This window comes from Agathobaculum sp. Marseille-P7918, from assembly GCF_964248325.1.
GTDB lineage: Bacteria > Bacillota > Clostridia > Oscillospirales > Butyricicoccaceae > Agathobaculum.
Genome location: NZ_CAXTXI010000008.1, coordinates 1 through 115006 on the forward strand (window position 1 = coordinate 1; position 115006 = coordinate 115006).

Annotated in this window: 111 protein-coding genes, 2 tRNA genes, 1 pseudogene and 1 riboswitch; of the genes and pseudogenes, 63 read left to right on the forward strand and 51 right to left on the reverse strand. The window is 53.2% G+C overall.

Going from position 1 to position 115006, the window contains the following annotated elements:
• Window positions 1-177 precede the first annotated feature (177 nt).
• A complete protein-coding gene (locus ACESSO_RS11075; RefSeq protein ID WP_373165348.1) occupies window positions 178-918 on the forward strand; it encodes an EFR1 family ferrodoxin in 741 nt (246 codons plus the stop codon).
• 11 nt (window positions 919-929) lie between these two features.
• The gene (locus ACESSO_RS11080) at window positions 930-1652 is read left to right on the forward strand and encodes an alpha/beta fold hydrolase (RefSeq protein WP_373165351.1); all 723 of its coding nucleotides are present in this window, start codon (window positions 930-932) and stop codon (window positions 1650-1652) included.
• Window positions 1653-1687: 35 nt separating this feature from the next.
• On the opposite strand, the gene ACESSO_RS11085 is transcribed toward ACESSO_RS11080, so the two are convergent.
• The 5 genes from ACESSO_RS11085 to ACESSO_RS11105 all read right to left on the reverse strand — a co-directional run bounded on the left by ACESSO_RS11085 (window position 1688) and on the right by ACESSO_RS11105 (window position 6833).
• Window positions 1688-2131, reverse strand: coding sequence for a GNAT family N-acetyltransferase (locus ACESSO_RS11085; RefSeq protein ID WP_373165353.1), 444 nt, complete (start codon window positions 2129-2131; stop codon window positions 1688-1690).
• 176 nt (window positions 2132-2307) lie between these two features.
• A complete protein-coding gene (locus ACESSO_RS11090) occupies window positions 2308-2691 on the reverse strand; it encodes a rhodanese-like domain-containing protein (protein WP_373165355.1) in 384 nt (127 codons plus the stop codon).
• Entirely contained in the window at window positions 2688-3221 is a 534-nt protein-coding gene (locus tag ACESSO_RS11095; protein WP_373165357.1) for a GDSL-type esterase/lipase family protein, read from the reverse strand. The genes ACESSO_RS11090 and ACESSO_RS11095 overlap by 4 nt, the downstream gene beginning before the upstream one ends.
• Window positions 3222-3281: 60 nt before the next feature.
• Window positions 3282-3677 (reverse strand): (deoxy)nucleoside triphosphate pyrophosphohydrolase, encoded by a 396-nt coding sequence (locus tag ACESSO_RS11100; protein ID WP_373165359.1) that lies wholly within the window; start codon window positions 3675-3677, stop codon window positions 3282-3284.
• On the reverse strand, window positions 3678-6833 hold the full coding sequence (locus tag ACESSO_RS11105) for a DUF3427 domain-containing protein (protein ID WP_373165360.1): 3156 nt from the start codon (window positions 6831-6833) through the stop codon (window positions 3678-3680).
• A 215-nt stretch (window positions 6834-7048) separates the two neighbouring features.
• Between ACESSO_RS11105 and ACESSO_RS11110 the strand changes: the two genes are divergently transcribed.
• On the forward strand, window positions 7049-7735 hold the full coding sequence (locus ACESSO_RS11110) for an alpha/beta hydrolase (RefSeq protein ID WP_373165362.1): 687 nt from the start codon (window positions 7049-7051) through the stop codon (window positions 7733-7735).
• A 232-nt stretch (window positions 7736-7967) separates the two neighbouring features.
• Here ACESSO_RS11110 and ACESSO_RS11115 read toward each other — a convergent pair whose 3' ends face one another.
• From ACESSO_RS11115 to ACESSO_RS11125, 3 genes are all read right to left on the reverse strand, one after another.
• Complete coding sequence (locus ACESSO_RS11115; RefSeq protein WP_373165363.1) at window positions 7968-8441, reverse strand: type II toxin-antitoxin system RelE/ParE family toxin; 474 nt, start codon at window positions 8439-8441, stop codon at window positions 7968-7970.
• Window positions 8431-8697 (reverse strand): type II toxin-antitoxin system Phd/YefM family antitoxin, encoded by a 267-nt coding sequence (locus ACESSO_RS11120; protein ID WP_373165365.1) that lies wholly within the window; start codon window positions 8695-8697, stop codon window positions 8431-8433. Before ACESSO_RS11120 ends, ACESSO_RS11115 begins: the two co-directional genes overlap by 11 nt.
• A gap of 322 nt (window positions 8698-9019) precedes the next feature.
• On the reverse strand, window positions 9020-10039 hold the full coding sequence (locus ACESSO_RS11125) for a hypothetical protein (RefSeq protein ID WP_373165367.1): 1020 nt from the start codon (window positions 10037-10039) through the stop codon (window positions 9020-9022).
• Window positions 10040-10160: 121 nt separating this feature from the next.
• On the opposite strand from ACESSO_RS11125, the gene ACESSO_RS11130 reads away from it, so the two are divergent.
• The 3 genes from ACESSO_RS11130 to ACESSO_RS11140 all read left to right on the forward strand — a co-directional run bounded on the left by ACESSO_RS11130 (window position 10161) and on the right by ACESSO_RS11140 (window position 12869).
• Window positions 10161-10328: a hypothetical protein gene (locus ACESSO_RS11130; RefSeq protein ID WP_373165368.1), complete on the forward strand. Its 168-nt coding sequence runs from the start codon at window positions 10161-10163 to the stop codon at window positions 10326-10328.
• A gap of 821 nt (window positions 10329-11149) precedes the next feature.
• Entirely contained in the window at window positions 11150-11656 is a 507-nt protein-coding gene (locus ACESSO_RS11135) for a hypothetical protein (RefSeq protein ID WP_373165370.1), read from the forward strand.
• A 961-nt stretch (window positions 11657-12617) separates the two neighbouring features.
• Window positions 12618-12869: a type II toxin-antitoxin system RelB/DinJ family antitoxin gene (locus tag ACESSO_RS11140; RefSeq protein WP_373165371.1), complete on the forward strand. Its 252-nt coding sequence runs from the start codon at window positions 12618-12620 to the stop codon at window positions 12867-12869.
• Window positions 12870-12910: 41 nt separating this feature from the next.
• Here ACESSO_RS11140 and ACESSO_RS11145 read toward each other — a convergent pair whose 3' ends face one another.
• Window positions 12911-13873, reverse strand: a complete 963-nt coding sequence (locus ACESSO_RS11145; protein ID WP_373165373.1) for a DNA/RNA non-specific endonuclease — start codon at window positions 13871-13873, stop codon at window positions 12911-12913.
• 117 nt (window positions 13874-13990) lie between these two features.
• Between ACESSO_RS11145 and ACESSO_RS11150 the strand changes: the two genes are divergently transcribed.
• From ACESSO_RS11150 to ACESSO_RS11160, 3 genes are all read left to right on the forward strand, one after another.
• Window positions 13991-14206, forward strand: a complete 216-nt coding sequence (locus ACESSO_RS11150) for a helix-turn-helix domain-containing protein (protein ID WP_373165374.1) — start codon at window positions 13991-13993, stop codon at window positions 14204-14206.
• A 241-nt stretch (window positions 14207-14447) separates the two neighbouring features.
• The gene (locus ACESSO_RS11155) at window positions 14448-14651 is read left to right on the forward strand and encodes a helix-turn-helix domain-containing protein (protein WP_373165375.1); all 204 of its coding nucleotides are present in this window, start codon (window positions 14448-14450) and stop codon (window positions 14649-14651) included.
• Between the two features lie 223 nt (window positions 14652-14874).
• Window positions 14875-15054: a hypothetical protein gene (locus tag ACESSO_RS11160; RefSeq protein ID WP_373165377.1), complete on the forward strand. Its 180-nt coding sequence runs from the start codon at window positions 14875-14877 to the stop codon at window positions 15052-15054.
• A gap of 111 nt (window positions 15055-15165) precedes the next feature.
• Here the strand turns inward: ACESSO_RS11160 and ACESSO_RS11165 are convergent, their stop codons facing one another.
• The 4 genes from ACESSO_RS11165 to ACESSO_RS11180 all read right to left on the reverse strand — a co-directional run bounded on the left by ACESSO_RS11165 (window position 15166) and on the right by ACESSO_RS11180 (window position 17947).
• Window positions 15166-15435: a type II toxin-antitoxin system Phd/YefM family antitoxin gene (locus ACESSO_RS11165; RefSeq protein ID WP_373165378.1), complete on the reverse strand. Its 270-nt coding sequence runs from the start codon at window positions 15433-15435 to the stop codon at window positions 15166-15168.
• Window positions 15436-15663: 228 nt separating this feature from the next.
• Window positions 15664-16878 carry an ATP-binding protein gene (locus ACESSO_RS11170; RefSeq protein WP_373165381.1) on the reverse strand — a complete coding sequence of 405 codons (1215 nt, stop codon included), beginning with the start codon at window positions 16876-16878 and terminating at the stop codon, window positions 15664-15666.
• 258 nt (window positions 16879-17136) lie between these two features.
• Complete coding sequence (locus ACESSO_RS11175) at window positions 17137-17517, reverse strand: hypothetical protein (protein WP_373165383.1); 381 nt, start codon at window positions 17515-17517, stop codon at window positions 17137-17139.
• A gap of 106 nt (window positions 17518-17623) precedes the next feature.
• Window positions 17624-17947 (reverse strand): helix-turn-helix domain-containing protein, encoded by a 324-nt coding sequence (locus tag ACESSO_RS11180; RefSeq protein WP_302665136.1) that lies wholly within the window; start codon window positions 17945-17947, stop codon window positions 17624-17626.
• A 206-nt stretch (window positions 17948-18153) separates the two neighbouring features.
• Between ACESSO_RS11180 and ACESSO_RS11185 the strand changes: the two genes are divergently transcribed.
• Window positions 18154-19320 (forward strand): hypothetical protein, encoded by a 1167-nt coding sequence (locus ACESSO_RS11185; RefSeq protein WP_373165384.1) that lies wholly within the window; start codon window positions 18154-18156, stop codon window positions 19318-19320.
• A 573-nt stretch (window positions 19321-19893) separates the two neighbouring features.
• On the opposite strand, the gene ACESSO_RS11190 is transcribed toward ACESSO_RS11185, so the two are convergent.
• On the reverse strand, window positions 19894-20745 hold the full coding sequence (locus ACESSO_RS11190; RefSeq protein WP_373165385.1) for an aldo/keto reductase: 852 nt from the start codon (window positions 20743-20745) through the stop codon (window positions 19894-19896).
• Between the two features lie 172 nt (window positions 20746-20917).
• Between ACESSO_RS11190 and ACESSO_RS11195 the strand changes: the two genes are divergently transcribed.
• The 4 genes from ACESSO_RS11195 to ACESSO_RS11210 all read left to right on the forward strand — a co-directional run bounded on the left by ACESSO_RS11195 (window position 20918) and on the right by ACESSO_RS11210 (window position 24036).
• Window positions 20918-21790 (forward strand): LysR family transcriptional regulator, encoded by an 873-nt coding sequence (locus ACESSO_RS11195; protein ID WP_373165387.1) that lies wholly within the window; start codon window positions 20918-20920, stop codon window positions 21788-21790.
• Between the two features lie 197 nt (window positions 21791-21987).
• Window positions 21988-22224, forward strand: a complete 237-nt coding sequence (locus ACESSO_RS11200; protein ID WP_373165389.1) for a putative signal transducing protein — start codon at window positions 21988-21990, stop codon at window positions 22222-22224.
• Between the two features lie 40 nt (window positions 22225-22264).
• Window positions 22265-22492, forward strand: coding sequence for a hypothetical protein (locus ACESSO_RS11205; protein WP_373165391.1), 228 nt, complete (start codon window positions 22265-22267; stop codon window positions 22490-22492).
• Window positions 22493-22926: 434 nt separating this feature from the next.
• Window positions 22927-24036: an RNA-guided endonuclease InsQ/TnpB family protein gene (locus ACESSO_RS11210; protein WP_373165393.1), complete on the forward strand. Its 1110-nt coding sequence runs from the start codon at window positions 22927-22929 to the stop codon at window positions 24034-24036.
• 136 nt (window positions 24037-24172) lie between these two features.
• On the opposite strand, the gene ACESSO_RS11215 is transcribed toward ACESSO_RS11210, so the two are convergent.
• Together ACESSO_RS11215 and ACESSO_RS11220 are read right to left on the reverse strand one after the other, a co-directional pair.
• Entirely contained in the window at window positions 24173-24475 is a 303-nt protein-coding gene (locus ACESSO_RS11215; RefSeq protein ID WP_373165395.1) for a hypothetical protein, read from the reverse strand.
• 49 nt (window positions 24476-24524) lie between these two features.
• Complete coding sequence (locus ACESSO_RS11220) at window positions 24525-24746, reverse strand: hypothetical protein (protein ID WP_373165397.1); 222 nt, start codon at window positions 24744-24746, stop codon at window positions 24525-24527.
• Between the two features lie 198 nt (window positions 24747-24944).
• On the opposite strand from ACESSO_RS11220, the gene ACESSO_RS11225 reads away from it, so the two are divergent.
• Entirely contained in the window at window positions 24945-26216 is a 1272-nt protein-coding gene (locus ACESSO_RS11225; RefSeq protein ID WP_373165399.1) for a DUF6076 domain-containing protein, read from the forward strand.
• Between the two features lie 8 nt (window positions 26217-26224).
• On the forward strand, window positions 26225-27631 hold the full coding sequence (locus ACESSO_RS11230) for a tyrosine-type recombinase/integrase (protein WP_373165400.1): 1407 nt from the start codon (window positions 26225-26227) through the stop codon (window positions 27629-27631).
• A gap of 226 nt (window positions 27632-27857) precedes the next feature.
• Here the strand turns inward: ACESSO_RS11230 and ACESSO_RS11235 are convergent.
• A tRNA-Thr gene (locus ACESSO_RS11235) sits at window positions 27858-27933 on the reverse strand.
• A gap of 181 nt (window positions 27934-28114) precedes the next feature.
• On the opposite strand from ACESSO_RS11235, the gene rpsF reads away from it, so the two are divergent.
• The 3 genes from rpsF to rpsR are packed head-to-tail and all read left to right on the forward strand — an operon-like array spanning window position 28115 to window position 29212.
• Window positions 28115-28411, forward strand: coding sequence for a 30S ribosomal protein S6 (rpsF, locus tag ACESSO_RS11240; protein WP_373165402.1), 297 nt, complete (start codon window positions 28115-28117; stop codon window positions 28409-28411).
• Window positions 28412-28426: 15 nt separating this feature from the next.
• Complete coding sequence (locus ACESSO_RS11245; RefSeq protein WP_297283421.1) at window positions 28427-28918, forward strand: single-stranded DNA-binding protein; 492 nt, start codon at window positions 28427-28429, stop codon at window positions 28916-28918.
• 21 nt (window positions 28919-28939) lie between these two features.
• A complete protein-coding gene (rpsR, locus tag ACESSO_RS11250; protein WP_297283420.1) occupies window positions 28940-29212 on the forward strand; it encodes a 30S ribosomal protein S18 in 273 nt (90 codons plus the stop codon).
• Window positions 29213-29292: 80 nt separating this feature from the next.
• Here rpsR and ACESSO_RS11255 read toward each other — a convergent pair whose 3' ends face one another.
• The 9 genes from ACESSO_RS11255 to dnaA form a co-directional block, all read right to left on the reverse strand.
• Entirely contained in the window at window positions 29293-29493 is a 201-nt protein-coding gene (locus ACESSO_RS11255; RefSeq protein ID WP_373165405.1) for a helix-turn-helix transcriptional regulator, read from the reverse strand.
• A gap of 5 nt (window positions 29494-29498) precedes the next feature.
• Complete coding sequence (locus tag ACESSO_RS11260) at window positions 29499-29882, reverse strand: hypothetical protein (protein ID WP_373165406.1); 384 nt, start codon at window positions 29880-29882, stop codon at window positions 29499-29501.
• A 168-nt stretch (window positions 29883-30050) separates the two neighbouring features.
• Entirely contained in the window at window positions 30051-32618 is a 2568-nt protein-coding gene (gyrA, locus tag ACESSO_RS11265; protein WP_373165408.1) for a DNA gyrase subunit A, read from the reverse strand.
• Between the two features lie 47 nt (window positions 32619-32665).
• A complete protein-coding gene (gene gyrB, locus ACESSO_RS11270; RefSeq protein WP_373165410.1) occupies window positions 32666-34606 on the reverse strand; it encodes a DNA topoisomerase (ATP-hydrolyzing) subunit B in 1941 nt (646 codons plus the stop codon).
• Between the two features lie 65 nt (window positions 34607-34671).
• Window positions 34672-34932 (reverse strand): extracellular matrix regulator RemB, encoded by a 261-nt coding sequence (gene remB / locus ACESSO_RS11275; RefSeq protein WP_373165412.1) that lies wholly within the window; start codon window positions 34930-34932, stop codon window positions 34672-34674.
• A 175-nt stretch (window positions 34933-35107) separates the two neighbouring features.
• Window positions 35108-36208 (reverse strand): DNA replication/repair protein RecF, encoded by a 1101-nt coding sequence (gene recF / locus ACESSO_RS11280; protein WP_373165414.1) that lies wholly within the window; start codon window positions 36206-36208, stop codon window positions 35108-35110.
• The gene (locus ACESSO_RS11285) at window positions 36205-36411 is read right to left on the reverse strand and encodes an RNA-binding S4 domain-containing protein (RefSeq protein WP_373165415.1); all 207 of its coding nucleotides are present in this window, start codon (window positions 36409-36411) and stop codon (window positions 36205-36207) included. The genes recF and ACESSO_RS11285 overlap by 4 nt, the downstream gene beginning before the upstream one ends.
• On the reverse strand, window positions 36404-37513 hold the full coding sequence (gene dnaN, locus ACESSO_RS11290; RefSeq protein ID WP_373165417.1) for a DNA polymerase III subunit beta: 1110 nt from the start codon (window positions 37511-37513) through the stop codon (window positions 36404-36406). The genes ACESSO_RS11285 and dnaN overlap by 8 nt, the downstream gene beginning before the upstream one ends.
• A 229-nt stretch (window positions 37514-37742) precedes the next feature.
• Window positions 37743-39023 carry a chromosomal replication initiator protein DnaA gene (dnaA, locus tag ACESSO_RS11295; RefSeq protein WP_373165419.1) on the reverse strand — a complete coding sequence of 427 codons (1281 nt, stop codon included), beginning with the start codon at window positions 39021-39023 and terminating at the stop codon, window positions 37743-37745.
• 330 nt (window positions 39024-39353) lie between these two features.
• Between dnaA and rpmH the strand changes: the two genes are divergently transcribed.
• The 15 genes from rpmH to ACESSO_RS11370 all read left to right on the forward strand — a co-directional run bounded on the left by rpmH (window position 39354) and on the right by ACESSO_RS11370 (window position 52416).
• Window positions 39354-39488 carry a 50S ribosomal protein L34 gene (gene rpmH, locus ACESSO_RS11300; protein WP_125116087.1) on the forward strand — a complete coding sequence of 45 codons (135 nt, stop codon included), beginning with the start codon at window positions 39354-39356 and terminating at the stop codon, window positions 39486-39488.
• Window positions 39489-39774: 286 nt separating this feature from the next.
• Window positions 39775-40119 carry a ribonuclease P protein component gene (rnpA, locus tag ACESSO_RS11305; protein ID WP_297274686.1) on the forward strand — a complete coding sequence of 115 codons (345 nt, stop codon included), beginning with the start codon at window positions 39775-39777 and terminating at the stop codon, window positions 40117-40119.
• A complete protein-coding gene (gene yidD, locus ACESSO_RS11310) occupies window positions 40116-40328 on the forward strand; it encodes a membrane protein insertion efficiency factor YidD (protein WP_302665116.1) in 213 nt (70 codons plus the stop codon). Before rnpA ends, yidD begins: the two co-directional genes overlap by 4 nt.
• A gap of 75 nt (window positions 40329-40403) precedes the next feature.
• Complete coding sequence (locus ACESSO_RS11315) at window positions 40404-41378, forward strand: YidC/Oxa1 family membrane protein insertase (RefSeq protein ID WP_373165420.1); 975 nt, start codon at window positions 40404-40406, stop codon at window positions 41376-41378.
• 3 nt (window positions 41379-41381) lie between these two features.
• Window positions 41382-42362: an RNA-binding cell elongation regulator Jag/EloR gene (gene jag, locus ACESSO_RS11320; RefSeq protein WP_373165422.1), complete on the forward strand. Its 981-nt coding sequence runs from the start codon at window positions 41382-41384 to the stop codon at window positions 42360-42362.
• Window positions 42363-42377: 15 nt separating this feature from the next.
• On the forward strand, window positions 42378-43739 hold the full coding sequence (gene mnmE, locus ACESSO_RS11325; protein WP_373165423.1) for a tRNA uridine-5-carboxymethylaminomethyl(34) synthesis GTPase MnmE: 1362 nt from the start codon (window positions 42378-42380) through the stop codon (window positions 43737-43739).
• 237 nt (window positions 43740-43976) lie between these two features.
• Window positions 43977-45863, forward strand: a complete 1887-nt coding sequence (gene mnmG, locus ACESSO_RS11330; RefSeq protein ID WP_373165425.1) for a tRNA uridine-5-carboxymethylaminomethyl(34) synthesis enzyme MnmG — start codon at window positions 43977-43979, stop codon at window positions 45861-45863.
• Window positions 45860-46564: a 16S rRNA (guanine(527)-N(7))-methyltransferase RsmG gene (rsmG, locus tag ACESSO_RS11335; RefSeq protein WP_373165426.1), complete on the forward strand. Its 705-nt coding sequence runs from the start codon at window positions 45860-45862 to the stop codon at window positions 46562-46564. Before mnmG ends, rsmG begins: the two co-directional genes overlap by 4 nt.
• 232 nt (window positions 46565-46796) lie before the next feature.
• Window positions 46797-47624, forward strand: a complete 828-nt coding sequence (locus tag ACESSO_RS11340) for a ParB/RepB/Spo0J family partition protein (RefSeq protein ID WP_373165428.1) — start codon at window positions 46797-46799, stop codon at window positions 47622-47624.
• Window positions 47625-47819: 195 nt separating this feature from the next.
• The gene (locus ACESSO_RS11345; RefSeq protein WP_373165429.1) at window positions 47820-48596 is read left to right on the forward strand and encodes a ParA family protein; all 777 of its coding nucleotides are present in this window, start codon (window positions 47820-47822) and stop codon (window positions 48594-48596) included.
• A 2-nt stretch (window positions 48597-48598) separates the two neighbouring features.
• On the forward strand, window positions 48599-49471 hold the full coding sequence (locus ACESSO_RS11350) for a ParB/RepB/Spo0J family partition protein (protein WP_373165430.1): 873 nt from the start codon (window positions 48599-48601) through the stop codon (window positions 49469-49471).
• Window positions 49472-49486: 15 nt separating this feature from the next.
• The gene (locus tag ACESSO_RS11355) at window positions 49487-50026 is read left to right on the forward strand and encodes a hypothetical protein (protein ID WP_373165432.1); all 540 of its coding nucleotides are present in this window, start codon (window positions 49487-49489) and stop codon (window positions 50024-50026) included.
• 28 nt (window positions 50027-50054) lie between these two features.
• On the forward strand, window positions 50055-51350 hold the full coding sequence (gene serS / locus ACESSO_RS11360; protein ID WP_373165434.1) for a serine--tRNA ligase: 1296 nt from the start codon (window positions 50055-50057) through the stop codon (window positions 51348-51350).
• A 4-nt stretch (window positions 51351-51354) separates the two neighbouring features.
• Complete coding sequence (locus ACESSO_RS11365; protein WP_373165436.1) at window positions 51355-51747, forward strand: thioesterase family protein; 393 nt, start codon at window positions 51355-51357, stop codon at window positions 51745-51747.
• Between the two features lie 48 nt (window positions 51748-51795).
• Window positions 51796-52416, forward strand: a complete 621-nt coding sequence (locus ACESSO_RS11370; RefSeq protein ID WP_373165438.1) for a DNA-3-methyladenine glycosylase — start codon at window positions 51796-51798, stop codon at window positions 52414-52416.
• 92 nt (window positions 52417-52508) lie between these two features.
• Here the strand turns inward: ACESSO_RS11370 and ACESSO_RS11375 are convergent.
• Window positions 52509-52593, reverse strand: a tRNA-Leu gene (locus tag ACESSO_RS11375).
• Between the two features lie 214 nt (window positions 52594-52807).
• Here ACESSO_RS11375 and ACESSO_RS11380 point away from each other — a divergent pair.
• The 14 genes from ACESSO_RS11380 (at window position 52808) to ACESSO_RS11445 (ending at window position 68929) form a co-directional block, all read left to right on the forward strand.
• Complete coding sequence (locus ACESSO_RS11380) at window positions 52808-54142, forward strand: hypothetical protein (protein ID WP_373165440.1); 1335 nt, start codon at window positions 52808-52810, stop codon at window positions 54140-54142.
• 27 nt (window positions 54143-54169) lie between these two features.
• Window positions 54170-54859, forward strand: a complete 690-nt coding sequence (locus tag ACESSO_RS11385) for a response regulator transcription factor (protein ID WP_297274701.1) — start codon at window positions 54170-54172, stop codon at window positions 54857-54859.
• Between the two features lie 61 nt (window positions 54860-54920).
• Entirely contained in the window at window positions 54921-56474 is a 1554-nt protein-coding gene (locus ACESSO_RS11390) for a sensor histidine kinase (protein ID WP_373165443.1), read from the forward strand.
• Window positions 56471-57406: a DUF1385 domain-containing protein gene (locus ACESSO_RS11395; RefSeq protein WP_373165445.1), complete on the forward strand. Its 936-nt coding sequence runs from the start codon at window positions 56471-56473 to the stop codon at window positions 57404-57406. The genes ACESSO_RS11390 and ACESSO_RS11395 overlap by 4 nt, the downstream gene beginning before the upstream one ends.
• Window positions 57407-57661: 255 nt before the next feature.
• Complete coding sequence (gene prmC / locus ACESSO_RS11400) at window positions 57662-58540, forward strand: peptide chain release factor N(5)-glutamine methyltransferase (protein ID WP_373165448.1); 879 nt, start codon at window positions 57662-57664, stop codon at window positions 58538-58540.
• Between the two features lie 138 nt (window positions 58541-58678).
• Complete coding sequence (recA, locus tag ACESSO_RS11405; RefSeq protein ID WP_373165450.1) at window positions 58679-59842, forward strand: recombinase RecA; 1164 nt, start codon at window positions 58679-58681, stop codon at window positions 59840-59842.
• Window positions 59839-60309, forward strand: coding sequence for a regulatory protein RecX (locus tag ACESSO_RS11410; protein ID WP_373165451.1), 471 nt, complete (start codon window positions 59839-59841; stop codon window positions 60307-60309). The genes recA and ACESSO_RS11410 overlap by 4 nt, the downstream gene beginning before the upstream one ends.
• A 136-nt stretch (window positions 60310-60445) precedes the next feature.
• Entirely contained in the window at window positions 60446-62245 is a 1800-nt protein-coding gene (gene pepF / locus ACESSO_RS11415) for an oligoendopeptidase F (protein ID WP_373165452.1), read from the forward strand.
• Between the two features lie 214 nt (window positions 62246-62459).
• Complete coding sequence (gene rimO, locus ACESSO_RS11420) at window positions 62460-63797, forward strand: 30S ribosomal protein S12 methylthiotransferase RimO (protein ID WP_373165453.1); 1338 nt, start codon at window positions 62460-62462, stop codon at window positions 63795-63797.
• A complete protein-coding gene (gene pgsA, locus ACESSO_RS11425; RefSeq protein ID WP_297274709.1) occupies window positions 63794-64471 on the forward strand; it encodes a CDP-diacylglycerol--glycerol-3-phosphate 3-phosphatidyltransferase in 678 nt (225 codons plus the stop codon). The genes rimO and pgsA overlap by 4 nt, the downstream gene beginning before the upstream one ends.
• Window positions 64472-64690: 219 nt before the next feature.
• Entirely contained in the window at window positions 64691-65458 is a 768-nt protein-coding gene (locus ACESSO_RS11430) for a dihydroorotate dehydrogenase electron transfer subunit (RefSeq protein WP_373165454.1), read from the forward strand.
• On the forward strand, window positions 65458-66366 hold the full coding sequence (locus ACESSO_RS11435) for a dihydroorotate dehydrogenase (RefSeq protein ID WP_373165455.1): 909 nt from the start codon (window positions 65458-65460) through the stop codon (window positions 66364-66366). The genes ACESSO_RS11430 and ACESSO_RS11435 overlap by 1 nt, the downstream gene beginning before the upstream one ends.
• Window positions 66367-66369: 3 nt before the next feature.
• Window positions 66370-67530 carry a GNAT family N-acetyltransferase gene (locus ACESSO_RS11440; protein ID WP_373165456.1) on the forward strand — a complete coding sequence of 387 codons (1161 nt, stop codon included), beginning with the start codon at window positions 66370-66372 and terminating at the stop codon, window positions 67528-67530.
• Between the two features lie 112 nt (window positions 67531-67642).
• Window positions 67643-68929 (forward strand): helix-turn-helix domain-containing protein, encoded by a 1287-nt coding sequence (locus ACESSO_RS11445; protein WP_373165458.1) that lies wholly within the window; start codon window positions 67643-67645, stop codon window positions 68927-68929.
• A 53-nt stretch (window positions 68930-68982) separates the two neighbouring features.
• Here the strand turns inward: ACESSO_RS11445 and ACESSO_RS11450 are convergent, their stop codons facing one another.
• Entirely contained in the window at window positions 68983-71820 is a 2838-nt protein-coding gene (locus tag ACESSO_RS11450; protein WP_373165460.1) for an S-layer homology domain-containing protein, read from the reverse strand.
• A 238-nt stretch (window positions 71821-72058) separates the two neighbouring features.
• Between ACESSO_RS11450 and ACESSO_RS11455 the strand changes: the two genes are divergently transcribed.
• A complete protein-coding gene (locus ACESSO_RS11455; RefSeq protein WP_373165462.1) occupies window positions 72059-73393 on the forward strand; it encodes a tetratricopeptide repeat protein in 1335 nt (444 codons plus the stop codon).
• A gap of 271 nt (window positions 73394-73664) precedes the next feature.
• The gene (locus ACESSO_RS11460; RefSeq protein WP_373165463.1) at window positions 73665-75032 is read left to right on the forward strand and encodes a citrate/2-methylcitrate synthase; all 1368 of its coding nucleotides are present in this window, start codon (window positions 73665-73667) and stop codon (window positions 75030-75032) included.
• A gap of 51 nt (window positions 75033-75083) precedes the next feature.
• On the opposite strand, the gene ACESSO_RS11465 is transcribed toward ACESSO_RS11460, so the two are convergent.
• The 7 genes from ACESSO_RS11465 to ACESSO_RS11495 form a co-directional block, all read right to left on the reverse strand.
• Window positions 75084-75887 carry a TIGR02206 family membrane protein gene (locus tag ACESSO_RS11465; RefSeq protein ID WP_373165464.1) on the reverse strand — a complete coding sequence of 268 codons (804 nt, stop codon included), beginning with the start codon at window positions 75885-75887 and terminating at the stop codon, window positions 75084-75086.
• Window positions 75888-76055: 168 nt separating this feature from the next.
• Entirely contained in the window at window positions 76056-76436 is a 381-nt protein-coding gene (locus ACESSO_RS11470) for a desulfoferrodoxin family protein (protein WP_373165466.1), read from the reverse strand.
• A gap of 36 nt (window positions 76437-76472) precedes the next feature.
• Complete coding sequence (locus tag ACESSO_RS11475) at window positions 76473-76961, reverse strand: cytidine/deoxycytidylate deaminase family protein (RefSeq protein ID WP_373165467.1); 489 nt, start codon at window positions 76959-76961, stop codon at window positions 76473-76475.
• Window positions 76962-76982: 21 nt separating this feature from the next.
• On the reverse strand, window positions 76983-77642 hold the full coding sequence (locus ACESSO_RS11480) for an ABC transporter ATP-binding protein (protein WP_373165468.1): 660 nt from the start codon (window positions 77640-77642) through the stop codon (window positions 76983-76985).
• A gap of 93 nt (window positions 77643-77735) precedes the next feature.
• A complete protein-coding gene (locus ACESSO_RS11485) occupies window positions 77736-79091 on the reverse strand; it encodes an MATE family efflux transporter (RefSeq protein WP_373165470.1) in 1356 nt (451 codons plus the stop codon).
• 105 nt (window positions 79092-79196) lie between these two features.
• Window positions 79197-80690: a Na+/H+ antiporter NhaC family protein gene (locus ACESSO_RS11490; protein ID WP_373165471.1), complete on the reverse strand. Its 1494-nt coding sequence runs from the start codon at window positions 80688-80690 to the stop codon at window positions 79197-79199.
• Between the two features lie 166 nt (window positions 80691-80856).
• Window positions 80857-82254, reverse strand: a complete 1398-nt coding sequence (locus ACESSO_RS11495) for an alanine/glycine:cation symporter family protein (protein ID WP_373165472.1) — start codon at window positions 82252-82254, stop codon at window positions 80857-80859.
• A 56-nt stretch (window positions 82255-82310) separates the two neighbouring features.
• On the opposite strand from ACESSO_RS11495, the gene ACESSO_RS11500 reads away from it, so the two are divergent.
• From ACESSO_RS11500 to ACESSO_RS11510, 3 genes are all read left to right on the forward strand, one after another.
• Window positions 82311-82514: a hypothetical protein gene (locus tag ACESSO_RS11500; protein WP_373165474.1), complete on the forward strand. Its 204-nt coding sequence runs from the start codon at window positions 82311-82313 to the stop codon at window positions 82512-82514.
• A gap of 131 nt (window positions 82515-82645) precedes the next feature.
• Window positions 82646-83353: a radical SAM protein gene (locus ACESSO_RS11505; RefSeq protein WP_373165475.1), complete on the forward strand. Its 708-nt coding sequence runs from the start codon at window positions 82646-82648 to the stop codon at window positions 83351-83353.
• Complete coding sequence (locus ACESSO_RS11510) at window positions 83350-84072, forward strand: queuosine precursor transporter (protein ID WP_373165477.1); 723 nt, start codon at window positions 83350-83352, stop codon at window positions 84070-84072. Before ACESSO_RS11505 ends, ACESSO_RS11510 begins: the two co-directional genes overlap by 4 nt.
• 47 nt (window positions 84073-84119) lie before the next feature.
• Here ACESSO_RS11510 and ACESSO_RS11515 read toward each other — a convergent pair whose 3' ends face one another.
• Complete coding sequence (locus ACESSO_RS11515) at window positions 84120-84302, reverse strand: hypothetical protein (RefSeq protein WP_297284339.1); 183 nt, start codon at window positions 84300-84302, stop codon at window positions 84120-84122.
• Between the two features lie 332 nt (window positions 84303-84634).
• On the opposite strand from ACESSO_RS11515, the gene pyrR reads away from it, so the two are divergent.
• The 4 genes from pyrR to carB all read left to right on the forward strand — a co-directional run bounded on the left by pyrR (window position 84635) and on the right by carB (window position 90462).
• Complete coding sequence (pyrR, locus tag ACESSO_RS11520; RefSeq protein ID WP_373165480.1) at window positions 84635-85168, forward strand: bifunctional pyr operon transcriptional regulator/uracil phosphoribosyltransferase PyrR; 534 nt, start codon at window positions 84635-84637, stop codon at window positions 85166-85168.
• A gap of 35 nt (window positions 85169-85203) precedes the next feature.
• Entirely contained in the window at window positions 85204-86121 is a 918-nt protein-coding gene (gene pyrF, locus ACESSO_RS11525; protein ID WP_373165481.1) for an orotidine-5'-phosphate decarboxylase, read from the forward strand.
• 61 nt (window positions 86122-86182) lie between these two features.
• Window positions 86183-87277 (forward strand): carbamoyl phosphate synthase small subunit, encoded by a 1095-nt coding sequence (locus tag ACESSO_RS11530; RefSeq protein ID WP_373165483.1) that lies wholly within the window; start codon window positions 86183-86185, stop codon window positions 87275-87277.
• Entirely contained in the window at window positions 87277-90462 is a 3186-nt protein-coding gene (gene carB, locus ACESSO_RS11535) for a carbamoyl-phosphate synthase large subunit (RefSeq protein ID WP_373165485.1), read from the forward strand. Before ACESSO_RS11530 ends, carB begins: the two co-directional genes overlap by 1 nt.
• A gap of 236 nt (window positions 90463-90698) precedes the next feature.
• Here the strand turns inward: carB and brnQ are convergent, their stop codons facing one another.
• Together brnQ and ACESSO_RS11545 are read right to left on the reverse strand one after the other, a co-directional pair.
• A complete protein-coding gene (brnQ, locus tag ACESSO_RS11540; RefSeq protein ID WP_373165486.1) occupies window positions 90699-92000 on the reverse strand; it encodes a branched-chain amino acid transport system II carrier protein in 1302 nt (433 codons plus the stop codon).
• A 120-nt stretch (window positions 92001-92120) separates the two neighbouring features.
• Window positions 92121-93488, reverse strand: coding sequence for an alanine/glycine:cation symporter family protein (locus tag ACESSO_RS11545; protein ID WP_373165488.1), 1368 nt, complete (start codon window positions 93486-93488; stop codon window positions 92121-92123).
• Window positions 93489-93626: 138 nt separating this feature from the next.
• Window positions 93627-93732: riboswitch (glycine riboswitch) on the reverse strand.
• Window positions 93733-93976: 244 nt separating this feature from the next.
• On the opposite strand from ACESSO_RS11545, the gene ACESSO_RS11550 reads away from it, so the two are divergent.
• Both ACESSO_RS11550 and ACESSO_RS11555 read left to right on the forward strand, forming a co-directional pair.
• Window positions 93977-95728 carry an FtsW/RodA/SpoVE family cell cycle protein gene (locus ACESSO_RS11550; RefSeq protein WP_373165490.1) on the forward strand — a complete coding sequence of 584 codons (1752 nt, stop codon included), beginning with the start codon at window positions 93977-93979 and terminating at the stop codon, window positions 95726-95728.
• Window positions 95729-97102: a penicillin-binding transpeptidase domain-containing protein gene (locus ACESSO_RS11555; protein ID WP_373165492.1), complete on the forward strand. Its 1374-nt coding sequence runs from the start codon at window positions 95729-95731 to the stop codon at window positions 97100-97102.
• A 46-nt stretch (window positions 97103-97148) separates the two neighbouring features.
• Here ACESSO_RS11555 and ACESSO_RS11560 read toward each other — a convergent pair whose 3' ends face one another.
• The 5 genes from ACESSO_RS11560 to ACESSO_RS11580 form a co-directional block, all read right to left on the reverse strand.
• Complete coding sequence (locus ACESSO_RS11560; RefSeq protein ID WP_373165494.1) at window positions 97149-98117, reverse strand: tRNA dihydrouridine synthase; 969 nt, start codon at window positions 98115-98117, stop codon at window positions 97149-97151.
• A 65-nt stretch (window positions 98118-98182) separates the two neighbouring features.
• Complete coding sequence (gene spoVAE, locus ACESSO_RS11565) at window positions 98183-98539, reverse strand: stage V sporulation protein AE (RefSeq protein WP_373165584.1); 357 nt, start codon at window positions 98537-98539, stop codon at window positions 98183-98185.
• 5 nt (window positions 98540-98544) lie between these two features.
• Window positions 98545-99021 (reverse strand): hypothetical protein, encoded by a 477-nt coding sequence (locus tag ACESSO_RS11570; protein ID WP_373165496.1) that lies wholly within the window; start codon window positions 99019-99021, stop codon window positions 98545-98547.
• Window positions 98975-100639, reverse strand: a complete 1665-nt coding sequence (locus tag ACESSO_RS11575; RefSeq protein ID WP_373165498.1) for a recombinase family protein — start codon at window positions 100637-100639, stop codon at window positions 98975-98977. Before ACESSO_RS11575 ends, ACESSO_RS11570 begins: the two co-directional genes overlap by 47 nt.
• 118 nt (window positions 100640-100757) lie before the next feature.
• A complete protein-coding gene (locus ACESSO_RS11580; protein ID WP_373165500.1) occupies window positions 100758-100973 on the reverse strand; it encodes a DUF6870 family protein in 216 nt (71 codons plus the stop codon).
• A 162-nt stretch (window positions 100974-101135) separates the two neighbouring features.
• Between ACESSO_RS11580 and ACESSO_RS11585 the strand changes: the two genes are divergently transcribed.
• Entirely contained in the window at window positions 101136-102335 is a 1200-nt protein-coding gene (locus ACESSO_RS11585) for an S-layer homology domain-containing protein (protein WP_373165502.1), read from the forward strand.
• 53 nt (window positions 102336-102388) lie between these two features.
• Here ACESSO_RS11585 and ACESSO_RS11590 read toward each other — a convergent pair whose 3' ends face one another.
• The 5 genes from ACESSO_RS11590 to ACESSO_RS11610 all read right to left on the reverse strand — a co-directional run bounded on the left by ACESSO_RS11590 (window position 102389) and on the right by ACESSO_RS11610 (window position 109103).
• Window positions 102389-106786 carry an S-layer homology domain-containing protein gene (locus ACESSO_RS11590; protein WP_373165504.1) on the reverse strand — a complete coding sequence of 1466 codons (4398 nt, stop codon included), beginning with the start codon at window positions 106784-106786 and terminating at the stop codon, window positions 102389-102391.
• Between the two features lie 147 nt (window positions 106787-106933).
• A complete protein-coding gene (locus ACESSO_RS11595) occupies window positions 106934-107815 on the reverse strand; it encodes a phosphoadenosine phosphosulfate reductase family protein (RefSeq protein ID WP_373165507.1) in 882 nt (293 codons plus the stop codon).
• Window positions 107799-108152, reverse strand: coding sequence for a type II toxin-antitoxin system PemK/MazF family toxin (locus tag ACESSO_RS11600; RefSeq protein WP_373165508.1), 354 nt, complete (start codon window positions 108150-108152; stop codon window positions 107799-107801). The genes ACESSO_RS11595 and ACESSO_RS11600 overlap by 17 nt, the downstream gene beginning before the upstream one ends.
• 5 nt (window positions 108153-108157) lie before the next feature.
• Window positions 108158-108418, reverse strand: coding sequence for a hypothetical protein (locus ACESSO_RS11605; RefSeq protein WP_373165509.1), 261 nt, complete (start codon window positions 108416-108418; stop codon window positions 108158-108160).
• A 445-nt stretch (window positions 108419-108863) separates the two neighbouring features.
• Entirely contained in the window at window positions 108864-109103 is a 240-nt protein-coding gene (locus ACESSO_RS11610) for an XRE family transcriptional regulator (protein ID WP_373165511.1), read from the reverse strand.
• Window positions 109104-109283: 180 nt separating this feature from the next.
• Here ACESSO_RS11610 and ACESSO_RS11615 point away from each other — a divergent pair, with 180 nt between their 5' ends.
• Window positions 109284-109709 carry a helix-turn-helix domain-containing protein gene (locus ACESSO_RS11615; protein WP_373165513.1) on the forward strand — a complete coding sequence of 142 codons (426 nt, stop codon included), beginning with the start codon at window positions 109284-109286 and terminating at the stop codon, window positions 109707-109709.
• Window positions 109710-109750: 41 nt separating this feature from the next.
• Window positions 109751-110158 (forward strand): ImmA/IrrE family metallo-endopeptidase, encoded by a 408-nt coding sequence (locus ACESSO_RS11620; RefSeq protein ID WP_373165585.1) that lies wholly within the window; start codon window positions 109751-109753, stop codon window positions 110156-110158.
• A gap of 33 nt (window positions 110159-110191) precedes the next feature.
• Here ACESSO_RS11620 and ACESSO_RS11625 read toward each other — a convergent pair whose 3' ends face one another.
• Window positions 110192-111766, reverse strand: a complete 1575-nt coding sequence (locus tag ACESSO_RS11625; protein ID WP_373165514.1) for an FAD-dependent oxidoreductase — start codon at window positions 111764-111766, stop codon at window positions 110192-110194.
• A 285-nt stretch (window positions 111767-112051) separates the two neighbouring features.
• On the opposite strand from ACESSO_RS11625, the pseudogene ACESSO_RS11630 reads away from it, so the two are divergent.
• A pseudogene (locus ACESSO_RS11630) lies at window positions 112052-113253 on the forward strand (IS110 family transposase).
• Window positions 113254-113397: 144 nt separating this feature from the next.
• On the opposite strand, the gene ACESSO_RS11635 reads toward ACESSO_RS11630, so the two are convergent.
• Together ACESSO_RS11635 and ACESSO_RS11640 are read right to left on the reverse strand one after the other, a co-directional pair.
• Complete coding sequence (locus tag ACESSO_RS11635; protein ID WP_373165516.1) at window positions 113398-113946, reverse strand: hypothetical protein; 549 nt, start codon at window positions 113944-113946, stop codon at window positions 113398-113400.
• Window positions 113936-114991 carry an IS30 family transposase gene (locus ACESSO_RS11640; RefSeq protein WP_373165517.1) on the reverse strand — a complete coding sequence of 352 codons (1056 nt, stop codon included), beginning with the start codon at window positions 114989-114991 and terminating at the stop codon, window positions 113936-113938. Before ACESSO_RS11640 ends, ACESSO_RS11635 begins: the two co-directional genes overlap by 11 nt.
• Window positions 114992-115006 lie beyond the last annotated feature (15 nt).

Genomic DNA, 115006 nt, shown 5'->3' on the forward strand with positions numbered 1-115006 from the left:
AACTCAACTTTAACCGATGAGGCCCTATCCTTCATCCTTTTTTATTCATCTGTCCAAGATGTATTGTACTCCTACATGACACAACAGCACAATGCTTGTATGAGCGCTTGCAGATATGGAGATTCTTTGCTATGCTGATATTAATTGCAAAATAAACCAAGGAAGCGAGCATAAACGATGATTTTCTATTTTTCCGGAACAGGCAACTCGGCGTGGGCGGCCCGACAGCTGGCGCGACTCACCGGGGATAAGGCCTATGATATCACCAACCTGAATCAGCTGCCGGATCTGGACAGTGTCGGGCAGATTGGCTTTGTCTTTCCGGTCTACGCCTGGGGCGCACCGGAGATCATGGCGGAATTTGCGAAAAAGCTGCCCAGGACCCAGTCTTTCACCTTCGGCGTCTGCACCTGCGGTGGAGATGCCGGCCTTGCCATGAAGCAGTTTTCCAAGGTGTATCCCCTCAGCAGCAGTTACAGTCTGGTGATGCCCAACAACTACATCATTGGCTCCGATACCGACAACGAGGGTGAGATCCGCCAAAAGATCACCGCTGCCCGTGCGGAACTGGAACGGATGGCTCAGGAAATCCAGCAGCAGGAGCCGGTGTACCGTGTCCATGAGGGTGGGCTGGCCGGGGTGAAGTCCCATCTTGTGAGCTTCGGGTTCAATAAATTTGCCCGAAGCGCCAAGCCCTTCTTTGCCGAGGACCGCTGCAACGGATGCGGCCTGTGCATGAGAAACTGTCCAGCCCATGCCATTACCCTCCGGGACGGTAAACCCATCTGGGCGGCACAGTGTTTCCAGTGCCTGCGCTGCATCAATGAATGTCCCCAGCAGGCCATCCAATACGGAAAATCCACGGCCGGGCGGCGGCGCTACACCATCCGGAGGTATCTGCCTCAGGACGAGCAATGAGGTGCGACGCTATGAACAAAACTCCAATGTCCCGGCGCAAAAAATGGCTTGTCGCCAGCGGAATCCTTGTTCTGATCCTGGCTATTCTGATGGGTGCGTTTTTCTGGTATGTGTCCGATTACTACCGGGCGGAGGATGTGGCCTTGGAGGTACTGGCGCAGGACAGCACCATCGGAGTGCAGGACAATCTAACCATCCTGTCCCCAAGCTATCCCACTGACACTGCCATGATCTTCTATCCCGGCGCTAAGGTGGAGGCAGAAGCCTATCTGCCCCTGCTGGATCAGATCCGGCAGACGGGAGTGACCTGTTTTCTGGTGCATATGCCGTTCCACATGGCGATTTTTGATGCCAATGCGGCAGAAGAAGTCATTGCCCAGTTTCCGGAGTACCAGCATTGGTACATAGCTGGACACTCCATGGGTGGCGGCATGGCCTCCAAGTTTGCCTCGGAACATCCCGAACTGGTGGACGGCCTGATTTTAATGGGTGCTTACATCTACGGTGACTATCCGGACGAGGATACTCTGACCATCTACGGCTCCCTCAACCAAAGTGTGGAAGACAAAATCGACTATACGGAGAACATTGTGGAGATCGAGGGCGGCAACCACGCCCAGTTCGGCAACTACGGCCCCCAGAAGGGAGATCTCCCCGCCACCATCTCCGCCGAGGAACAGCAGGCTCAGACCGTAGAGGCCATCGAAGCTTTTCTGGCGCAAAGGGATAACTGACAGAAAGCGGAGCGCTCACATGGGCGCTCCGCTTTTCATAGCTCTCTTTGCAGGTACACCATATCCACCAGCTGCACCCCGCACTCGTAGATGGGGTGGTCGTAGTGGTCAGTAAAAAAGTTCTTGACCAGATGGTGCCTGCGAAAGCCGCAGGATTTATAAAACGAGATAGGGGACGGGCTGTCTCCGGTGCCAACCTGCAGCACCGTATACTGCTCCCTGTAAGTTTGGACAAGGAAGTTGACCAAAGCCTTTCCGTATCCCTTGCCCTGACAGTCCGGCGCTACGGCAATGTTTTTCAGTTCCAGAATGCCGCCGCCCTCGTCCGTTACCACACATTCAGCCTTGACCCCATCATCCTCCAGCACATACATGGTCCCACGCTCCAGATAACGGTCGATCATATCCTCCTGTTCATCCGCCAGCAGCAACAAATCGACATACGCCTTTTTGTGATCAATGACTTCCCGGATTTTCATATCTGCCGTCACCGCCTTTCGTACACCAAATCCACGACTCCGTTGTATGATTCCGTTCCAACCAGCTTGAGCGGAAGTTCCTGAGAAAGAAACATGACACACAGTTGTTGTATTATCTGGCCAACCGACCAGTCCCGTATCCTTTGATTAGGCGATATAAATTTGTACTGCTTGCCTTACGATTCCGTCTCATAGGGCCAGGTATTGATACCGCCGAATTCATAGATGTTGGTGTAGCCCAGTTCGGCCAGCGTGGAAGAAGCTGTCTTGCTTCGGTTTCCACTGCGGCAGTAGACCAGCACCGTGGAGTCCTTTTCCGGGATCACCTCAGCGGCAGTATCCTCATCGATGGTACCCACCGGCAGCAGAACAGCACCGGGGATGTGGCCGCTGTCGTATTCGTCCTGCTCCCGCACATCCAGGATGATGACTTCCTGGGTGTCCATCATTTCTTTGGCTGCTTCCTGGGTGATCTGCTCATAGGAGTCATCCGCGGCATTCCCACCGCATCCGGTCAACAGCAAAAGCAGAGAAGAGAGTAAAATTACAATTCGTTTCATTTGAGTTCCTCCAGAAGTCCGGCGGCAAAGGCTTTGTGACCCTGCTCGGTGAAGTGTACGCCGTCATAGGCCAAGGAGATGTCCCACTTTCCAGCATCGGCAAAGCAAATACCCAGTTGCTCCGCCAGAGCCTGACAGAACCGGGCAAAGGTATGGGAATCGTCAATGAGCTGCTGGCTGGGTACCCACTCGCCCAGAGTCATCGGTGGCGGGGCAATCAGCAGGATCTTACTTCGGTCCAGAGGAATGTCTAAGAGGAACCGCTCCAATCTTTTAGCGGCCTGCTCAGGACTACACCCCTGAAGCAGATCGTTGGTACCCAACATGACGATCTGCAGATCTGTGTCAGCAGAGAAGGCAGGAGCGACAGAAGGGATCTCCCGGCCGTTTTGCCCCATATTACAGACAGTCCATCCGGTCTCCGCAGCCAAGATGTCCACCCACCGGCTGTCCGCATCATAGCGTCCGCCGAAATAGCCCCGAGGGTCGTAGCCGTAGGTGTTGGAGTCGCCGAAACAAATGATCTTCATCCCGTGCTTTTCCTTTCGCTGTATTCTCGTGTTTCCCAGTGTAGTCAATGAATCTTCTATCTAATTTTTCTGCCCACTCAATCGTTTTAGTCTCGTCAGGATTTCCTCATCTGCCGGGCAGAACTCATACTGTTCAATCTCATTTACCGTGATCCAACGGATGTCATTATGCTCCATTTTCTGGGGAATACCCTCCCGAATAGTGGCATGAAACAGTGTCAGATGGACCGTCAGATCAGGGTATTCGTGAACCACATCCATGAACACCTCACCGACATCCAAAGTGATAGCCAGTTCTTCCTGACATTCGCGAATGAGTGCCTGCTCTTTGGTTTCGCCAGGTTCCACCTTTCCACCAACGAACTCCCATAATAGCCCTCTGGCCTTATGCGCCGGGCGTTGGCAAATCATAAACTTGTCCTGATCCCAGATCAGGGCCGCTACTACTTCAGTCATTTATCCCACCACCAATTTATTTGTCTTCTTCAAAAACTTCGCCGGAATCGGTCGATCCAGCCGCCAGGTGATATTCATGGGCCTACTTCCGTCATGCTTTACATAATTCGCCGTTCCTAAGAAAGTATAGGCTGCTGCACCACCTGTGATCCGGTCCGCCTTAAACTCCCGTACAAACAGCAGCACCTTACTCCCACGCTCCCGATGATGGATGTATCGCTGCCCAGTGGGAGAGGCAGCCGCTGTGGTGCTCTGGCTCTGCCAATGGAACAGGTTCTCGTTGATGGAGTAATCATGATACATGGTAGTGGGCGAGTAGTCCTTATCCGCCTTATTCAGCGTTACAAAGAACACATCTAGTTGCTTCTCTGGCAGCCACTTGACGCCCTCGCGCACCGTCGCCGGTTTCAAGAAATCCAACGCCACCAGCAGTTGGTCACGGGTATAGGTACAGTGGAGGTCCAGTGGGCAGTCAAAGCCCAGGTTCACCGGCTCGTCAATGAAATCGATCTGCTCATACCGATAGCGGAGCAGGTCCAAAAGCTCACCCAGCAACACGGGGCTGTCCGAGAGAGCATGCAGATTGTCCAGAACCTCACTAGATGCCCAACTCTCTGCCGCCTTGCCCCATACGGTCACATAGAACATCTGGAGCATCCGCTGCTCCATTTCGTTCAACGCCCCAAAGTCCACATCGTCCAGACGGGGCACCAGATCCAGCAGAAAGCATATCCAACGCCGGGAGTCCACAACGGTCAACCGACCAAAGGCTTTTGTCAGTACGTCCTCCAGCGATTCGCTGAAATCCGCAATCGCATCCGCCCGGGCACAAATGCGGGAGAAGGACGAAAACTTGTAAATCGCTCTAGGATCTAAATGGTAGTAGTTTAGGAAGTTTGCCAGAGTCAACTTCAAACCGCTGTCCTCTGCAAAGCTGGCCACGCGGGATACCAACCCAGCGGTATTGCCATAGGAGGCGCGAATGTTATCCAGAATGTACTTGGCGGCCTTCTTTTCCAACTGTATATAGCAACCTTTGGGCGCGAAGACAAATCCATCCTTGATCTCCCGGGTCACGCTGCGAGTGGTATTGGATAACAGGGCAGCGAACTTATCCTCAAAGTTATACCGCTTGTTGGCCTGGCCGATAAAATCCAGCACGGTCAAACATTCTTTATTCTCTGCAAGCCGCAGGCCACGACCCAACTGCTGAAGGAAAATCGTCAATGACTCCGTGGGCCGCAAGAATAGTACCGTATTGACCTCAGGAATATCCACGCCCTCATTGTAGATGTCCACCACGAAGATGAAGCGCACCTCGCCGCTGACCAGCCGTTCTTTGGCGGTTTTTCTCTCCTCATCGGTGGATTTTCCGGTCAGGAAGATGGACGGAATCCCGTGGTTGTTGAAATAATTACATATAAACTCTGCATGCTCGATGGACACGCAGAAACCAAGACCCTTTACCTCATCAATATCGGTCACATATTTGAGGACTGAGGATACCACCAGATCGGCGCGGCGGTTGGCCACGGCACCGCTGAAGGTATAGAGATTGGAAAGCTCATTTTTGTCATAGCCGCCGGCGCTCCATCTCAACGTGTTCAGATCCACCGTGTCGGTGACGCCAAAATACTGGAAGGGACATAGCAGCTTGCGGTCAATGGCCTCCGGCAAGCGGATTTCTGCGGCAATTCGGTTGCTAAAATAGGGCAGTACACTCTTGCCGTCCATACGCTCCGGGGTGGCAGTCAGACCCAACAGGATTTGGGGCTGATAGTAGGACAACAATTTCTGATAGGTGGGCGCTGCCGCATGGTGGAACTCGTCCACAACGATGTAGTCGTAAAAATCCGAAGCAGTCTTGGCGGCAAAATCCTGAGAGTTGAAGGTCTGAATGGACAAAAACAGATGGTCAATGCTTTCCGGTCGATAGCTGCCTACAAACAGTTCCCCGAAGTTAGCATCTTTCAAAACTGCCCGGAAGGTGTACAGACTCTGCCGCAAAATCTCCTCCCGGTGTGCCACAAAGAGCAGCCTGCAGGGCTCACCTGGGTGCTGCTTGCAAAAACGCTTATAGTCCAGAGCGGAGATCACCGTTTTGCCGGTGCCGGTGGCGGCCACCACCAAGTTGCGGGTATAGCCTCGGACGGTGCGTTCGGCCTCCAGCTTATCCAAGATTTCCTGCTGATATGAGTAGGGTGCAATGTCCATGGTATAGACTTCGGCGTTGTTGGCGTCGAAGTATTTTTCCGCCTTCAACGCGCGGGCTAGCCGTTCCTTCTGATCCTCGGAGTAGTACTCAAACTCGCTGGAGTTCCAGTAGCTCTCGAAGGTGGCTGCGATCTTGTCGATGGTCTCAGGCAAATCCCGACGAGTGACTTTCACATTCCATTCCAGACCGCTGGAGATGGCGGCGTTGGATAGGTTAGAAGAGCCCACATAGGCGGTAGTAAAGCCGGTGTTCCGGTAAAAAACGTAGGTCTTGGCATGGAGGCGGGTACGTTTGGTGTCGTAGCTGACCTTGATTTTGGTGTTAGGCAGCTTGCGCAGTTCCTCAATGGCCTTTACATCGGTGGCTCCCATATAGGAGGTGGTAATAATCCGCAGCTCGCCACCGTTCTGGGTAAACTCCCGCAGCTCATCTATTAGGAGCCGCAGGCCGCTCCACTTGATAAAGGACACCAACATATCGATGCGATCAGCAGAGACGATCTCCTTTTTGAGCTCTGTGTACATCTGGGGCTCGTGAATGGCCCCGGTGAACAAGCTACTCTGGGCAATGGAGGTCTCTGGCCGGCTCAGGTCAGCAGCCGTTTTGCCCACTGCCAGCCGTGGGTCTTGCTCCCGTAAAAGCGCAAGAAGCTGCTCTGCCTGCTGATCGACACTCAGCGTAGCAAAGTCAGCTTCCCCAGTTATATTCTGGATGAGATCTACAATCTTGTTGGCGAGGCCAATCTGCTTGGAAATGTCCCCGCCGTTGTCTATCACATTCTCCAGGCCCTTTTGCACCACATCCGCCAGATACTGCGCCAACACCTTGGAAGCCTCTGCCTTGTCAATGGGCGCAACCGATTTGCGGGCATCTGGGATTTCCGAAAGCTCGCGGTTCAGGGCAGTATTAATGACTTGTTCATAAAGGCCAGGAGACAGCATTATATTTTACTCTTCCTATCTTCTCTTTATGGATGTATATTGTACTTAGTATAACTGGAATTCTAAAATCCGACAAGGACTTATTGGCAAATATCAACAAAACCATCCGGCTTTGTCGACAATGCGTTCACCATTATTTTGAAATAGTTTCGCACAATATTTATCCAATAAACAGGACTTTCCTGTGTACTGCTCCCTATCAAAATAGAAAGCGGATGATTCAAACTATGTACACTTTCTCAACAAAGGGCAAAACGATATCCATTTTCCCAAATTTTGAAGTAAACGCACCTATTATCTACCTCAACACCTTCTCCGGTGAAAGACAGAAGGTATACGAGGCAATGCAGACTGCCGGCTGCCAACCGTTCACTTTGGTGGCCATCAGTGATCTGGACTGGAACAATGACATGACACCCTGGGACAGCCCACCTGCTTTTAAAACTGCTGAGCCCTGCACCGGTGGTGCAGATGACTATTTGCGGCTCCTGACTGAGGAGATTATCCCAACGGCAGAGAAACAAATTACTGGAATTCCTCGTTGGCGTGGGATTGCTGGATACTCTTTGGCTGGGCTGTTTGCGCTGTATTCCATCTACCAAACGGATCTGTTTTCCCGTGTGGGCAGCATGTCCGGCTCTCTCTGGTTTCCCGAAATAAAGGAGTATATCTTCTCTCATGAACCAAAGCACTGGCCGGAATGCATGTATTTCTCCCTAGGTGACAAGGAAAGCAAAACCCGAAACCCGGTTCTGCAAAGTGTTCGACAGAACACAGAGGAGATTCACGACTTCTATCGTGGCAAGGGCATTGACACAGTGTTCCAGCTGAATCCAGGCAATCACTATAACCAAGCTGTAGAACGCACAGCTGCAGGCCTTTGTTGGCTCCTGAGCAGGTGAGGTAACTCCTCTCGTCAGACTGTATTCTTTGATTAGGCGTTCGAAAAACCAATACGCCTGAGGGACAGAAATGACTTGTATACAGTCCTCGTCGGAGTTACAATACCTCAAACCCAAACAGCGCCGGAGCACTTGGAAACAGTGGAAAAAAATCATTTTGGCTGTATCAATATGGCACTCCAAAACACGAAAAACTTATATTTTTCTGGAATACCTAACTTTTTATACTATTTCAAAAAAAGATAACTGCCAGACATTTAATTGCCATTTTCCTTATGCCAAAATAAAACACATATATAATATATATACCATCCCCCTGGAGCGAAGCGGACAGGAGGATGGTTCCCCTGAGCGAAGCGATAGGGGCTTTCGATAAGGTAATCGTACCTGAGACTGGAGAGAGCGTTATGGAGAAAGGTCTGCTGCAGAATTTTTCATTTCTGCGACATGCACCTGTCTGTCCGGTATCATTCTCGATTATATACACACAAACATACTGTGCGATGAACAACGCACGGAATCCGTATTTTCCTATCAACGTATCATATTTCAATACGCCCATCTCGGGAAAGTCCGCCAGCTGCGCGACCGCTCGCAAAATTTTTTTTGGTAATTTTTCAGCGTCAGGATTTCCCACTTGTGTCACGTAGTATGTCACAAACTTCTGAAACTCATTGTGTGCCTCGTTAAGCCACTCAATCTTCATGCAACAGTGCCTCTACATCCGCTTCCATTTCAGACATGGAATAGGTCTTTGCACCAGCCATCCGGTTTTGTTCGCGGTGAAGCATTTCTGCCAATAGATTCAGTTCTGCCTCTCGTTTTTCCCATACCTCCAATGGGACAAATACCATTTCGCCTTCTCCATTGCGAGTCAGGAAGATCGGCTCCTGTTTTTCCTTTGACAGTTTTACCATACCATCATAATCATTGCGCAATGCAGTTGCAGGCTGTATCATCATTGTCCTCACTCCAATCGTTATTTATTATGTCTTAATCATAAAATAATTCATACCGATCGTCAATCATACTGTTTTTACAGAGCGCGGCTGAGAAAGCCCACTGCGTAAGCTGTGGGAGTATGTCATATCTTCCCGGCAATCATCGAGCGTAACCGCCGGAAAATATGCCGATGCAAAGAACCAACATATGTTATAGACGAAAATAATCACTTGGTATATTGCAAGGAATACGGTGCAATTTTAGACCCATGGAGTGTGTTATTTGAAATAACAGGTCGGTGGGAAAAATTGCAAAGACCGTAGAAAGCAGAAAAGCAAAAAATCATGAAATCTTAGATTTCTCCTGCCGCAGACGCCACAAATAGTGACGCACAACAACTTCCGAGCGGTTATGACCCAGAGACGAAGAAACACGCAGAAGTGCAGCTCGATCCCAAACATAGCCCTGCCTGTCACGGTACCGGGTAGGGCGGGATTTGTCATGTTCCATTGTGCGGTCCGAGGGTTTTATCATATCGATTGGACGGGCAAATGCCAGATATAACTCACAGGCATACATGCTGCGGATACCATGGACATCAATGCGGTCTGGAATCTTCGGGCAGATTTTTTCATTCGGATCGCAGAAGGACAAAATCCGGTACACAACATCATTGTACTTAGGCAGGATCTCGATGGTACGCATACGGCCACCCTTAGTCCAAACGGTCTTTTCACCCGGGAATTTCAGATGGTCGGGATTGCCGGACAGATGGCAGACATAGTGCGTTCCTGTAAAGTGAAAATTGGACGGACACACCTGCTCTGCTTCGTCGCGGCGCAATCCGGTAGCACGACAAATCTGCATGATTGCTGCCACGCAAGCAGGGCCGTATTTCAAACGATACTGCAGCTGACGGCTAAACTTTTCTTCTGTGTAGCTGCGACTGCGCGTAGCATCTTCCGCACGAACGGTCGGACGGGCGTTGTGTACCTGGTTCATCGTACAGCCATGCACGAAAGCAAGAGCAGCCGCATACTGCTTTATGGTGGTAGGTGCATAGACATGTGTGCTGATTAGATGCTGGATAAATTCATGGTCATAATGCCGCTTCTTTGCAATCTGAAGACGATGGCAATCAGGATGATTTTCTTTCATCCAGCATGCATACTGTGTCAGACAGTTGGCATAGCTGTTAATCGTGTCATCGGAATGCAGCAAATCGCTGGACATGCGCTCGCTTCCTGCTGCAATGTTGCGTGCGCGTTCGCTATGCTTGCTGATGCCCTTACCGAGACTGGATAACAGCTTTTGTTCACAGGCCTGTGCAAAACGAGTGGGAACAACTTGGGCGATATTCATAAAATCAGAATCCTTTCTCTGATGGTCGGGGGCGGATAGGGGAACGGTGGCATCTCACCCTTGTGGGTGCCTGCAAACAGCCGTCATGGGAAACACATCCCATGGTATAGCTGCCGATGCCATGCTGTTGAAACAATCAACCGGCATGTACACATGGATGAAACCAGCGATGCCGATGCGCGGGGAAAAGTCCGGCGTGGGCGTCGGTTTAGGTGCTGCAGAAAGAAACGCATCTTTCTATATGACCCTTGCCGCATCCTCCCACTGGGTGGATAAACTGACAGAATAAATTTTCATCTGGTTATATGATGGTTAGATAAGGTGCGATCCGTCAGCCTAAAATCGGCTGCTTCGCAGTATGAAAAGTGAAAATGGGAATCCGGAGACAGTGTTGAGATGCAAATAATCGGTCTTTTCATGCGAGATAGATAAGTCCTTTTTGATGAGAAAACAGATGTCCTTGGCAAGCAAAAAAATTTTTTGAAAAATTTCTTTATTGATTTCTCTCTCTTTTTTAATAAAAATACTCCGTTGAAAAAGATATAAAAAAACACACTTATCTCATAAAAAGAGCAAGTGTGTGACAGATTTAGTTACTTTTTTATCCCTTTCTTTTGTTCGTTTTCTATATTACATGGGCATCATAACATGGGAATATGAAAGTTGTCAAATTCCGTGATTTCTTTGTTCGTTTGCAGTTCGCTTATTTTACAGATGTCGCCCTGCAGTCCGAAATCTATTTGCGGATAGGGATGGTCGTTTTATGTGTCATACGTCTTTTTGTTATGACATAGCAATACGGAGAGAAAACAAAGAAAAAAAGTTTTCTGTAATGCAGCAATGATATCATTCGTTCTTTTGCATAAGAGCAATGGAAACTTGCAGAAGCAATGAAATGTGATATACTTTTTTTATGACGATCTGGTAGCAGCGGTAAGCAAATTGCCGACCCTCTATTTAGATGTTCTGATGCAACCAACTTCGGCTGCGGGTTATGCTGTTCGACGCGAGGGAGTTCGCTGCCCTTTAGACGCTCGGCAAGACATGCTTTTATGCAGAACAATTGTTTTTGTTTGAAAAACTTATGTGCGTGTAAGGCGATTGACTTACTTGATAAAGAGAACAGGGGTAATGCAAAATCAATCCGTAACATCCTTACAAAATGAGACCAAATTTTCATTTGATGCGCGCCAAAACGAAAAAAGGGGTGTGCTTATGAAGAGAAAAAGACTGATGCTCATAATAGGCTATTTTGTAATTTTGGGTATTGATGTACTTGTTGTTTCGGGTCGAAAACCGTACAAAAATTTAGAAGCATCTGATATTGTTTCTGCAACCGTTCATTTAATTCCGCCGGATAAAACGATCCAGATCACAGACATCGAAGAACTTGTGCCATACCTCAATGAAGTAGCGGTCTATTACAAGGATGATTCCTATACAGATTATGTTGGCCAAGCAGTGACTGTCACCCTTACAATGGCTGATGGTTCTCGCGAAGAAATCATGGAATACAACCCCTTTATTATCATCAATGGGGTTGGGTATAGGGCAAAACCCAGGTCGTGTGAAAATCTAAGTAATTATGCGAATACATTGTTGGATCAGGAAAAGTAAGTGAACAACAGAATAGATGCAATACGAAAAAAGGTGCATATCAAGTTCGCATCATTGGCGAGTTGAAATGCACCTTGATTTTGGAATACATGCTTTATCCGGTGCAAAGCACCAAACAAACCACCACACCAGATAGACCCCAAACACACGCAAACTCGCCGGTTGAAAAGAAAAATGCCATAGAAAGTACAAAAAGCCCGTTATTTCTTGCAAAATAACGGGCTTAATGGAGCTTGCGGCCGGAATCGAACCGGCGACCTAAGCATTACGAAAAATCTACCTCATTTGAAGTCAGTCCAAATAAAGGCTAAAGCCGACATTAAAAAATCGTAATTCGTATTTTCTCTCCCAGCCTCTTAGACAAAATGACAGAATACAAGAATAAAAGGCATTTATGGTTCATCTGTCCGATCGGCAACCCAATCGCTGATTCCAAAGAAGCGGTCAAAGAATCCTTTGAACTTGTCGATGCCAGTCTGCTTTTTCTTAGCACGGACGTCACTGTCGCCGAAACGAGATACCGATGCATCAGCTTGTAAATATCCGTTCCGGTGGTCTTGATCTCGCCATTGCGGAAGGTATTCCCCAAAATTATTCTCGTTTCAGTTCTTTGAATTTTTCGCCTGCATGATATGCGACAGCTTTTTACCACGTCACCTTATCTTCGCTGAGACACTCGGACAAGTGGTGTATGGAGTCCATCAAGAATGGTTCGTTTGGCATCTAGTATCGAGGATAGATACAGCGTTTCCATGAGGCCATTGTAGCCCTCCTCGCTGATTAGAACGGTATTGCCTGTTTTTGTGCTAATATGGATCGGCTCATGAAACCGAATGGTTTGCTTCAAAAGGATAAAGAATGCGCTATTATACTTTTTTCAATATTACAGACTGACAATACACCGAAACATTTACACTCCACATAACAAGCACTATACTTACAGTGCAAGGGGGTGCGACAGATGGACACCAACATGACATTCCGCATCGACAGCCAGACCAAGGCGCGGATGACGGAGATCTGCAACCAGCTCGGCATGACTCCCTCCACGGCGTTCAACATTTTCGCAAATGCCTTTGTGCGTGCCAATGGCATGCCGTTTCCGGTCAGACTGGATACTCCGTCACCTACCATGACACGGGAGCAGATGCTGGCCGATACAGACGATATTCTGGGCGATTATGCACAGGACTACAAGAAAATGTCCGAATAACTTGGCGCACAGCAAGAGCAATTCTATTGTGAGCCGTGCAATCATGGCCTGCACCTTTTACATGGTACATAGCCCTTTTCGATCAGTGCTTCTCGTGAACCGAAGTAATCCTCCCGATTGGATGGCTTGATATCCTCCACACTGGAGCAGCTCGGCCGGTGAAACTTGCGCGTGTTGTGATTGAGCACATAGCTTGGCTCCTCCTCGGGCGGTGCTTGTATGGTCGGCTCAGGAGGAGCTGCGTCTGCCAATGCACTTTCCCCGGTGGCATAGTTGATTTGCACACCGGGCTGGACATTGAAGGCATAGACACAAAAGCAAATCCCTGCACCGCTGTCCTCGACCGAATATCCCTCCATAAGAACACCGCTTGCCAGCAGGTTATCGCCCTCGAAAATTGGCGTCGCGCGATAGAGCACATGATTGCCGGTTTGCTTCACATAATCGGCTACCTGATTTTCAAACGGCAGCATCCCCTCGATATTCAGATACCGCGTACCGGTGATCAGATTGCGTTCATTCGCGTTTTCAGCGGTCAGTTGGTATCCAATCAGATGACAGCGATTGTACAGATATTTGCCGTCTACGCAGTCGTATTTGACCAGATGCCAGCCGCTCGGTTTGACCTGTCCGATGCTGCCGCGATCTTCGGTCGGCATCAGATCTTGACCAACACAAGCAAATGCAGCGCCGCAGCGACCGAGCGCATCCAGCGGACTGTATGTCTCAAAAGATTGGTCTGCGATCTCGTCGTCTGTGAAAAACGGGATATTGTTATGGATCTCAGTATAGGGCGCGCATGCATACTGAGGGATTTCCCATTGCGGTTGTGGGTTGTCTTCGGGCAAGGTCGCTTGGAATACGCTGCTGATCGGTGTCTGCTCGGTTGTTCCGCTGACTATGTCGGGGCTACTGCTCTCTTGCGCGAGATCTGCTTTGCATCCGGACAGGATCAGAAGTACCCAGACCAGTGATATACCCCATCGCACGATTTTCTGCTTCATACAAACCCCGCTTTCTGCTGATATGACTGCTGTGTTATACCCATAAATTGATACAGATCTGAGCGCATTGTGGAAAACGCGATACACGGAAATAAGAATCGTTTCGGAGGCCTTGAAATGATCAGCTATGAGCCGCTTTTCAGAACCATGAAAGAAAAAGGAATTACATCGTACAAGCTACAAAAAATGGGCTTCAACCGTGCGACCTACTATTCGATGAAATGTGGCAAAAGCGTGTCCATCAACACCATTGATCTGCTTTGCAGGTTGCTGGACTGTCATGTTGAAGATATCATGCAATATATAGAAGAAAATGACGAAAAAACACGATAAAGTGGATTTTCGTCATTTTTTATAGAGCATTTTCTGTATGCCTCGAATCGTCAATGACCATACCGCCAGAAGGTAACATGGCATTGCAACCCCAAATGCGAAAATCAGCAATAGCGCCCGTCTTTCAAAACTTTTATACGGTTTCCCTTCTCACTCTATATAGGCAATATTGCCCATAACACTATATCACTATTATAGGCAATAATAGAGATATATCAAGTGAGAGAAAGGGGACTGCTCAGTGATCTCCTATGCACCGTTGTGGAAAACGATGGAGCGTCGTGGCGCAACTACCTATACATTACAAGTCATGGGCGGTATCAGCAGTTCCACCATTCGTCGATTGAAAGCCGGTGAGTCCGTATCCACCAATACGCTGGACGCGTTGTGTAAGGTGTTGGATTGTGATTTGACAGATATCGTCGAATACCTGCCGGAGCAGTGAATGGCTCTCTGCCAAGCCGCCAATTACGCTCTTATGGGATAACCTCAGCATCTAATTACAAAAGCAAAATCCGGCCTTTCAAGGCCGGATTTTTTTATATACAGAAACTTATTAGGATGAAATCTTCTGCTTTTTTGTATTTCTGGTCAAGAGCGTCGACGCGTATCGCTGCATCAGCGACCATGCCGAGCGCTTTCTAAAGGATCACACGAATGAGCTGGTCGTGGTCGACATCAAGGACAACCAGATCGGCAGCATCGAAGAAGAATTTGCGTTGCTGATTTCTCTGCTGCTTTCGACTGCGCTACTCAATGGCCGCCTGTCCAAGCATTTTGAAACCAACACGGGTTACGACCTGGATATGCGCCTCTATTATTGTCAGTTTGATTATTGTTTTTTTTAGCAATACATTGGTATCTTGCCGCCTCTGGATTGCAAAGTTCACGTCCAATATACCGAGCAATTCCCACAATATCCTGCCGAGCAGATGGCAAAAACTCTACGTGGTACCTCCTTATTCCTCCTTGATAGCGTCCCTCATTGCGGCGAGAACATCCTTGGAAAAATATCGCTGCCCTGTAAGCGCCGCTTCTTGCTCTGCCTGTTGGAGCTTACAGTATACTTCGCTTTCGAATTGTAGATTTTCATAAGCTTCCATACTCAAAACAACCATGTCGCCATACCCATTTTTGGTAAGAAAAACAGGCTGAGCGGTTTCATGAACGGTCTTCGAGATTTCAGCAAAGTTATTTCGTAAATCAGAAACTGGTCGGATCATTTTCATATCAATCACCTTGTATGTATATTATCATGATTATGCTAAGTACTCAAGAAGGATTATCGGCATCAAGTATAACACGGCGAATGAAATCCCCGATACAAAAAGTTTAGAAATAGATTTGACTCGACGAGAAGTAGTCAACCAAAGCAGGCAGGAAAAATAAAAATCGGCACGGAGTTCCGTGCCGATTTTCTTCTTTGTCCCGTGCATCGTGCCATGAAACGGGTTCCGTCAATACCACGCATCCATCAGCAGGAAGTCCCGGATATTGCAGTGCTTGATCCCGTCCCGGCTGAGGTCAATCTCATCCATCGAAACGACGTATTTGGGGAAATTATCCCGGATGCCATCGAAAGTACCAAATTCACGCTGCACGGTATCTTCCGAGGCCAGCAGATAAGTTACCTGCACATACAGCTTCTGATCCTGTTTGCTGCAAACAAAGTCTACCTCTTTGTCTCCCACTTTGCCCACGGTCACCTGATAGCCCCTGCGCAGCAGCTCGAGATAAACGATGTTCTCGAGGATCAAGTTTATGTCACGCATGTTGCCGCCATAAACCGCTTCCCGAATGCCGTGATCAGCGATATAGTACTTCTCGTTGGTGGACAGGATCTGTTTGCCCTGTAAATCCTGCCGTTTGACCTGATAGAACAGATAGGCTTCCGTGCAGTACTTGATGTAATTGAGCACGGTTTCTGCCGAAACCACGCGCTGTTCGCTCTTAAAGTATTTGACCAGTGAGGTTGCCGAAAAGGTTGTGCCGATATTGGTCATCACATACGCGACAATGCGTTCCAGCAGATCGACGTCCCGTATCTTGCCGCGCCGGACAATATCCTTGAGCTGCACCGAGTTAAACAGGTCGGTCAGATATTGCCTGCAGGGTTCTGCTTCAAAGTGCAGGTTGGACAGATAGGGCATGCCGCCGGCAGTCAGATATTTCTGGAAACACTGAGCAGGCGTCGCTTCCGGAAATACCGTGCGATACAACTGGATAAACTCTTCGAACGAAAAGGGATAGATGACAAATTCGACGTATCGTCCGCCCAGATAGGTGGCCAGCTCACCGGACAGCAGTTTCGCATTAGAGCCGGTGACATAGATGTCGCAATCCATTTCCACGCGGAAAGAGTTAACGCATTTCTCCCAGCCGTCCACCTCTTGGATCTCGTCAAAGAACAGATATACCTTGCCGTCCATTTTGTCAGTGCGCCGGAGGATCTCATCGTGCAGTGCCTGCGCCGTACACAGATGGCTGTTGCGCATATCTTCAAAGTTGATCGTGATACAGTGCTCGGTGGAAACCCCGTTGGAAAGCAGCTCTTCCCGAATCAGTTCCATCATGACCGACTTGCCGCTGCGGCGCATGCCTGTCATCACCTTGATGAGATCGCTGCCGATAAACGGCCGAATTCGGTTCATATAGCGTTCTCGTAAAATCATAGCGCAGTCGCCCCTTCCTGTGATCGATTCGTTTTCACTATACTCAGTATACCTGAAAAGAAGGAGAATTATCAAGATTTTATCAGATATAACCGATAAAAAATTAACTCTTGCTTTTGTAAAGTATGTATAGATGCTGATGATGGAAAAGAGTGCCGTAACACAAAAAGATACCCGGTCTGTATCTACATGATGCAGACCGGGTATCTTTGCGTCAGTCATTATGATAAAATAGCTTAGTCTGGTCAGGTGTTCCGCTCAGACATCATATTTTGGCAAATATTCTACGTTATAAATTCCGTAATATTCATTGACAATTCTGCGGATATCTTCAAAATAATTTGCTTGTGTCGGACTTCCTAGTGTACCGCTCCTTAATGAATAAGGGTTCTCCTCATAATAAGTGATCATTTCTTTGGTCACGCCTGCAAAGTAGGGCGATTGCTCATAATAAAGCGGCATCTCGACACCCTTTGACACCACAAAGTCAACACATTCCTGTTCGGATAGATCGGATAGGCGGACACCGGTTTTGGCATACTCCGCAACTGGATGGTCAGTTTTCCAGATCAGCACCATAATCAGTATCGTTGCAAGAAAAAGAAAAAACATTTTCTTACCGCGTGAGGGGTTTTTCATGCTGCCACCTCTTCAAGAATGATTGATCATAAAGAATGTCCCAAAATACGAAACAGCTGCAAGGTAGTTTCTCTATTTTGACAGAGACGCATTGCAATGGCCAAACCTATGACCCGCTGTGGAAAAAGGTATCCATCAATATTTTTAGTTGTTCCTGCTGTTTGGGTGTCAGTGCATGGAATTGACGCATCAAATCAGTGGCGTTATCCCACTCATGGTAACGCAATTCATTGGTCAAGAGCTGCTCCGGGGAGCATGGCAAAGCATTGCACAGTGCAATGAGCGTCTTTAAGCTGGGGGTTTTGATACCCGCTTCCAACTGCCGAATATAGACTGGTGTGCGCTCGCATAGCTCAGCTAATTGATCGGAAGTCAAGCCGCGCTTTTTTCGTTCTTCTCTCAGTGCTTCCCCAAACTTCTGCAAATCCATCGTTTTCCGTCTCCGCCATTTTAGATACATTTTAGTATGCTTCAAGCATAGTCAAAAATGTATTTATCGAATAGTAGCTAATAGAATACAAAAATGTATTCTATTTTTTACAAACGGATTGCACCTGATATGAGAAAGATGTATAATAAAGAAAAACATTCCGTGCATATGGACAAAGTATCAATGAAAGGCAGGAGGGATGCCCTATGTTTAAAAAACTCATTTCCAGCCTACTGGCTGCAAGCATGCTGGCGACCTTTGCGAGTGCAGCGTCAGGCAATCAGCAGACAGCCCAGCCGTCTCCCCATGCGATTTACGTCGATGGAACGAAGGCAAATGTCGCAGCGTATGAAATCAATGGCAACAATTATTTTAAGCTGCGTGATATTGCGGCCATCGTAAACGGCAGCGAAAAGCAGTTCGAGGTAAGCTGGAACAACGATGCACAGCGCATTGATTTGACATCCGGCAAAGCTTATACGATTGTAGGCGGCGAATTGGGCGCCATCGGCTCCGCATCCAAGAAAGCAGAAACGTCAACGGCAGTCGTTTACAAGGATAACGTCAAGATGGACTACACCGGCTACAACATCGACGACAACAACTACTACAAACTGCGTGATGTCTGCAAGTCCTTTGATATCGGCGTTAACTGGGACGGCGCGAACCAGCGTGTTGACATCCTGACCGATGAAAGCTATGTACCCGAGGGTCAGGAGACCGAAGAGCCGGAGCAGCCGGATGAAAACGAGGGCAAGATCGATCGTAACGGTGTGATGATCGACGGCGTTGTGACTGTTGACGGCAAGGATACTGCGCTGATTGTCAATGGTCAGGAATACAGCTTAGATGAAAAGTTTGTTTTGAACGGCAATACTTATATCGTTGCTCAGGATGCAATTTTCAAGGATCGATTGATTCCGATCATCTACAGAGATCCGAATGAATCCAAAGATCATGAAGTCGCTGAAATTCCAAGCTATCTGAAGATGGACGAATTCACCGATGATTATCTGGCTTATCTGGAAAACAGCGGCGAGCAAATCATCACAAAGACGGTTAAATATCAGCTCTATGAAAAGGGTCGCCCGTTCCAGCATGCCGTTAAATTAGCTGTTAAGGATATGGATCAAGACGTATATATCACTATGTTCGAAAGCAATTCGGATGGCTCCGGCGAATTCAAGCTGTCGATGACGCAGAGCGATTATGAAGCTGAAATGAACGGTGAAAGAGCGTTCTTGGTTACATTGGCAAATGGTGGCGGCGTTAAAATCGGCAACGATTACTACAGTGTGCGCGGTGGCCTGATTGAGGAACTTGGCCTGACCGGATATCGTGTGCATTTTGAAGCTGTTAAGTCTCAATATTAAGACAACACCCTATTCGAAGCCGCTAAAGTGGTAAAATGAAAAGAAGAATCGCTCTTGCATGGGTGATTCTTCTTTTTTGTGAACAATATGATTCAATAAAAACATGAAAAAATGTTCTAATCTCATGGTTGACACAAGTATTTTTTTCGACGTTCTGAATGAGGCTCAACACACTTTTGAATCGCTGATCCTAATAACTTTTTGGGTACGGTTTAGCTGCAAAAAATGCTTATATTTGAACCGAATAATTGTCTTCCTGTTGGCTCTTTGAAGATGGAAAATTGAGTGCGAAAATTCTAAAGAAAATAAGGGCCTTTCACGCCCCTTTTTTCTGGGCAAAAAAGCACTCTAAATGGGAGAGCCTCTGAAATGGCATGTCGAATGCCTAAAACCCTAGACAGCGTCTAGCATTTTGCGCATCGGAAAGTGCGAAAATTACTCGAATTCAAAATTCAAGGATTTTCGCAGCGAAAATCCTTGAAAAAATAGATGCCCTAGACGGTCAGCTTCGCAGCATTTTGACAGGCTTGCACAAGCTCACATTTACATTAGAAAATTACAGCAATTTTTCCCTCATGCGTGAACCTTGAGATTGTGAAGCATCTTGATAAACTCAGGGTTGTTATGATCCACAATGTTGCTATGTCCCATATCCAGAATATCGATTTTTGCCATTTCATCCTGAGTCAACGAAAAGTCCCAAATATCAAAATTCTGCTCCATGCGATCTTTATGCACAGTCTTGGGGATAACTACCACGCCCCGCTGGATATTCCACCGCAGTGCCACCTGAGCCGCGGTCTTACCGTGGGAACGGCCAATCTCTGTCAAAACGGGGTTTGTAAAGATATCGAACTTTCCTTCGGCAAAAGGACCCCATGCCTCAGGCGTTACGCCGTAGTCCGACATGATCTTCATGGCTTCCTTCTGATGGAAGAATGGATGAATCTCCACCTGATTCACTGCCGGGCGCATCTCTACGGATTCACAGAAATCCAGCAGTCGGGCGGCATTGAAGTTGCACACACCAATGGCCCGCAGCTTACCCTCCCGGTAAGCTTCCTCCATAGCCCGCCAAGCGCCGATATAATCTCCCACCGGCTGGTGAATCAAATACAAATCCAGATAATCCAAACCCAGGTTATCCAAAGAGGTTTGGAGGGCTTTTTTCGCTGCCTCATAGCCTGCATCCTGTACCCACAGCTTGGTGGTTATGAACAACTCTTCCCGTGGGACACCGCATTTGGCGATTGCCGCACCCACGGCCTGCTCATTCATGTAAGCCGCCGCCGTGTCAATCAGGCGATAACCGGTGTCAATGGCATCAAGCACCGCCTGCTCACACTGAACTGGGTCCGGCACTTGAAATACGCCAAATCCCTCCATAGGCATCTTCACGCCATTATTCAAAGTCACATAATCCATTTTGCATTCTCCATTCATCATCAGCATACTTATTGATTCTGAAGTTATTCTAATGGCATGATATAGAAAAGTACAGAACCAATCTTACATAGTATTATTCATATTATGCATACTGACTTGTTGGAGACTTTCTATCCTGTTATAATGGGAACATAAAACGAGGTGAGTCCCTATGATAGAACTCGAGCAGCTTCGGCAGCTGGTGGCGTTTGCCGAATACGGTACTCTATCCAAGGCAGCGGAAGCCCTGCACATTTCCCAGCCCTCCCTGAGCCGGACCATGCAGGCGTTGGAAGAGGAGCTGAAAGCAGTCCTCTTTACCCGGCAGAAAAACCGCATTGCCCTGAATGAAACAGGGGAGGTAGCTGTGGAGCAGGCCAGACATGTGCTCTCAGCGGCAGAAGAACTGACAGAACGGGTGCGACTGGCACACAGGTCCAGACAGAGAATTTCCCTAGGCTCTTGCGCCCCAGTTCCCATTCAGGATCTGAAGCCACTGTTTCGGAAACTGTATGATGGTGTGATGGTTTGCGCAGAGTTGAACGATTCGGATGAAGCGCTGCTGGATGGCCTTCGACAAGGGCGATATCAGATTGTGGTTACCCATCAAGCACCGCCTCAGGACGCGGAACTGTTCTCCTTTGCCTACCGAGAGGAGCACCTCAGTCTGCTGGTGCCCATAGATCACCCCTTGGCGCAGCTTCCGGTTATCCATGCCGATGATCTGGCACACCAAAACCTCCTGCTTTACTCAGAGATTGGATTCTGGACGCAGGTATGCCGGAAAAAGCTGCCTGATGCTCATTTTCTTTTTATGAACGAGTGGGATGCGTTTGGCGAGTTGGTGGGACTGGGTGCTTTCCCTTCCTTTGTCACCGATGCTTTTGACCCAGAACGTCCGGTGGAAAATAAAGTGGTGATCCCCATTGAAGACGAGGACTTCCAAACCGCCTATTATTTTCTGTGCTTGGAGAAAGATAGGGAGAAATTTCAGAGGCTCATCGGACGGCTTCGGGAAAAAAGATTTTGGACAGAGCCCTTATAAATATCTCATGTAAGAAAAACCGTCAGGCCTGTGTCCATTTAACCGGATTTTCGTACCGTTGTTTTAGATAAAAATAGGATAAATATTTGTCGCATTATGCAATTGATATCATTTTCTTCGCATCCTATACTAATTTTAACAAAAGAATTTGTGATTTACCTGTTTTCCGTAGTTATAATTAGTAAGGGGGCTTTGCAATGTCATTACCGTACTTTTTAACACACCAACTGGTATTTTCCAGCTTTTCTGCCGAGGATGTTTTGCAGGTAAAAGAAAAACTGAAAGCGAATGACATTTCCTTTCTTGTCAAAAAGAAACAGTCAAATTTGAGCGGCGGCACCTTCGGACAACTCGTTGATAAGCAAATCGCATACGATGTCTATGTACCGAATGAGGACTTTGACCGCGCAAGGCATGTGTTAAGCCTGCTATAATTTCAATACAACCAGAAAAGCGCTTAAACTAAACATTCAAATGAATTTGAAATTGAAGAAAGAAGCAGAGGTTATTCATATGTTCCTGCATCAAATTGCACTCGATAAAACTGTTCCAATGTCGAATTCACTTTGTACTGAGCTATCATTATGTGAACATCTCCTCAAAGCAAAAAGAAACCGTGAACAAGGCGTAAAAGGAATTCCAGCGATGGAAGTTATAGCTCAAATAGATGACATAATTAACAGAGTGGAAGCACATGAATAATCATAAAAAATTCTATCGTCTGATACAATCCTTATGAATAACTGACCCATGATATCAAAAATAAAAACAGATCTCTCCATCTTCAAATTGGAAAGATCTGTTTTTTTATTATATAAACAATGAGAAAAAAATAAGAAAAATGATTGCAGAACATTTGTTCGTATGATATAATATCTATAGAAATAAAAAATACGGCAGCGTATGGGAGCTGCAACTCCCACACGCCTGCGCAGGTGATTACGCCACCTACACAACGGATTACTCCGCACCGTGAAACCAGTATACCCTTTTTTGACCTCTTTGACAAGATGGGGACTGTTTTGCGGGGCGTGCTTCGCATTTGTTTCAGACCCTCCGTACCGTGTAGGCCACAAGCCCTGCATGGTATTTTTTGTTTGATGTATTTTAACCATCCGACAAAAGGAGGAAGCAACATGAACACCAAGTTTGAAACCGTATTCCGTACCTATTCCTATCGCTTGTACCCGACCAAAATGCAGCAGCTGGAACTCAAAGCACTGTTTGACTTGCAGGATCATGCGTTCAACGACTGGGCTGACCTTGCCAATCGCGGTGTCGCACAGGGCAAAAACTACGAGACAATTCAGAAAGAGATTGAGTCGCACGAGATCCTGACCGAACGCCGGGAGGATCGTTATGCGCTCAGTGTTACTCGCAGCCATGTGTTGACACTGGCACGCCGTCTCTGTGACCACCAGATTGAGCGTATTCGTTTTCGCCTGCCTGACCGCCAGCAGCGTTCGTTTACCTATAAGACGGTTGGCATCAGCGAGCATTATCTGGTTATTCCATCGATCGGTACAATTGCCATACGCGGCTATCGTCCGTTTCCCGATCATGCAGAGCTTCGTTATGCTAAGATTCTGGTAGACTGCTATGGTGCCGAATACCGTGTTGATCTGGTGCTGGCGGTCTCTCTCCCGATTGCAGAAGAGCAGCCGGTGCTTTATGAAAATGTGGTCGGTCTGGATTACACGCAGAACGGCCTGTATGTCACCAATACCGGTGAAAACGCTGGTTATCCAGGTTATCGCAGGATAGCACAAGAACAGCTTCGCCGGTATCATCGTGCAGCAGCTCGGTTTCGTCCGGGTAGTCGTCGTTGGTACAAACAGAAACAGCGTGCCGCCAAGCTGGAACGACATATCGTGTATCAGCGCCGCAACTGGCAGTATCAGCAGGCTTATAAGCTCTGTAAAGAACATGATGCAATCTGTGTCGAAACGCTGGATCTGGCTGCTATGAAACAGGCAAATCCCTCGTTGGCGTCCAAACTCAATGACAATGCCTGTGCCGCTTTTTTCCGTAAGCTCGAACAGATCCTGCATCAGAACGGCAAGAAACTGATCCGCGTGGACCAGCATTACCCATCATCCCAGATTTGCTCCTGCTGTGGCGCATATCTGGGCAAGCAGCCGCTCAGTGTAAAATCCATCACCTGTCCGCACTGTGGTGTGACCATCCGCCGTGACCACAATGCAGCCCGCAACATCCGTGATGAAGGCTTCCGTCATCTGGAGTAAGATCGTGTTGATCGCCCTCGGACGTCTGGGTGTGATACGCACGCGCGCGAGCCTCGTGAATGGCGTCACGAAGATTGTTTTTTGCTCGCAAAAATACCCCGTGGCAGACGTGCCGCGGGGTATCCACTCTTTTTTGTTAATTTTTATTGGAAAATTCCTTCCACTTTGAGCAAAAGCCATACACATTATTGCGGCGCTGCAGCTTATTATTTGCAACGACTTCGATAAAACCATAAGCAATCAGTTCGTCACGGTAGCGCCAGAAACTGCTACGTGAAAAACCGCACTGAACTGCAAGATGACAAGGAAATTGAAAGTGTTGTTTTCCGTTCGCCACGTACATCATGCAAAGTAGTAATTTTGTTGTAGATGACGGCAATGTGTTCCATGCTTCCGATTTGATCATTGTTTCGCCAATTCGTATGTACTTTCGTTCCATACCAGTTTCTATCTTTGTAAACCAAGGCGGAAACGGAACCTTATTTCTTCTATATGGACTTCGTGGCATATTTATCACCATATTTCGTTGGGTCGGACAGATAATCCATCAATACGTCTAAATCAATTAATTTGCGACAACCATTACCAACAGGAATTGATGGAATGACTTGTTTTTTTATTAAGCTGCGTATCATTCTGGCTGTTACAGCACTTGATGGATCAATCTGTTTTATTTCCTTTACAGCTTCATCTGCATATCGCAATTTCATGCTGTGCACTCCTTTCTGTTCTTTTATTCTACAAACCTATTGTAACACAGAAAAACCAGATTGAATATTCTCAAAATAAACCTAATTTTATTTTATATTTCTATGTTTTGGCTTTTGTTGTTTGTATTATTTTTTATTATAAAATGAAATTTGACAACAAACTTTTTTTGCATATAATTAAACGTAGGAGCTGATTTTATGGAAAATAAAAAACTTCATCGCGAATGTCCAAGCTATTATTATACAGCACGTCTTGATATAGAAAAAAACTCTAAAACACAGGGTGAGTGTATTCTTGTATTATCCAACCAATATATCAGCAATGATTATTGTGAGCATCTTTGGATCCATGATATGGTTTCTTCATGCGGTTTTCTGAATTCAGATTTATATCATTCACTCATGAGTGAGTATTCATTTCCTATTTATGGAATAAATTCTCCGCTTCCAGATGAAATGGAATTGGGACCTTTTCCATCGGATCGAAATGAAAAGGAATATCGACCAAAATTTTCTCCTGTTATTCAAGCACCTTTTACTTTATTCTGTGATTTTTTAGCCATAGATGTTCAAAAATTTATTTCTGAACTTGTTAATTATCTGCTAAACACATCCGAGCTATATCAAACAAACGAGATAGTTGATAAAAATCTTTTGAAAAGAAAATATGCTCCTTTTTCTCAAATGATAATGCTGGATGATATCATCGAAGGTCATTTGGAATTGGAAAAGACCAAGGAGTATAAACAATTATCGTATGAGGAAGCACGCCTCTTTTTAACTAAAACATATGAAGACGCTTGGTTTGATTTTATTTTGCTCCAGGAATATTGTAAGGCTTATATAAATCAACCTTCATTATATGGTGCACCGGGTTATTTTGATTCTTTTCGTCAACGGTATCAGGTTTTTGATTACTATCCTGTGCATGGCAAAATGAATGAGAATGCTGAGTTAGAAAAGCGATTACTGCGTGAACATTATTCCAACAAGGATAGTAACGGATTCCATACTTCTTTTCATGAGTTTACAAAAAAAATCCCTACTTTAAAGAAAAAAACAATAGTTGCTTCTAATTTCAGCGTTTTCTTGGCAGACATGCTTAAAATGATTATTGAAAATGGCTATACAATTAAAAAATGTAAACTTTGCGGCCGGTATTTTGTACCTATCGGAAACAATAATATTGAATACTGTTCTCGTATTCGTGAAGGCAAACAAACTTGTCGAGATATTGGCCCCAAACAATATTCACAAAATAAAATAAAAAATGATAAGGTGAAAAACGAACTGAAGAGAATATATAACAGATTGAGAAATCAAAAAGAGCGTTATCCGGAACAACCAGAATATGCAAGACAGTTTGAAGAATTCAAACAAAAGTCCAAACAGCTTGAACATTCTTACCGGGCTGGAGAATTATCCGAATCTGAGATGATGTCTGCGTTGGATATTTGGAAAGCGAGATGATCATCCAAATGGCAACAATCGAGAAACGGGGGCAAAGCTATCGCATCAGTGTTTCTGACGGATATGATATGAACGGCCATCAAATTCGCCATACCATGACATGGACACCGCCCATCGGTATGACTGCAAAACAGATTGAGAAAGAAGTCAATCGCCAGGCCGTACTATTTGAAGAGCAGGTCCAATTAGGACAAATATTAGACGGAAATATCCGTTTTTGTGACTTTTGTGAGCAATGGCTTCGTGATTATGCCGAGGTACAGCTTCGTCCTACTACCATTCGAAGTTATCGCCAAATTATTGATCGATTAAATCAGTCAATCGGCCATATTCGTTTAGATAAGCTCCGTCCAAAGCATATTATTTCCTTATATCAAAGTCTCTCGGAAGAGGGCGTGGCACAGCGTGCAATATCTCTTTCAAAAAATAAACACATCGACTTAAAGCAGATGGTTCGATCCAATGGTTTTACGATGGAATCCTTTGCAAAATCTTCAAATATATCGATCCGAACTCTTTGTGAAGCCTGTAATAATCGACCTGTTTCCATACAATCTGCAGAAAAAATCTGTCATACACTAGATAAAACGCTCGCAGAGATATTTATCATCCCAAATGTGAAACAAAAGTTGGATTCTTCCACGATCCGTAAGCATCATGCTGTCCTTTCTTCTATTTTATCCACTGCTGTTAAATGGCAACTGATTCCGTACAATCCGTGTGAACGTGTTCAACCGCCAAAACTGAGCCATAAAGATGTACTCTTTCTGGATGAAAAACAGGCCAGTCATTTGTTGGATCTTGTACAGTCTGATACATTGCAGCATCAGGTCATTGTTGTTCTGGCCTTATATACAGGCATGAGACGAGGTGAGATTTGCGGTTTGGAATGGAAAGATATCAACTTCAAACATGCGATTATTAACGTCAGCCGTTCCTCTTTATACCTTCCGGGAAAGGGGATATTTACAGATGAAACAAAAAACACTTCTTCAATACGACCAATTAAAGTACCAGATCATGTTATCCAACTACTTAAAAAATACAGACTGCAACAAAAAGAACAACGTTTGAAACTGGGAGATCGGTGGCAGAATTCAGGACGTATCCTTGTTCAGTGGAATGGTGCGCCGATCCATCCCAGTACAATAACGAATTGGTTTCATACATTTATTTTAAATTCCGACTTACCGGACATTCACTTGCATAGCATTCGTCACACCAATATCACACTGCAAATTGCCGGCGGCATTCCACTTACCACAGTAGCAGCCCGCGCTGGACATGCAAATTCCAGCACAACCAGTAAAATCTATGCCCATGCAATCCAATCATCTGAAGAGGCAGCTTCTCAATATCTGGATAATATTCTTCGTCCGAAAACAGCCACGCATGGAAAAAAGAATATGTCATGAATGAGTGGCATGCTTTCAATGAAATCATCAGTTAGCTGTAAAATAATTTATCCATTGTAAACGCCGCAACAAATATCGGCATTATAGCGCAAGTTATGCACTATTATCAGCAGTTATAAACACCAACGTAAACACCAAATAAACACCAACTCGCCGGTTGGGAAAATTGTAATGCCCTAAAAAGTACAAAAAACCCGTTATTTCTTTCGAAATAACGGGTTTTTTGTGGAGCTTGCGGCCGGACTCGAACCGGCGACCTGCGCATTACGAATGCGCTGCTCTACCAACTGAGCCACGCAAGCAACAATATTTTCTGACAGTACTTCCGTATGTCAGCCTTGATAGTATATCATGTTTTTTCACTTTCGTCAATCTTTTTTTTAATTTTTCCTTGACTTTTTCTGGCTATTCGTTATAATAGTAAAGTATCCTTGCTCATATCAGAGGATATGGGCCAAAAGTCCAAAAGGAGGTGCTAAGAAAATGGCAAAGATTTCTGGCAAGTACGAGACAATCTTCATTGTCAACCCCACGCTGGAAGAGGCAGCGGCTACCGCTGTTGTGGACAAGTTCAAGTCTCTCGTTGAGGCGAACGGCACGAACGTGGAAGTGGAAGATTGGGGCAAGCGCCGTCTGGCGTACCCGATCGAGGACCAGAACGAGGGTGTCTACACCCTGATCCGTTTTGAGTCCAAGCCGGAGTTCCCGGCTGAGCTGGACCGTATCTACAAGATTACGGACGGCATCATGCGTTCCCTGATCGTCTGCCTGGACGACTAAGGCGGTGAACGACCAATGCTCAACAAGGCTATTCTGATGGGTCGTTTGACCCGCGATCCCGAGCTGCGCCATACGCAATCCAACATGGCTGTGTGCTCGTTCCGCCTTGCGATCGATCGTGACCGCAAAGGCCCGAACGGCGAACGCCAGACCGACTTCATCGACTGTGTCGCGTGGGGCCGTCAGGCGGAGTTTGTTTCACAGTGGTTTGCAAAGGGCGTCATGGCAATCGTAGTGGGTCGTGTTCAGTCCCGCCAGTGGCAGGATCAGAACGGCAACAACCGCACTGCAATTGAAGTAAACTGTGATGAAGTTTCCTTCGGCGAGACCAAAAAGTCCCGCGAGGCAAACGCCGGTTATGCCGGCGGCGGTTACGGCGGCTATGATAACGGATCGCAGATGCGGCCCGAGCCTGCCGCGTCTCAGGTAACTCCGGCATTCGATTTGCCCGCAGGCGATTCGGATTTTCAGGAGCTGGCCGATGACGACGGCGATGTCCCATTCTAAACTGAAGGAGGTTACGCGACAATGGAAGAAACCAAGAAGGAATTCACGCCCCGTCCGGAGCGTGCAGAGCGCCCGCAGCGCGGCCGTCGCCGCCGCAAGGTTTGCGCTTTCTGTGTTGATAAAGTCGAGCACGTTGATTATAAGGATGCCGGCAAGCTTCGCAAGTATATGTCTGAGCGCGGCAAGATTCTGCCCCGCCGTATGACCGGTACCTGCGCGCGTCATCAGCGCCAGCTGACCGAGGCGATCAAGCGCGCCCGTCACATTGCTCTGCTGCCCTACACTGCGGAGTAATTACCGTTTCTATTATTAAGGATACACAAATACCGCTTTTCATAAGAAAAGCGGTATTTTTTTAATATAAAATTTGCTGCTCATTCCTCAGTAAAGGAAAAAATCTCCTCGACGGTCAAACCGAACACCTTTGCAATATCCATTGCCAGCTTGAGTGATGGATTGTACTGCCCGTTTTCCAGTCTGCCGATCGTTTCGCGCCGTACACCGACCAGTTCCGCCAGCTGTGCCTGATCCATACCGCGCGCGGCACGCAGCTCTTTGATGCGTGTTTTCAGCATGGCGGTCACACATCCCGGCGCTCGTAATACAGAAACGCCACATCCTGAAAGACGTTGAGCACCGCCATCAGCAACAGCGTATACTCATAAGGGATGGTAAGCGGAGCCTTATCTCCGAAGGCGATGTACAGCAAAAGCGCAAAGTTGAGCGCATTGAACAGCAGGGAATTGGCCTTGTAGGCATTGGCGTGTGCGCGCTCGTCCGGCTTTTCTACACCTACACCGATTTCCAGCAGCACCAGACCGATCAGCAGCACCATGCACAGTGCAATCAAAATTCCCTGCCACGGCTGTGCTTTGATCGGGCCGTAGTTTTTGGCAAACACCCACAGGACAACAAGCACGCCCCATGCGCCGGCATGGAGCAGCTTTGCACGAGTCAGTGTCATAATATATCCCTCCCACATGTGATATATTTGTATCTTTGTGTGATAAATATATCACATGACATGCATTCAGTCAATATTCATTTTCTTTTTTCCACAGTATTGTGGATAATTTTTTGCACCCGGCAGGGGACACAGAAAAAGGACGCACTTTCGTGCGCCCTTTTTTGCTTATTCTTCCGTAGCCTCGGTGGATTCAGCCGATTCGCCATCCTCGGCGGTCTCGTCCTCTTCCTGCTTATCTGTGCGGGCAATCGAGATAACCTTCACGTCCTCGCTTGTACGCATCACGATAACGCCCTGGCTGCCTCTGCCGCATTCGCGGATTTCCTCACAGCCCGTACGAATGATAACGCCATCATCCGTGATAATCATCACATCGTTATCGCTGTCCACAACCGCGATGCCGGCCACCAAGCCGGTCTTTGCAGTCAGGTTATGCAGCATCATGCCGCCGCCGCCGCGGTGATGAATCGTAAACTCCTCAACAGGCGTGCGCTTGCCGTAGCCGTTCTCGGTAATCGACAACACGTACGCACCTTTGCGCGCCCGCGCCGCGCCGACAACATAGTCGCCTTCGCTCAGGCGAATGCCGCGCACACCGGTCGCCGTGCGGCCCATTGCACGCACTTCGTTCTCGTCAAAGCAAATCGCGCGGCCTTCATGCGTTGCAATCAGGATATTCTGCTCGCCGTCGGTCAGGCGCACATCCACGAGTGCATCATCCTCATTGAGATTGAGCGCGCGCAACCCTGCGCGGCGGATATTCTGCAAATCAGACAGCACCACGCGCTTGGCAACGCCCTGACGGGTGACAAAGAACAGGAATTTATCGTCTGCAAACTCCTTGATGGCGAACATCGCGGTGATTTTCTCATCGCTTTCCAGCTCTAAGAGGTTGACAATGTTCATACCCTTTGCCGAGCGGCCGGTTTCGGGAATCTGATAACCTTTGAGCTTATATACCTTACCGCGGTTGGAGAAGAACAGAATGGTATCATGCGTCGACGCGGTAAAGATATCCTTGGCGAAATCCTCTTCGCGCGTGCTCATCGCGGACACACCACGGCCGCCGCGCCGCTGTGCACGGTAAACCGAGGTCGGCTGACGCTTGATATAGCCGAAATGGGTCAGCGTGTAAGCACAAGTCTGCTCCTCAATCAAATCCTCAATATCGATTTCGTCCGCGACGTTTGCAATCTCGGTATGGCGCTCATCGCCGTACTTCTGCTTGATTTCCTGCAGCTCGGCCTTAACGACCGCGAGGATATTCGCGTCGCACGACAGAATTTCCTCAAAGTTTGCGATTTTACCTTCCAGTTCCTTGTATTCGTCGTTGATTTTCTCCTGCTCCAGACCGGACAGACGGCCCAGACGCATATCGACAATCGCCTGTGCCTGCGGCTCGTCGAGGTGGAACTCGAAGTGTTCCGAGCCGTCCACAATGCCGAGCAGTGCAATCTGGTCAATCCAGAACGGCTCAGCCATCAGGTTGACCTTGGCTTCCGCCTCGTTTTTGGACGCACGGATGATAGCGATAATACGGTCGATATTATCGGTTGCAACCTTGAGACCCTCAAGGATATGCGCGCGGTCCTGCGCCTTTTTCAAATCAAAGCGCGTGCGGCGCTCGACAACATCCTTCTGGAATACGACATACTGGTCGATGATTTGCCGCAGCGTGAGCACGCGCGGCTGCAGCTTACCCGCTGCGCCCGACGGCACGAGCGCAATATGAATCATCGAGATGGTATCCTCAAGCTGGGTATAGGTAAACAGCTGGTTGAGAATGACCTGTGCGTTTGCGTCGCGGCGGATATCGACCACAATCTGCATGCCCTCACGCGAGGAATGGTCCTGAATGTTGGTGATGCCGTCCACGCGCTTATCCTTGACGAGGTTCGCCATGGACTCAACCAGACGCGCCTTGTTGACCATGTAGGGAATCTCGGTAATGAGAATCTGGCTCTTGCCGTTCGGCAGGTCGACAATCTCGGTCTTGGCGCGCACCTTGATTTTACCGCGGCCGGTCGCATACGCCGCGCGGATGCCGCTGCGGCCCATGATGACGCCGCCGGTCGGGAAGTCCGGTCCCTTGATGAACTGACAGATTTCGTCCATCTCAGCTTCCGGATGATCGATGACATAGCAGATGCCGTCAATCACCTCGGTCAGGTTGTGCGGCGGGATATTGGTCGCCATGCCGACCGCGATGCCCGACGAGCCGTTGACCAGCAGGTTGGGGAAACGGGAGGGCAGCACAACCGGTTCTTTGAGCTCTTCGTCAAAGTTCGGTCCGAAGTCGACCGTATTTTTCTTGATATCGGCCAGCATGTAGTTGGCAATCTTGGCCATGCGGGCCTCGGTGTAACGGTAAGCTGCCGGGGGGTCGCCGTCGACCGAACCGAAGTTGCCGTGACCGTCAATCAGCGGATAGTGCAGCGAAAACGGCTGCGCCATGCGCACCAAAGCATCGTAAACCGATGCGTCGCCGTGCGGATGATAACGGCCGAGCACATTACCGACGGTCGTAGCCGACTTACGGTAGGGCTTATCCGAGGTCAGGCCGTCCTCGTACATCGCGTACAGGATGCGGCGGTGTACGGGCTTTAAGCCGTCGCGCACATCGGGCAGCGCGCGGCCGACAATGACGCTCATCGCATAGTCGATGTAGCTCTTTTTCATCTCTTTTTCGAGATCGACCTGCAATATTTTTTGCTGTTCGTATTCTTGACTCATTCTTTGCCTCCGGAATTGTTGGCGTTATTATGCATACCGTCCGCGCATCAGACGTCCAGATTCATAACATACTTGGCGTTTTTCTCGATAAACTCGCGCCGCGGCTCGACTTTTTCGCCCATCAGCAGCGCAAACGTTTCGTCTGCCGCCGCCGCGTCGTCCATCGTCACCTGCAGCAGCGTGCGGTTTGCCGGGTCCATGGTGGTCTCCCACAGCTGCTGCGGGTCCATCTCACCCAGACCTTTGTAGCGCTGCACGCGCACGCCCTCGCCCATTTCAGCGATGCAGGCGCGCTGTTGTTCGTCGGTGTAGGTATAGCGCACATCCTTGCCCTTTTCGTTCTTGAACAGCGGCGGCTGCGCGATAAACACATGTCCATGCTCGATGAGCGGCCGCATGAAGCGGAAGAAGAAGGTCAGCAGCAGCGTGCGGATATGGCTGCCGTCGACGTCGGCATCGGCCATCAGGATGATTTTACCGTAACGCAGCTTGGACAAATCAAAATCGTCACCAAAGCCTGCGCCGAACGCGGTAATCATCGGGGTGAGCTTATCGTTGCCGTATACACGGTCGAGGCGCGCCTTTTCGACGTTGAGCATCTTGCCCCAGAGCGGCAGAATCGCCTGATGCCGCCGGTCGCGGCCTTCCTTGGCCGAACCGCCTGCGGAATCACCCTCGACGATGTAAATTTCGGTATAGGTCGGGTCTTTTTCAATACAGTCGGCCAGCTTGCCGGGCAGGGAGGCCGAGTCAAGCGCGGACTTGCGCCGCGTCATCTCGCGCGCCTTCTTTGCCGCTTCGCGTGCGCGGGCGGCGGTTTGCGCCTTGTCGATAATCGTGCGCGCGACCTGCGGATTCTCCTCAAAGAAGGTCATCAGCTTTTCGGACACCATCGCGTCCACCAGCGTGCGCATATCGCTGTTGCCCAACTTGGTCTTGGTCTGGCCCTCAAACTGCGCTTCCTGCAATTTGACCGAGATGATTGCGGTCAGGCCCTCGCGCGCGTCCTCTCCCTTGAAGGACTCGTCATCCTTGAGCAGCTTGTATTTGCGGCCGTATTCGTTGAGCACGCGGGTGAGCGCGGCTTTGAAGCCGGTTTCATGCGTGCCGCCCTCGGTCGTGTTGATGTTGTTGGCAAAGGACAGCAGCAGCTCGCTGTAACTGTCGGTGTACTGCATGGCAACCTCCGCCATCGAGGTATCGCGGCTGCCTTCCATGTAAATGACCTGCTCATGCAGCGGGGTCTTGGTGCGGTTGAGGTGCTGCACAAACTGACGGATACCGCCCTCGTAGTGCATAACCTCCTCGACCGGCTCATCGTCGCGCTCGTCACGCAGCGTGATTTTCAGACCCGCGTTCAAAAACGCCTGCTCACGCAGCCGCTTTTCCAGCACGTCGAACTCATAAACCGTCGTCTCGAAGATTTCCGGGTCGGCATGAAAGCGGATGGTCGTGCCCGTCTCGCTTTCACAGGGCGTATCCCGCATTTTGACCTGCGTTACACCGCGCTCAAAGCGCATGTAGTGCTTGGTGTGTCCATCGCGCACCTCAGCCTCCAGCCAGTCGGACAGAGCGTTAACAACCGACGAACCTACGCCGTGCAGGCCGCCGGACACCTTATAGCCCGAGCCGTCGAACTTACCGCCCGCGTGCAGCACGGTCAGTACAACCTCAAGCGTCGGAATGCCCATTTGCGGATGAATGCCGCAGGGGATGCCGCGGCCGTTGTCCGTGACGCGGATGACGTCGCCCTTTTCAATCGTCACCTCAATATGGGTGCAGTAGCCCGCCAGCGCCTCGTCGATTGAGTTGTCGACAATCTCATACACCAGATGGTGCAGGCCGCGCGCCGAGGTCGAGCCAATATACATGCCCGGACGCTTGCGCACGGCTTCCAGTCCTTCGAGCACCTGAATCTGACTTTCGTCATAGGTGTCGGTGACCTTCAGGTCGAGCACTTCGTCCTTAATTTCCATTTCTTCACTCATATGATTTAATTTCCTTTCCAGAAATTGCGGTAACGATTTTCAATTTGCGTACTTCGCACGCAAGTTTATATGGCATATGCCTTTTCCGCGCGGCGCTGCAATGCCTGTGGCGACAGGCTGGTCAAATACAGCGTTTCACCCAGCGCATTTTCGCATAACACTCCTGCCCGCGGCAGATCCTCATACAGCTCGATGATACGTCCCTCATCCTGTAATCGCTCCACCAATCGAGCAGTACGTTTGGATGCAGTGGCGGTATCCATATCGAACACGGCAACCACGCTTTGCAGCGGCACAATATAATCCTGTCCCAAATGCAGATACATGGAAAAGCCTCCTGTTTTCCCACAAAATGGACAAAATAACAGACCGTGGAACGGCCGCGCGCAGAAACATGCAGCCACCGCGCGAAATATCGTCCGCCGGTCTGTCCCTCGAGCTGTATTCTATTCTAATTATACCACTTTTTTCAGGTTTTGTGTACCGAACAGACGGAAAAACTCAAATGATTTTACCATTTTGTATTTGGAAAACCGCGCCTGCGCGCAGCTTATCCGAAATACCGTCCTCGCAGCAGGTAATCATCACCTGACCGGCGGAAATGCGGTTTAAAACGAAGTCCTGCCGCCGGCGGTCCAGCTCGGAAAGCACGTCGTCGAGCAGCAAAACCGGATACTCGCCGTCCTCTCCGAAAAACAGCTCGCGCTCGGCAAGCTTGAGCGACAGCGTACAGGTGCGCACCTGCCCCTGCGAGCCGTAGGACGCTGCGCTGCGTCCATCGAGCAGCAGCACCAAATCATCCTTATGCGGACCGGACAGGCAGCTTCGCGCCGCAATTTCGGCCTGTTTGTGGCGCAGAACGTGGTCGATTAGCTCCTGTTCGATTTGCTTTGCAGATGCAAAGGGGTCGGTGACCGACGAAACGGTCTGATATTCGCCGGAGAGCACCTCCTGCGGCGCAATGTCGGCATAAACATTTGCCGCCGCTTCGAGCAGTTTTTTGCAGTAATACGCGCGGTAGCGGATAATCTGCGCGCCGATATGCGCCATGCGCAGCGAAAAATCCTCCCACATGGATAAAAGCGAGGGTTTTTCCTCGCTGTCGCGCAGAATGCGCGTTTTGTGCTCATGCAGGCGGTTATATTCCTCCAGATAGCGTGCATAGTATGGACGCAGCTGGCACAGCGCAGTATCCAGAAAGCGCCGTCTCGCGCCCGCGCCCTGCCGTACCAGCATCAAATCCTCCGGGCAAAACAGAACGGTTTTTAAAATGCCCTGCGCATCCGACTGCCGCTTCTGCCGCACGCCGTTTTTGTAAATTTCCATGGATTTCATGCGTGAAAGACGCAATTCCAGCGTAAAATCACGCCCTTGCGCCTGAAAATCGGCTACAATCCGCGCGTGGTCCTCGCCAAATCGCAGACCCTCTTTTTTCTGCGCGGTGCGGAATAACCGCATGGTGGAGCAGGCGGCGGCGGCTTCGAGCAGATTGGTTTTTCCCTGTCCGTTTTCACCGCAAATCAGATTGACTGCGGGGTCAAATGTAAACCGTGCATGCTCGTAATTTCGGAACTGCTCCAGCTCCAGCGAACGGATATTCATACAATTTTGACGGTTTCGCCGTCGAGCGTCACGGTGTCGCCCGGGCGCAGCTTTTTGCCGCGCATCGTGCAGCTTTCGCCGTTTACCAGCACTTCGCCTTCGGCAATACGGATTTTTGCCTCACCGCCGGACATAACTAAATTAGCAAATTTTAACAGCGCATCCAATTTAATGAAGTCTGTCTCTATTTTAATTTCAGTCATTGGCCTTCAACCTCACCGGCAGCACCAGATAGGTGTATTTATCGCCTTCGAGCGGTGAAATGACAATCGGATTGAGCGCGCCCTTGAGCTGAATCTTGACGGTATCATCACCGGCAGCGCGCAGCGCGTCCAGAATATAACGATTGTTAAAGCCGATTTCCAAATCGTCAATCATGCCTTCAAACGCGCATTCGTCATAGCTTTTGCCGACCGCAGTGATGCAGGACATCTGCACGTACGAGCCGTCAAAATGGAATCTGACCGGGTTTTTCAGCTTTTCGGAAACAATCAGAGAGACGCGCTCGATGCAGGTAATCAGCTCATGCCGGTCGGCCTTGACGACATATTCAAATTCCGACGGGATAGCCGCACGGTAATTGAGAAATTCGCCGTCAATCAAACGGGTGATAAGTGTTGTGCCGCCGATGCGGAACAAAATGTTCTTTCGGTCGGGGAAAATCTCAACGCTGCCATCCTCTTCGGTTAAAATGCGCTCTATTTCGCGCAGCGACGGGCCGGGCACAACGAATTTCATGTCCCCGGAAATGCCTTCTACGGTTTCGCGGCGTACAGACAGTCGATAGCCGTCGACCGCAACAACGTTCAAACGGTTACCTTCGAGCTCAAATAAACAACCCGTGTGGATAGGTTTGGATTCGTTGTCGGATACCGAGAAAATCGTCTGGGCAATCATGCTTTTGAGCATGGACTGCGGCAGAGAAAAGCCGGTGTCGGCGGAAACCTCTGCCAGAGCCGGATATTCGTCGGCTTCGGTTGCAACCAGATTGAATACTGCGCGGCCGCATTTGATGGTGGTCAGCAGCTTGTCGTCGGTTTCCAGATAGACGACATCCTGCGGCAGCTTGCGAACAATGTCGTAAAACAGCTTGGCGTTGAGCACAATGCTGCCGGGTTCGACAATATCGGCTTCGGCAGTGGTGCGAATGCCCATGGAAAGGTCATAGCCGGTCAAAGTCAGTGAATCGGTTTCTGCGGTAACCAGAAGTCCTTCAAGCAGCGGCATAGCGCTTTTGCCTGTTACAGCACGGGAGGCAGTACCGATCAGACTGAGCAGTGTTTCTTTTTCACAGGAGAATTTCATCGGACGTTCCTCTTTCTTTGGAAATCGTAAGAAAAAACAGGATAGGTTTTTATCGTAGTAGTAGAGGCTGGGGAAATTGGGGAAAAACGGTGCAAAGTCAGACGTGGTGCGGGAAATGTCGTACACAGGAGGATGTGGATGAATTCTGCGCGCTCCACAGCTTCCACAGTCTGTTTTTTTATCCACAGGACAAGTCTTGTGGAATCCACAGGGATATGTGGATAGATTTTTATTCCCCGCGGATGTTGTTGTGCAGCTTTTTGATGACCTCTTCGGTCTCTCTGGAGTTCTTGCGCTCTTCCTCGATTTTGTTGCAGGCGTGCATTACCGTCGTATGGTCGCGCTTAAAGATTTTGGCGATATCGGGGAAGGAGTATTCCAGCTCCTGACGAATCATATACATCGCCATCTGACGCGGATAGGCGACGTCTTTGGAGCGGTTTTGTGAGATCATCTGCTCGACAGGGATATAGAAATAGTTGGCGACAGCCTCCATAATGCGTTCGGGGGTGGGATTGAGGCCGGGATTTTCAATGCGCAGGGCGTCGATTGCGTTTTCCGCCAGCGCAACCGTGATGCGTTCGCCCATCAGCTCATGCATGGCTTTGATTTTTTTGACCGCGCCTTCCAGCTGTCGGATGTTGGCCTGAATATTCTCCGCAATGTAGGTGGAAACATCGTCGGGCAGGTCTACTCCCATCTTAATCGCCTTATCACGGATGATGGCGATACGGGTTTCAAAGTCCGGCGGCTGAATATCGGCCAGCAGGCCCCATTCAAAACGGGTTTTCATGCGGTCTTCCAAGGTGTTGATTTCCTTGGGCGGCCGGTCGGAGGTCAGTACAATCTGCTTTTTCGCTTCATACAACGCGTTGAAGGTATGGAAAAACTCTTCCTGCGTGCGTTCCTTGCCCGCGATAAACTGTACGTCGTCCAACAGCAGCAGGTCGACCATGCGGTATTTGTTGCGGAAGGTCTGCACATTGCCTTCCTGAATGGCGGTAATCAGCTCGTTGGTGAAATCCTCGCCCTTGACATAGATGATGCGAAATTCCGGATGCGTGCGGCGCAAAACATTCGCAATTGCGTACATCAGATGGGTTTTGCCCAGTCCGGAGTTACCGTAAATGAACAGCGGGTTATTTTCCGCCGCCGGACGCTGTGCGACCGCGAGCGCTGCCGCATGTGCAAATTTGTTGCTCGAGCCGACGATAAACCGCTCAAAGGTGTAATCGTCATAGGGGGAGGAGCTGGTAGTCGGCGCAGTATACTCGCCGGTGACGACCACAACAGTTGTCGGATCGCCCGTCAGCTCATACAGCGCGTTTTGCAGCGGCTCGATGAATTTCTGGTCGATAAACTCCTTTTTGAACTGGACCGGAGAATGCAAAATCAAACGGTTGTCCGTAAAAGAAACAACCGTTGCATCGTCGAACCAGGCGGAAAGGCTGGACGGCGGGAAATCGCGTTCAAGGCGTTCGAGCGCCATTTCCAATATATTATTAGCCATGGGGCGCCTCCTGTCGATATAAGTACATAGATAATAATATAATATCACAAGTTTCGGGCAGTTTCAACAGCAAGGGTTTTACACAGCTGTGCGGAAATTTGTGTATAAATTTTTGCATTTTTTCGAATGCCGGCCCAATTTGTAGTATCATTTTGAAACTTTTCCCCAAGATGTTGAAAACGCAAAAAAACCTTGACATTTTGGGGTTTCTATAGGATAATAATTATTGTCTCATATTCTGCGGACAGGCAGCGGCATATGCCCGCGTCTCGCGCCGGACCTATGCCGGTGCCCATCCGTAAATCCAAAAACAGGGAGGTGCACGAAGAAATGAAGAGAACGTATCAGCCCAAGAAGCGTCAGCGCTCCAAGGAGCATGGTTTCCGTAAGCGTATGCGTACGTCGAACGGCCGCAAGGTACTGGCCCGTCGCCGTGCCAAGGGCCGCGCACGCCTGACGCACTAAGCGAAACCCGATTTTTCAATACGCGCCGGCGGCGCGGAGGAAAAACGAAGCGAGCCGCTTTATCCTGCGGTTCGCTTTTTCTTTATGTCAAAAAGGGACAGGCTAAAAGCTTTTTTTTCTGTTTGACAGGGGAAACCGGCGAAAAGGTTTTGGGTCGTATCCGCCGGAACACAAGCGATACGGCCAGCTTTGCAAACATACTTAGCTGCAAAGAAATTGAGATAACGCTCTAAACGGGCGTTACCTTCCGTTTTTTCCCGGGCATCGGAAAAACGAGGAGAAAAAGATGAAAAACACGATATCCTTGAAGGAAAACCATGAGTTCCGACGGCTGTATCATCGGGGCGTTTCTTCGGCGGGCAGGCATTTGGTTTTGTACTGCCGGAAAAACCGATTGGGATATAACCGACTGGGGCTGACGGTCAGCGCCAAGCTGGCCGGCGCGGTGCAGAGAAACCGCGTCAAACGCCTGTTCCGCGAGGCGTATCGTCTGCATGAGGACGAATTTGCGGTGGGCGTGGATTTGGTGCTTGTCGCGCGCAGCCGCGCGGTGGGCGCAACCTATTTGGAAATTGAAAAATCGCTGCTGCGTGCTTTGCAGGAGAATAAAGTCGCGGCAGCTCGGTCATGAAGCGTTTTCTGCTGGCGGCAATCCGGTTTTACCGTCGGCACATTTCACCGGCCAGACCGCCCTGCTGCCGTTATATCCCAACCTGTTCGCAGTATGCGATAGAGGCTATTGAGAAATACGGCGCGCTCAAAGGCGGCTGGCTGGCGTTCAAACGCATCTGCCGGTGCCATCCCTTCTCCAAACGCGGGCCGTATGATCCCGTGCCGTAACAGGTGGAGGAAAGAAGGAACGGTATCGGACAAATTTCGTTTCACGAATGAACAAACAACCCTACGGAGGTTTATATGGGAGAAATTTTCGGACTTGTCATCGTCAGACCGCTCGGTCTGATCCTGCTGGGAATCTTTAAGACGGTAGGGTCCTACGGTCTTGCGGTTATTCTGTTCGCGCTGCTGGTCAAGCTGATTTGTATTCCGCTGGCGATTAAGGGCAAAAAGAGCATGCTCGCTATGAATGCTCTCAATGCGGAGATGCAGCAGCTGCAGAAAAAGTACGCGAACAACCGCGTCAAGCTCAACGAGGAAATGCAGAAGCTGTATGATAAGCACGGCGTCAATCCGATGTCGGGCTGTCTGCCGCAGTTTATCCCGCTGCCGATTATGATGGGCCTGTACTATGCCGTGCAGCAGCCGCTCAAGTTCATGATGGGCTTTGACCAGACGGTGATCGACAAGCTGGCGGTGCTGGTAAATGTCGATACCGCAAAGGCGGGATTTTACGGCCAGATTACGATTGCGGAAAAGCTCGGCCAGATGTTCACGGACAATGGCGGCGTGTGGCCGGAAGCCGTGACCAACATTACCAACGGTGCGGGTGAGCTGCTCAATATTGATTTCCACTTCCTTGGTTTGAATCTGGCACAGACGCCGTCCATTACTCATCCGAGCATTTTGTGGATTATCCCGATCCTGTCGGGCGCGACCGCATTTCTGTCCAGCTTTGTCATGCAGAGAATGCAGGGCACGCAGAACAGTGCCGCGGCCAGCCAGATGAAGATGATGAATGTGATTATGCCGCTCATGTCGCTGTATTTTGGCTTTATTCTGCCGGGTACGATCGGTATTTACTGGATTTTCAACAATATTTTTGCCTGCGTGCAGGAAATTGTGCTGACAACCTATCTGCGCGGCAAGAAGGAAAAGAAGGACGCGGAGGAGTTTGCGCGCGTCGAGGCGGAAAAGGAAGCCAAGCGTGCGGCGCATAAAGCCGCGCAGCTGGAACAGTCCCAGAATGCGAAGAAAAAGAAGGGGGACAAGTAAGCTATGGAGAAATTTATCGAAACCACGGGTGAAACCCGTGACGCTGCGATTGAAGCAGCGCTCAAGCAGCTCGGCATGGACCGGGATGATGTATCGGTAGAGGTTCTGGATAACGGCAAAAAAGGTTTTCTCGGCATCGGCGCAACGCCTGCGCGCGTGCGCGTTACCTATGAAGTGCCGGATGAGCCGGTGAAAAAGGCGGAGCCTGTCCACACCCCTGTGGAAAAACCTGCAAAGCCGCACCATGCCGAAAAACCGGCGAAAGAAGAGAAACCCGCTGAAAAGCCGCAAAAGCTGTCCATTACGGATGCGGATGATACGCCGCGTCTGGTCAAGGCTGCGCCTGCGGATTTTGTACCGGAAAAGCTGGAAGTGGAGCGCCCGCCGCGTCGGGAGCGTCCGCGTCGGGAACGCGGCGGACGCCGGGAGCGCCGTCCGCGCGAGGAGCGCCCGATCACTCCTTCCGTTCCCAAGGAGCGGGAGCTGATTCCGGTTTCCGAGGAATGCATGAAAAAGGCTGAGCAGTTGGCGACCGATTTCGTCACCGGCCTGCTCGAGAAAATGGGCGTTGAGGGTACCGTGACCACGCTGCCGCAGGTTGAGTGTGACCAGCTGCGTCTGGAGATTTCCGGTCCGGATATGGGTCCGATTATCGGCCGCCGCGGCGATACACTGGATGCGATTCAGTATCTTGGTTCGCTGGTACTCAATAATGCGCTGGATGAGCATGTTCGCCTGTCGGTTAACACCGAAAATTATCGTGAGAAGCGCGCGGAAAGTCTGGAGCGTCTCGCTCGCAAGATGGCGATGAAGGTGGTCAAGTCCCACCGTTCGATGACGCTTGAGCCGATGAACCCCTATGAACGCCGTATCATTCATGCTGCGCTGCAGGATTTCAACGGCGTCACCACGTACTCGACCGGCACCGAGCCTGGCCGTCGCGTTGTTATTGCACCGGATAACAACTTCCACGCCCGTTCCTAACGCGGGGTACTGCTTATGAACGATACGATTGCCGCCATTTCTTCCGCCGGCGGGCCGATCGGACTGATTCGGGTGTCGGGTGAGCAGGCGATACAGGCGGTGGATGCGATTTTTCGTGCCAAAAACGGCAAACGCATGCTGGATGCACCGGGACAAAAGCTGGTTTACGGCACGCTGCATAACAAAGACGGCAAGATGATTGATTGCTGCTATGCGGTGGTCTTTCATGCGCCGCATACCTATACCGGCGAATCGATGGCAGAATTGCAGTGTCATGGCTCGACCGCTGTGTTACAGCAGGCGATGGATGCGCTGTTTGCGCAGGGTGTGCGTCAGGCTGAGGCGGGCGAATTCACTCGTCGGGCATTTTTGAATGGCAAGCTCGGATTGTCCGAGGCTGAGGCTGTGCACGATCTGATTACCGCCCGTACTGCCGAGGCCGCGCAGAATGCAGCCGCTCAAATGATGGGCGCGGTTGGTTCTCCCGTGCAGCAGATGCGTGAAGAACTTATCGGCATGGTGGCGCATTTTCATGCAGTGGTGGATTTTCCGGATGAGGATATCGACCCGATTCTGTTTGATGACGCAGCTGCACTGCTTCACCGCACCACCAGCCGTCTGTATGCGATGGCTGAAAGCTATGAGCGCGGACGTATCCTGCGTGAGGGCGTGCCATGTGTTATTTTGGGCCGTCCGAACGCAGGCAAGAGTACGCTGCTCAATACCCTGCTGGGCCGCGAGCGTGCCATCGTGACCGACATTCCGGGCACAACCCGTGACTTGATTGAGGAAAACGTCAAGGTCGGCCAGCTTCTGCTGCGGGTGACCGATACAGCAGGTTTGCGCGACACGACCGACCCGATTGAACAGGCGGGCATTGACCGCGCGATGGCAGAAGCATCCGCTTCCGCATTGATTCTTGCAGTTTTCGACGGTTCGCAGCCGATTGGAGACGAGGATATGCTGGTGCTTGCCCGTGCGGCAGGACATCGCGCCATTGCCGTGGTGAACAAGGTCGATTTGCCGCAGCAGCTGGATGAAAAGCTGCTCAAAAAGCATTTTCTGCATATTGTTCCGCTGTCCGCCAAAACCGGCGCCGGCATGGACAAGCTGCTTTCGCTCATCCCGCGCACGATTGGTTTGGGTGACGGCGCGTTTGACGGCGCACTGATTACCAATGCCCGTCAGGCTGCCGCTCTGGCCCGTGCCGCTGAGCGCTGTGAAGCCGCGCTGTATGCCGCGCAGTCCGGTATGACACCGGATGCGGTTGTCATGGACGCGGAAGGCGCGATTGCCGCGCTTGGAGAAATCACCGGAGAGACCGTGACCGAAGCGGTTGTTTCTCGCATCTTCAGTGATTTCTGTGTGGGAAAATAATGTTGTATGCCACAGTGTGAAGGGCCGCCTGCCGCGCGCAGCGGCCCTTTTCTGTGGAAAAGAGTGATTACTAATTGTAATATAGGTTTATATTATTTAATATCTGTAATCAAAATTTTGACCAAAAGTGCAAGTTATCCAAAGTTTACACAGAGTTATCAACAGGTGTGCACAAGGAAGGGCTTGTTGTGCCGCACCTTGCGGGAATCTGTGAAGCAATGAAAAGGAGGAGGATTCATGACGGTTTTTCCGGCCGAAGCATTTGACGTCGTTGTTGTCGGCGCGGGACATGCGGGCATTGAAGCGGCGCTTGCCGCCGCGCGTCTTGGAATGAAAACCGCTTGTTTTACCATCAATCTGGACGCTGTCGGCAATATGCCTTGTAATCCGGCCATTGGCGGCACAGCCAAGGGTCATCTGGTGCGCGAGATTGATGCGCTGGGCGGTGAAATGGCGCGTGCGGCTGATGCGGCCTGCATTCAGTATCGTATGCTCAACCGCGGAAAAGGACCGGCGGTGCATTCGCTGCGCGCGCAGGCCGACCGCGTCAAATACCGAACGTATATGAAGCATGCTCTGGAGCAGCAGGACGGCTTGCAGCTGATGCAGGATGAAATTGTTTCTGTTGAGACGGAAAACGGGGCGGTTTCTGCGGTTGTGACTGCGATTGGTGCGCGTCATCCGGCAAAGGCAGTGATAATTGCATCCGGTACCTTTCTTGGCGGGCGTATTATCATTGGGGAATATGCGCGCGAGAGCGGCCCGGACGGTATGGCGGCGGCAAAGCCGCTAACGGAGTCGCTGCGCGCACTTGGTCTGCGCCTTCAGCGGTTCAAGACCGGTACGCCGCCGCGTATCCATCGCCGTTCCATCGATTTTACCGGTCTCGAGTTACAGGCAGGGGAGGATGAAATCATCCCGTTTTCGTTTGAAACCGAGCAGCCGCCGGAAAATCGTGCGGTTTGCTACTTGACCTATACCACTGACCGCACGCACGAACTCATCCGCGCCAATTTGGACCGTTCTCCGCTTTACGGCGGTCAGATTGAAGGCATCGGCCCACGCTATTGTCCCTCCATTGAGGATAAGGTGGTGCGTTTCGCGGATAAGCCGCGTCATCAGCTTTTTTTGGAGCCGATGGGATTGGACACGGAAGAAATTTATGTGCAGGGCTTTTCGTCCTCCATGCCCTTTGACGTGCAGCGCGACATGCTGCATACAGTCAAGGGGTTGGAGCATGCGGAGATTATGCGGCCGGCCTACGCAATTGAATATGACTGTATTGACCCGTTGGAGCTGCGTCCGACGCTTGAGACGAAAAAGGTCAAGGGCCTGTACGGTGCTGGACAGTTCTGCGGCTCGTCCGGTTATGAAGAAGCCGCGGCACAGGGACTGGTCGCAGGCGTGAATGCTGCGCTTGCCCTCAAGGGAGAGGAACCGCTCATCCTTGACCGTGCGGATGGCTATATCGGAACCCTGATTGACGATTTGGTGACGCGCGGCACCAACGAGCCGTATCGCATGATGACTTCGCGTTCGGAGTATCGTCTGCTGCTGCGGCAGGATAATGCAGATGAACGTTTGGTTCCGATTGGTGTGCGCATCGGACTGAATCCGCCTGAGCGCGGCGAAAAGGTACGCTGCAAGTATCAGGCGGTGCAGGAGGAGATTGACCGCATCGCGGCGGTCGGCGTTGCGCCGTCGGATGCGCTCAACGGTTTTCTTGCGGGAAAAAACAGCGCGCCGGTCAAGGCGGGCTGCAAGCTGATTGATTTACTTCGTCGTCCGGAGTTGAGCTATACCGACCTTGCCCGTTTTGACCCGGAGCGGCCCATGCTGCCTGCGGTTATCCGTGAGCAGGTGGAAATCCGTGTCAAGTATGCAGGCTATATTGATCGGCAGCAGAAGGATGTCGAACAGTACCGCAAATTGCAGTCGCGTCCGCTCCCTGTCGATTTGGATTATGAGCAAGTTGAATCCCTGCGGCTTGAGGCGCGGCAAAAGCTGAATGCGGTGCGGCCGCTCAACTTTGGACAGGCTGCGCGCATCTCTGGTGTTTCTCCTGCGGATATCACTGCATTGATGATTTATATTGAGACGCGATGGAAGGAGGGCAAGTCGTGACCGCTTATGAGCTATTGGTCTCCGGTTTACAGCAGTTTATCCCGGATAGTTCTCCACAAGCTGTGGATAAATTATTGCGTTTTTCCGATTTGCTGCTGGAAAAGAACAAGGTGATGAATCTGACCGCCGTGTCCGACCCTCGCGAGGTTGTTACGCGCCACTTCCTCGACTGCGCTTCGCTTGTTCCCTATATAAAGGAAGGACAGTCTGTTTTGGATGTCGGTACGGGAGCAGGTTTTCCTGGTCTGCCGCTTGCCATCCTGTGTCCGGGTGTGCAGTTTACGCTTTTGGATGCACAGCGCAAGCGCATTGATTTTCTTTCCGAGGTTGCAGACGCGCTGGAATTGACCAATGTGCTGCCGGTTCATGCGCGCGCCGAAGAGTTTGCTTTGCAGCATCGTGCGTCATTTGATTTGGCGGTTTCCCGTGCGGTAGCAGAGCTGCGCGTGCTGTGTGAGCTGGCGCTGCCGATGGTTAAGGTGGGCGGTGCGTTTTATGCAATGAAGGCAGCGGACTGTGCGGACGAAGTCGGTTCTGCGTCACATGCTTTTGCTGTTTTGGGTGCGCCAGCAGCCGAACTGCTTCGATATACCGTTCCGCATGACGGAGTTGAACGTGTGTTGGTGCGGCTGCAAAAGACCAAAGAAACGCCGGCACAGTATCCGCGGCGGTTCAAAAAAATTCAGACTAACCCACTTTGAATTCTTGTCATTACAATTTGTTTACCCTCTGTATGGAAATTACAGAGGGTTATTTTTTGTCCGAAAATGCATGGAAATGTGTGATATCTGGAAGGAAATGACAAATACTTGTCGAAACAGGCAGGTTTTGCGGTCGATTTTGCTTGCCAAAATGTAATAATATGGTAATCTATTACCGAAGGACAAACCGGCGTGGTGTTTTGGCCGGTCGACAGCACAAGGAGGAGATGACATGATGTCGGTTTTAACATTAGTAACAGGAAAAGAGGACCGGACATTGCGGCGGGTGCGGGTGAGCGATATTGTACGCAATCCCAATCAGCCGCGTAAGTATTTTGACCCGGAAGCAATTGCGCAGCTGGCGGAGAGTATTCGGCAGTACGGTGTGCTCAATCCATTGACGGTACGCCGCGCGCCGGGCGGCGGCTATGAGTTAGTCGCAGGGGAGAGGCGGCTGCGCGCGGCGCGTGTGGCGGGACTCAATGATGTACCCTGTCTGGTGATTGCAGCGGACAATGAGGATTCGTCTGCGATTGCGCTGGTGGAGAATTTGCAGCGTCGTGATTTGGACTTCTTTGAAGAGGCAGAGGGCTTTAAGCGTTTGATTGACCAATATGGCCTGACGCAGGAGGAGGCCGCGCGCAAGGTCGGCAAGACACAGTCAGCGGTGGCTAACAAGCTGCGGCTGCTGCGCTTGTCTCAGCAGAACATGGAATTGATTCGCAGCGCAAATTTAACCGAGCGTCATGCACGCTGTCTGCTTCGGCTGGATGATGAGACCGATCGCATCAATGCAACCAAGTATATCATCGAGCATGATTTGAATGTCAGTCGGTCAGAGCAGTACATCGATACGCTGTTAAAGGAGAAGGATGCTCCTCCTGCGACAGGAGGGGAGCGCAAGGTGGTGCGCCTGATTAAGGATGTACGCTTCTTTCTCAATACGCTCAATCGCGCGGTTGGGGTAATGGTGGATGCGGGCATCGGCGCAACAGTTGACCAGTCTGAAAACGACGATAGTTTAACCCTGACCATTAACATCCCGCATGCTCGCGTATAGCATACTTATAATTACATATGGGGCATGTTTCACGTGAAACATTTTATTCTCCCTTGGAGAGCTGCCATTTGGCAGCTCTTTTTATGTTTCACGTGAAACAAGTGAGAAAATTTAATGGAATTGCTTTGCATTCCAACAAGGGTGTGATATAATGAAACGCGTAGGAAAATTACCAAAGATAAGAGGGAACCAGATATGGGGAATATTATCGCGTTCGCCAATCAAAAAGGCGGCGTAGGGAAAACCACCACGGCCATCAATCTGGCGGCTGCTCTCTATGAGCGCGGCAAACGCATGCTGCTGTGTGACTTCGATCCACAGGGCAATGCAACCTCAGGCTTCGGCGTGGACCCGCGTTCGCTCGAAACCTCGGTCTATGATTTGATTGTGGCAGACGAGCCGGATGTGAAAAACGCAATTGTATCCACAAAATGGGTGGATTTGATTGGCGCCAATGTCAATCTGGCAGGCGCAGAACTGGACTTAATTGCGATGGAAAACCGGGAAAACCGTCTCAAAAGTGTGCTTGACCGCGTCCGTGACGACTACGATTACATTTTTATTGATTGTCCGCCGTCACTCGGCTTGCTGACACTCAATTGTTTGTGTGCAGCGGATAGCTTTTTGGTGCCGCTTCAGTGTGAATATTATGCACTGGAAGGACTAAGTCAGCTGATGACGACCGTTCGTATGGTGAAAAAATCGATGAATCCATCGCTCGAACTGGAGGGCGTGCTGCTGACCATGTTCGATGGCCGTACCAACCTGTCCATCCAGGTGGTCGAAGAGGTTAAAAAGCACTTCCCGGGTCAGGTATTTTCATCGGTTGTCCCGCGTAATGTGCGCCTGAGCGAAGCGCCCAGCCACGGTAAACCGATCACAGATTATGATCGGCTGTGCCGCGGTGCGGAGGCATATTTATCCTTAGCGGATGAAATACTGAAAAAGACAGAAAGGAAGGGGAGAGGCTGAGCATGGCGTCAACCAAAAAAGGATTGGGAGGCGGCCTGTCCAACCTGTTCGGTGCAGATGCAACTGATTTGAGCGCTGCCGGCGCGACCGACAGCGTTTCACAGATTGCGCTCTCTAAAATCGAACCAAACCCTAACCAGCCGCGTAAAAAATTCGATCAGCAGGCACTGGAAGAGTTGGCCGAGAGCATTCGACTGCATGGGATCATCACACCGATCACCGTGCGGCCGGGAGATAAGGAAGGCTACTATCAGATCATTGCCGGCGAGCGTCGATGGCGCGCAGCGCGTTTGGCAGGACTGAAAGAACTTCCCGCCATGGTGCTTGAAGCGCACGAAAGCGAAGTGATGGAGCTTGCGCTGATCGAGAACCTGCAGCGACAAGACCTGAATCCGATTGAAGAAGCCGAAGGATATGACCTGCTCATGCGGCAGTTTGGCATGACGCAGGAGGAAGTTGCCCACCGCGTGGTCAAATCCCGTCCTGCGGTAGCAAACGCGCTGCGACTGCTTGCTTTGCCGGATGAGGTGCGTACCATGGTGTCCGAGGGAAAACTGTCCGGTGGTCACGCGCGTGCCGTGCTGGCCGTTGCAGAGGAGGACAAGCGCGTAGAAGCGGCGAAACAGATGGTCGGCATGAGCGTGCGGCAGGCGGAAGCACTGGCCAAGCGCATGAACAAAAAGCCGGCGCCCAAGCCGCAGCAGGAGGACTTTTCTGTTGACTATGTCGCAGAGGTTGAAAAGGAACTGGAAAGCGTGCTGGGCCGTAAAATCAGCATTGAACAGGGTAAAAACAGCGGTACACTATCACTGGAATATTATGGCGCAGACGATCTGGAACGCCTGATTGAAGCGCTGCGCGGTTTGCGCGTATAATAAGGAGGCACTGCTATGGACGAAAACAAAAAGCCTGAGCAGGCAAAACCCGAGAAAAAACTCAGCCGCACAACATTAACCTTTTATATTATCGGCCTGTTCTCCGTGGCGATTGCATTGATACTCATCAGTTATGTCGCACAGGCGCGTGCCGACCGACAACTGGATACGCTGACCAATCAGCTCAATGAGCAGCAGACGGTTGCGCAAGGTGCAACCCAAAAAATGGAAGATTTACAGGCGCAGTATGATGTGCAAAGCGCAGCACTGGATAAGGTGCGTGAGGTACTGGACACCGAGCTGGCAAAAACCGATGTGGTAAGTGCCACCCAGCAGCGCATGGCCGAGCGTGAGGTTTATGCGCTTCTGGCTCGTATCAACGCACAGCTGCTGGCAGACAATCAGACGGATGCTAAGCAGGCATATGATGAGCTGGTGCAGAAATACAGCGAGGATCGGCTGCTGGGCAACACGGAGGACGGTTTTGATTCGGATATCAACAAGCTGTTCGAAGCCGTACAGCAGCAAATCGAAAATAAAGATAGCGAAGAATAAAAATTAAAGGAATAGAAGGAGAAAAATCATGCTGGATATCAAATTTGTCCGTCAGAACCCGGACGCGGTCAAGGAAAACATCAAGAAAAAGTTCCAGGACGAAAAGCTGCCGCTTGTGGACGAAGTCATCGAGTATGACGCCAAGTTCCGCGCAGCCAAAACCCGGTGCGACGAGCTGCGCGCACAGCGCAACAAGAAGTCCAAGGAGATCGGCGGCCTGATGGCGAAGGGTCAGAAGGACGAGGCGGAGAAGGTCAAAGCCGAGGTTAAGGCAATGGCTGACGAGATGGCAAAGCTCGAAGAGGATGAAAAGACCTATGCGGAGGAAGTTAAGAACCGCATGATGGTCATTCCGAACATCATCGACCCGTCGGTTCCGATCGGTAAGGACGATTCCGAAAATGTTGAAATCGAAAAGTTCGGCGATCCGGTTGTGCCAGATTACGAGATTCCCTATCATGTGGATATCATGGAGTCGTTCGACGGCATTGATCTGGATGCAGCCCGCCGTACCTCGGGCAACGGCTTCTATTATCTCAAGGGCGATATTGCACGCCTGCATTCCTCCATTCTGTCTTATGCGCGTGACTTCATGATTGACCGCGGCTTCACCTACTATATTCCGCCGTTCATGATTCACGGTGATGTAGTAAAGGGCGTTATGTCCTTTAAGGAAATGGAGAATATGATGTACAAGATTGAGGGCGAGGACCTGTATCTTATCGGTACGTCTGAGCACTCGATGATCGGAAAGTTCATCGACACCATCAATGATGAATCCACCCTGCCGCAGACACTGACCAGCTATTCGCCCTGCTTCCGCAAGGAAGTCGGCGCGCACGGCATCGAGGAGCGCGGCGTATACCGCATTCACCAGTTTGAAAAGCAGGAAATGGTCGTTGTCTGCAAGCCGGAGGAGTCCCCGATGTGGTATGACAAACTCTGGCAGAATACGGTCGACTTCTTCCGCACGCTGGATATTCCGGTGCGTACGCTTGAATGCTGCTCGGGCGATCTGGCTGACCTGAAGGTCAAGTCCTGCGACGTAGAAGCATGGTCGCCGCGCCAGAAGAAATACTTCGAGGTCGGTTCCTGCTCCAACCTTGGCGATGCACAGGCACGCCGTCTGGGCATCCGTGTGCGCGGTAAGGACTCCAAGGAGCTGTATTTCGCGCATACCCTGAATAATACCGTCGTTGCGCCTCCGCGCATGCTGATTGCCTTCCTCGAGAACAACCTGCGTGCAGACGGCTCGGTTGCCATTCCGAAGCCGCTCCAGCCGTATATGGGCGGCATGACCGAAATCCGTAAAAAGGGAGAGTAAGAATATGGAAATTGGAATTAAAGGCGAGCAGAAGCTGGTTGTCACGGCTGACAAGCTCGCATGCAATGTCGGCAGCGGTCTGGTGGCGGTCTTTGCCACGCCGATGATGATTGCGGCGATTGAGAACACTGCAGCGGGCAGCGTTGCGCCCTATCTGGAAGAGGGAAAAACCACGGTCGGCACGTTGGTGAATGTCAGCCATGTTGCAGCCACACCGGAAGGTATGGAGGTGCGCGTTGAAACCGAGCTGGTAGAAATCGCGCCGAACGGCAAGATGCTGACCTTTAAGGTAGCAGCCTATGATGAGGCAGGCCTCATCGGTGAGGGTACGCATCAGCGTGCCATTGTTGCCAAGGAACGCTTTGAACAGAAGGCGCAGGCCAAGAAAAACGCATAAGGAAGAAGGGCGGGGAAAACCCCGCCCTTTTTTGATAGGGAGTGACATATGGAACAGAGAATCTTCCAATATGGGAAAATCGAGACTGCATATCTGTCTAAGCAAGACCCGATTCTAGGAGCAGCGATTGATCGCATCGGTCATATCGAGCGTGCAGTTATCCCCAACCTGTTTACAGCTTTGGTCAACTCGATAGCCGGACAGCAAATCTCAAGCAAAGCACTGGCAACGGTATGGGGCAGACTGTGCGGCAGTCTGGGAGAAATCACACCGGAAACCGTGCTGACCGCAGGGGAGAGCGGGCTGCGTGCGTGCGGAATGTCTGGCCGTAAGGCGAACTATATGCTCGCGGCGGCACACGCCGTACAGGACGGAACGCTGTCCATCCACAGCCTTGTGGATAAATCGGATGAAGAAGTGATAAAAACATTAACCGCACTGCCCGGCGTTGGCCGTTGGACCGCAGAAATGCTGCTGATTTTTTCCCTTGAGCGGCCGGATGTGCTTGCGTTTGACGATTTCGGCATCCGAAAGGGACTATGCCGTCTGTACGGATTACAGGAGTTGACACGAGCGCAGTTTACGGAGTACCGCGCACGGTATTCCCCCTGTGCAACCGTAGCAGGCTTGTATCTGTGGGAAATAGCGGCAGAAGAAAAGGATAGCTGATGCATCCCATAGCTGCAGCATATCAAACAAGCGCACAGGCAGCACGAAAAATCCGGATACCTCCACATGGGAGATATCCGGATTGCTTATATTGGTACGGGTAGTGGGGGTCGAACCCACACGCCTTGCGGCACAGGAACCTAAATCCTGCACGTCTGCCAATTCCGCCATACCCGCATAGGTTCGCACAAAGACGTAACAACAGTATACTCATTTCACCCGGCTTTGTCAATTAAAAATACGGTAAAAAAGAAATAAGCAGTGCAGCATTTTGATGCAGAAAAGCTGAGTGATACACATAAAAATTATACAATTTCCAGTACCAAAGCAAGCCGGTTTGTGCTATACTGAATTTGTATATCTGTTGCAGTATTATGAATGGGAGAAATCCATGAAACCGATTCGAATGCTTACCGTACTGCTGTCTTTGCTGGTGCTCAGCGGCTGTACGTTTCCTTCGGGCGACGACCTTCTGGCAGCGCCCAAACCGTCGACAAACTATCAAACATTGCAGGCTGAGCTGGAGAAACAGATTGCTTCCGGCATCTCCTATACCGCACCGGTGGAGGGAGAGAACCGCTCCTCCATTCAGCTGATTGATTTGGACAACGACGGCGTAGAGGAGGCCATCTCCTTTTTCCGCGGCTCCTCCTCGGCAACCAGCAATGATTTTAAGGTATATGTATATCGGAAACAGGACGAGCGCTATGTCTGCACCGGCTCTATTGAGGGCACGGGCACATCGATTCAGTCGGTGGATTATCCGGTCATTACACCGGACGGCCGCCGCGGCATGGTCATTACCTGGCGGCTTTCCGCAGACGGTACCGGCGCGCTGACCATGTGCGACTTTGATACCGACTGTGCGCCGGGCGTGCTGCTGGAAACCGAGTATTCCGCCATGGAGCTGACCGATATGGATGGCGACGGCGCAAAGGATTTGCTTCTGCTGACCACCGCACCCGAAGGCAAGCGCGTGGCGCGGTTGTATCAGTACAACGCCGGCAGCCTGTCGATGGTAGGCGAAGCGTCCACCAGCGCGGAAACAGTTTCTGTGGAGCGAATGGGAACCGGCCATGTACTGGGCGATTATACAGCGGTGTTTGCCGAAGAAAAGATGGCAAGCGGCGTGGGTCTTACGACCGATATCTTTGTGTTTGCCGACCGGACACTGCTCAATCTGGCGCTGGACGGCGAGGATTCCATCACCCGCAGCACCTACCGACCGGTGTCGGTCTACGCCTCCGACGTCAACAGCGACGGCGTGACCGAGCTGCCGCGCGCGGTGCTCATGGCGGGTTATACGGACGCGGCAGCGTCCGACGCGGTGTTCATGCTCGACTGGTACGCCTACAGCGTGGACGAGCCGCCCATTCTGGTGATGACAACCTATCAGAATATTTCGGACGCATGGAGTCTGGTGATAGACCCCGACTGGCATGACCGCATTACAGCAACCAAAACAACCGACAGCGGTTTAAGCGCTGTGACATTTTCAGAATATGTCGGCAGAGGCGGGCATATTCCGCTCTTTACCATCTACTGCGCCACCGGTTCTAACCGGGACTATTATGCCGGCCGCACTGATCTGCTGCAGCTTGGGCAGACGACGCAGGCGGTGTATTTCGCGCGCATCGCGGACGAGGCGGAGCAAAGCTCGCTGCAAATCAGTGTAGAGGAGATAAAAAATCGTTTCTCGCTCGTCAAACAGGATTGGAATAACTGATGGTTTGTAATAAAAGGAGGACTATCCATGAAGCGTAAGATACTGGTACTGGAAGATGAAGAAAATATCCGCTCGTTTTTGGTGCTCAACCTCAAGCGCAGCGGTTACGAAGTGATAGAGGCGGAAACCGGCGAGCAGGCGCTGGAGAAATACCATGCCAATCAGGATATCGCAGTGGCAGTGCTGGACGTCATGCTGCCCGGCATTGACGGTTATGAGGTCTGCCGGGCCATGCGTGCGGCGGGTTATGCGGCAGGTGTTATCATGCTGACTGCCCGCACGCAGGAGGCCGACAAGGTCACCGGCCTGATGAACGGCGCGGACGATTATGTCACCAAGCCGTTTTCGGTTATCGAGCTGGCCGCGCGTGTGGACGCGCTGTATCGACGTGTGTCGGGTTCGCCCTTCTCGGAGGAGGATGTGATTAAGTCCGGTCCGTTCAAGCTCAACCTGCGCGCGAGAGAGGTGCTCAAGAACGGCATCAAGATTGAGCTGACGCAGATTGAGTATGGTCTTTTGAAGGCGTTTATGGAGAACATCGGCAAAGCGCTTTCGCGTGACGAATTGCTCGAGATGGTGTGGGGCCATCACTATGTGGGCGAGCTGAAAATTGTGGACGTGAATATCCGCCGTCTGCGCATCAAAATTGAGGACGATCCGGCCGAACCGACACACATTGTCACTGTGCGCGGCTACGGCTATATGTGGGAAGGCTGATTTGGCCTTCCCGCGGCGTTTTGCCGCCTGAAAACCGGCATTTTGCAGAAAGGCCCCTGTTATGAATTATCACAAACAAAAGAAAAAGCCTGAAGTGCCGCCGCAGCCGGCCGTGCCCAAGGTGCTGCACTCTCCGGGCGGCATCAAGGGACGATGGATGATGAACTCACTGTCGTTCGTGCTTGTCATCCTCGCGGTCGTGATGATCCTGATATCCGTCGGCATATCGGGCTATTATTATGCGACCGTGCGGGATAATCTGGTGTCCCGCGCGACCACCGCAGCGGATACCTTCCGCAAATACTTCACCGATACGTACGACCAGTTTTATACGCAGGCGGAATCGACTGTGACCACCTTCCAGGAGCAGGATAAGCTGGAGCAGCAGTTTCTGGACTCGACCGGCCGCATTTTGCTTTCCACCTCAGGTCTGTCGGGCGGCGGCATGGCTTCGACGGAGGATGCTACGCAGGCGCTTGCGACACAAAAGGTCGCAGTATATACCGGCCGCGACCCGCTTTCGGACGAACGGGTGATGAGCGTGACCGCGCCGCTACTGTCCGCGCGGGGCGACCTGATTGGCGGGGTGCGCTTTATCACCTCGCTGCGCATCGTCGAGCGGCAGATCTGGATTATTATTGGTATTGCGCTGCTGGCCTGCTTCATTTTTCTGATGCTGGTGGTCGCATCCAACACCTATTTTGTCAAATCGATCGTCGACCCGGTGCTCAAAATCAACACCATTGCCAAGGAAATTGCGGCGGGCCGATACGGTGTGCGTTTGCAAAAAACCTATGACGATGAGATTGGCGAGTTGTGCGATACGATTAACTATATGTCGGATGAAATCAGCCGTGCCGAGCGCATGAAGAACGATTTTATCTCCTCGGTGTCGCACGAGCTGCGCACACCGCTGACCGCCATCGGCGGCTGGAGCGAAACGCTGCTCGCCGGCGGAGGGGAGGACCCGGAAGAGGTCATGCAGGGTCTGACCATCATTCAGAAGGAGTCCAACCGCCTGACCCGTATGGTCGAGGAGCTGCTGGACTTCGCCCGCATCGAATCCGGCCGTATGAAGCTGGAGGTTGAGCTGTTCGATTTATCGGTCGAACTGTACGAAGCGGTTTACATGTATGAGAATCTGCTGCACAAGAGCGGCATCAAACTGAGCTACGACGAGGACGTAGACGCCAACTATTATATCAACGGCGACCGTCACCGCATGAAGCAGGTGTTCCTCAACATTCTGGACAATGCCGCGAAGTACGGCGGCGACGGCAAAAAAATTGACATTACCCTGCGGCGGGACGGCGGCAAGGTAGTGGCAAGCGTGCGGGACTACGGTCAGGGCATTCCGGAAGCCGAGCTGCCGTTTGTCAAGGAGAAATTCTATAAAGGTTCGTCCAAGCAGCGCGGCAGCGGTATCGGCCTTGCCGTGACGGATGAAATTGTATCGCTGCACGGCGGCACGCTGGATATCACATCCACACTGGGCGCGGGCACGACCGTGACCGTCACACTGCCCGCCGCCGAAGCCGAGGAGGCGCTCGGTATCACGGGTGCAATCCCAAAAGTCCCGGATAATCCCTACACCCCCGAAGGAGATAACCCATGACAACGCAAAAGAAAACCACCATCGGCGGACAGGCCATCATTGAGGGCATCGTCATGAAAGGCCCGAAAAAGACCTGTACGGTTGTGCGCCGCGCCAACGGTGAACTGGTGACAAAAGAAGAGGACGCGCATCAGCCGTCCGCCCTGTGGAAAAAGCCGGTCTTTCGCGGCGCTTACGGCCTGTTCATGGCCATGAAGGACGGCATTCAGGCCATCAACTATTCCGCATCCTTTTTTGAGGATGAGGAGGCCGATGTACCGCCCTCCAAGTTTGAGCTGTGGGTGGAAAGTAAGTTCGGCTCGGAAGGGCTGGATAAATTCATCCTCGGCATTTCGACCATCATCGGCATCGCACTGCCGGTTGCGCTGTTCCTGCTGCTGCCGAGCTTTCTCGGCGGCTTTGTGCCGGAAAGCTGGGGCGTACTTGCCCGCAATGTGCTGGAGGGTATCGTGCGCGTGATTATCTTTCTGATTTTCATGTGGTCGGTATCGCACATGAAGGATATCCGCCGCACCTTTGAGTATCATGGTGCGGAGCACAAGACAATTTTCTGCTACGAGGCGGGCGAGGAGCTGACGGTGGAAAACGTGCGCCGTCAGAAAAAGTATCATCCTCGCTGCGGTACGAGCTTTATGTTTGTGCTGATTATTATTGCGACTATTGTTTCGTCTATTGTGTTTTCCATTATAGACATCACCAATCCGTTTCTGCGCATGCTGGCGCACCTGATTCTGCTGCCGCTGGTGGTTGGCATCAGCTATGAATTTAACCGCTATGCAGGCCGGTCGGAGAGTCTGGTGTCGCGCGCGCTGCGCTGGCCCGGCCTGATGATTCAGCATCTGACCGTGTTTGAGCCGGACGACTCCATGATTGAGGTTGCCATCGCCGGCATGAAGGCGGTTATTCCGGATGATGGGTCGGATAACTGGTAAAAACGCTTTATCCAAACGATAGAAACGATGCGGCTGTGCGCCGCAGGCACACAAGAGGGGAGACACCAAAGGTTTCTCCCCTCTTGTGAATCACCCCTTTTTTCTCAAGGGCGCGCTGCGCGCGCAAAGCAGAGTTTGTGCTTGCGGCTGTGCCGCCCATTTCGCAGGATCAGAACAACCTGCACGGTTGCCACCCCAGAGGGGAGGGGTGCAATTTCATCCTGCGCGTCATTTCACAAAAAGAGGTGAATCTGATTGACCAAAACGATCAATGATGTCTATATGGAGCTGTTTCATCGTCTCAAAGAGGCGGATGATCCACAGCCGTCGCTGTCTGCGCGTGAGCTGACCGCTTATGCCTGTAAGGCTGACAAGAACAAAACAGGCGAATGGGGCCATCTTTACCTGGATGATGCGACAGTGGATTATGCGCATCTGCTGTGTGACAAGTGTCTGGACGGCGAACCGCTGGCCTATATCCTCGGCGAATGGGATTTTTACGGTCTGACCTTTCTGGTGGATAAAAACGTCCTTATTCCGCGCGCGGATACAGAGCCGCTGTGTGAGATGGTGATTGAGCAGGCAAAGAAAAAAGTTTCGCCCCGCATTCTTGACCTGTGCTGCGGTTCGGGCTGTATCGGCATCGCCGCTGCGCACACGGTAAAGGACGCGCATGTTACCGCTGTGGATAATTCCGAAGGCGCGCTGCGCATTACGCGGGAAAACGCGCGGCGGCTGGGAGTACAGAACAGATTGATTGCAATGAATGCGGATGTGCGCTTCCGTCCGCCGGTCAATATGGGACAATATGATATTATCGTGTCCAATCCGCCCTATGTGACCCGCGCGGAAATGCGTGAGCTGGACAGAAGTGTATACCATTACGAGCCGCACGAGGCATTATACGGTGGTGTGGACGGTCTGGATTTTTATCGCTCTATCTGCTCGAAATGGGGTTCATTGCTGGTCACCGGCGGCATTATCCTGTTTGAGTGCGGCTGGCAGCAGGCAAACGATGTTGCGGCCATTCTGGAGGAAAACCGTTTCGCCGGCATCGGTATCACCGAGGATTTGGCCGGTGTGCCGCGCATTGTCTATGGCTACAATACGGAAATCGATGATCCGCTGGAATAAACGAATGCTATGCCCATCCTATTGGTGGGCATTTTTTCTGCAAAAATAAAACGAACAAATATTCGATTTTTCTTGCTTTTATTTTTTGGCACTGCTATAATAAGAGCAGGAATTTTTGAAACGTGCAGGAGGCTTTTCATGGCTACCAAGAAACAGTTGGAACCGGTCGCGCCTGCGGCCGATAAAAAGAAGGCGCTGGAGGCCGCGCTCGGGCAGATCGAAAAGCAGTTCGGCAAAGGCTCGGTTATGCGCCTGGGTGAAAACGCCGGTATGAATATCGACCATATCCCGACCGGATCGATCGGACTGGATCTCGCGTTGGGCATCGGCGGTCTGCCGCGCGGCCGTATTGTAGAGATTTACGGGCCGGAATCCTCTGGTAAGACCACGGTTGCACTGCACTGTGTGGCCGAGGCGCAGAAGATGGGCGGCACCGCCGCGTTTATCGACGCGGAGCATGCGCTCGACCCGGTTTATGCGCAGGCGCTGGGCGTAGACATTGACAGCCTGCTGGTCTCTCAGCCGGATACCGGTGAGCAGGGTCTGGATATCGCGGAAGCGCTCGTGCGCTCGGGCGCAATTGATATTGTGGTCATCGACTCGGTCGCCGCGCTCACCCCGCGCGCCGAGATTGAGGGCGAAATGGGCGACTCGTTTGTCGGTCTGCACGCCCGTATGATGAGTCAGGCGATGCGCAAGCTGGCCGGCTCGATTTCCAAGTCCAACTGCGTGGCCATTTTTATCAACCAGCTGCGTGAAAAGGTCGGCGTGATTTACGGCAGCCCGGAAGTTACGACCGGCGGCCGCGCGCTCAAGTTCTATGCATCCGTGCGTCTGGATGTGCGCCGCATGGAGCACTTGAAGAACGGCACCGAGATGATCGGCAGCCATACGCGCGTCAAGGTGGTCAAGAACAAGGTCGCGCCCCCGTTCAAGGAGGCCGAGTTTGACATCATGTACGGCGAGGGCATTTCGCGTACCAGTGAATTGGTTGATTTGGGTGTCAAATATGGTATCGTCAACAAGTCGGGCGCATGGTTCTCGATGGGCGAAACCCGTTTGGGCCAGGGCCGCGACGCCGCCAAGCAGTATTTTAAGGACCATCCGGATATCGCGGACGATGTGCAGAAGCAGATCATGGAAAAGGTGGAGGAGGAGCGCCGCAACGCACATCAGGCAATGGCGGCCAAGCCTGGTACGCCTGTCGCCGCACCGGCGGCCAAGCCTGCCGCGTCCAAGGCCAGCTCGTCCAAGGCGGTTTCTATCGACGCGGATGATTTTGACGACCTCGACGAAGAATGAGTGAGGATAAGTACCGCGCGGCGCTGGATGCCGCTGCCAAGCAGCTGTCCTACCGCGCGTTGAGCGCCAAAGGCTTACGCGAAAAGCTGCTGGACAAGGGCCACGACGAAGAAGCTGCAGACTATGCGCTTGCGTGGCTGACCGAGCGGCGCCTGCTGGACGACACAGCCTACGCGGAAAGCGTCGTGCGCAGCTGCGCCCGCAAGGGATATGGTGAAATGCGCATTCGGCAGGAGCTGACACGCCGCGGGGTCGACCGCGAGACAGCGGAAGCCGCGCTCACGGGCTTTTCGCCTGACCGCGCGCAGCTGTGTGCGCTGCTGGATAAGCGTTTGCGCGGAGATGTGTCCGATCGTAAGGAAATCGACAAAGCGGTTGCCTTTTTGCAGCGGCGTGGTTTTTCGTGGCAGGACATCCGCGACGCGCTTGCAGAATACGGCCAGAGCATTCCGGATACGTTTGAATAAAAAGAAGCGTGCAAAGCACGCTTCTTTTGTATTTTTCGGAAAAAACGCCGATTTTACCGCGCTTTGCTTGCATACGCCATGCAGTTGGGGTATCATAATAGAGTATTGAAATTCACACTGGAAAGGAAGTATTTCCATGGAAACCATGCAGATTCCCGCCCGCGCGGATGTTGCCGCGCAGGACAAATGGGCGATTCACGATTTGTTTGCAACCGATGACGATTGGCGTGCGGCGCTTGCTGCAGCCAAGGAATTTATTCCCCGTGTCAGTGCGTTCTGCGGCCGACTGGGTGAGAGCGCCGAGACGCTGCTGGGCTATCTGCGGCTGGATGATGAAATCAGTCTTGCGTTCGATGCACTGGTGCATTATGCGCAGCGCAAAAGCGATGAGGACACCCGCGTTGCGGCCTATCAGGAGATGGTCAGTCAAGTGACGCGGCTGGCAGTTGAATTGCAGTCGGCAGCGGCGTTCCAGACGCCTGAGTTGCTCGCAATTCCGGACGAGACGCTGGAGGGCTTCTATCAAACCACGCCGGAGCTGGAGCTGTACCGCAAGAATATTGACCGCGTGCGCCGCCGCAAGGAGCATGTGCTGTCGGATAAGGAAGAGGCACTACTCGCCGCTGCGGGCGAGATGGCCGCCGCGCCCGACGATTTATTCTCCATGCTGAACGATGCCGACCTCAAGTTCCCGGATGCTGTGGATAAGGACGGGAATAAGCACCCTGTCACCCACGGCACGTATATTCCACTGATGCAGTCCTATGATCGCACGCTGCGCAAATCGGCATTCGATTCGCTATACTCGGTTTATGGTCAGTTCCGCAACACGGCGGCGGCCATTCTGTCTGCACAGATGAAGCAGCTTTTGTTCTTCTCGAACGCCCGCAAATACCCCTCGACGCTCGCCGCCGCGCTCGACGGCACCGAGGTCGACCCGCAGATCTACCACAACCTCATCGACGCAGTGCACCGTTCATTCGCGCCGATGTACCGTTATGTTGCGCTGCGCCGCCGCGCGCTCGGCGTGGATGCGCTGCACATGTACGATCTATATGTTCCGGTGGTCGAGGGTGTGGAGATGAAATTTACCTTTGACGAGGCCAAGGAGATTGCGCTCAAGGCGCTCGCGCCGCTCGGCGAGGACTATCTGAACCTGCTGCGCGAGGGTTTCAATAATGGCTGGATCGACGTATATGAAAATGAAGGCAAGCGCTCGGGCGCGTATTCCGCGGGCGCGCGCGTGCATCCCTTTGTGCTCTTGAACTTCAAGGGTACGCTCGACGATGTATTTACCCTGGTGCATGAGATGGGTCACGCGATTCACTCCTATCTGTCCAACAAGCATCAGCCGACCGCTTATCAGGATTATGTGATTTTCGTCGCCGAGGTCGCCTCGACCTGCAACGAAGCGCTGCTGATGGAGTATCTGCTCTCGGTCACCGAGGATAAAAAGCAGCGCGCCTATCTCATCAACCATTTCCTCGAGCAGTTCCGCGGCACGCTGTACCGCCAGACCATGTTCGCGGAGTTTGAGCTGCGCGTCAACGAAATGACCCAGCGCGGCGAAGGAACGACCGCCGAAGCGCTGTGTGCGCTGTACAAGGATTTGAACGTGCAGTATTTCGGGCCGGATATGGTGGTCGATGACGAGATTGCGCTTGAGTGGGCGCGCATTCCGCACTTCTACTATGATTATTATGTCTACCAGTACGCCACGGGCTACGCCGCGGCGATTGCGCTGTCGCGCCGTATTCTGCGCGAGGGCGAAAGCGCGGTGCGCGACTATCTGGGATTCCTGTCGGGCGGCTGCTCGGCCGACCCGATTACGCTCCTGCGCGGCGCAGGCGTCGATATGCGGGGCCCCGCCCCGGTTGAGGACGCAACCAAACTGTTTGACGAGCTTATCGGCGAGATGGAAGCGCTTCTCGCGTGACAAACACGCGCAAATCCTGTATAATGAAGGCAGCACCGCACCATTGTATCTGCGGCGCTTTGCGGAAGTTTTCCGCCCGGACGTTGTTATGTTTTCTTGCAACACATCAAGTATTGCTGCAAAAATATGCCGCGTCCGAACGTAAAATTTACACGCAAATCGCCTTTGATAAATGATGCGGCGCTGCCTTGAACTATTAGAGAGGAGAGATTCAATGCCGAAAATCGGATTGGTCTCGCTCGGCTGCGCCAAGAATCTGGTGGACAGCGAGCATATGCTGGCCCTGCTGCGCGCAGCGGGCTGGGAAATTACCGAGGATATGGCTGAGGCCGACGTGGGCGTGGTCAACACCTGCGGCTTCATCGAAGCGGCCAAGAGCGAGGCCATCGAGACGATTCTCGAGACCGCGCAGTACAAGCAGACCGGAAATATGAAAGGTCTGGTTGTCACGGGCTGTCTGGTGCAGCGCTACGCGGAGGAAATGCAGAAGGAGCTGCCGGAAATTGACGCTATCTGCGGCACGGGCAGCTATGAAAATATCGTGGACGCGGCAAATGCTGCGCTTGGCGGCCAAAAGGCCGCGTACATGGCTGATATGGCGTCAGCCGCGCTCGAGGGCGACCGCAACCGTCTGACCCAATCCTATACCGCTTACTTTAAGATTGCAGAAGGCTGTTCCAACCGCTGCGGCTATTGCATTATCCCCAAGCTGCGCGGGCCGTATCGTTCGCGTGAAATGGGGGCTTTGCTGGAAGAAGCACGGGAATTGTCGGATGCCGGGGTCAAGGAGCTTATTGTTATTGCCCAGGACATTACCAAGTACGGTATGGACCTGCCCGAGCACAAGCGTCTGCTGCCCGAACTGCTGCGGCAGCTGTGTGGGCTGGATTTCACTTGGATACGTCTGCATTACCTGTACCCCGACCAGATAACAGACGAACTGATTGACGTGATTGCGTCCGAGCCGAAAATCGTCAAGTATCTGGACATCCCGCTGCAGCATGTATCAAAGCGTATTCTGCGCGCGATGCACCGTCCGGGTGACGGCGAGGAGTTTGCCGCGCTCATCGAAAAGCTGCGCGCACGTATTCCGGGCTTGGTGCTGCGCACGAGCCTGATTGTCGGTCTGCCGGGCGAGACCGAGGAAGAGTTTGCCGAGCTGTGCAGCTTTTTGCAGGAGACGCAAATCGAGCGCGTCGGCGTGTTTGAGTTTTCGCCCGAAGAGGGGACGGAAGCCGCCGAGCTGCCCGACCAGATCGACGCAGAGACCAAGGCAAACCGCCGTCTGATTGTGGAGGAATTGCAGTCGGGTGTGCTGGATGACTACAACACCGCGCGTCACGGTGAAGTAATGGACGTTTTGTGTGAAGGCTGGGATGATGAGCAGCAGCTCTGGTACGGCCGCACTTATGCCGACTCGGTCGAGGTAGACGGGCATGTGTATTTTGAAAGCGACGACGCGCCCGAAGCGGGTATGTTTGTTCCGGTGCGCATTACCGGAAGCCTTGGGCCCGACCTGCTCGGTGTTCGGCAGAAGGGGGAAGAAAAATGACAACAGCCAATAAAATTACGCTCACGCGCATCGCGATGATCCCGTTTTTCCTGTATTTCGCGTCGCAGCCGATGTTTATTTATGATGAAGCGACCTCTGCACAGACTTTCGTGCCGACCTTTATATTCCCGACGGCGACGGTCGTGGCGCTGGTTCTGTTCTGTGTGGCGAGCTTCACGGATTTTCTCGACGGTTACGTTGCCCGCAAGTACAATCAGGTGACCGACTTCGGCAAGTTTGTCGATCCGCTGGCGGATAAGCTGCTCGTATCCTCGGCGCTCATCCTGTTCGCCGAGCAGGGCGCAATTGCGGGCTGGATGGTGTGCGTCATCCTTGCACGCGAACTGATTATCACCTCGCTGCGCGTGGTCGCGGCGAACAAGGGCCGCGTGCTTGCCGCAACGTGGACGGGCAAGGTCAAAACCTGCGTGCAGATCGGCGGCATCATTTTGATCTACCTGTATTACATCATTTTCCCGTCTTTTGGCTTCTATGGGCCGGGATGGGCGCTGCCGCCGGAGATTATTGGGACCGTACCGGAGTATGTGGCAACCATGAATATCCCGCTGACCGTTATCGGCTGGGTGGTCACGCTGGTGACAATTTACTCTGGCTGGGATTACCTGCGCAAGAACTGGGATATCATCAAGGACGGCGCAGTAAAGCAAAAGTAAATATGAAAAATTCTGCGCCGCAGCACAATGATTCCGCCGCTCTGTAAGCGGCATCAAAAAGTCGAGCTTTGCCCGACTTTAAGATTCGTCTGATTCGATCGAAAGCGTGGTTTCGATCGACAGTCTGAAAAAGGACAGGCTTGCCTGTCCTTTTTTTGTTTCCTTTTGCGCGAAATTCCTGTACAATAGAAGCAGCAATGACTGAAAGGGGAAAGAGGTATGTCGATTCAGGAAATCTGCCGGGTCGCGGAGTGTGCGCGGCTGGGCGAAGGCTTATATTCCATCACCATGCATGCACCGGCTATCTGTGCGAAAACACAGGTCGGCCAGTTTGTGCATATCGCGTGCGGCGAAGGCAATCTGCTGCGCCGCCCGATTTCGATTTGTGACTGGCAGGATGGCAAGTTGCGCATCGTGTTCCAGGTCAAGGGCGAGGGCACCAAGTGGCTTGCCGCCCGCAAGGCAGGGGACGAGCTGGATGTGCTCGGGCCGCTCGGCCACGGGTTTGATACCGCCGCACTCGGCGCAAAGCCGGTCTTTATCGGCGGCGGCATCGGTGTGCCGCCTATGCTTGCATGTGTCAAAAAAGCGGCGGGCGAGGGCGCGCAGCCGCGCGCGATTCTCGGCTTTCGGAACAAGGACGCGGTGATTCTCGAGAACGATTTTGGGGCGGTCTGCGAAGCGTTTGTCACTACCGACGACGGCTCGTATGCACGGCACGGCTTTGTCACCGATGTGCTGGGAGAACTCGTCACGGATGCGACCGGCGTGGCTGCCTGCGGTCCCAAGCCGATGCTCAAGGCCATTGCCGCTATCGCAGACGAGGCGGGCCTGCCCTGTCAGGTCTCGATGGAGGAGCGCATGGGCTGTGGCATCGGCGCGTGTCTGGTGTGCGCGTGTGCGCTCAAGGCGGAGAACGGTGAAACCCGATACGGCCACGTCTGCAAGGACGGGCCGGTGTTTGACGCAAAGGAGGTCGAGTGGTAATGGCGGATTTGAGAGTCAATTTCTGCGGCGTGGAGCTGAAAAACCCCATCACGACGGCGTCAGGCACGTTCGGTTTCGGCCACGAATATGGCGAGTTTTTTGATTTGTCCCTGCTTGGCGGCGTCGGCGTCAAGGGCCTGACCCCGACCGAGCGGCTCGGTAATCCCGCGCCCCGCATCGCGGAGACCCCGGCGGGTATCCTCAATTGCGTCGGTCTGCAAAATCCGGGCATCGACCGCTTCATTGAGGAACAAATCCCGTTTTTGCGGCAGTACGACACCGCGATCATCGCAAATGTGTCGGGCAACACGGTCGAGGAATACGAGGGCATGGTCGAGAAGATTTCGGATGCGGACGTGGACCTCATCGAAATGAACATCTCCTGCCCGAACGTGAAGTGCGGCGGCATGGCGTTCGGCACGCGGCCGGACATGGTCGAGGAAGTCGTGTCGGCGGCGAAGAAAAAGGCGAAAAAGCCGCTGATTGTCAAGCTGTCGCCTAACGTCACCGATATCACGGAGATTGCGCGCGCGGCCGAAGCCGCAGGCGCGGACGCGCTCTCGCTCATCAACACGCTGCTCGGTATGCGCATCAATATTGAGACGAGAAAGCCAATCCTGTCCAACGTGATGGGCGGCCTGTCGGGTCCTGCGGTGTTCCCGGTTGCGGTGCGCATGGTGTATCAGGTGCGAAAAGCGGTTTCCGTGCCGATTCTCGGCATGGGCGGCATCCGCACGGGCAAGGATATCGTAGAAATGCTGCTCGCGGGCGCGGACGCAGTTGCGATGGGTACGGTCATGTTTGCCGACCCGATGGCACCCGTCAAGGCGTTGCGTGAACTGGAAGAATGGATGGACGCGCACGGCGTGAAGTCGGTTTCCGAGCTGTCCGGCGCGGTGGAGGTCTAAAGCATGACCACGGTTTACCTCATCCGCCACGCGGAGGCTGAGGGCAACGTCTATCGCCGCTGCCACGGACAGTACGACAGTCTGCTCACGCCCCGCGCGTATCAGCAGCTGCCGTATCTGGCAAAGCGGTTTGAGAAAGTGCCGCTCGACGCGGTCTATGCGTCCGACCTGTTCCGCGCGCGCACGACCGCCAAGGCGGTCGCTGCACCGCATTACTTGAATGTCGAAATCCGTCCGGTGCTGCGCGAAATCGACATGGGCGATTGGGAGGATATCCCGTGGGCCGAGCTGCCGCGCATCTGGCCGGAGGAATATGCTGTCTGGCGCGCGCGCCCGTGGGATGCGGTGCCGCCGCACGGCGAAAGCGTCATGCAGGCGGGGCGCCGCATGCTGGATGGTGTGCGTCGGCTGGTGGCCGAAAATGACGGCAAATCCTTTGCGGTTGTAACGCACGGCTCAGCAATTCGCGGGGCGCTGACCATCGCGCACGGCTTTGCGCCTGAGCAAATGGGAGAAATCGGATGGGGCGATAACACCTGCGTTGCCAAATTCGAGTTTGACAGGGAAGGACACATTGACGTGGTGTATGAAAACGACGCTTCTCATTTGCCGCAGGAGCTGTCCACCTTTGCCTCAATCGGCTGGACGGATAACAAGGGCGTGCCGAGCACGCCGCAAATCTGGTTTCGCCGTGCCGACCCGATGGACGAGGGAGACGCGGCAAAGATTGTCGCGTTCATGCGCGAGCTGCATCAAAATGCCTACGGCACGGACGCGGGACTGGACCCTGCCGCTCTGCTTGCGGATGTGACGCGTGCGCAGCGCATGTCGCCGCGCTCGTGCTGCTTCGGCTGTCTGGAGGACGGTACGCCCGTGTCGCTCGTCTACCTCAAAACCTGGTATGACGACGAGCCGGACGTGGGACTGGTTGGCGGGTTCTGCATCGATAAAGCGTATCGCGGCCACGGCCTGAGCGGGCAGATTCTCGGACAGGCGATCAGCGTATATCGCGCGCTTGGCAAGGACTACTTATGCGCGCATGTCGCGTCAGAGAACGCGCGCGCGCAGGGCTTTTATCATAAATTCGCGTTTGAACAGCGCGGCGAATATCGGGACGAAAACGGCCTGCATTACCGCATGTTCAAGCGGATTTGTATTGACTGACGCATTTTAGAAGGGCATTCTACCGCTGGTAGAGCGCCCTTCTTCCGTCTGTCGGTTGCCGCGCGGGGTGCATTCTGCTATGCTGAAAGCAGGAAAAGGGAGGTGGAGCTATATGGATGCAAGGAATACAGGGGCACTCATCGCCGCGCGGCGCAAGGCGCTGGGGATGACACAGAAGCAGCTGGCCGAACGGCTGCTCGTGTCGGACAAGGCGGTCAGCAAATGGGAGAACGGCGCAAGCTATCCGGAGGTGACGCTGCTGCCGCCGCTTGCGCAGCTGCTCGGTATCACAGTCGACGAACTACTGGCGGGAGAAGTACACGGGGAGCAGAAGCAGGAGTCAGAACAAACAGATGCAGCCGACACGCCGGAGGACGGCGGCAGCCCGCAGGGCAAACCCGGCGCACCGCCGCTCGAGGCCTTTCTCACGCCGCAGCAGTACCTTGCCGACCGACAAGGCAGCACGGACGACAAAATGCTGCTCGCGGCGGTGGTATGCATCCTCGCGGCGATGTACTGCGGCAGCCTGTTCGGGCAGGCGGCAGTGCTGCGCAATCTGGTGATTGTGCTGGTGATTTATGTGGCGTTTCATGTGTGGCACAGTAAGCAGTGCGACCGCTTTGCCGCGCTTGGCATGGATACAGGCGTCAGTTGCCGTCGTGCGCGCATGGCTGACCGGCTGTTCGGCATCGTGTGGGTGTTTGAATTGCTGGTGTGGTGGCTGGTCAAACGGCTCAGCTGGCTGTTACTCGACTACGAGATTGCCAAAATAGACCGCTATCATATTGTATTCAGTGCAGGGGATGTAAACATCAATAGCCATCAACCTTGGCTGCTGTTCTACGCGATGGCATCCGTGCCGCTGTTCTTCGCATTGGTCGGAGTATTCTCGTTAGCCTACCGGCGCATGAAGTCGGAAACGCGCTTCCGTCCGCTTGCGGTGGCGCTGCCGCTGCTGCCCTACCTGATTGGTACGGGCGTAATTGGCTGGAATCGCGCACAGACTGCACTCTCACAAATGCCTCAATTTGGCGATCCGCAGCCGACCATCGTCGAGGGAGAGGCAATGGGGCGGGCAATCGATGCGGCAGGGCGAAGCACCTTGATCGGTGTCATCCTTGCAATAGTGGTTCTGGCCGCAGCGGTGCTGGTGCTGTGGCGTGTGACGCACGGCCGTGTGCCGTTCGTCAGTGCAGTCATGCTGGCGGTGTATGCGGTTATTTGGCTGCCGACCAATGCACTGTGGTTGGACATCGGTTACGAGGAATTTGCGCTGCAACCGTACGCGGTAGAAGATATCACCATCCAGCTGGGCGGACTGATTACACTGCTGGCGTTGACGGCGCTCTGTGCAGGCATTGCGCTGTTTGCGGGCAGTCTGTGGCGTAAAAAGGCATAGAAAGATAGAAAAAAGGCTTGGAACCAGAGTTCCAAGCCTTTTTCATTTCGTTGTTAGAAAATGGCGACGGTCGTGCCGACCGGGATATTGTTGTAAATCCACTTGATGTCGTTCTTGTACATGCGCACGCAGCCGTGCGAGACGGGGTAGCCTGCGCTGAAGTCATACTCGGTGTCCGTGCCCGGATAGCACAGGCGCGAGTGGAAGGCGTAGCCCGTGCCGGGGTAGAAGCCGACAACCGGACGCACGGTATAGGTGCTGGTCGTCCAGCCGCCCGCAGACTTGTAGGAAACGGTCGTCAGACCGGTCGGGGTGGGCGAGGAGGCCGCGCCTGTACCGACGAGGAAGGACTTAATCAGCTTCCAGTTGCCCTTGGAGCCTTGGAACACGTTCACGTGCTGGTAAGCGCGGTTAATCCATACCAGATACTGGGTGCGGCTCGAGTAGCCCTTGGCATTGACCCAGACCTCTTTTTCATAGGTCGCATAGTCGTTATTGACGGCATAAGAGGTGGTGTAGTTGCCGCGATAGGTCGAGGAAACCAGATTCAGGATGCGGTTAACATCGCGCTGGTAGTACCATTCGTCCGAATAGTTTTCAATCGGTACGGTCTTTTCGATGTATTTTTCCTCGGTTTCACCGGTCGAGGGGTTCTCATAGGTCAGCTTGAAGCCCATGGTCACGCTGGTGTCCATGTCCTTGGTGAAGGTGAAGTAAGTTGTAATGCGGGAAGCTGCGTCCGCCGTCAGCTGGAAGTTGTCGTTGGAATAGTTCGCCAGCGGCTTGCCGTTTTTATACCACTGAGCGGAGCAGATTTTCGGCTCGGTCACGCCTTGGAAAGTAACCTGCGTCACCAGTGAGCCGCCCGCCGTGACCTTCGTGGGCACGCCCATCGAGAGCGTTACACCGGAAAGACCGGGGTCGATGTTTTCGATCATGGAGTCGGCTGCGATGGATACCGTGCAGTTTACCGCACGGATATCGACCGTTGCAGCCTTGCCCTTGCCGTCCACCGTCGTGCCGACGCCCGCAACCAGCAGGCTATCCGTCGTGCCGTTCAGCGTCAGCTTGTTGTTCTTCGCGCCGCCGTTGACTGCAACCGCACCAATCGAGCCGTCTGTTACGATTGTGTTGTTGCTGCCGGTGATGGTGACGGTGTCCGCCTCCAGCTCATACAAATTGATTGTGCGGCCCGACGCGGTGATTTCGATATTGCCGGCGGTGCCGGAATAGTTTACCGCGCCGCCCTTGCCTGCAATGACCAGCGTGCCGGCCGAGGAATCTTCTGACAGAGATACATCCGCCGTACCTGCAGGATCGATCGCGAGAGTGGAAACACGGGAGCCGTTTTGCACGTTCAGCTTGGCGTTTTCCGCGCCTTTGAGCACGATACGGTCACGTGCGGTGACGGCATCAAGCGTAACGTTCTGCGCGGCGGTGGCAAAAATGAGGTCGCCATCCAGGCCCATATCGGATACCGTGTATTCCGGCACGGAGAGAATCGTGCCGCCGGTCAGCGGAGCGGCCGCTTCGGCATCGGGCGTGACTTCGGTATCGGTGTCTGCATTCGTATCAGGGGTTGTTTCTGCGTTGGTATCCGCGTTCTCATCGGTGTTTCCAGCTGCCATTTCTTCCTGCGGGGCAAGAATCTCATCCGCCACGCGGGTAATCATCGTGACAAACTGCGCGCGGGTCAGTGTAGCCTGCGGGGCAAGGGTGGTATCGGTCACGCCATTGACCACGCCTGCCGAGACCAGTGCCGCCGCTGCCTGCTGCTGTGCCGCAGTCATCGTGCTGATGTCGGTAAAGGCGCTCAGTTCATCGGTACCGGTTTCCGCGCGGTCAAAGACAAAAGCGCGTGCAAGCAGCTCGAACGCCTCCGCACGGGTGGCGGCGGTATCAAAGTTGCGGTTGTCGTTCGCATCAATCAGGCCAAGGTGAATGGCTTTGCCGAGATCGGCTGCGTACCACGCATTGGAAGGCGTGCCGCTTAGGCCGCTCGTATTGTCCGCAATGGTCGCGCCGAGCGCGCGGTTCAGCATGACAACCGCTTCCGAGCGCTTGACTGCGTCGTCCGGCAGCATCTTGCCGTCCGTACCCTTGAGCAGACCCATGTCAACCGCCTTGTTCAGCGCGCTTTCCGCCCAGTGTCCCGCGATATCCGGGAAAGCGGGTTCAGTGGGCTGTTCCGGCTCTTCGGGCTGTTCCGGCTCTTCGGGCTGTTCCGGCTGGACCTCTTCAGTCAGGGTCAGCGCAACGGGCAGCGTGCCTGCCATGATGCGTGCGCCATAGAGCTTGGCGGTATCCAGAGTGAGCGCACCGGTAACGGTGACCGGCTCGTTCGCGGCTGTAACGGTGTCAATCTGACCGACGGTTTCACCGTCAAGCGAAACGGTCAGCGCGGTATCCGCGGGCAGTTCGCTTAACAGCGCTTGATGCGCGTTCGTCGTCAGGGTCAGCTGTATGTAAGCGGTGCTGCCGTCATCGGTCAACCCGACCTCGGTTGCGGTTACGTCCGCACCGGTCAGCCAAACCTTGCCGTTTGCATCCGTGGCAGACAGTGCGTTGGTCTGTGACAGGAAAGCGGCAACGTCCGTCGGATTGGGACCCGCGCCGTCCGGCAGGGTGACGATGACGGTTTTGCGGTCATCCGGGAAGGCGACCGCTGCATTGTCAAGCGCAAGCTGCTTGAGGCGCTGCGTCAGCACGCTTTGCAGCTGTTCGGTTATTTCGGTGCTCATGACATCTGTGCCTTCGGGCAGCGTGGCCGCAAAGGTCAGCACTGTGCCGGAGGCAGTTTGCTGTTCGGAGGCTGCGTCACCGCCCGCGGCGAACGCGGTGGTCAGCAGCATGACAGCGGCTAAAAGGCCGCTGAATAGACGTTTTTTCAAGGCATAATCCCCCTTGTTCCAGAATAAGTCTATTGTACGGTCACGGACTATAGCTTGTCAAGCCAAAGCGCGGTTTCAGTTTCGATACAAAGCATGTTTTTCCAAGATTTCCCGTCGGCATATAAGATGAAAAATCGGGTTATTCGGTTCGTATCACAGAGGTTTACAAGCGCTTTTCCGCATGTTATACTATTATAGGATTGTTATATTTGTACATTAAATAGAGGAGGAACCATCCATGCTTTGCAAGAACTGCGGCAGGGAGCTGCCCATTGCGGGCAAATTCTGTCCATTCTGCGGCGCGGTCGTTGAGCAGGAGGGCGTCAACGATGAAACCGCTGTCTTTACCTCACTGCCCGACGAGCTGAAAGGGCCGATTGACCTTTCGGCGTTTGATGCGGTGATGAAGGAAGATCATCCCGGCGGCAGCATTTCCGGGGACGGCGTAACCCAGGGCGATCCGCTCGCTGCAACTGACCCGCACATCCCGTCGGCGGAGGAGCTGTCGTCCATCAATGCGCAGTCAGTGCGCCGCACTTCCGGTGCGCCGCGTTCAACAGGTGCGCCGCGTTCTACCGGCTCATCGCGCACGACCTATTTCTCCGAGCCGGATCCGGATGACAAACCGTATCGCAAGCCGTCCAAGGGCAAAAAGGGCGCGATAATCGCAGTGGTTGTCGTGCTGGTGTTGGCGCTAATCGGCGGCGGCGTGTGGTTTTTTATGAGCCGTCAGCCGGACGAAAATCTGACCTTGGCTGAAAAGTATATGGGCCGCGGCGATTTTGACAAGGCACTCGAGTATTTCACCGCCGCGCAGGCTGAGTCCAAGGACCCGTCCTCACTGGACGCAACCATCCAGCAGCTGGGGGATTTTCAGACCGCGAAGGCGTATGTGGAGAACGGGCAGTATACCGAAGCGATTGCGCTGCTCAAGCAGCTGCAAAACCGCGTAACCGACCCGGATTCCGCGCTGTATGAGGCCATCGAGGATTTGATTGATCAGGCGGAGACCGCGCAGGCGGACAACGAGTTTGCCGCGGATATCGAGGAAGTAAAGAGCTATCTGGCCGACAAAAAGTATGACGCGGCCGCGGCCAAGCTGGATTCGCTTGATGCGGATGATACGCTGACCAGCGACCAGAAAAAGCAGGTTTCCGATCTGCGCAGCCAGCTGACACAGGCGCAGGAGGCTGAGCAGAAGCAGCAGGAGACGCAGCAGAAGCAGAGCGAAAAGAAGCAGGATTTCAGCAGCCAGATGGATTCGCTTGAGCAGAACGACCTGCAAATCGCCTCCGCTGCCACGCCGGAGGATGAGCTGGCGCTGACGGCAAGCTCGTTTGAGGCATGGGATAATCTGCTGGTGCAGATGTACGATTATCTGGCGACCGTGCTCAACGCGGACCAGTATGCCTCGGAGGAGGAAAGCTACAAGCAGTGGGTGGAAGAGCGTGATTCGGGCGCAGCCAACGCGGCGAAGGAAAGCTCGGATGAGACGGCAGGCCAGCTCGCATCCTACAGTTTTAAGCAGAGTTATACCAAGGCACGCTGCTATAAACTGCTGGATTTGATGTAATCCATACTCTTTACGCAAAGAACGATAAAAAATCACGGCTTTAAGCCGTGATTTTTTATCGCAGTGCGTCCTGAACGCTTTTGCAAGGCAAATCGAAAAATTATTTGCACAAAAAAAATAAAATCTTGCGTACGGACAGAGTGAACAATGCTGAAAAGTGCGAAAATTCGCTTTTTGTAGGGTTTCACAAGCGACAGAATTTGACATGTATGCAGGATAGGAGTAGAATATATTCATAAAGATATGGTAAGCACGGAAAGGGGAAAGCCGGATGACGATTCAGCCGAATTATGTAAATGAGGAACTCCTGCACGAATTGAGCGAGAGCTTTCGTTTGAACAGCCAGATCCCGCCGGAGCTGTATTCCCGTTACCGCATCAAGCGCGGTCTGCGCAACGCGGACGGTACGGGCGTGCTGGTCGGCGCGAGTCGGTTGGGCAACGTACACGGCTACATATTAAACGAAGGCGAGCGGGAGCCGATCGAAGGACGGCTGACCTACCGCGGCTATAACGTATATGATTTGATTCATGGTCTGGAAAAAGAGGACCGCTTCGGGTTTGAGGAGGTCGGCTACCTGCTTATGTGCGGTCAGCTGCCGTCTCGCCGTCAGCTTGCGGAGTTTCAGCACACGATTGGTCTGGAACGCGCGCTGCCGGATAACTTTACCGAGGATATGATCATGCGCGCGCCCAGCCGCGATATCATGAACAAGCTGGCGGGTGCGACGCTGGCGCTCTATTCCTACGATGAAAATCCAGATGAAACTACGGTGGAAAATATCATGCGGCAGGGTATCAGCCTGATGGCCAAGTTTCCGGTCATCATTTCGCATGCGTATCAGGCCAAGCGCCGTTATTTTGACGGCGACTCCATGTTTCTGCATGTGCCCGATCCCGACCGCTCGACCGCGGAGAACATCCTGCATCTGGTGCGCCCGAACGGCAAGTATAACGACGATGAAGCCAAGCTACTCGACCGCTGCCTGATTCTGCACGCCGAGCACGGCGGTGGTAACAACTCGTCGTTTACCGTGCGTGTCACCTCCTCTTCGGGTACGGACACCTATTCCGCTATCGCGGCGGCAGTCTCCTCGCTCAAGGGTCCGCGTCATGGCGGCGCAAATCTGCGCGTTGTCAAGCAGTTTGACGAGATGAAAGCCAACCTGCACGACTGGACGGACGAGGGCGAGGTCGCGGATTACCTGCGCCGCATTCTGGACGGTGAGGCGGGTGACGGTTCGGGCCTGATTTACGGCATGGGCCACGCCATTTACACCAAAAGCGATCCGCGTGCGGTAGCGCTTAAGCGAGCGGCGCGTCCGTTGGCGGAAAAGACCGGCTTTTCCAAGGAAATGGACCTTATCGAGCTGGTTGAAAAGCTCACGCCCGTGGTTTTTGCCGAAAAAAAGGGCAGCGACAAGCCGATGTGCGCCAATGTGGATATGTACTCCGGCTTTGTCTACAAAATGCTCGGCCTGCCCAAGTCGCTGTATACGCCGCTGTTCGCTACCGCGCGTATCGTCGGCTGGATGGCGCACCGGTTGGAGGAGGTCACGACCGGCGGGAAAATCATCCGTCCGGCCTACAAGCCGTTGGCCAAAACGGTTGAGTACATCAATCTGGACGACCGGAATTGAGAAAAGTAATAGAAAAAGCGTGTTTCCAAACGGAAACACGCTTTTTTGGATTCAGAAGCGGTGCCAAAGATGGTTTCTGTGCAGCCGATATAACGAAAGCAGTCGAACCGGAGGATTGTCCGAATCCGCATTTGGTGCGGATGCACGGAAAGGAAGATGGATAAGCAAACTGGCGCCTGCCAGCAGGACAAAGGTGCAGCCCAGATAAATGCCGCGGCCAAAGGTATCGAAAATCCATACAAGCGGCGTACCGGCCGGCGGAGCGTACAGGAACATGTAGTTTTCGCCATACATTTGGTCCACCATGCCGACCACGAATGCCGCAAGAAGAAAAATACACAACACACGTGGAAAGCGCTGAATGGACGGCCGATGCTGACCGCAGAGTATCATCGCCAGCGGAACAAAAATCAGCAGACCGTGCAGGGCAAAGGTTTGTAGGGTCTGAAACGACAAAAGCGGATAATAATCTGCAACACCGGCGGGCATTACCGTACCGAAAATACCACCGAGCAGCGAAGTAGCGTAGACAAAATCGCGGAAACAGGTGAATTTTGTAAACACCGCCAGCGGGATAAACAGGCTTTGCAGGCCGCATAGATGGAGCGGCAGCAGTTTGATGAGCGAGGTTGTCCCTGTCAGATACAGCCAGACAGAATGGCTCAACTCAAGCAGGGGAACAAGAATGGCCGCGCCATGCAGAACGTGCTGCGCCTGCGATGGCTTTAACCGCCGGATGAGGAGCAGCCCTGCAGTGATGCAGCCTGTCAGCAGCAGTAAAAGCAGGATGTGGCGCACGCCGAGCAGGGGAAAAGCATCCGGTCGTGGCATGTCGGACCGTTCAAAAAAACCCATGATGCAGGGCCTCCTTTTCTCCATTGAAATAAATGGCATGAAGGGCAGGATACAGCAGGATTGTGTAGAATGTGTGTACAAAAGGGAAAATTATTGAAAACAAAGCGGTAACAGCACAAATAACAACAAAAACAGGCTGCAAAAGCAGCCTGTTTTTGCTAATTCTGTTTACAGCGCAGCCTTCCACAGACCGTGCAGATTGCACAATTCGTAAACCGCTTCGGCCTTTTCGCCGTCCGCCAGACGGAATACCGCCTCGGGAGCGCCCGTGTGGTCGAGCACCGCGCGGTGTACGCCCTTATCGGTCACCAGCCAGATGAACGCGATGTGGTGCTCTTCGGTCATCGGGTGCTGGACCTCGCCCACCTTGGCGCGAACCACATCGCCCTCGACTGTCACGACCGGCACATGCTTTTCCGCTGCACCATCGGTCTCACCCGCCTTGAATTCCTTCATTTTCTCGCCGCAGCACATGACCGGTACATGATGGTCGTCAATCATTTCAATAATGTTGCCGCAGTGCATGCATTTGAAAATTTTCAGTTCCATAGGAAATATCCTCCTTTTGTTATGTAGAAAAGCGGGTCAGTAGCCCGTTTTTCCGTCTAATATATCATCGTGGGCCACCCAGTCGGATACATCAATCGTGTCGTATGTATCTTCATCCCGGCGGATGACCACTTTTTCGATGCCCGCGTTGATAATCATGCGCTTGCACATTGTACAGGAATTTGCGTCCCGCATAATTTCGCCCGTGGACATGTCGCGCCCGACCAGATAGAGCGTCGCGCCCAGCATCTGCTCACGCGGCGCAGCAATGATGGCGTTGGCCTCAGCGTGTACCGAGCGACAGAACTCATACCGCTCGCCGCGCGGAATGCCCATTTTCTGCCGAATGCAGGTGCCGATGTCGATGCAGTTTGCCCGGCCGCGCGGCGCGCCGGTATAGCCGGTGGACACAATAACGTCGTTTTTCACAATTACCGCGCCGAAATTACGCCGCAGGCAGGTGCCACGCTCGAGCGCAACCTGCGCCATATCCAGATAATAATTTGTCTTATCCCGTCGATTCATAAACAACCTCCCTGAAAGTAGTTATCCGCCGGAAAGCACGCCGCCTTCCAGAAACAGCCGACGAGCCGCCCGCAAAGCTGCGGCGCGGTCGTGCGTTATCAATATAATAGTATGTCCCGCGCGGTGCAGGCCGTCCAGCAGACCGAGCACATCTTCCGCGGCTTCGGGGTCGAGTCCCGCGGTCGGCTCGTCAGCCAGTACAACGCCGGGCTTTGTGACAACCGCACGGGCGATCGCCACGCGCTGCTGCTGGCCGCCCGAAAGCTGATCGGGCCGATGGGTGGTCCGTTCTGACAGACCGACGCGTGCCAGCGCCTGTTCGGCGCGTTCCAGCCGTTCGGCGCGCGGCACCCCTTGCAGAGCGAGCGGCAGCGCGACATTTTCCAGTGCGGTCATGCCGGGCAGCAGACGGAAGCCCTGAAAGATAAACCCGATTTGCTCGCTGCGCAGTCGCGCAAGCGTGCGCGGAGGCAGGCGGGAAACATCCGCCCCGCCGAGCAGGTATTGTCCCTCAGTCAGCGTGTCGAGCAGACCGAGAATGTGCATGAGTGTACTCTTTCCCGAACCGGATGCACCGGTAATGGAAACATAGTCGCCGGATGCAACATGCAGATTCACATTACGCAGTGCCTGCACCCCGCTGTCATGATATATTTTACTCGCATGAATGAGCTTTAGCAAGGCTTTTCCCCTTCCTTCCCGTCCATATTTTGCATGGGAAAGCGCTGCATTATACCAAAAAAACAGGGCTTCCCGAAAGGAAGCCCTGTTTGGTTATAACGTGGGAAGGTTTTTGCGCCATACGCCGGTCTTGTAGAACCACACGGAAAGTCCCGAACCGAGGAACCAGCCAAGCGGCCAGGACAGCCAGATGCCCAGTTCACGCCAGACGTGGAACAGCACAATCGAGAGCACCACGCGGATAATCAGGTCGGAAAAGGTCGTAATCATGAACGGTCGCATCGCACCCGCGCCGCGCAGCACACTGTCGCAGACAAATTTGATACACACGATGATATAGAACGGTGTGACAACGAACAGATACTGCCGTCCGACGTCGATGACGCCCGAGGAGCTGCCCGCCGGGATAAACAGGCTGATGAGAAAATCCGCAAACAGCAGATAGACCGCCATAAAGACAAGCGCAAGGGCGATGGAGAAGGTCGCGCCCGCTTTGAGACCCGGACCGATGCGGTCGAGCTTGCGCGCGCCGATGTTCTGCGCGACATAGCTGGACAGACCGGAGGAGAACGACATGCAGCAGGTCAGCGCAAACATATTGACCTTGGTCGCCGCCGAGAAGCCCGCAATGACGGTCGCGCCGCACAGGTTGACATAATACTGGATAATCACATTGCCGACCGAGACAAAGCTCTGCTGCGCGATGGAGGGAATGGCGTAATTGGTCAGACGGCGCAGCATGTCGGGCGAAAACAGCAGGAAGTGCCCGCCGGTGTCGAACGAGCGTACCCGGCGCAGCAGCAGCAGAAAGGCCAGCGCGCCCGCGCATCCCTGTGCGATGAAGGTCGCCCATGCAACGCCTGCAACGCCCCACTGGAACACCGCCACGAACACAAGGTCGAGAATGACGTTGCTCACCGAGGACAGGATGAGCAGGATGAGCGGAGTGCGGCTGTCGCCCATCGCGTTGAAGATACCGGTGCAGACGTTATAGATGAACAGGAACAGCAGACCGAATACGTACACCCGCAGATAGAGCGAACCGTCGACAAAGATATTTTCCGGCGTTTGCAGCGCGCGCATAATGCCGCCGGTGGCAAGCGTGCCGATGAGCGTCAGCAGCAGTGCAATGACAGTGGTGGTCAGCAGAGCGGTGGAAATAGCGGTTTTCATGCGCAGATAGCGCTTTGCGCCGAACAATTGCGACACCAGTACGCTCGTACCGATGTTCACGCCGGTTGCGACCGCGACGAACAGCTGGGTAATCGGGTAGCTTGCGCCGACGGCGGCGAGCGCCAGTTCGCCTGCGGCGGGCGTTGCCGCAAAGCGGCCGACAATCATCGAGTCGGCCATCTGGTAGAGCTGCTGAAAGGCGACGCTCAGCAGCAGCGGCAGTGAGAACCAGAACAGTTTGGATGAGGGTTTTCCTTCGGTCAGATCGGTGGTCAACGGGATTCCTTCCTTTCGGTCAATCGGGGTGTGTCAGGTGCAGAGAACAGGCTCCCCCGGTTGGGGGAGCCGTGAAAAGATGCAGTTGTCAGAAAGTGCAATGGGTTACGCCTTGTTTTTCTTTTGCCGTGCGGTAATCAGCAGGGCGACAATCACCAGCAGCACAATGCCCAGCGCAAGCGCGACAATGCCGCTGCCGACAACGCCGCCGACGAGAAAACCGGTAAAGCTGATAGCGGCAATCATCAGCGCGTAGGGCATCTGGGTGGAGACATGGTCGATATGATTGCACTGCGCGCCCGCAGATGCCAGAATCGTGGTATCCGAGATAGGCGAGATATGGTCGCCGCAGACCGCGCCGGACAGACAGGCAGCCACGGTCATTACCAGCATGGTGCTCGGTGCGTCACCGAAGACCGCAACCGCAATCGGGATGAGGATGCCGAACGTACCCCAAGAGGTGCCGGTTGCAAAGGCAAGGCCGAGCGCAATCAGGAAGAAGATGGCGGGCATCAGCATGGACACCATGGAGTTGCCGTTGACCACCGAGGAGACAAAGCCGCCGATATTGAGATAATCCTCCGAACACACGCCGGACAGCGTCCACGCGAGTGTCAGAATCAGAATGGCGGGCACCATGGACTTAAAGCCCTCAGTAAATGCCTCGCAGAACTGTCCAAAGGACAGCACTTTGCGCGGAATGTAAAGAATAAAGGTAAAGACCAGCGTAAAGAACGAACCAAGCACCAGCGAGGTGGAAGAGTCGCAATTAGCGAATGCGTTCACAATGCTCACACCCTCCAGAATGCCGCCGGTGTACAGCATGCCCGCGATGCACAGCACGATCAGCACGCAGATGGGCAGAATGAGGTCATACACCTTGCCTGCGCCGCCGACGACGTAGTTTTCCTCCTGATGGGAGAGGTCCTCGCCGCGGTGCGCGCGCTCATACTTTGCCATCGGTCCAAAGTCGAAATCGACTGCCATCAGCCAAATCAGGAACAGGATGGTCAAAAGCGCGTACAGGTTCATCGGGATGGTCTGCAAAAAGAGCGAGAAGCCATCCATCGCGCTGGATTCGGGCAGAGACGAGCCGACAGCTGCCGCCCAGCTTGAAATCGGCGCGATAATGCAGATGGGCGCGGCGGTCGCGTCGATGATGTATGCGAGCTTTGCGCGCGTGATGTTGTATTTATCCGTAACCGGACGCATGACCGTGCCGACGGTCAGGCAGTTGAAGTAGTCGTCGACAAAAATGAACATGCCGAGGAACGAGGTTGCAAACGAAGCGCCGCGGCGTGTCCGGATGGTTTTGACCGCCCAGTCGCCGTAGGCGCGGGACGCGCCCGATTTGGTGACCAGTGACACCAGAATGCCCAGCAGCACCAGAAAGATACAGATGTTGATGTTGTCCCCGAGCTTGCCGCCCATGACCGTGAAGGTCGTTTCGACTGCATGCAGCGGGTTAAAGCCTGTGTAAAGCAGCGCGCCTGCCAGAATGCCGATGAGCAGGGAGGAGTAAACCTCCTTGGTGATCAGCGCCAGTGCAATTGCAATGATTGGCGGCAGCAGCGTCCACACGGTTGCCGTTAAATCCATTCCATTTTCCCCCTTTATTTTGCAGGATATTTGTTTGATTCCTGCAATGCTCTTTTATTTTATATGGATTGGACCGGCTTGACAAGGTCAAAAACAGTTTTTAGAAGCAAAAGCCGTAAATTTGTGCAATATGTGGGGGAAGAGAGTAGGAAAATAGAAGGAATTGTCAAATAATATGGTTTGACCGGCGGTAGCGCCGCCACTCGCCCAGCACGTCGCGCCGCAGTGCAAGCACGCCCGCAAGATTGGGCAGCGCCATCAGGCCATTGAAGGTGTCGGACAGCGCCCACGCCAAATCCAGCCGCATAACGCAGCCCGCCGCGGCCGCCGCGACGAATAACACCTTATAAACGGGAACCGCGCGCGGCCCAAACAGGTATTCTGCGGCGCGTTGGCCGTAATACGACCAGCCGAGCAGGGTAGAAAAGGCAAACAGCGCCAGCGATACCGCGACAAATGCGCCGCCCGGCGCACCGAACACCACGGAAAAAGCGCGCGCGGTCAGCGCCGCGCCGGTTTCCATCCGCTGGAGCAGCGGCGTACCCGCCGCAAGGCCGTATTGTACAGGGTCGTAGACGCCGCTTGACAGAATGACGAGCGCAGTCACAGTACACATGACAATCGTGTCGAAAAATACCTCGAACACCGCCCACATGCCCTGTTCGCACGGCTCTTTTGCGTCTGCTGCCGTATGTACCATCACCGACGAACCGAGGCCGGCCTCGTTGGAGAACACGCCGCGCGAAATGCCGATGCGGATGGCCTGCTGAATCCCGAAGCCGACCGCGCCGCCGCCCGCCGCTCGAAGGTTGAACGCGCAGGCAAAAATTTGTCCACAGGCTTGTGGAAGAAATTCGCGGCGGCACCAGAGCACAATTGCCGCGCCGCCCATGTAAAACAGCGCCATGGCGGGCACGAGTGCGGTGGTCACGCGCGAAATGCGTTTCAGCCCGCCCAGCATGACCGCACCCAGCAGAGCGGCGGTGGCGAGGCCAGTCGCAAGCGGCGGTACACCGAATACGCCGTGCAGCCCGCCTGCAATCGAGTTGCACTGGCTCATGTTGCCGATGCCGAACGAAGCCAGCGTGCAGAACAGTGCAAACGCCGCAGCCACTACAGGTGCGTGCAGCCCCTTTTTCAGATAATACATCGGTCCGCCGCGCCATGCGCCGTCCGGCCCTTTTTCGCGGTACAGCATGCCGAGCGTATTTTCCGCAAACGCGGTCATCATGCCGAAAAAAGCCGCAATCCACATCCAGAACACCGCGCCCGGGCCGCCGATGGTCAGCGCGGTAGCCACGCCTGCGATGTTGCCCGTGCCGACCGTCGCCGCAAGCGCGGTACACACGGTCGCGAAGGGGGAAATGCCGCCCGTCTGCCGCACTTTACCGGAAAAGCAGGATAATATGGTGCGCCCCATCCACAGCCGGATGTACCGCACCTGAAACAGGCCGGTGCGCAGGGTGAAGTAAACGCCCGTGCCGACCAGCAGTATCAGCATGGGAACACCCCAGATGACGCCGCGCACGGCGTCATTTATGCGCGCGATGGTGTCCACGGTCATGCACATCCCTCCATTCGGGAAAGTATATGCTTGACTTTCGGCAGAAATCCAGTATAATGGAAAAGCAATTCCATAACAGACAGTTCGGAACCATCCTGTCTTTAAACAAAACTAAGGGAACGGCTTCGATGAAAACCACGGTTTTCATCGAGGGGGCTGTGCCGCGCAAAGCGCGGACAAAGCCTGGGCGCAATTTTGCGCGCCGCAGCAGCGGCACACAAAATCGCTTTCTGGTATCAAAAATCAGGCGCATGTCCTGATTTTTGATGAAAATTTGCAGGTTTGCAAATTTTCTGTTTGATTGCGCGCCTGACGGCGCGGGTCAGTGGATGGTGTACCGTTTAGGGTACGCCTTATTTTTTTGTAAAAGAGAGGGGAATAACCGGTGGAGATGACCCGCTATTCGGTAATCGAGGACAAAAATCCGCGCGAAATCGTGCTGCTGCGCGGGCGGGGCTGCGCATGGAAACGCTGCCGCTTCTGCGACTACCATCTGGATGCATCGCGCGACGAGCAGGCAAATCTGACCCTCAACCGTGCGGTGCTGGCGCAGGTAACGGGTCAGTACGGTCGTTTGGAGGCAATTAATTCCGGCTCGTTTGCCGAGCTGGACGAGTCCACCATCCGCGAGGTGGAGCGCGTCTGCCGCGAGAAGGGCATCCGCGACCTGTACATCGAAAGCCACTGGCTGTTTCGCAAAACGCTCGCCGCGCTGCGCGCGCGGTTTGCAGAGCAGGGGGTCACGCTGCATGTCAAAATCGGCGTGGAGACCTTCGACGCGGACTACCGCGAGCGGGTGCTCGATAAGGGCATTGACGAGACCGACCCCGCGAAGATTGCCGCGGACTTTGACGACTGCTGCCTGCTGTTCGGCCTTGCCGGGCAGACGGCGGACAGCATGCGGCACGACATCGAGACCGGTCTTGCCCATTTTGACCGCGTCTGCGTCAACATCATGGTTCCGAACACCACACCCATCCGGCCGGATGACACGTCGCGCGCGGCCTTTGTGCGTGAGGTGTATCCGCTCTACCGGGACAACCCGCGTGTGGATATTCTGTTGGAAAATACAGATTTTGGCGTAGGAGAAGTAAAATGACAAACGAATTATTGTTGATTGGTACGCTGGTGGTGCTGTACGGCGCGGTGCTGCTATGGTTTTACCTGTTCGGCACCGGAGGCCTGATGGCGTTTACCGTGTTTGCAACCATTGCGGCGAACATTGAGGTTATGATTCTGGTGGATGCATTCGGCATGGAGATGACACTGGGCAACATTCTGTTTGCGACCACCTTCCTGGTGACCGATATTTTGAGCGAGGTTGCGGGCAAAAAGGCTGCGCAGCAGGCGGTATGGGCAGGAATTGCCGCGAATGTGCTGTTCATTCTGGTTTCGCAGTCCTGGCTGGCCTATATCCCGTCGGTGAATGACTGGGCGATGCCGTCCATGGCGGCGATTTTCTCCAACACCCCGCGTATGATGCTGTCGTCGCTTGCGGTGTATGCGGTGGCGCAGGTGTTCGATGTCTGGCTGTATCATAAATGGTGGGAAATCACCGAAAAGCGCACAGGCGATCACCGCGCGTTCCTCTGGCTGCGCAACAACGGCTCGACACTGGTTTCTCAGCTGGTCAACACTGTGCTGTTTACTGCGCTCGCGTTCTGGGGTACGTATGATATCCCGACGCTGATTTCGGTTGCGCTGTCGAGCTATGTGATTTTTATTTTTACGTCCTTGCTCGATACACCCGTTGTGTATGCCGCGCGCCGGCTGCATGATAAGAAACTGGGGCATACCGCAGATGCGAATGCAGCATAAAAAATATAAAAAAGGAGAAGCCGATGTGCTTCTCCTTTTTTGTGCCGTCAGCCCAGCATGTGGCCGACGTTATTGGCCGCCTTGTGCATGGCGTGCTCCGCCTTGTTCGCTGCGTGCTGCGCACTGCGCCGCACCGAAGGATTCATCATCGCGCCCGCCGCCATCATGGAGACGACCGCGCCCGCGACCGCACCGGTCGCAATGCCTGAAATGAAGGGAGATACCCGCATGATTTGTCCGCCGCCTTTCAAAAAAAGATTTGGGTGCCGCCGAACATAGTATGTCCGCTTTGCGCGAATCCTTACGTTATGCGGCGGCAACAAAATTTGTATAAAAAAACAAAATTGTTTTGTGGTATCGTCTGTTTACAAAAGCCGATTCATACGATATAATAAATGAAACAATCCGCCTTTAAGGCGCGGCCCGTGAGCCGCCAAGGCAGAAAACAGTGCATACGCCGTCAGCCGGAGAATGGGGGACAGGTGTAATTTTGAGGTACGGCTTTCTGCTTTCGGCGCAGGAGGCTGTTTTTTTGTAAATTTTTCCGATGGGAGGTGGCAGGATGGCCGAACAAAAGGCCGTGATTATGGATGCGGACGGTGTGCGCCGCGCGCTGACCCGTATCGCCTTTGAAATCATCGAAAAAAACAAGGGTGCGGAAAACCTGCTGCTGGCCGGAGTAAAAACGCGCGGCGTGTTTCTGGCCCAGCGCATTGCAAAAAAGCTCGGGGAGGTCGAAGGGCGTACGCCGCCGGTGCTCGAGCTGGACGTAACCCCGTGGCGGGACGATAAGCCGCGCGCGGAAACGCCCAAATCGCCGCCCGATGCGCGCATCGAGGGCGCGACGGTCGTGCTGGTGGACGATGTGCTGTATACCGGCCGCACGGTGCGCGCCGCAATCGAAGCGGTGTCCCATCAGGGACGTGCGGGGCGTATTCAGCTTGCCGTGCTGATAGACCGCGGCCACCGAGAGGTGCCCATCCGACCGGATTATATCGGAAAAAACCTGCCGACCGCGCGCGACGAGCGCGTCAGCGTGCGCCTGACCGAGGTCGACGGCGCAGACAATGTTGTTATTTTGAGCAGTGAAACGTAGGATAACCGCTTGCAGCTGAGAAAGGAAGAATATCTATGTCCATCCAAACACTGGTAGAAAAAATCAAGGAAAAGGGTAACCCGACCGTAGCCGGTCTGGATGCGCGGCTGGAGTACATCCCGCAGCACATCGCGGGACGCAACATGATGCTGCACGGCGAGACGCTGCGCGCGGCGGCCGAGAGCGTAGTCGCGTTCAACTGCGGCCTGATTGACGCACTGTGCGACATCGTGCCCGCGGTCAAGCCGCAGGCGGCATACTATGAGCTGCTCGGCTCGTACGGCGCGATGGCGCTCAAGGAGACCATCGACTACGCGCACGCCAAGGGCATGTACGTCATTGGTGATATCAAGCGCAACGACATCGGCGCGACCGCAACCGCCTATGCCGAGGCGTATCTGGGCAAGACCCGTGTAGGCGATACCGAAATCGCGCCCTATGGCTGCGATAGCGTGACCGTCAACGGTTATCTGGGTACGGACGGCGTCGAGCCGTTCCTCAAGGAGTGCCGCGAGCGGGACAAGAGCCTGTTTATGCTCGTTAAAACCTCCAACCCGTCCTCCGGCGAACTGCAGAACCGCGATATGGAGGGCAAGCCGCTTTACGCGCGCATGGCTGAGATGGTCGCCAAGTGGGGCGAGGGTCTGGATACACCTTGCGGCTACAATCAGGTTGGCGCGGTGGTTGGCGCGACCTATCCGGAGGAGCAGAAAATCATCCGTGAGCTGCTGCCCAAGAGCTATTTCCTCGTGCCGGGCTACGGCGCGCAGGGCGCGACCGCAAAGGACATTGCAAACGCCTTCAATGACGACGGACTCGGCGCTATCGTCAACTCCTCGCGCGGCATTATGTGCGCGTGGAAAAAGACCGGCAATAACGGCGAGGATTATAAGGAAGCTGCACGCGCGGAAGCCATCCGCATGCGCGATGACATTGTCGCGGCGATTCGATAAGCATAATCGGTGCATGACCGAAAGACAGAATAATCAGGATTGAATTGGGAGTGATTTTCACTTGAAAAAAGCGTATTTACTGCTCGCAGACGGCACTCTGTTTGAGGGTACGGCCGTCGGCTACGAAGGGCAGAGCATCGGTGAGGTCGTGTTCAACACGGGCATGGCCGGTTATCAGGAGGTTTTGACCGACCCGTCTTATTATGGTCAGGTGGTCACCATGACCTATCCGCTGATTGGCAACTACGGCATCAACTTTGACGATTACGAATCCCGCAAGAGCTGGGTTTCCGGTTTTATCATGCGCGAAATCGCGGAGTATCCGTCCAACTGGCGCTGCCGCCTGACGCTGGACGAATACCTCAAGGAACAGAAGGTTGTCGGTCTTGCAGGCATTGACACCCGTGCGCTGACCCGCAAGCTGCGGAATGCAGGCGTTATGAACGGCGTGATTTACACCGAGGGCTTCGAGCCGGATGAGCAGACCGTCGCGGAAATGAAGGCGTATGTTGTCAAGGACGCAGTCAAGTCGGTCACCTGCGAGGAGAGCCGCGTTTACCCGGCGGAAGGCGAGCAGAAATACCGCATTGCGCTGTATGACTACGGCGTCAAGTACAACATCGAGCGTGAGCTGCAGAAGCGCGGCTGCGAGGTTGTCACCATTCCGGCGCTCACCCCGCCGGAGGAGGTTATCGGCAAGTTTGACGGCGTGATGCTGTCCAACGGCCCCGGCGACCCGGCGGAAAACGTCGAAATCGTTGAAAACCTCAAGAAGCTGCTGGCAAGCAATATCCCGATTTTCGGCATCTGCCTCGGCCATCAGCTTTTAAGCCTTGCCATCGGTGCGAAAACCACCAAGCTCAAGTACGGTCACCGCGGCGTCAACCATCCGGTCAAGGATTTGGACGTGGACCGCACCTATATCACCAGCCAGAACCACGGCTACGCGGTCGTGGGCGAGTCGGTCGACCCGAGCATCGCCCGTGTGCGCTATGTCAATTTGAATGACGGTACGGTTGAGGGCGTCGAGCACATCGGCCGTCCGGTGTTCACCGTGCAGTATCACCCCGAGGTCTGCCCCGGCCCGATGGACACATCGTATCTGTTTGATAAATTCATGGACAACATTGCAAAAGCAAAGGGAGGTGCTCAGTAATGCCGCTGCGCAAGGATATTCATAAGGTAATGGTACTGGGCTCCGGCCCCATCGTCATCGGCCAGGCGGCCGAGTTCGACTACGCGGGCACGCAGGCCTGCCGCGCACTGCGCGAGGAAGGTCTGGAGGTTGTGCTTGTCAACTCCAACCCTGCAACCATCATGACCGATAAGGCTATGGCCGACAAGGTCTATATCGAGCCGCTGACTGTGGAAGCGGTGCAGGAAATCATCAAGAAAGAACGTCCGGACTCGCTGCTGCCCAACCTCGGCGGCCAGACCGGTCTGAACCTCGCCATGGAGCTGTGCGAGAGCGGCTTCCTTGACAAGATGGGCGTCAAGCTCCTCGGCGCAAACCCCGAGACCATCGCCAAGGCCGAGGACCGTCAGATGTTCAAGGACACGATGGAAAAAATCGGTGAGCCGTGCATCGCGTCCAAGGTGGTGCACTCGGTGGAGGACGCGGTCGAGTTTACCCGGGAAATCGGCCTGCCGGTCATTATCCGCCCGGCGTATACGCTCGGCGGCACAGGCGGCGGTATTGCCTATACGTGGGACCAGCTGCGCGAGATTGCCGCAACCGGCATCATGTATTCCCGTGTCGATGAAATTCTGGTCGAGAAATGTATTGCCGGCTGGAAGGAAATCGAATACGAGGTCATGCGTGACCACAAGGGCAACGCCATCACGATTTGTAACATGGAAAATGTCGACCCGGTCGGCGTGCACACGGGCGACTCGGTCGTTGTCGCGCCCAGCCAGACGCTGTGCGACAAGGAATACCAGATGCTGCGCACCTCTGCGCTCAACATCATCACCGAGCTGGGCATCGAGGGTGGCTGCAACGTGCAGTACGCACTCAATCCGAATTCGTTCGAGTACGCGGTTATCGAGGTAAACCCCCGCGTATCGCGCTCCTCGGCGCTCGCCTCCAAGGCGACCGGTTATCCGATTGCCAAGGTGACCGCGAAGATTGCGGTCGGCTACGGCTTGGACGAAATCGAAAACGCCGTCACCAAAAAGACCAAGGCCTGCTTCGAGCCGACGCTCGACTACTGTGTGGTCAAGTTCCCGCGCTGGCCGTTTGACAAGTTCGTGTACGCGGACAACACGCTCGGCACGCAGATGAAGGCGACGGGCGAGGTCATGGCGATCGACAACAGCTTCGAGGGTGCGCTGATGAAGGCCGTGCGCGGCTGCGAAATCAAGCTGGACAGCATGATTGCCCCGCGCATCCAGCAGCAGTCGGACGCGGAAATCAAGAAGGGCGTTGCCCGCACGGACGACCAGCGTCTGTTCCACATCTGCGAGGCGCTGCGCCGCGGCATCATGACCATCGAGGAGATTCACGAGATCACCACGATGGATACCTTCTTCCTGCATAAGTTCCAGAACATCGTCGACATGGAGAAGGAGCTTGCCACGGCTGAAACCATCGACAAGGACCTGTATCTGCGCGCCAAGAAGATGGGCTTCCTGGACAAGACCATTGTCGAGCTGTCCGGCAAGGATATTTCCGGGGTAAAGCGTCTGCCGGTTTACAAGATGGTAGACACCTGCGCCGCCGAGTTTGAGGCAGAAACCCCGTATTACTACTCGACCTACGACGAAGAGACCGAGGTCAAGCCCGCCTCCGGCAAAAAGAAGGTGCTGGTGCTTGGCTCCGGCCCGATTCGCATTGGTCAGGGCATCGAGTTCGACTACTGCTCGGTGCATGCGGTTTGGGCGCTGCAAAAGCTCGGCTGCGAAACCGTTATCATCAACAACAACCCGGAGACCGTTTCGACCGACTTCGATACGGCCGACCGCCTGTATTTCGAGCCGCTGACGCCCGAGGACGTGACCGGTGTGGTGGGCGCCGAAAAGCCGGACTTTGCGATTGTGCAGTTCGGCGGACAGACCGCCATCAACCTCGCCGCGCACATCGAAAAGCTGGGCATTCCGATTCTCGGCACGCCCGCATGGAGCATCGACGCGGCAGAGGACCGCGAGAAGTTCGACGTTATCCTGGAAAAGTGCGGTATTCCGCGTCCGGCGGGCCACACGGTTATGACCGAGGAAGAAGCGGTCAAGGCCGCCGACGAGCTGGGCTATCCGGTGCTCGTGCGCCCGTCTTATGTTCTGGGTGGTCAGGGCATGGAAATCGCGTACAAGGAAGAGGACGTGCGCGAGTTTATGAAGGTCATCACCCGCAATAAGGTGGAAAACCCCGTGCTGGTTGATAAATATATGATGGGCCGTGAAATCGAGGTCGACGCCATCTGCGACGGCGAAGACATCCTCATCCCGGGCATCATGGAGCATTTTGAGCGCGCGGGCGTTCACTCGGGCGACTCGATTTCGATTTATCCCTCTATCAACATCGAGCCGAAGCACAAGGAAACCATCATCCGCTATACCGAGGCGCTGGCCAAGAATCTGGCGGTACTCGGTCTGGTTAACATCCAGTTTGTGCTGTATAACGACCAGATTTATGTCATTGAGGTCAATCCGCGCTCCTCGCGTACCGTGCCGTATATCTCCAAGGTGACGGGCGTACCGATGGTTGATTTGGCGACCCGCTGCATGTTCGGTGAAAAGCTGCGCGACATGGGCTGCGGTACCGGCCTGCATCCGGAGAGCGACCACTACGCGGTCAAGGTGCCGGTGTTCTCGTTCCAGAAGCTGCGCGACCTCGATACCCAGCTGGGGCCGGAGATGAAGTCGACCGGCGAGGTGCTGGGTGTCTCGACCTCGTTCCGCGAGGCGCTGCTCAAGGGTCTCATCGGCGCGGGCTTCAAGATGAAGAAAAAAGGCGCGGTGCTCATTTCCGTGCGCGATTCGGACAAGCAGGAGGCTATCCGTATCGGCGAGCGGTTTGAAGCCCTTGGCTTTGACATTTACGCTACCAGCGGCACAGCGAACGTGCTCAACCGTCACATGGTTGCAACCAACGCCATCCGCAACGTGGATGAGCCGTCCCCGAATATCATCGACCTGATTGAGTCCGGCAAGATTGACTATGTTGTTGCCACCTCGGTCAAGGGCCGTCATCCGGAGCTGGGCTCGGTGCACATCCGCCGCACGGCAGTCGAGCGCGCCATTCCGTGCCTGACCTCGATTGATACGGCGTCCGCACTGCTGCGCTGCCTCGAGGGCGATATTAAGATTGAAAACTGTGAGATGGTGGATATTAACACCATCTAAAGAAGTTCGATGAAAAGCGTATAGCTTTCATCGAGGGGGCTGTGCCGCGCGGGAGCGCGGACACAGCCCTTTTGCCATTTTGCGCGTAAGTATGCACATAAAATGGCTTTTATGGAAAGAACCTCCCAAAGGCGGTTCTTTTCTTGTTCTATTGCACCTTATGGCGCGAGGAGGGGAGCGGCGCAAAAAAAGACGCTTTTCCGCGTCTTTTTATACACAGGGTTGTGGATACTCTGTCAAGTGTTCGTCAGCGGCCGGGGGGAGAGCACCAGACCCAGCAGCAGCCCCACAAGTGCGGGCAGTACCCAACCGAAGCCTGTCTGCGTCAGCGGCAAGGCTGTGACCGCGTTTGTCCAGAGCGGAATGGACAGACCGCTTTGCGCCAGCGCTTCGGTCACGCTCTGCACGCAGGTCAGCCCGACGGTCAGCGGATAGACCAGACGAAACGCCGCCAGCTGCGGCACGAAAGACAGCGCAATCAGCACAATAGCCGCCGGATAGATTGCATTCAGCACAGGCGTAGACAGGCGGATGATGCCCGCAAGCCCGATATTCGACACGACCATGCTGGCCACTGAGAAAAACGCTGCAAATGCGCGGTAGGACACGTGCGGGAAAAGGCCGTGGAAGTAATCGCTGACACAGGAAATCAGGCCGATACAGGTGTTCAGGCATGCAATCAGAAAGATTGCCGCAAGCAGCACGCGTCCGGGCGTGCCAAACAGTGCGTAAGCGAGGGCGGAAAGGGTGTCGGCGCCGGATTCGCCGAGCGGGAAGGCCGCGCCTGCCAGTGCGCCTGCGTGCGTGAGCATCGCGTAAATCATGAGCAGCAGCGCGCCCGCAATCCAGCCCGCGCGAATCGTGCCGCGCACGACCTGTCCATCCTCCTCGATGCCTTTGGCGCGAATGTTGAGCGCAATGACCGCACCGAAGTTGAGCGCCGCGATGGTATCCATCGTCTGGTAGCCGCCGAGAAAGCCCGCCGCGACCGGCAGCGAAGCATAGTTTGGCTGCACCGTGCCGTAGTGTGCCGCGACCGGCGCAATCAGGCAGCCTGCAAACAGCACGACAATCAGCACAATCAGCGTCGGGCACAGAATCTTGCCCAAACGGTCGGTCAGCTTGTCCGGCCGCAGGGCAACAAGGAACGCAACTGCGAAGAACACCACCGAGTATACGGCCTGCTTTGCCGTGCCGCCGCCGATGATGGGCGCGAACATCTCAAACGAGGTGCTGGCCGTGCGTGGAATGGCAAGGCACGGACCGATGGACAGATAAATGAGCAAGGTGAATACCGCAGCAAAACGGGGATGGACCCGTCCGGCGAGAGCGGAAAGGCCACCCGACCGCGCCACTGCAATCACGCCCAGTACGGGCAGGCCGATTGCGCTCATGGCGAAGCCGAAAAAAGCCGGCCAAGCGGTGCTGCCTGCCTCGGCGCCGAGAAAGGGCGGGAAAATCAGATTGCCCGCCCCAAAAAACATGGAAAACAGCGTAAACCCGACGAGAAGCAGGTTTTTGCCGTGCAGCTTTTGCATAGAAAAGTTCCCCCTTATGTGACTCAACCTTATTATACCCGATGGGGTGGTTTTGTCAAACAAAACCGGGTAAAATAACAAAAAAGACCGCACAGAGCGGCCTTTTTTGTACATAAATGGTTACTTTTTCATAATGTCCTCGTCATGCGCGGCGCGTGCCACGATACCGGAGAGGAACAACAGTGCAATCAGGTTGGGGAACACCATCAGGCCGTTAAACAGGTCGGACAAATTCCAAACCAAATCGACCTTGAGTGCGGAGCCGATGACGATGCACACCACGACGATGGCGGCGTAGATCTTGGTGGCCTTTTGGCCGAACAGGGCCTTGACATTGGTTTCACCGAAGAAATACCAGCCAATGATGGTCGAAAACGCAAAGAACAGCATGCAGATGGCGACGAAAGCGTTGCCGAACGAGCCGAGCGTAAAGTTGAAGGCTGCCTGTGCCAGCGCTGTGCCTTGCAGTGCACCCGGTACGCCGGACTGCAGCTGGCCCGAGGTCAGAATGACCAGCGCGGTCAGCGTCAGCACGATAAAGGTATCGATAAATACGGAAACGATGGCGATTTCGCCCTGATCCTGCGGCTTTTCGACCTTTGCCAGCGCGTGCGCGTGCGGAGTCGAACCCATGCCGGCCTCGTTGGAGAACAGGCCGCGCGCCACGCCGTAGCGCATGGCTTCGCGTACGGTGATACCAACCGCACCGCCTAGGATGGCCTGCGGGTCAAACGCCGCAACAAAGATGGAGCGAAGAGCGGGGATAATCGCGGCGTGGTTGATGCACAGGATAACAACGCAGCCGACCATGTAGAAGCCGGCCATCACCGGCACGACCTTTTCGGTGAACGCCGCGATACGGCCGACACCGCCGAGGAAAATAAACGCCGCAATAACCGCGCAGATGACGCCGATGATACGCTTGTCTACGCCGAAGGCGTTCTGGAACGCCTCACTGATCGAGTTGGCCTGCACCATGTTGCCGGTGAAGCCAAGCGCAAAGATAATCGCAAGCGAGAAGAAAACAGCGAGGAACTTGCCGAAGCCGCCGGTAAAACGGGCGCGGATATAGTAAATCGGGCCGCCGGTCACGTGTCCCGACTGGTCGACCGTTTTGTACTTCTGCGCGAGTACAGCCTCGCCGTAGATGGTGGACATGCCGAAGAACGCGGAAAGCCACATCCAAAAGATGGCACCCGGGCCGCCGGAGTAGAGTGCGGTGGCTGCGCCCGCGATGTTGCCCGTGCCGACCTGCGCCGCAATGGCGGTAGTCAGCGCCTGAAACGGACTCATGCCGTCCTTGCCCGCTTTTTCACCGTTGAGTGAGAAGTGGCCGAACAGCCGCTTCCAGCCCGCGCCGAACTTACGCACCTGCACAAACCGCGTGCGGATGGTGAAGATGATACCGGTGCCTACCAGCAGATACAGCAGTACGCTGTTCCATACGATGTCGCTGATCTTGCTTACAAGATCCGCCAGTTGATCCATTGACATTTTACCTACATACCCCTTTTTCTGTTTTTGCGGCAAACAAAAAGAGCCAGAACCCTGTTTCAGGGTCTGACTCTGAAAGAACGGCCGGACAGCGCGGCAGAAAACGCAAAAAAAGCGCCCGCCCTGCGCTGTGGTTCGCACTCTGTCCTTTTGCCTGAGAGATTGGCGCGCGGTTTCCCCGGCCGCACGCTTTGCACCTTCGGCAGCTCCCTTCGGAGCGTTCTCCAGAGTCACATCCATTTACAGTCCCCATCCGGAAATCCGGACACCTGAGAGTTTTGCTCCTTCGGCAAGCCAGACGGCTTTTTCCTGCAAACTTCGTTTGTCGCTGTATGCTCTTTAGGATATTAGTGTATCACCCTGTGCATGTGCTGTCAAGTATTATCCGTTCCTGTCGTTTACCGACGGTTCATCCGTTCCTTGACAAGCTGTGCTATAATATAAAGGTTAAAGAATTGATTCCCGAAAGGAGGAACAACAACATGACCGACGCTTTGCAGCGCCTGCTCGACATGATTACCGGTTTTCTGGCAGAAAATCCGCTGGTCGGCGCATGGTATACGACGGTGGTCCGCTTTGTGTTTCCCATCCTTGCGCTGATGATTCTGGTCGGTGCGATCCGCTCGCTCTGGAAGGTCAAGCACCCGGACGAGGTCTGGGGCTATCTGGCGATGGCAAACGGCGTGCGCCTGCCCATCACCCACTGGGAAAATATCATCGGCCGCGCGCCCTCGTGCGATGTGCAGATCGAATACCCTTCGGTTTCGCGGCAGCACGCTGCTCTTATCCGTGAGGACGACGGCAGCTGGACGGTGTACGACCTCGGCTCAAAGGGGGGCGTGACGGTTAACGACCTGCCGGTGGACGAATACGCAGTGGTCGAGGACGGAGATACCGTCGCCTTCGGCGGGATTCCGACCATGCTGGTGCCGATCTCGGTGGAGGAGAAGCGCGAGCAGATGGTTGAGCGCCGCATGGAGGGCCGTCCTGCGGGCATGTGGGGTTCGCTGGTGCTGCTGACGCTGTTTCAGGTGCTGACCTCTTTGCAGCTGATTATTGCGGCGGGCGATGAGGCAACCGTCACCATCCCGCTGACCTTTCTGGTGCTGACGCTGGTTTGCTGGGGCTATTTTATCATTCTGCGCTCGTTCCGGCGCATCGGCTTTGAGATGGAAACGATCGCGTTTTTCCTATGTACGCTGTCGCTGGCCGTCACCGGTTCAAAGGTACCCGAGGAGATGCCCAAGCAGCTCATTGCGATTTTGATGGGGCTTGCCATTTTCCTGATTCTCGGCTTTTTCCTGCGCGACCTGACACGCGCGCAAAAGGTGCGCTGGTTTATGGGCGCGGCAGCGGTCGGCCTGCTGGTCATCACACTGCTGATTGGCTCCAGTCAGGGCGGCGCAAAGGCGTGGCTGCGGCTTGGTCCGCTGTCGCTGCAAACCTCGGAGATCGCCAAGATTTGTTATATTTTTGCGGGCGCTGCGACGCTCGACCGCCTGTTTAACAAGCGCAATCTGTGGATGTTTATTGGTCTAACCGGCATCTGCGGCGGCTGTCTCGCACTGCAAAACGACTTCGGTACGGCGCTGGTGTTCTTTGTGACATTTCTTGTCATCGCATTCCTGCGCTCGGGCGACTTTGCCGTGCTTGGCCTGATTTGTGCGGGCTGCTTCGGCGGCGGCATGGTCATGCTGACCGTCAAACCCCACGTTGCCGCGCGTTTTGCCTCGTGGGGCCACATCTGGGAGGATGTGTACGACGCGGGCTTCCAGCAGACCCACACGCTGACCGCGGCTGCGTCTGGCGGTATGATTGGCGTGGGCGCGGGCAAGGGATGGCTGAGCGGCCTGCCTGCGGCGGATACCGATATTGTATTCGGCATGCTGTGCGAGGAATGGGGCCTCATTATCGCGGTGCTGACCATCCTGTGCATCATTACGCTGGCGGTGTTCGCGGTGCGCGCATGCCGCGCGGGCCGGTCGAGCTTTTATACGATTGCGGCCTGTGCCGCGACCAGTCTGCTGGTGTTCCAGACCTGCCTGAACGTATTCGGCGCGGTCGATATCCTGCCGTTCACGGGCGTAACCCTGCCCTTTGTCTCGAACGGCGGCTCGTCCATGCTGTCGGCATGGGGCATGCTCGCCTTCCTTAAGGCGACCGACACGCGGCAGAATGCGTCCTTTGCGGTCAAGCTGCCCTCGCGGCGCGAACTGCGCGGGGAGGTGGACTAAATGCGGAAAATTGAAAAACGCGGTGTGTTCTGCCTGATTCTGGCGGCGCTTTTGGGACTGGGACTGGCGGTTTTCTGTTTCCAGTTCGTTATGGACGGCGGCGACTGGGCCTCCTATCCCTATAACCGGCATCTGTACAGCAACTCGGGCCAGCTCAAGGGCGGCACCATCCTCGACCGGGACGGCGACGTGCTTTCCACGCTGGACGAAAACGGCAACCGCATCTATTATCCGGACGGCGATATTCGCCGTGCCACCCTGCATGCGGTGGGTGACCCTGCGGGCAACATCGGCGCAGGCGCGCTGACCGCCTTCGCGGATAAGCTGTCGGGCTACAACCTGCTGACCGGCGTATATTCGCCGCTCGGCACGGGCAACAACCTGTATCTGACCATCGACGCTTATCTCAATAACATCGCCTATCAGGCGCTGGGCGGCATGAGCGGTACGGTGGGTGTGTACAATTACAAGACAGGCGAAATCCTGTGCATGGTTTCAACCCCGACCTTTGACCCCGCCGACCCGCCGAACATCGACCCGGATGACCCGGCGTGGGACGGCGTATATGTCAACCGTCTGCTGTCGGCAAACTCGATTCCCGGTTCGATTTTCAAGGTGGTTACGCTCAACGCGGCGATTGAAAATCTGCCCGACCTGTTCACCCGCAGCTGGAACTGCACCGGCTCGGTGGAAATCGGCGGCGACGTGGTCACCTGTCCGTATGCGCACGGCGAGCAGGATATTGAGGACGCGCTTGCCAACTCCTGCAACGGCGTATTCGGTCAGCTCGCGGTCGAGCTGGGCGGGGATACCATGCAGAAATACACCGATGCTGCGGGCCTGACCGAGGCCATCAAGGTAGACGGCGTCAACACCTCGGAAGGACACTTCAACTTTGACGGCAACGACAACCAGCTGGCATGGGCGGGTGTCGGTCAGGGTGAGGATACTATGTGCCCCATCAATATGATGCTCTATATGGGTGCAATCGCCAACGGCGGCAAGGCGGCGATGCCGCGTTTGATTGAGAAAACGACCACGGATTACGGCCTGCCGACCGGTTTGTACTTTGCGCATAAGTCCTCCAAACTGATTGAGGAGGACACGGCTTCGACCATCGCGGACATGATGCACAACAACGTCATTGAGACCTACGGTCAGGACCGTTTTCCGGGCATGGATATCTGCGCCAAGTCCGGCACGGCTGAGGTCGGCGCGGACCAGACGCCGAACGCCTGGTTTACCGGTTTTCTGCGGGACGAGGCCACGCCTTATGCCTTCATCGTTCTGGTGGAGAACGGCGGCGGCGGTTCGTCGGTTGCGGGTACGGTAGCCTCCAAGGTACTGACCGCGGCGGTTGAAAAAGGATACTAATAAAAAACGGCTCTCCTCCGGTTTTCGGAGGGGAGCCGTTTGCTTTTTATGCCGGACGAAACCAGCCGGGGACGATATCGTCCCGCACTGCAAGGTCGCGGAAAATGGCTGCCGCCGCATCTTCGTAGGCGCGCGGGTCGGTGGCTTTTTTGAGCCGCTTGCCGTGCTTTTCGCTGCCTTCAAACAGGTTGAGATGATAGAACCAAATCTCTTTCATGCGCAGTATGGCGATGCGTGCGTCGCCGAAGGCTTCGCAGTAGCGCGCATACAGCGCATCGTGAAAGGCGCGCAGCGTGTCGCGGTCCGCGCGCGGGCCGCCGCACAGGCGGGTGACAAGCGAGGGGTCGCCAATCAGTCCGCGCCCAATCATCACAGCGGGCAAAGCGGGGTAACGTGTCCCGACAGCCTGTGCGTCTTTCTCGGTTACGATGTCGCCGTTATAGCATACCGGCATGCGGCACTTTGGCAGCGCGGCGGCAAAGTCTGCTTCGCGCACCGTGCCCTTATAGAAATCCTGCCGCACCCGCGGATGAATGGTCAGCTCCGCAACCGGATAGCGGTTGTAGATTTCCAGCAGCCGCGTAAACTCCGCCGGGTCGTGCATTCCCAGCCGTGTTTTGATGGAAATGTTCGCATGCGTGGCCGAAAACACTGCGTCCAGAAAGCGGTCGAGCGCATCCGGGTCACCCAGAAAGCCCGCGCCCTTGCCCTTGGCCGTCACCGTACCGGACGGACAGCCGAGGTTGAGATTGACCTCCGCGTAACCCATATCGGCCAGCGCGTTCGCCGCCCAGATGCAGTCTGCGGCGGATTTGGTCAGTAGCTGCGGCACGGCAGGCACGCCGGCATTGACTTCGGGCGCAATATCACGCTTCTGGCGCGGGGTAAACCGCTCGGCTGTGGTCGGGGTGATAAACGGCATAAAATACTTGTCAATCCCCGGGAAATATTCGTGGTGCGTGCGGCGGTAAACCGCGCCGGTTACACCCTCCATCGGGGCAAAATAGTAGCGCATGGGCAAACCTCGTTCTCTTTGTTCTGCTGTCTATTATACCGGGGTTTACCCTTATCCGCAAGCGCTCAGGAGCGGGATTTGGGCCGCGCAATGAGCGCAAACAGACAGCCGAACACGATGGCGGCAGCAATGCCGCCCGCCGCACCTGTCACGCCGCCGGTGAACGCACCCAGCAGGCCGCTTTCCGCGACCGCTTTTGCTACGCCCTTAGCCAGCGAGTAGCCGAAGCCCAAAAGGGGAATGGTCGCGCCCGCGCCTGCGTAGTCCACGACCGGCTGGTACAGCCCAAAGGCTTGCAGCGCAACACCCAGCACCACCAGACTGACCAGAATGCGCGCAGGGGTCAGCTTGGTTCGGTCAATCAGCACCTGACAGACCGCGCAAATCGCACCGCCCACCCAGAATGCATTGACATACTCCATCCAGTTCATGCGTCGCTCCTTTCTATCACAACCGCGTGACAGATGCCGGCAATCGGCTGGCCCTGCTGTACCGAGGTCGGGCTCATCATCGCGCCCGTGCCTGCGAACACCAGCCGCCGCATCTTGCCGGCCTGCATATCGCGCAGCAGCGGCCCGCACAGCACCGCCGCCGAACAGCCGCAGCCCGAACCGCCCGCGTGCGCATCCTGTTCGTCTCCGAACAGCAGGCTGCCGCAGTCCGAGTAAACGGGGGAGAGGTCGATGCCGTCCGTGCGCAGGAGCGTGAGCAGCAGGTCCGCGCCGACGTGGCCGAGGTCGCCGGTGACAATGCAGTCAAAGTCGGTCGGCTGTGCGCCAAGGTCGGAAAGCAGGGTGGAGAGCGTGTCGTAGGCTGCGGGGGAAAACGGTGTTTTAGCACCATAATATTTTTGTAGCTCACGCGGTCTGCCCGTGATCTTGGATATACTCCTTTGCCGCCGCATAAGCGTCCGAAAATTTGAACTGGATGGTTATACCGCCACCCTCATGCACATAGATCATGTCGATCAGTTCAACGACAACCTCGCGCGTCAGGTTTTGCAGATTGCGGTATTTAACAAACTGTGTCAGGAAAGGGTTGGTTTCGTCCACGCCATTTTGCGCATCATCAATCCGCACCTGAATCGAGGCGATGCAAGCATCCAGTTTTGCCTGCTTCTGTTCGAACTGCTCCTTGAGCTGATGATATTCCTCGCGGGAAATATCACCCGCTTTCCAGTCCGGATACAGGGACATCTTCATCTGTTCGATACGCTCACGCTCTGCTTCCAACTGCCCCCGCTCGTCCAGCAGATGCTTTGTAGAACGGCTGCGTGTTCCACTCTGGTTAACTGCCGCAATCAGCTCGTCCATCTCGACCGCCAAGGCAATCTGATGTCGCAAGGCTTCGAGCACCGCCTGTTCCAGCCGGTCACTACGGATGGTGTGCTTGGTGCATGCACCGCTGTGTTGTTTCTTAAAAGTCGAGCAAATATAGTAGTGATAATCACGATATGGTTGGGAAATCAACTTGCGATTCATCGCCCTGCCGCAGTCCGCACATCGGAGAAAACCGGAGAATAAATATACCTTCTTTTGCATCGGTGCGGTGCGGGTATCCCGCGCAAATAACGACTGCACCCGCTCAAAAAGATCGTATGGAATGATGGCCTCATGCGTTGACTCAACCTCGAACCACTCTTCCTCCGGCACTGCCTCACTGACATGCAGCTTATAGCTTTTGATGCGGTTTTTACCCTGCACCATGTTGCCGATGTACAGCCGGTTGCGCAGTATGCGACGCACCGAACTATCCGGCCACAGGCCATCAAGCTTATCCGAAGCCGGATGCCGGTAATTCATACCCTGTTGCCGTTTGTAAGCAGACGGGTTAGGAATCCCCAGCTCATTCAGTCGCTTCGCAATGCCGATCACACTCATACCACCAGCAAACCAGTCAAAAATATCCCGCACCACTGCGGCGGCGGGTTCATCAATTAGCAGGCGATTGTGATCATCCGGGTCTTTACGGTAACCATAGGATGCAAACGAGCCGATGAATTTACCCTGCCGCCGTTTGAGATCAAGTGAAGAGCGCACCTTATTCGAAATATCACGGCAATACTCATCATTGATGATGTTCTTGAACGGCACAACCAAATTGTTAACCGAACGCGGATCGAGAAAGCTATCAACACGGTCACCCACCGAGATAAAACGTACATTCAGCAGTGGGAAAATCTGTTCGAGATATTCACCGACACCCACATAGTTACGGCCAAAGCGAGACAGGTCTTTGACAATGACGCAGTTGACTGTACCCACGCGCAAATCATCCACCATACGCTGGAATTCCGGACGTTTAAAATCTGTACCCGTATAGCCATCATCTACATACAATTTAGGCGCAGTCATATCCGTCTGCGTTTCCGCAAACTCGGTCAGCAGCTCGCGCTGACTGACAATACTATCGCTTTCCTCGCGGTCTCCATCCTCACGAGACAGGCGGACATATAGCGCCGGTTTCCACAGCTTTGCGGATGAATTGCCAGACGCTTTTCCATATTTACTTTTACGAGCCATTATAGTGTACCTCCTGTTAAAACTGGCGGCACATTATGACTACGTTTTGCAACAATATTATAACACAAAACGCATCAAACCGCAAGTTTTATCCATGATCAACCACTATATAAGATCATTAAATGCGTTTACCTAATTTCACCAAACAAGAGTATAAACTCGAAGCGCTATCGTCAAAACGTAATTCGACTTCCGTTTCTCCCACGCGAAAATGATAAGGATCACCAACTGCATCAATAAATGAACTCAGTCGTTTCTCCGTAGGTTGTGTTGTATCAATATATATATCCCGTATGTCGGGCAGCATATGACTTTTCGTATTTTCGTTTCTCATTTAGGCTCACCTTACTCATAAATTCATCACATATTATGCACACTTTTTATCCACTTCATAACATCATATTTTGTGCGCGATGCCCGCTACCGGAATGGATAGCAGCATGATATAATGGAACCATAATGATCTTTTCTGTTCTTTATTGTGGGGTATGACTTTATGAAAAAAGAAATCGCTTCTATCTTGTGTGCGGCAGCTATTACCTGTTCGGCCAGCGCCGCGAATGTCACGGACTTTGCAGATGTCCGTCCGTCAGACTGGTATCACGATGCAGTCAACTATGTTTGCGAAGCTGGCTTGATGAACGGTACATCAAACACAACATTCAGCCCGGACGACACCACCAGTCGCGGCATGATCGTGACCATCCTGTACCGACTGGCGGGATCGCCCGACATGCCCGAAAGCAACTGGGGCTACCCATACGTAGATGTGGACGCGGCAGCGTATTACAGCACACCGGTCTACTGGGCACGCATAAATGACCTTGTTACTGGATACAGCGATGACCAGTTCGGCCCGGATGATGCGATCACCCGCGAGCAGCTTACCGCCATGCTGTACCGCTATGCAGACTACCTCGGCCTTGATACAGATACCGGCTTTATACCAGATAAATACTATGATTTTTCGGACTATCAATCAGTTTCCCGTTACGCAGCAAACGCCATGAGCTGGTGCGTCAACAAGGGCATCGTCAGCGGCTCGGACGGAAAGTTAAATCCGCAAGAGACAGCCACTCGTGCCGAAGTCGCGACAATGCTAATGAACGCGGAAAGCGTTTTGTCCGAAACTGAACCGGCTGAGCCGGAAGCCCCGGTTTCACCAGACGGACAGCCTGTGTCGGATGATACCGACAACGAAACCACAGACGATAACCAGACTGTAACAGATGAAATCAGCCAGCGGCCTACCGGCAAATCTGCGGTAGACGAGTACGGCGGCTATTGGGATTATGACCTGTCCAATGCCACTTTTGATGCGGTCAATGATCTGCGTGAGGAAAACGGTTTGCCGCGTCTGGCCTACTCTCTCCAAGTGCAGGAATGGACGGATATCCGATCAAAAGAACTGGTCGGTGCATATCGTGATAACTTGTACGGAGCTCATTATCGTCCAGACGGTACGCTATTCGCTACTGTTGGAAAAGGCTGCAATACGGAAAACGCGTTAGGGAGTATAATCTCCGCTTCTGCACAGGATAACTTTAATCAATGGTATGGTTCGGATGGTCACCGAGATAATATGCTCAATACACGGTCTAAAACCTCAGCCGTTTCAATCTATGTGCTCGGCGAAAGGACATACGCGATTCAATTATTCAATATTCTTACTACCGATGAACTGAACCAACTGTAATATAGAGTAATCCCCCGTTTTGATGAACGGGGGATTCTCTTTGCCTTTAGAAATTAAATCCAATATTCGTTTCCGTCTGCATCAAGCACATAGTCGTGTTCGTGCGAAACTTCGGTAATCAGCCCCACAGACGAACCACTATCCGTGAAATATTGGATATGACCGCTGTAAGCCGAGGTATCCGGGTCGGTATCCCGTCCAGTAAGCTGGCAAATCAGCTTGGCAAAGTTCAGGCGGGACACATCACCGCTGAGCCCTGCATTCGTGCCAGTGATATACTTCACAAGCGTATTAAGCTGTTCCGAGGTAGCCCAGATTCGCAGATAACCTTTTTCCGAAACCTCATAGTTGATTTCATAATCAACATCTTCGGTCATTTTCGTTGTGTCGAATACGCTTGCAGGCAATACACCGATTGAGACAAAATATTTTGCTTCTTCGGGGATGCTGAACTCGTAGTCCGGCACCGTCACCGTCCCACGCTCCAACCATGTGTTTCCGCCGTTGGAGATCAAACGATATGCAACCGTGCAGGCTTCCTGCAAAGAGATGCGGTCACCCGGCCGCCACATGTTCTCACCGTAGCCATTGTAAAGCTGATAATGAATATCAGTGATCGGATCATCAACCACGCTTACGATCTCAATTTCCGGCGACTTTCCGGTGGCATTGCCGTTATCACCCTCTCCGGTCGCATAGTTGACATAGGTTGTACCGCCAGCATCCGCTTTAAATTGCACTGCCACGACAACCGTTCGGAACTGGCTGGGCTCGATATCACCCAGTTCCAGCGAAAATACCTTGTCTGCAAAACTCCAATCCTGATTCAGCACGCCATCTACATAAACATTATTTTGAAGAATTGGTGTCAGCATTGAGGTGTCCAGCGCATCCTTTAGGACTACATTCGTCCAAGTCTCGCTGCTGTTGTTGCCAACAACAATCGTAAAGGTAACTGTTTTTAATCCATTTGAAACATCCTTACTGACATTTACCACCGTCTTATCCACGTCCTTTGTGACATAGAAGCCAGTGGTATCATTAGGGTTTTGCGGTTCTTCCTCCGGTACGGTCACACCATCGTCTGTTGCCGTGCCGCCGCCGTTATCGCCGGATACATCCACGCTGTTTTGAAGTGTCGTACCCGCAGCACTGTCTACCACCTGCACATCAAAGGAAACCGTCACACTTTCGCCTGCGGCAAGATCGCCTACCCGCACGGACAGCGCGTTGCCGCTCAGCTTGTGCAGCGCCACCTTGCCATCCAGATAGACATTGCCGATCAGCTTCACGCCTGCGGGCAGGGTGTCATACGCCACAACGTTTTTCCACGGCGCGGTGGCCTTGTCGCCATTCTTTACTGTGATCTCGTAACGGAACGTGTCGCCTACATTGGCTTCGGACGTACTTGCGGACTTGGATACGATCGGATCGGCTTCGCCTTCGTCGATCTGCACGCCTGCATCCGGAAGCGGCGTCTGGTCGTCGCCATCCGCCAAAATGGCGGTGTTGACAATATACTTGCCCTGCATACCCTCGTCCACGGTCACATCAAAGGTGTACACCACCTGCGTATCCGGCGTGATTGCATAAGGCGTGAGCGTCAGCGTGCGCGAAGATGAATCATAGGAATATTCCGTCGTTGCCTGACCGTCTTTCTGGACGTTTCCTGAAAAGGTTACACCGTCTGGCAGTACGTCGGTCACAATAACGTCCGTCCAGTCTGCCGTTGCCATTGCGCCGTTCTGGAGCGTAATTGTGTAGGTGATCTTGTCGCCGACGTGAGCGGTGGTCTTATTCGCGGACTTTGCACCCGCATGACCGTCCGGCGTGCCGTCCTCGATGGTTACACCGTCGTCCGTGTCCTCCGTATCCGGTGCATTGCTCCCGCTGGCAATCGCCGTATTCTCGATCGTCATGCCGTAGGCATCACTGTTCACCAGAACATCAAAGCAAACCGTTTTTGTCTGGCCGGGGGCAATCGCATCCAGAGGGACAGACAGGGTTCGGTTCTCGTTGTCATACTGATATGCCGCCGAATAACCGTCCACTGTGACGTTGCTGTGGAAGGTCAGGCCGTCTGGGATGGTGTCCGCCATCACCGCGTCACGGATGTTCACCTCTGCCCCCGCGCCGTTGGATACCTCCACCGTGTAGGTCAGAGTATCACCGACAAGGGCGGAAGATTTGTCAACGCTCTTGTTGATGGACAGGTCGGTCATACCGTCCGCAACAACAACGCCGTCATCCTTGTCCTGCACCGGCTCGGTGTTGTCCGAGGTCAGGGTGGCAAGGTTCTGAATAGTGGTATTATAGGCATCCTCGTTCACCGTCACCACGAAAGAAACCGTGCGACTGGTATCTGGCTCGATGCTGCCGACGTTTACCGTGAGCAGGCGGCTTGCTTCACCATAGGTGTAATCACTTGTCGTGCTGCCGTCCAGCATGACCGAGCCATACTCGAACGTCAGGCCAGCAGGGATAACATCTGTAACGACTGCATTTTCTACAGGTACAGTTGCAGTCTCGCTGTTGGAGAGCGTCAGCGTATAGGTGATCTTATCGCCGACTTTGGCCGAGGACTTGTCCGAACGCTTTTCGATATTAGGACGCGCCTTGCCGTCACCGACGGAAACACCATCATCCGTGTCCTCGGCATCCGTGATGTTGTCGCCAGAGAGCACCGCCGTGTTGTAAACCGTTTTGCCGTAGGCCGATTCATTGACTGTCACCGAAAACGTGACCGTCTTTTCCGTCGCATGCGCAATGCTGCCCAGCGGCACGGTCAGGGTGCGGGTCTCGCTATCAAATGAGTAATCCACACTCATACCATCAACCTGTACACTGCCGTCCTCAAAATCCAGTTCAGCCGGAATAATGTCGATCATGGAAGCATTTTCGATCTCATAAGCTGCGCCCTCTGCGTTGCCGAGCGTGACTGTGTAAGTTAGCTTATCCCCGACCTTAGTAGCAGGCTTGTCTGCACGTTTTTCCACATAGGGCGCGGTGTCGCCCTTGTTGATATAAACGCCGTCGTCCGTGTCCTCGCATATGCCGTTTGTGCCCTCGGCGACTGCGGTGTTGTAGATCGTCTGGTTGTACATATCCGCATTGATCGTGGCTTTGAATGTTACCGTAACCGTCTGATCTGCGGCAATATCGCCCAGCGGGACAGAAAGCAATCCGTTTTCAAACGAGTGCTGTGCTGCTTTGTTATCGACATATACACTGCCGTCCACGAAGGTCAGGCCGTCCGGGATTGCGTCGGTGAGGACGACTTCCTTCCACGTGGAAGATGCTGCTTCATCATTCGTCAGCTTCATCGTATAAGTCAGGGTATCGCCTACATTAGCGATTTTGACGCTCGCCGTCTTTTCGATGGACGGGATCGCATCGCCGTTCGTGTACTGGTAGGTGATTGTGCGGATATAGCCGCGGTACTCGTATGCCGGTATTGCCTTGGGTGAGCGTTCTTCCTTGCCAGCCGTGGTAACAGTTTCGGCAAGCTCCTTGCCATTCTGGTCCACGAATTTCTCAACGATAATATTGTAGTTACCATCGTTATAGGACAGGCCGTGCCATTCCTCCGCGCTGTGCGGGATGGTGGCTTCCATCAGGTCACAGTAAGACCAATGCTTTTCGGCCAGATCGTTGTACGGACATTCGATGCCGAGTTCTTTCAGCTTTTCCAGCGTCACACTGCGGTTGATCATGCCGTTTACCAACCGCACGACCTCGGCACGGCTGATCGGCTCGTCCGGCCGGAAGCTGCCATCCGGGTAGCCTTCTACCCATCCTGCATTGGCCGCAGCGTTGATATAGCTGTACGCCCAATGGCCGTTGGGAACGTCGTCAAAGATGTTGCCGCCCTCATAGTCCAAATTGGCAAACCGCGCGGCCATGACTGCGAACTCTGCGCGTGTGACCGGTGCATCCGGCGCGAATTTGTGTTCCTCTGTGCCGTCTACAATGCCGATGTTATAAAGTGTTTCGACTTCTTTATAAAACCAGTAATCCGTCTTGACGTCCTCAAACGTGCCGTTTGACATGCGTCGCTGGAAGGCTGGGTATTCGCCGTCATAGAGACGGTAGAACACAGTAGCAGCTTCGGCGCGGGTCATGGACGCATCCGGCCGCACACTTTCGTCCGGGTAGCCGACGATATACGTCAGATCCTTGTGGGAGTAGATATATTCCACACTCTCCGTGTAATCGACGTAGGTGTAGTTCTCGATCTCCTGCGGCGACTTTTCTTCATGCGTGACACTGTATGTCTCCGGCTGGATGATCTCCTTGCCGTTCTCTGCGTCGATATACTTTGCCGTTACCTCGGCAAGCGTGCTGGTGCTGTCTGACGCGGCAAACGCTGTGACAGGCAGCGCCGACGCAGACAGGAGCAATGCCAGCCCCATCGACGTAACCCGCTTGAGCCGTTTCTTCAAAAAATCCATTTCCTCATCCCTCCATCTCAAACTTATTTCCAAACTGATACTGCATGGATAAACCATGCACTGAGTAGCACACTGGAACCACCCCCTTGAAATTTGGCGTGTATATGATAAAACCGCGCGGGAACCCGCACGGTACATACTTGGGCTTTATCCGTCAAAGCCCTCCATCTTTATTTGTCCCTCGATATTCCGGTCCTGCATCCACCAACGAAATACATCCTCGCCAGTTGTACCAGCACGCCATGAGCTGTCCAGCTTACCGCGCGCAGCACGTTCTTCGAGCATTCGCTCAAAGGCGCGGACATAAGCACGCCGATAGGTAGGATAGCGGCCGAACTCAAACAGGCGCATCCTGCGCCCTGCCATCGGACAGTCAACGCAGCCGACCCGATGGAAGCCACACGAATACAGCGGATTGACCGGTATTCTCTCGGCATGGATATACGACCACACATCATAGTTCGACCAATCCACGATCGGATTGCAGACCCTTTTTGCCTGCAATTTGCAGCTCTCGAACAAAAGGCGGGTATCTGCATTATCGTTGTTGATGATAACCTTTTTGCTGAGATCGTGCGGCATACTTTCGTAGATGCCGCGTTTGGTACGGCGGCTGGCGCTTTCCGCCCAACGGACGCCGATTGTAATCATGCGGCCCATACCGCCGCTTTCTTTCAGCACCGAACAACAGTACCTTACTGTCCGCGTGGGCGGCATCAACTTTTGCGGTATAAGCGTCCACATGGTAACCGGCCGCCGCTTGTACTGTGGAAAATTGATGGTGCATTTCACGCCATCCAGTTCCAAACGCCGGAATTGCGAACGGACATGGTACACAGTTTCCGGTGCGTCCACACTGGTGTGATTGTGCATGACCTCGTACCGGATACCGGAAACGGCGGCAAGGTACAGGCATACGTCACTGTCCTTGCCGCCGCTCGTCGTAATGACCAAAGGCTTGCCGTAATAGGCTTCACTCATTTCCGCCGCTAATCGTAGGCGCTCGATTGCTCTATGTTCTAAATCCATCCGTCAGCCCCAGACTGCGCAGTGCGCTTTCATCAATCTTTTTCAATGTCGCTTTATCCATTGCACCGACAAAATTCCCCAGTCGTGCTTTGTCTACTGTCCTTATCTGTTCTAACAACACAACCGAATATTGCGGCAAGCCCTGCATACAGACGGGCACATGAGTAACAAGATGCTTGTCCCGATGCAAATTGCTTGTAAGCGGCGCTACAATCACCGTAGGCGAGTATTTGTTTCCAATATCATTTTGCAAAATTACAACAGGACGCACACCGTCCTGTTCTGAACCAATAACAGGACTGAGATCAGCCCAAAACACATCACCACGTTTATACATTCATTTCACTCCCACACCAAACACTGAACTTTTGGAATTAAAAAACTTTCCCGTATCGTAGATACCGTCCTGCCAAAGAACGAAGCGCACACCTGATATTCTGCTACAATGAACCGGTCGTCCGGATGGACAAAGATAACAGTAGCAGGTACGGTCTTACGGCAACTGTTTTTTGCCCAGATACCATCTATAATTGCAGGCCGCACTAATACACGTTCGCCAACTTCGTATTTATGTTTCTTCGGCTGGATTTCCCAATCTGGCATTTCACTCACATCCTGTCTGCTTATGTGATGTACGCGCGACAGACAGTAATCTCCCGTCTGCCGCAAAAACTTAAAACACTTTAGACACATCCTTTCCTGCTGCCAAGCCTATTTGTTCTCAACGCCCCGACTTGTGGGGAAGCAGACAGATGATCGCTGGCAAGCCATTCCATAGGCCGTTTTACCTCTGCGTGGTTCTCACATCAGCCGCCCCCATTGCTTGTGTCTGTGGCTGGGCGGAAGTCTCATTATCTGCCTGCGTGTCGTCGCTTTACGGGTGCCGCCCCGTATTTCGTACCGTCATGGTTTGCCGCTCGGCCGGACTTGTCCGACGTCCCCGCGCATGGGTACCGCAGCTCGGCGCAAACAGTTCTGTATCTGCTGCCTGTATCTTAAATTTTCAAGGTGCATATGTAATCCGCTTTCCTTTTTCAAAAAGTACATTTTATCGGTCTTTCCTTTTGGTATAATCACTCTGAACAGCGATGCCAAGTATTTCGCATATCGCATCCACGATCTTCGGCGTCGCAAGCTGTCCGGTTTCGATTTTGCGAAGATAGGAGCGGTCAAAGTACAACCCTGTGTACCGCTTTACTTCCTCGACCAACCACACTTTGTTTTGATTAAGAGCAATAAGCCGATAGTTAATTTTTTTACCAAACGAGCAAAGTTCCCTTTTTTTCATGGTCAACTACTCCCTTTCTATTGACATTTACATAAAAGTGTAATATTATATATTTGTTCTATAAATTACGTTTTTGCGAAATCTATGAGTGAATTATATTATTCTATCGCGTAAGTGTCAACGTGTAAAATTTCGTTTCTGCGTAATTTTGGCATATACTACAAATGGACGGGTGATTTTATGTCAGAATTGTATAATAAAATAGCGGCTTTATGCGCTGAGAAGGGGATTACTGTCACAGAGCTATGCAGGCAATGTGAAATAAGCCGTGCATCACTGTCCGATCTCAAAGTTGGACGAAAGAAAACCCTTTCTACTAAAAACCTTTCAAAAATTGCCGATTATCTAAATGTGCCGATTGAATTTTTACTTAGCATGGAGCAAAAAGAAACGCCCGTCCTGACGAAGCGGGACGAGCGTGACATAGCAAAAAGACTGGATATGATTTTAGGTGATCTTGGCGACACCGAAGCAAGCCTGATGTTTGACGGTGAGCCAATCGACGATGAAACGCGGGAGCTCCTGCGCATTAGCCTGCAAAACCAGCTCGAAATTTCCAAACGGATTGCCAAACAAAAGTTTACTCCAAAAAAGTACCGGAAATGAAATAGAGGTGCTGCATATTGTCAATAAAGCATAAGGTCGATATGTTATGCCGAAAATGTGATACCAGAGACCCGTTCACAATCGCTGCGAAACTCGGTATTCGGGTTCTCCACGAACCCCTTGGAAGTATCAGAGGATATTACAGCCGTACGCACAGAATCAAGTTCATACATATCAATCAAGACCTTTCAAAAGAGCGACAGCGGCAAGTATGCGCACATGAATTAGGACATGCAATCTTACACCCGAAAAGCAATACACCGTTTTTACGGGCAAATACCCTCTATTCTGTCAATAAGTTGGAAGCAGAAGCTAACCGTTTTATGGCGCTGCTGTTACATCCGGAAACTGAGATTCGGGACTATGCGCAATGTGGCTATACAATTTATCAAATAGCCGATATATGCGGACTAACGCCGGAATTGGTAGAATATATCTTGAATGAATAAGAAAAAGCGTTCTTTGTCAGAACGCTTTTTTCATCATTTATCCAATTTCGCATCTACTGTACGCAGCAATGCCTGTATATCTGCGATTTGCGCGTCATTCAGATACAGTGGCTGGAGATTGTTGATTACGCAGTACGCAGCGGCAACACCAGCAGCATCACCAAGAACACACAGGTTACACAATACTCGCACTTCACCCCATGCAAAAGATGAAACATTAGCTGCATAGCCGGGAAGCAGCAGGTTTGAAACATAATGGGTCAACAGTGCTTCATACGGAAGATATACTGGATGCACCGGATCACTATTTCCGATATTCATATCCGGCCGCATTTTACGGAAGCTGTCATAGCCCCATAGCCATTCCGAACCATTCTGACAATCCGATGGGGCGTATGGGTGGATATCTGCATTATAGTGCGCAAGGCCAATATGGTGTGCATAATACTTACTATCTGCACCATCACCCGACGACGCACCTGCACGCAGAGCAGCCGTGGCACCGACATGATAGTTTTCGTTTTCATCGTCTGCGCCGGTATAGGTGGAACTGCGTGCCATGTGTACAGTCTCCCGGATATACAGCACGTCGCCAACTTCCGGGTATCCTGCGGAATCGGTCACAAAGTCAGCGTTTTCAAAGCCCGGATATTCTCGGAGCGCGCCAAGGACTTCGGCCTTTTTGTCCTTTAGGAACTGTCGTGCATCTACCCATGCATCATCTACATTTTTTGTCCCTGCCAGCATTGCCGGATAAAACCTTGTCCCCTTGTCACGATGGTTTGCTCGCCCATCAACACCAAAGATGAGAAACGTATTTGCCCACCACTCATCCAAGTTTTTACCGTTCTGGGCTGCGTTTACTGGTTTAATCATGTAGCCTTGAGAGGCGTATTTCTTATTAAACGCAGCTATCTTATTACCGCTATCCTTGTATTCCACGCTTCCACCCCAGCAGGACCATGCGCCGCTTGCAGAGTCTTGTGAATAATAAAAGCCGGAACCGGATTTGGTGTGGTCAATACCCTTTAGCTTTACCATCAGGGTCGCAGCCGCCTGCTTTGCAACCTTGCCTGCTACTTCACCGGCAGGAAGGTTTGGCCAGCAGTAACGACCAGTGGTACATGCAGAATTCACCATACGCGCAAGCCGATCTTCGACAGACGCATCAATGAAAATATCCGCTGTCAGGGTTTGCACGGCACCGCTGCCCCAGTTAACACGCTTGTCCGCATCCAGACAAAGGGGCTTGATTGTAACTGAGGTTATACGATACGGATTTGATACCGTAGTATAATCGCAAATATCATAACCCCAGTGAATTTGGATATTACTGTACTTGTTCAGGCTTTTTAGCAACTCAGCCGCCAAATCGTCTGTATTGTATCCGATGCCAAAACCAATCAACCAACCGAAAGTGCCTTGCTGGGTAAGCGGTGAGACGTAGTCCCAATAGTTCTGTCCGCCGACTGTGGCGATTCCGCCCAGCTTGTGCGGTACATATGGTACGATAACATGAATCATCGCAGTCATCGCAGTAGCAGCAGCTTTGGCGGCCGCTGCTATGGCGGGGAGGTCACCCCCATAAATTAGCAGCGTATTCCCCAATCATAGATCCCTCCTACAATAATAATTACGGTTTAAGGCGCGGCAGCCAGCCGCGTCTTTTTCCATCTCAAAGCTGAAGCTGTTAGAATGAGGGGGTTAACGGCCTGACAGTTTGTCCCTTGGGCTAACACGCCCGCCGAGGAGTCCGTCAGCCGCCTCTCTCGTTCGCAGCATTCGATTTGCGCAGGTTGTTCCACCGTTTTCGGTGCGTTCGTGTCACCCAGGAGATTGAACAAGCAATGAGTAGACGGCGGGAAGCCATATCCAATCAGAAGGAGACGTAAAATGAACGCAGTTGGAATTGATGTTTCCAGCGGCCAATGGGTGAAGTGGCATTGCTGCCACAGGAATTTTTCCATACCGAGGTTGGTCTGGAGCAGATGGCTTATGCCATCATTGCGCTAGGCGAAGACACCCGCGTTGTCATGGAAGCAACCGGCCGCTACCATGAGCCGGTTGCGGTCGCGCTACATGAGTACGGTATCTACGTCTGTGTCCTAAATCCGCTGTACATCAAGCAGAGCGGGGGCGGTTCCATCCGTAAGGTCAAGACCGACAAGGCTGACGCCATGAAGATCGCCAAGTACGGCCTTGACAACTGGGTGGATCTGCGGGAATATACTCTCATGGACACTGTAAGACAACAACTGAAGCTGTGCAGCCGCCAGTACAATCTCTACATGAAAACGGTGGTGTCGCTACAAAACAATCTCATTTCTCTGACAGACAAGACATTTCCAAGCGTGAACGAACTATTCTCCAGCCCGGAGCGTGCGGACGGCCACCAGAAATGGGTGGACTTTGTCATGACATTCTGGCACTGCGACTGCATCTGCCGCGTCAGCGAAAAGGCTTTTACCGAGCGTTACCAGAAGTGGTGCAAACGCAAAGGTTACCATTTCAGCGTCGAGAAAGCATTGGACATCTATGCCAGCAGCTGTGGGCATTTCACTACACTACCGAAGAACGATAACACCAAGCTGCTCATTGTCACAGCCGCGCAGCAGCTTCTTGCAGGCAAGACCACACTGGCCGCTCTGCGGGCAGAGATGACACGGCTCGCATCCCAGCTTCCAGAATATGAGACTGTGCGCGCCATGTACGGCGTTGGCGAAACCACTGCCGCGCAGCTTATAGCCGAGATCGGCGATGTGCGCCGCTTTCCGCGCCGCAGTTCTATCGTTGGCTTTGCGGGCGTTGACCCTGGTGTGGATGAATCTGGCAAGCACAACGCCAAGAGTGTTCCCACCTCAAAGCGTGGCTCGCCTCACCTGCGGAAAACGCTGTACCAGATCGTCTGCACCTATCTCAGAAAAGCACCAGCAGACGAGCCAGTGTACCAGTTTCTCGATAAGAAACGCGCTGAGGGCAAGCCATACTTTGTATACATGACCGCCGCACAGAACAAGTTCCTGCGTATCTACTACGCCCGTGTGAAGGAATGCCTGGAGGCTTTTGACGCACAGCAGGACACCTCACAAGGATAAATCAGATTGCTACTTTATCCCAGCTGGCGAAACTTTTTCTCCAGCCTGTTTTGTCATACCCTTTTTCAGTCGCACAAATTTTGCGGGACTTTTTTCATTTCAGCTATTGACTTTTGTTTGCAGGACTCCTTGTATTATTATACACTACTTTGTTTTCACCACTAATATATAATTGGTGTAAAGAGACTTATCACTAATAGACAGACGGATATGATAGGTTTGTCCTTTTTCCACTCCAAAAGAAGAAACTACTATTTCATTAGTGCCTTTTGATACCGTTTGACTTATTTGAGGCAATTCATTTTTTGCAAGGTCAAAAATTTCCATTGTGACAGGTCGATTTTTATCCGGCAAACTACTAAGACAGACTTGAATATCTCCAGTTGTGGGCGCAATAAATTTGTAACAGTCAATGTCTCTTGAAGACTGTAAAATTCCCACTAACGAAGAATTTATCTGAATAGCTTGTGCATCAGTGAGCTTATCGTTATTGCCTGCACCATTAGGCTCATATTCATTCTGAGTAGTTTCGGTTTCTTCTTCATATTTATTGGATGTATTAATATTTACTTGTTGCTTTTCTTCATTCCAAATCACTTCAAAATCGAAGTTTTTAGCAATGTCACGTAATTTATAAAAATTATAGCGTAAGCCTATAATATAGGAGCGATGGTCGAGGGTATCAGGCGGCAAAGACACAATCGAGGAAAGCGTCGAACAGCTCCTCCGGAGTGCGGTATCCCAGTTTCCTGCGTGGACGGCCATTGAGCTCGTCAGCAGCGGCAAGAATGTCCTCATCGGTGTAAGCATCAATGGAAACTTCCTTGGGAACAAAGGCGCGGAACAGGCCATTATGCCGTTCGTTCTGTGGGCGCTCCCAAGCAGTGTAAGGATGTGCGAAAAAGACTTTGGTCCCCCATTCCTCAATTTGAGCAAAGTCGGCGAACTCACTGCCATTATCCACAGTAATTGTCTTAAAGACCTGCGAAAAGCGCTCGCCATACACATTGTGAAGGGTGTTCATGAGCCCCAGTACCGCTGCGCTGGTTTTGCCGGAGATACGGAATGCGAGGTAGGTCCGGGTCTTTTTCTCCAACAGGGAGAAGATCACGGACTCCCCAGCGGCTCGCTTGCCAACCACAGTATCGCCCTCCCAGTGGCCTTCTTCCAGACGGAGGGAGGCGATTTCCGGACGGTTAGAAATGCTGGCTCCGTAACGCTTTTTATTCTCCCGCACACGAGGTTTGGTTGTTTTCCGTTTCAATGCTTCAGGCAGTTCGGTTGGCCGGATGCAAAGGTGCCCGCTCCAGACCATGTTGTAAAGGGAGCGCGTGCAAACCATCTCGGACGGATCGTACAGGGCATGCAGTCTGGCATAGCCGCAGCACGCATCCAGAGACCACTTATGTTCCCGCACTTGGCGAACCACCCAGCTGATAAAATTACGGCATTGCTCCGTTTTCGACTTCCTGTGGCAGTGTGCCCTGTTGGCCTCATAGACTGCTTTGCCCAGATTTGGAGAGTAGCCAGGCGCCCGTCCTCTGCCGCCCTTACGAGCCGGTGTGCCGCGCCGCAATTCGTTTGTCACGGTTGATGGCGCACAGCCCACCTGTCTTGCAATCGCCCGGATCCCCAGCCCCTGCTGCCGGAGGGCTTTTATTGCACCCCGATCTTCCATGCGAAGGTGCTGGCCCTTCTTGCGTTCTGTCTCGTTTGTGCTATAATTGAGGCAGTCCATAGTGATTGTCCTCCC

Bases quoted from the DNA above. Each gene is read 5' to 3' on its own strand.
- ACESSO_RS11075 (WP_373165348.1), top strand. From the start codon at position 178: ATGATTTTCTATTTTTCCGGAACAGGCAACTCGGCGTGGGCGGCCCGA.
- ACESSO_RS11080 (WP_373165351.1), top strand. From the start codon at position 930: ATGAACAAAACTCCAATGTCCCGGCGCAAAAAATGGCTTGTCGCCAGC.
- ACESSO_RS11085 (WP_373165353.1), bottom strand. From the start codon at position 2,131: ATGAAAATCCGGGAAGTCATTGATCACAAAAAGGCGTATGTCGATTTG.
- ACESSO_RS11090 (WP_373165355.1), bottom strand. From the start codon at position 2,691: ATGAAACGAATTGTAATTTTACTCTCTTCTCTGCTTTTGCTGTTGACC.
- ACESSO_RS11095 (WP_373165357.1), bottom strand. From the start codon at position 3,221: ATGAAGATCATTTGTTTCGGCGACTCCAACACCTACGGCTACGACCCT.
- ACESSO_RS11100 (WP_373165359.1), bottom strand. From the start codon at position 3,677: ATGACTGAAGTAGTAGCGGCCCTGATCTGGGATCAGGACAAGTTTATG.
- ACESSO_RS11105 (WP_373165360.1), bottom strand. From the start codon at position 6,833: ATGCTGTCTCCTGGCCTTTATGAACAAGTCATTAATACTGCCCTGAAC.
- ACESSO_RS11110 (WP_373165362.1), top strand. From the start codon at position 7,049: ATGATTCAAACTATGTACACTTTCTCAACAAAGGGCAAAACGATATCC.
- ACESSO_RS11115 (WP_373165363.1), bottom strand. From the start codon at position 8,441: ATGAAGATTGAGTGGCTTAACGAGGCACACAATGAGTTTCAGAAGTTT.
- ACESSO_RS11120 (WP_373165365.1), bottom strand. From the start codon at position 8,697: ATGATGATACAGCCTGCAACTGCATTGCGCAATGATTATGATGGTATG.
- ACESSO_RS11125 (WP_373165367.1), bottom strand. From the start codon at position 10,039: ATGAATATCGCCCAAGTTGTTCCCACTCGTTTTGCACAGGCCTGTGAA.
- ACESSO_RS11130 (WP_373165368.1), top strand. From the start codon at position 10,161: ATGCTGTTGAAACAATCAACCGGCATGTACACATGGATGAAACCAGCG.
- ACESSO_RS11140 (WP_373165371.1), top strand. From the start codon at position 12,618: ATGGACACCAACATGACATTCCGCATCGACAGCCAGACCAAGGCGCGG.
- ACESSO_RS11145 (WP_373165373.1), bottom strand. From the start codon at position 13,873: ATGAAGCAGAAAATCGTGCGATGGGGTATATCACTGGTCTGGGTACTT.
- ACESSO_RS11150 (WP_373165374.1), top strand. From the start codon at position 13,991: ATGATCAGCTATGAGCCGCTTTTCAGAACCATGAAAGAAAAAGGAATT.
- ACESSO_RS11165 (WP_373165378.1), bottom strand. From the start codon at position 15,435: ATGAAAATGATCCGACCAGTTTCTGATTTACGAAATAACTTTGCTGAA.
- ACESSO_RS11170 (WP_373165381.1), bottom strand. From the start codon at position 16,878: ATGATTTTACGAGAACGCTATATGAACCGAATTCGGCCGTTTATCGGC.
- ACESSO_RS11175 (WP_373165383.1), bottom strand. From the start codon at position 17,517: ATGAAAAACCCCTCACGCGGTAAGAAAATGTTTTTTCTTTTTCTTGCA.
- ACESSO_RS11180 (WP_302665136.1), bottom strand. From the start codon at position 17,947: ATGGATTTGCAGAAGTTTGGGGAAGCACTGAGAGAAGAACGAAAAAAG.
- ACESSO_RS11185 (WP_373165384.1), top strand. From the start codon at position 18,154: ATGTTTAAAAAACTCATTTCCAGCCTACTGGCTGCAAGCATGCTGGCG.
- ACESSO_RS11190 (WP_373165385.1), bottom strand. From the start codon at position 20,745: ATGGATTATGTGACTTTGAATAATGGCGTGAAGATGCCTATGGAGGGA.
- ACESSO_RS11195 (WP_373165387.1), top strand. From the start codon at position 20,918: ATGATAGAACTCGAGCAGCTTCGGCAGCTGGTGGCGTTTGCCGAATAC.
- ACESSO_RS11200 (WP_373165389.1), top strand. From the start codon at position 21,988: ATGTCATTACCGTACTTTTTAACACACCAACTGGTATTTTCCAGCTTT.
- ACESSO_RS11205 (WP_373165391.1), top strand. From the start codon at position 22,265: ATGAATTTGAAATTGAAGAAAGAAGCAGAGGTTATTCATATGTTCCTG.
- ACESSO_RS11210 (WP_373165393.1), top strand. From the start codon at position 22,927: ATGAACACCAAGTTTGAAACCGTATTCCGTACCTATTCCTATCGCTTG.
- ACESSO_RS11215 (WP_373165395.1), bottom strand. From the start codon at position 24,475: ATGGAACGAAAGTACATACGAATTGGCGAAACAATGATCAAATCGGAA.
- ACESSO_RS11220 (WP_373165397.1), bottom strand. From the start codon at position 24,746: ATGAAATTGCGATATGCAGATGAAGCTGTAAAGGAAATAAAACAGATT.
- ACESSO_RS11225 (WP_373165399.1), top strand. From the start codon at position 24,945: ATGGAAAATAAAAAACTTCATCGCGAATGTCCAAGCTATTATTATACA.
- ACESSO_RS11230 (WP_373165400.1), top strand. From the start codon at position 26,225: ATGGCAACAATCGAGAAACGGGGGCAAAGCTATCGCATCAGTGTTTCT.
- rpsF (WP_373165402.1), top strand. From the start codon at position 28,115: ATGGCAAAGATTTCTGGCAAGTACGAGACAATCTTCATTGTCAACCCC.
- ACESSO_RS11245 (WP_297283421.1), top strand. From the start codon at position 28,427: ATGCTCAACAAGGCTATTCTGATGGGTCGTTTGACCCGCGATCCCGAG.
- rpsR (WP_297283420.1), top strand. From the start codon at position 28,940: ATGGAAGAAACCAAGAAGGAATTCACGCCCCGTCCGGAGCGTGCAGAG.
- ACESSO_RS11255 (WP_373165405.1), bottom strand. From the start codon at position 29,493: ATGCTGAAAACACGCATCAAAGAGCTGCGTGCCGCGCGCGGTATGGAT.
- ACESSO_RS11260 (WP_373165406.1), bottom strand. From the start codon at position 29,882: ATGACACTGACTCGTGCAAAGCTGCTCCATGCCGGCGCATGGGGCGTG.
- gyrA (WP_373165408.1), bottom strand. From the start codon at position 32,618: ATGAGTCAAGAATACGAACAGCAAAAAATATTGCAGGTCGATCTCGAA.
- gyrB (WP_373165410.1), bottom strand. From the start codon at position 34,606: ATGAGTGAAGAAATGGAAATTAAGGACGAAGTGCTCGACCTGAAGGTC.
- remB (WP_373165412.1), bottom strand. From the start codon at position 34,932: ATGTATCTGCATTTGGGACAGGATTATATTGTGCCGCTGCAAAGCGTG.
- recF (WP_373165414.1), bottom strand. From the start codon at position 36,208: ATGAATATCCGTTCGCTGGAGCTGGAGCAGTTCCGAAATTACGAGCAT.
- ACESSO_RS11285 (WP_373165415.1), bottom strand. From the start codon at position 36,411: ATGACTGAAATTAAAATAGAGACAGACTTCATTAAATTGGATGCGCTG.
- dnaN (WP_373165417.1), bottom strand. From the start codon at position 37,513: ATGAAATTCTCCTGTGAAAAAGAAACACTGCTCAGTCTGATCGGTACT.
- dnaA (WP_373165419.1), bottom strand. From the start codon at position 39,023: ATGGCTAATAATATATTGGAAATGGCGCTCGAACGCCTTGAACGCGAT.
- rpmH (WP_125116087.1), top strand. From the start codon at position 39,354: ATGAAGAGAACGTATCAGCCCAAGAAGCGTCAGCGCTCCAAGGAGCAT.
- rnpA (WP_297274686.1), top strand. From the start codon at position 39,775: ATGAAAAACACGATATCCTTGAAGGAAAACCATGAGTTCCGACGGCTG.
- yidD (WP_302665116.1), top strand. From the start codon at position 40,116: ATGAAGCGTTTTCTGCTGGCGGCAATCCGGTTTTACCGTCGGCACATT.
- ACESSO_RS11315 (WP_373165420.1), top strand. From the start codon at position 40,404: ATGGGAGAAATTTTCGGACTTGTCATCGTCAGACCGCTCGGTCTGATC.
- jag (WP_373165422.1), top strand. From the start codon at position 41,382: ATGGAGAAATTTATCGAAACCACGGGTGAAACCCGTGACGCTGCGATT.
- mnmE (WP_373165423.1), top strand. From the start codon at position 42,378: ATGAACGATACGATTGCCGCCATTTCTTCCGCCGGCGGGCCGATCGGA.
- mnmG (WP_373165425.1), top strand. From the start codon at position 43,977: ATGACGGTTTTTCCGGCCGAAGCATTTGACGTCGTTGTTGTCGGCGCG.
- ACESSO_RS11340 (WP_373165428.1), top strand. From the start codon at position 46,797: ATGATGTCGGTTTTAACATTAGTAACAGGAAAAGAGGACCGGACATTG.
- ACESSO_RS11345 (WP_373165429.1), top strand. From the start codon at position 47,820: ATGGGGAATATTATCGCGTTCGCCAATCAAAAAGGCGGCGTAGGGAAA.
- ACESSO_RS11350 (WP_373165430.1), top strand. From the start codon at position 48,599: ATGGCGTCAACCAAAAAAGGATTGGGAGGCGGCCTGTCCAACCTGTTC.
- ACESSO_RS11355 (WP_373165432.1), top strand. From the start codon at position 49,487: ATGGACGAAAACAAAAAGCCTGAGCAGGCAAAACCCGAGAAAAAACTC.
- serS (WP_373165434.1), top strand. From the start codon at position 50,055: ATGCTGGATATCAAATTTGTCCGTCAGAACCCGGACGCGGTCAAGGAA.
- ACESSO_RS11365 (WP_373165436.1), top strand. From the start codon at position 51,355: ATGGAAATTGGAATTAAAGGCGAGCAGAAGCTGGTTGTCACGGCTGAC.
- ACESSO_RS11370 (WP_373165438.1), top strand. From the start codon at position 51,796: ATGGAACAGAGAATCTTCCAATATGGGAAAATCGAGACTGCATATCTG.
- ACESSO_RS11380 (WP_373165440.1), top strand. From the start codon at position 52,808: ATGAAACCGATTCGAATGCTTACCGTACTGCTGTCTTTGCTGGTGCTC.
- ACESSO_RS11385 (WP_297274701.1), top strand. From the start codon at position 54,170: ATGAAGCGTAAGATACTGGTACTGGAAGATGAAGAAAATATCCGCTCG.
- ACESSO_RS11390 (WP_373165443.1), top strand. From the start codon at position 54,921: ATGAATTATCACAAACAAAAGAAAAAGCCTGAAGTGCCGCCGCAGCCG.
- ACESSO_RS11395 (WP_373165445.1), top strand. From the start codon at position 56,471: ATGACAACGCAAAAGAAAACCACCATCGGCGGACAGGCCATCATTGAG.
- recA (WP_373165450.1), top strand. From the start codon at position 58,679: ATGGCTACCAAGAAACAGTTGGAACCGGTCGCGCCTGCGGCCGATAAA.
- ACESSO_RS11410 (WP_373165451.1), top strand. From the start codon at position 59,839: ATGAGTGAGGATAAGTACCGCGCGGCGCTGGATGCCGCTGCCAAGCAG.
- pepF (WP_373165452.1), top strand. From the start codon at position 60,446: ATGGAAACCATGCAGATTCCCGCCCGCGCGGATGTTGCCGCGCAGGAC.
- rimO (WP_373165453.1), top strand. From the start codon at position 62,460: ATGCCGAAAATCGGATTGGTCTCGCTCGGCTGCGCCAAGAATCTGGTG.
- pgsA (WP_297274709.1), top strand. From the start codon at position 63,794: ATGACAACAGCCAATAAAATTACGCTCACGCGCATCGCGATGATCCCG.
- ACESSO_RS11430 (WP_373165454.1), top strand. From the start codon at position 64,691: ATGTCGATTCAGGAAATCTGCCGGGTCGCGGAGTGTGCGCGGCTGGGC.
- ACESSO_RS11435 (WP_373165455.1), top strand. From the start codon at position 65,458: ATGGCGGATTTGAGAGTCAATTTCTGCGGCGTGGAGCTGAAAAACCCC.
- ACESSO_RS11440 (WP_373165456.1), top strand. From the start codon at position 66,370: ATGACCACGGTTTACCTCATCCGCCACGCGGAGGCTGAGGGCAACGTC.
- ACESSO_RS11445 (WP_373165458.1), top strand. From the start codon at position 67,643: ATGGATGCAAGGAATACAGGGGCACTCATCGCCGCGCGGCGCAAGGCG.
- ACESSO_RS11455 (WP_373165462.1), top strand. From the start codon at position 72,059: ATGCTTTGCAAGAACTGCGGCAGGGAGCTGCCCATTGCGGGCAAATTC.
- ACESSO_RS11460 (WP_373165463.1), top strand. From the start codon at position 73,665: ATGACGATTCAGCCGAATTATGTAAATGAGGAACTCCTGCACGAATTG.
- ACESSO_RS11465 (WP_373165464.1), bottom strand. From the start codon at position 75,887: ATGGGTTTTTTTGAACGGTCCGACATGCCACGACCGGATGCTTTTCCC.
- ACESSO_RS11470 (WP_373165466.1), bottom strand. From the start codon at position 76,436: ATGGAACTGAAAATTTTCAAATGCATGCACTGCGGCAACATTATTGAA.
- ACESSO_RS11475 (WP_373165467.1), bottom strand. From the start codon at position 76,961: ATGAATCGACGGGATAAGACAAATTATTATCTGGATATGGCGCAGGTT.
- ACESSO_RS11490 (WP_373165471.1), bottom strand. From the start codon at position 80,690: ATGGATTTAACGGCAACCGTGTGGACGCTGCTGCCGCCAATCATTGCA.
- ACESSO_RS11495 (WP_373165472.1), bottom strand. From the start codon at position 82,254: ATGACCGTGGACACCATCGCGCGCATAAATGACGCCGTGCGCGGCGTC.
- ACESSO_RS11500 (WP_373165474.1), top strand. From the start codon at position 82,311: ATGGAAAAGCAATTCCATAACAGACAGTTCGGAACCATCCTGTCTTTA.
- ACESSO_RS11505 (WP_373165475.1), top strand. From the start codon at position 82,646: ATGACCCGCTATTCGGTAATCGAGGACAAAAATCCGCGCGAAATCGTG.
- ACESSO_RS11510 (WP_373165477.1), top strand. From the start codon at position 83,350: ATGACAAACGAATTATTGTTGATTGGTACGCTGGTGGTGCTGTACGGC.
- ACESSO_RS11515 (WP_297284339.1), bottom strand. From the start codon at position 84,302: ATGCGGGTATCTCCCTTCATTTCAGGCATTGCGACCGGTGCGGTCGCG.
- pyrR (WP_373165480.1), top strand. From the start codon at position 84,635: ATGGCCGAACAAAAGGCCGTGATTATGGATGCGGACGGTGTGCGCCGC.
- pyrF (WP_373165481.1), top strand. From the start codon at position 85,204: ATGTCCATCCAAACACTGGTAGAAAAAATCAAGGAAAAGGGTAACCCG.
- carB (WP_373165485.1), top strand. From the start codon at position 87,277: ATGCCGCTGCGCAAGGATATTCATAAGGTAATGGTACTGGGCTCCGGC.
- brnQ (WP_373165486.1), bottom strand. From the start codon at position 92,000: ATGCAAAAGCTGCACGGCAAAAACCTGCTTCTCGTCGGGTTTACGCTG.
- ACESSO_RS11545 (WP_373165488.1), bottom strand. From the start codon at position 93,488: ATGGATCAACTGGCGGATCTTGTAAGCAAGATCAGCGACATCGTATGG.
- ACESSO_RS11550 (WP_373165490.1), top strand. From the start codon at position 93,977: ATGACCGACGCTTTGCAGCGCCTGCTCGACATGATTACCGGTTTTCTG.
- ACESSO_RS11555 (WP_373165492.1), top strand. From the start codon at position 95,729: ATGCGGAAAATTGAAAAACGCGGTGTGTTCTGCCTGATTCTGGCGGCG.
- ACESSO_RS11560 (WP_373165494.1), bottom strand. From the start codon at position 98,117: ATGCGCTACTATTTTGCCCCGATGGAGGGTGTAACCGGCGCGGTTTAC.
- spoVAE (WP_373165584.1), bottom strand. From the start codon at position 98,539: ATGGAGTATGTCAATGCATTCTGGGTGGGCGGTGCGATTTGCGCGGTC.
- ACESSO_RS11570 (WP_373165496.1), bottom strand. From the start codon at position 99,021: ATGCGGCGGCAAAGGAGTATATCCAAGATCACGGGCAGACCGCGTGAG.
- ACESSO_RS11575 (WP_373165498.1), bottom strand. From the start codon at position 100,639: ATGGCTCGTAAAAGTAAATATGGAAAAGCGTCTGGCAATTCATCCGCA.
- ACESSO_RS11580 (WP_373165500.1), bottom strand. From the start codon at position 100,973: ATGAGAAACGAAAATACGAAAAGTCATATGCTGCCCGACATACGGGAT.
- ACESSO_RS11585 (WP_373165502.1), top strand. From the start codon at position 101,136: ATGAAAAAAGAAATCGCTTCTATCTTGTGTGCGGCAGCTATTACCTGT.
- ACESSO_RS11590 (WP_373165504.1), bottom strand. From the start codon at position 106,786: ATGGATTTTTTGAAGAAACGGCTCAAGCGGGTTACGTCGATGGGGCTG.
- ACESSO_RS11595 (WP_373165507.1), bottom strand. From the start codon at position 107,815: ATGGATTTAGAACATAGAGCAATCGAGCGCCTACGATTAGCGGCGGAA.
- ACESSO_RS11600 (WP_373165508.1), bottom strand. From the start codon at position 108,152: ATGTATAAACGTGGTGATGTGTTTTGGGCTGATCTCAGTCCTGTTATT.
- ACESSO_RS11605 (WP_373165509.1), bottom strand. From the start codon at position 108,418: ATGCCAGATTGGGAAATCCAGCCGAAGAAACATAAATACGAAGTTGGC.
- ACESSO_RS11610 (WP_373165511.1), bottom strand. From the start codon at position 109,103: ATGAAAAAAAGGGAACTTTGCTCGTTTGGTAAAAAAATTAACTATCGG.
- ACESSO_RS11615 (WP_373165513.1), top strand. From the start codon at position 109,284: ATGTCAGAATTGTATAATAAAATAGCGGCTTTATGCGCTGAGAAGGGG.
- ACESSO_RS11620 (WP_373165585.1), top strand. From the start codon at position 109,751: ATGTTATGCCGAAAATGTGATACCAGAGACCCGTTCACAATCGCTGCG.
- ACESSO_RS11640 (WP_373165517.1), bottom strand. From the start codon at position 114,991: ATGGACTGCCTCAATTATAGCACAAACGAGACAGAACGCAAGAAGGGC.